Origin of the sequence: Pseudomonas frederiksbergensis, from assembly GCF_003732665.1 — a bacterium.
GTDB lineage: Bacteria > Pseudomonadota > Gammaproteobacteria > Pseudomonadales > Pseudomonadaceae > Aquipseudomonas > Aquipseudomonas frederiksbergensis_G.
Window position 1 is genome coordinate 389140 of the sequence record NZ_MOBP01000001.1, and the last position, 115343, is coordinate 504482.

Below are 115343 nucleotides of genomic sequence, written 5' to 3' on the forward strand. Positions count from 1 at the left end.
CCGGTGAGCAACTCGAGGAAGCCCATCAGCGCGGTCCAGAAACCGGCCGACACCCAGCAGAACAGAATCCCGAACAGGATCAGGATGCTGGTTTGCAGCGCGTACGGCAGCACTTGCGTGGCGGTTTGCAGCAGCGGTTGATGCAGCACCTCGTTGAGGTCGACGAACGACCAGCCCTGGTACGGCATGATGCCTTTCATGTACCAGCCAGCAACGATGGTCTGGCCGAGCATCAGCACCAGCAGGATGTAGCGGCGGATCGAACCGACGGTGCGCCAGCGAGCCGCCGGCAGCACACGTTCATCCTTCGGCGGGGCCGGCGGATTGGTACGGCCGGTAAGCCGGCGCCAGCCACGTACCAGAATATTGGTACGCCATGGCTCCGGCACGACTTTGGTGCGGCGGATCGGCGGGGTCGCTTTGAGTACCACACGACCACTGGCGTCAACCGCCAGCATTTCCGCTTCTTCCAGTTCTTCGGCACTGTTGAGCAGCAGGCGCTTGCCCACCGAAGCCTGGGCGGCCTCGGTCGGCGCGTCGAACGTGGAGGACGACAGGCGCTGATGCAGTTCACTGAAGGACTGGCAGCCCGCGAGTTCCGCGCGCTGCTCGTCGGTCATCGGTAAATGCGCCAGATACTCCGACAGAGTCTCTGGCCGTACTTGAGAATTACTCATCGGCAGGCAACTGATAGCTCCAGGTCTCGGTCAGGACTTCTTCAGTCTCTGTCGATTCCGGTGTGGCTGGGGCCGCGTCGGCAGCGGCTGGCTGCTTGGCGTCTTTGTTGTCCTTGTCCTTGGTATCGGCAACAGGCTTGGCGTCGGCCTGTTTGGCGTCCACTTGCTTGGCGTCCTTGGCTTCCTTGTCCGCTTTCTCCTGTTGCTTGGCGGCGACCTTGTCGGCCTTGGCAACAGAGGAACTGGATGAAGGCACCAACGACTTGGCCAGGTCTTCAGGCTGGATCTTCTCGACCAGTGCCGCACGCATCTCGGTGGCCTTGCCGGCATCCTTGATCTTCATGCGCAGCGTCAGGCGCCAGCCCTTGGTGTCAGGGTTGTAGCGCACGGTGTTCTCGACCAGTTCGGCATTGTCGCCAACGCTGACCTGGCTACGCACATCGGCGGTTTCCGGCAATGCTGCAAGGGACGGGCCTTCGAAGTCCACCAAATAGGCAACGGTGCCATCCGGCTGACGGATCAGGTTCGACTGTTTGACGTCGCCGGTGGAACGCAGGGTCTGTTTGACCCAGGCGCTGTCCGGGGCGTGAATCGAGGCTTCGTCGATGGTCCAGTGCATGCGATAGGCAACGTCCAGCGGTTGACCAGGCTCAGGCAGTTTTTCCGGGCTCCAGAACGCAACGATGTTGTCGTTGGTTTCGTCGGCGGTCGGAATTTCCACCAGGTCTACAGAACCCTTGCCCCAATCACCTTTTGGCTCGATCCAGGCGCTTGGGCGCTTGTCGTAGCGGTCGTCGAGGTCTTCGTAGTGGCTGAAGTCACGGCCACGTTGCAGCAAGCCGAAGCCGCGCGGGTTCTCGATGGCGAAGTTGCTCACCGCCAAGTGTTTCGGGTTGTTCAATGGGCGCCAGATCCACTCGCCGTTGCCGGCATGGATCGACAGACCGCTGGAGTCATGCAGTTCGCGACGATAGTTCAGCACTTTGGAAGGCTGGTTGGCGCCGAACAGGAACATGCTGGTCAGCGGCGCAACGCCAAGCTTGGTGACCTTGTCACGCAGGAACATCTTGGCCTTGACGTCGACTACGGTGTCGCTGCCCGGACGCAGGGTCAGGCGATAAGCACCGGTGGCACGCGGCGAATCCAGCAGGGCGAAGATCACCAGATGCTTGTCACCCGGCTTCGGCTGTTGAATCCAGAACTCGGTGAAACGCGGGAATTCTTCGCCGGACGGCAATGCGGTATCGATGGCCATGCCGCGAGCGGACAAGCCATAGGTGTGACCCTTGCCGACAACGCGGAAGTAACTCGCGCCGAGCATGGTCATGATTTCGTCTTGCTTGTCGGCCTTGTTGATCGGGTACAGCACACGGAAACCGGCATAACCCAGTTGTTCGGTGGCTTTAGGATCAACCTTCACATCGCCGAAATCGAAACGACTTGGGTCGTATTTGATCTCCTGGACGGTGTTGGCCGTGATTTCGTTGATTTTCACCGGGGTGTCGAAGTGCATGCCCTGGTGATAGAACGAAAGCTTGAACGGGGTTTTCTGATCGGCCCACTCGGCTTTTTCGGTGCGGAAACGAATTTTCTGATAGTCCGCGAATTTCATCTCGCGGAATTCGTTCGGCAGGTTACTGCGCGGGGCTTCGTATTTCTGCCCGGCCAGCTCTTTCGCCTTGACCGACACATCATCCAGGTTGAATGCCCAAAGCTGGCCGGCGCTGAGCAGGCACAGCAGTGCAGAGCCCGCTACCAGAGCGCTTCGGAACCGTTGGGCAGACAATTTTGGTGCATTACAGGGACTAACAATCACGAGCAACCCTCGCCGAAAACAGATCAAAAAACCAACGGCCAGCTATCTATATGCCAGGTTGGCGAGCATTGTTCCGACTCCTATGGGGCTAAATGATTCCCCAACAGGTTCCGGGCAAGTCTCTACCTAAGTCAAAATGGGCCAACGAACGCTGATCCCCGTAGCGCGCGATTATCTAGTAGGGCGCGTTACAACGCATCAGGGGTAACAAAGTATTTATCGCGAAAAACCCCTGTTTTCAGTCGAAATGCCCTTAAAAGCAGGTTTCAGGGGCATTCAGGTCTGTAACAGGAAGGTTACCGGGCCGTCATTGACCAAGTGCACCTGCATATCCGCGCCGAATCTACCTGATGCCACAGTGCCATGCACCTCTTTCGCTTTCCCTAATAGATAGTCGAATAGTTCTTCACCCAGGGCCGGAGGCGCCGCCGTGGAAAAACTGGGGCGCAACCCGCTCTTGGTATCGGCCGCCAGGGTGAATTGCGAGACCAGCAGCAACCCACCGCCGACTTCCGCCAGGGACAAATTCATCTTGCCCTGCGCGTCACTGAATACACGATAGTTAAGCAGCTTATGCAGAAGTTTGTCGGCGCTGGCCCAGGTGTCTTCGGGCTCGACCGCCACCAGTACCAGCAAACCCTGGTCCACAGCGCCAACCACCTCCCCCGCTACCTCGACTCGTGCGCCACGCACCCGCTGCAGCAGGCCCTTCATGCTTCTTCGGGCGGCAGATCAAGCAAGCGCCGGGCCATCTGACCGGCGGCACGCACCAGGGCATCGGTGATACCCGGTTCGGACGCGGCGTGGCCGGCGTCGCGGATCACCTGCAACTCGCTGTTCGGCCAGGCTTGATGCAGTTCCCAGGCGTTATCCAACGGGCAGATCACGTCGTAACGGCCATGCACGATCACACCCGGCAGGTGAGCGATCTTGCCCATGTCGCGGATCAACTGGTTTGGCTCAAGGAAAGCGTTGTTGGTGAAGTAATGGCATTCGATGCGGGCGATCGACAGCGCCCGTTGCGGCTCGGAGAAGCGATCGACCACCAGTGGGTTCGGACGCAGGGTCGCGGTCCGGCCTTCCCAGGTGGACCAGGCCTTGGCCGCGTGCATCTGGGCAATCTGATCGTTGCCGGTCAGGCGCTTGTGGAAAGCCGTGAGCAAGTCGCCGCGCTCGTCCAGCGGGATCGGCGCGATGTAATCCTGCCAGTAGTCGGGAAACAGACGACTGGCGCCAGCCTGATAGAACCACTCGATTTCCTGCGGGCGGCAGAGAAAGATCCCGCGCAGGATCAGGCCATGCACGCGTTCCGGGTGGGTTTGCGCGTAGGCCAGCGCCAGGGTCGAACCCCAGGAGCCGCCGAACAGCACCCATTTTTCGATGTTCAGGTGCTTGCGGATGCGCTCGAGGTCGGCGACCAGATCCCAGGTGGTGTTGTTTTCAAGACTGGCGTGGGGCGTGGAGCGACCGCAGCCGCGCTGGTCGAAGGTGACAATGCGATACAGGTTCGGATCGAAGTACCGGCGGCTCTGTGCATCGCATCCGGCGCCGGGGCCGCCGTGGATGAACACCACCGGCAATCCTTCCGGTGAACCGCTTTCGTCGACATACAGCGTGTGGGTTTTATCGACGGCCAGATCGTGCCGGGCGTAGGGTTTGATCTGCGGGTACAAAGTCTGCATTGCACGCTCCGTAAGGGGTCGAGGTCATCCCTGGGGGGACTTCAATTATTCTGCCGTCCGGCATCATAAACCCGAATTACGTCAATGAGCATGCTCTTGCAACGTCAGAGTCTGTCAGCCAGAAACCCGAACAGGTTTTCATACAGCCGGTCCACCTCGGCGACCTGCCCGCGACCTCGCAAACAGCCGTGAACCAGCCCTTCCCCGTAATAAAGCGCAGCCTCCACGCCAGCGGCATTGAGTCGCTGGGCGTAGCTCACCCCGTCGTCACGTAGCGGGTCCCATTGCGCCACGGCGATCCACGCCGGGGGCAAACCGCTGAAATCCTCGGCGAGCAACGGCATGGCATAAGCGCTCGGCTGCGGGGTGCCTCGCAAGTAGAGCGCGTGATAGCAATCCACGTCGCTGCTGCTGAGCAGGGGCGCATCGGCGCACTCGCTGCGGGACGGCAAGTGGTGATCGCCACCCAGCCCCGGATAGATCAGCACCTGGGCGGTGGGCAACGGTTCGCCGGCATCGCGCAAGGCCAGGCAGAGAGCGGCGGCCAGATTACCTCCGGCGCTGTCCCCGGCCACGACCATGCGTTCGGGGTCGAACCAGAACGGCCCAGACCGTAGCGACCGCCAGACCTTCAGGCAATCTTCAAAACCCGCCGGGAACGGATGCTCGGGCGCCAGCCGATAATCCACCGCCACCACCATCGCACCCGTGACGGACGCCAGTTCGGCACAGATGAAGTCATGGGACTCCAGATCCCCCACCACCCAGCCACCGCCGTGCAAATACAGAAGACACGGCCAACCGCTGGTCGGTGGCGTCACCGGCGGCCGATAGGAACGCACCGCCACACCCGCGAGGGTGAAGTCGGTGACTTCAAGCCCGGCGGGACGGGTTGGGGTAAATGCCCGGCACATTTCGCTGTACGCCTGGCGCAACCCGGTGAGGCTACTGTCGGTGCTGTTGAAGCCGAGGGTTTTCGCGACGAAGGCCGACATTTGGTCAGAAAGCGGATAAGGAGCCATGGGCCTGCCGATCAAGAATGATGGATACACATGAGGTCCCCTGTGGGAGCGGGGTTGCTCGCGAAAGCGGTGTGTCAGTCCACATCAATGGTGCCTGACACGACGCCTTCGCGAGCAAGCCCGCTCCCACAGGGATTTGCGTCTGGTGTCAGGGTTTGAGGCTGGCCTGTACGGTGGCCACGCCATCCTTGCCATCAAAACTGTTCACACCCGCCAACCAGCGCTGCAGATCTTCCGGATGATCCCGCAACCAGGCCTTGGCCACGTCTTGGGGCGTTTTGCGCTCCATGATCGGCACCATCAACTGGCTTTCCTGGGACGCGGTGAAGGTCAGGTTTTGCAGCAGGCGATTCACGTTCGGGCAGCGTTCGGCGTAATCCGGGGCGGTCACCGTAGAGACAGTCGCGGCGCCTTCGTTCGGACCGTAGACGTCTTCGCTGCCGGTCAGGTAGGTGATTTTCATGTTGATGTTCATCGGGTGCGGGGTCCAGCCGACGAACACCACGAATTCCTTGCGATTCACCGCCCGCTGCACGGCGGCGAGCATGCCGGCCTCACCGGACTCGATCAGTTTGAAATCCTTCAGGCCGAAGTGATTGGTTTCGATCATGGTCTTGATCGTGGTGTTGGCGCCGCTGCCCGGCTCGATGCCGTAGATCTTGCCGCCGAGCTGGTCCTTGAATTTGGCAATGTCGGCAAAGGTCTTAAGACCGGCCGCCGCCACGTACTCCGGCACGGCTAGAGTGGCCTGAGCGTCAGCCAGACTCGGTTTGTCCATGACTTTGACTTGGTTGGCGGCGACAAACGGGGCGATGTTCTTGTCCATCGCCGGTTTCCAGTAACCCAGGAAAATATCGAGGCGCTTGTCACGGATGCCCGCGAAGATGATTTGCTGCACGGCGCTGGTTTGCTTGCTTTCGTAGCCCAGGCCGTTGAGCAGCACATCGGCCATGCCGCTGGTGGCGATCACATCGGTCCAGTTGACCACACCCATACGCACGGCCTTGCAGGACGAATCGTCACTGGCCAGGACACTGGTGCTCAGAAGAGCGGTGCCGCAGAGGATTGAGAGACAGCGGGTGAACAAACCTTTGGTGCTTGTCATGGAGGGCTTTCTCGTGCGGCAGATTATTGTTGGGAGCCGGTGTCTTCATGCACCGTGACCCGAACATTACGCAGCGTCGAGAGGGTAAAAGCGAACTGTAGCGACCGAGATTTGCACGGTGGCGACAGCCTCGATCAGATATCAAGGCAAATGAAAACCTGTGGGAGCGAGCTTGCTCGCGATGAGGCCATAACATTCAACATTGATGTTGTCTGTCAGTCCGCCATCGCGAGCAAGCTCGCTCCCACAGGGTTATGTGTCAGGTTTTAGCCTTTGTAGTGCTTCTGGCCCCAGGCCAACAACCCTTCCAGCAATTCCTTAAGCACCACCTGCGTCGGCGCTGCCAGGTCCGGGCGATAGCGGAATGGTTCGAACTCTTCCATGTAGGTGCACTGCCCCAGCTCCAGTTGCACTGCGTGGATGTTTTTGGCCGGGTTGCCGTAATGGCGGGTGATGTGGCCGCCCTTGAAGCGTCCGTTGAGCACGTGGCTGTAATCGGTGTGCCGGGCGCAGATCGCTTCCAGTTGCGTGGCCAACTGTGGATCGCAACTGGCGCCGTTGAAGGTGCCGAGGTTGAAGTCCGGCAGTTTGCCGTCGAACAGGTGCGGGATGATCGAGCGGATCGAGTGGGCATCGAACAGCAACGCATAACCGAACTCGGCCTTGAGGCGCGCCAGTTCGTTCTGCAAGGTGCTGTGATACGGCGTCCACACTTGCTCCAGATAAGTCGCACGTTCAGCCGCCGACGGCTCCATGCCCTCGCGGAACAATGGAATACCGTCGAACAGTATCGACGGGTACAAACCGGTGGTGGCGCCGACGTACAACGGTTTGTCGTCGGACGGTCGGTTGAGGTCGATGACAAATCGCGAGTACTCGGCGGCCAGGGTACTGGCGCCCAGTTCGGCGGCGAATTCATAAAGCTGCGGAATGTGCCAATCGGTATCCGGCAGGCTGCGTGCATCGGGGATCAACCCGGCTTCGACCGCCGGGGTCAGGCGCAGGCCGGCGTGGGGCATGCTGATCAGCAGCGGCACGCGACCTTGTTTGAAGTTCAGAACCTTATCCACAACTGTTCTCCTAAAGGCTTGATTCGACGCCATGGCGCACGACGCGTTTTTCCAGGTCGCCGCCCAGCCAGTACGACAGGTCGGCGGGACGATCGATTTGCCAGGCCACAAAGTCCGCGACCTTGCCCACTTCCAGGGAACCGTGGGTGTCGGCCATGCCCAACGCTGTGGCGGCATGAATGGTGGCGCCGGCCAGGGCTTCTTCCGGGGTCATGCGGAAACAGGTGCAGGCCATGTTCAGCATCAGGCGCAACGACAACGCCGGCGAGGTGCCGGGGTTAAGGTCACTGGCGATGGCGATTTTCACGCCGTGTTTGCGCAGGGCGTCCATCGGCGGCAATTGGGTTTCGCGCAGGAAGTAAAACGCGCCGGGCAGCAGCACCGCGACGGTGCCGGACTCGGCCATGGCGATGGCGTCGTCTTCGTCCATGAATTCCAGGTGATCAGCGGACAGTGCGTGGTAACGCGCGGCCAGGCTCGAACCGTGAAGGGACGACAATTGCTCGGCATGCAGTTTCACCGGCAATCCGAGTTCTTGTGCGGTGACGAACACCCGCTCGACCTGGGCCGGCGAGAACGCCAGGTATTCACAGAAGGCGTCCACGGCATCCACCAGGCCCTCGGCGGCCAGGGCCGGGAGCATTTCGGCACAGATGTGATCGATGTAGTCGTCGGCGCGATCCTTGTATTCCGGCGGCAAGGCGTGAGCCGCCAGGCACGTGCTGCGCACGCTCACCGGCAGTTCGGCGCCGAGGCGGCGGATGACCCGCAGGATCTTGCGCTCGCTGGCCAAATCGAGGCCGTAGCCGGATTTCATTTCGACCGTGGTCACGCCATCGCGCAGCAGGCTTTTCAGGCGTTTGGCGGCGCTGGCGAACAGTTCGTCTTCGCTGGCGGCGCGGGTGGCGCGCACGGTGCTGGCGATGCCACCACCGGCGGCGGCGATTTCCGAGTAGCTGACGCCTTGCAGGCGCTGCTCGAATTCACCGCTGCGGTTACCGCCGAACACCGTGTGGGTGTGGCAGTCGATCAGGCCCGGGGTGACCCAGGCCCCTTTCAAATCGTTGACCGCCGGGTATTCGCCGGACGGCAGTTCAGCGCGGGGGCCGATCCACTCAATGTGCGCACCGGACGTCACGATGGCCGCATCCTCGATAATCGAGTAGACGCCTTGCGCCATGGTTGCGACGTGGCAGTGTTGCCAGAGAGTTTTCATCCCTTAGTCTCCACAAAATTCAAAATCGATTCGCGAGCAAGCCCGCTCCCACAGGGAAATGCGCACTCCTGTGGGAGCGGGCTTGCTCGCGAAGGGGCCATTACAGGCTAGGCAGCAACTTCGCCGAAACCAGTTCATTCAGGCAGCGGGTGGCCAACAACTCGCTGGCCGCATTGATGTCCGGCGCAAAGAACCGGTCCTTCTCGTAGAACGGCACTTCAGCACGCAGGATGGCGCGGGCCTTTTCCAGTTTGGTCGACGTCTTCAGACCTTCACGCAAATCCAGACCCTGGCACGCCGCCAGCCACTCAACCGCCAGCACGCCGCGAGTGTTTTCGGCCATTTCCCACAGACGCTTGCCGGCGGCCGGGGCCATCGACACGTGGTCTTCCTGGTTGGCGGAAGTTGGCAGGCTGTCCACCGAATGCGGATGGGACAACGCCTTGTTCTCGCTGGCCAGGGCCGCCGCGGTCACCTGGGCGATCATGAAGCCGGAGTTCACGCCGCCATTGGCCACCAGGAACGGCGGCAGTTGCGACATGTGCTTGTCCATCATCAGCGAGATGCGACGCTCGCTCAGGGAACCAATTTCGGCGATGGCCAGCGCCATGTTGTCAGCGGCCATGGCCACTGGCTCGGCGTGGAAGTTACCGCCGGAGATCACGTCGCCTTCAGCCGCGAACACCAATGGGTTGTCGGAGACGGCGTTGGCTTCGACGGCCAACACTTCGGCAGCCTGACGAAACTGAGTCAGGCAGGCGCCCATGACTTGCGGCTGGCAGCGCAGGGAGTACGGGTCCTGGACCTTTTCGCAGTTCTCGTGGGAGGCGGAGACTTCACTGCGCTCGCCCAGCAAATCGCGGTAAGCGGCAGCGGCGTCGATCTGGCCTTTCTGGCCACGGGCGGCGTGGATGCGAGCATCGAACGGCGAGCGCGAGCCCAATACCGCTTCAACGGTCATGCCACCGATGGCCAGGGCGCCGGCGAACAGGTCTTCACCTTCGAACAGACCGCGCAGTGCATAAGCGGTGGACACCTGAGTGCCGTTAAGCAGCGCCAAGCCTTCTTTGGCCGCGAGGGTCAGCGGCGTCAGGCCGGCGACTTTCAGCGCTTCGGTAGCTTCCATCCACTCGCCCTTGTAGCGCGCCTTGCCTTCGCCCAGCAGCACCAGAGACATGTGGGCTAGAGGCGCGAGGTCACCGGATGCGCCAACCGAACCTTTCAACGGAATGTGCGGGTAAACCTCGGCATTGATCAGGGCGATCAGCGCGTCGATCACCACGCGACGAATCCCGGAAAAACCACGGCTCAGGCTGTTGACCTTGAGCACCATGACCAGGCGCACCAGTGCATCGCTGATCGGCTCGCCGACGCCAGCGGCGTGGGACAACACCAGGGAGCGCTGGAGGTTTTCCAGGTCTTCGCTGGCGATGCGGGTCGAGGCCAGCAGGCCGAAACCGGTGTTGATGCCGTACGCGGTGCGGTTCTCGGCGAGGATCTGTTCCACGCAGGCAACGCTGGCTTCGATCTGGGCCGAGGCGCTGTTGTCGAGGGTGAGTTTCACCGGTTGCTGGTAAACATCACGCAGTTGGGCAAGGCTCAGTTGGCCGGGAACAAGGTTAAGCGCAGTCATTGTGTGCTCCTTTTGAGAGTTGTTATGAGCTCACCAGACGCTCCGGAGATGTCCGTTGTCCGTCGCGTCTCGCTTTTGGAGAGCCGCGCCTTGGCACGCTGGTGTTGTGGATTTCAGTTCAGTTTGGGTAAAGCCTTGTGCAGCAAAATCGGGTCTTTCAACACACTGGCAGCAGCGGCGATATCCGGCGCCAACCAACGGTCCTGGTCGTAGGCCGGAACGCGCTCACGCAGCAGACACCACGCGGCATCAGTGCCAGCGCCAAAACGCTGTTCTTTGAGGAATTCAAACGCCTGGGCCGCCAGCAAGTACTCGATAGCGAGGATCTGCGTGACGTTTTCCAGGGCGCGGTGCAGCTTCAGCGCGGCGTTGGTGCCCAGGCTCAAATGGTCTTCCTGCAAGCCCGAGGTGACGTAGTTGTCGAGCACTGCCGGTTGCGCCAATTGGCGATTTTCCGCACACAACGACGCGGCGACATACTGGACGATCATCATCCCGGAATTAACCCCCGGATTGGCCACCAGGAAGGCCGGCAAACCGCTGACATGCGGGTTGATCAAGCGATCCAGACGCCGCTCGGCAATGGAGCCGATTTCGGCCATGGCCATCGCCAGCAAATCCGCCGCCAACGCCACGGATTGACCGTGAGGGTTGGCCTGGGACATCACCCGGAAATTGTCCGGCGTGCCCAGCAGCATCGGGTTGTCGGTGACCGAGTTGAGTTCGGTTTCGATCTGCTTCCTGGCGTGCTCAAGCTGATCGCGAGCGGCGCCGTGAACCTGCGGAATCGAACGAATGCTCAACGCATCCTGAGTGCGAATGCCTTTGCTCGACGCAATCACTTCACTGCCATCGAGCAGCGCCCGCAGGTTGATGCCGACTTGCTGCATGCCCGGGTGCGGTTTGAGCGCGATGATTTCGGCATCGAACGCAGCAATCTGACCGCGCTGGGCTTCGAAACTCATGGCGCCGATCACGTCGGCCCATTGCACCAGACGCGTCGCGTCGGCCAGGGCCAGGCAGCTCAGGCCGGTCATGCACGGCGTACCGTTGACCAGGCACAAACCGTCCTTGGCACCGAGCTGAACCGGCTCCAGGCCTTCTTCGGCCAGGGCTTGCTGCGCGGAAACGATCTGCCCGCGATAGCTGACATTGCCGACACCCAACAGCGCGATGCTGATGTGGGCCATGTGGGTCAGGTAACCCACCGAACCCTGGGACGGCACTTGCGGGGTGATGCCGCGATTGAGCAGCGCCAGCAGGGCCTCGACCACCCGGCGATGAATGCCGGATTTGCCGTGGCTGTAGTTGCGGATCGCGGCGCAGATGATGGCGCGAGTCTGTTCGTCGGCCAATGGTGCGCCGACGCCGCAAGCGTGGCTGAGCAAGGTGTTGCGCGACAGTTGGCTGAGTTGTTCGTCTTTCAGCGAGACGTTGCACAAGGCGCCGAGGCCGGTGTTGACGCCATACGCACGCTCGCCGCTGGCGACGATGCGCTGCACGATCGCCTGGGCATTGTCGATCCGCGCCCAGGTCTCGGCCGACAGCTCAAGCTGCGCGCCATGGCGGGCGACGGCCACCACATCCTGCCAACGCAGCGGGGCGTCGGCGATAACGATTTTTTCAGCCTGGGACATCTTTGACCTCGTGCGTACTACCTGAATATTGATGCAGCTCTACTGGCCTCTTCGCGAGCAAGCCCGCTCCCACAGGGGTGCGCATTCCAAATGTGGGAGCGGGCTTGCTCGCGAAGGGGCCAGCACAGACACCGCAAATCTCTTAAACCACCGCCGCCCGCCGCTGTACGAACCGGTCCACATACTCATCCGCCGGCGAGTGCAGGATCTCTCTCGGCGTACCTACCTGAATCAGGCGTCCATCCTTGAGGATCGCAATGCGGTTGCCGATGCGCACGGCCTCGTCTAGGTCGTGGGTGATGAAGACGATGGTCTTGTGCAGGGTCTTTTGCAGTTCCAGCAACTGGTCCTGCATCTCGGCACGGATCAACGGGTCGAGGGCGCTGAAGGCTTCGTCCATCAGGATGATGTCGGTGTCCGCCGCCAGGGCGCGGGCCAGGCCCACACGTTGACGCATGCCGCCCGAGAGCTGGTGCGGGTATTTGTTTTCGTAGCCCTTGAGGCCCACGGTGTTGATCCAGTGCAGCGCACGCTCGGAGCACATTTGCTTGCTCTCGCCACGCACTTTCAGGCCGTAGGCAACGTTGTCCACCACGGTCTTGTGCGGCAGCAGGCCGAAGCTCTGGAACACCATGCTGATCTTGTGGCGACGGAATTGGCGCAGGGCTTCCATGTCGTATTGCAGGATGTCCACGCCGTCCACCAGGATCGCGCCGCTGGTCGGGTCGATCAGGCGATTGAAGTGGCGCACCAGGGTCGATTTGCCGGAACCCGACAAACCCATGATCACGAAGATCTCACCGGTGCCGATGCTCAACGACAAATCATTCACGCCGACCACGCAGCCGGTTTCGGCCAGCACCTGATCCTTGGTCTTGCCCTGGCCAATCATGCCCAGCGCTTCCTTGGAACGGTTGCCGAAAATCTTGAAGACGTTTTTGACTTCGATTTTGCTCACGGTTGCGTCGTTCATTTGCTCACCTCATGCCGTGGCCGACCATATGCTTGCGTAATGCGGTCGATCACCACTGCCAGAATCACGATCGCCAGACCGGCTTCAAGGCCACGTCCGACGTTGAGGGTCTGAATCCCCACCAACACGTCTTCGCCCAGGCCACGGGCACCGATCATCGAGGCAATCACCACCATCGACAGGGCCATCATGGTGGTCTGGTTGATCCCGGCCATGATGCTCGGCAGGGCCAGCGGCAGTTGCACGCCGAACAGTTGTTGCCAACGGTTGGCACCGAAGGCGTTGATCGCTTCCATCACTTCGCCGTCCACCTGGCGAATGCCCAGGTCAGTGAGGCGAATCAGCGGTGGCGCGGCGTAGATCACGGTAGCGAAAATCGCCGGGACCTTGCCCAGGCCGAACAGCATCAGCACCGGGATCAGGTACACGAAACTCGGCATGGTCTGCATGATGTCGAGCAGCGGCATCAGCACCGAACGCAGGCGATTGCTGCGCGCCGAGAGAATGCCCAGGGGAATGCCGATCAGCACCGAAATGACCGTCGCCACCATCATCAGCGCGAGGGTCTGCATCAGTTTGTCCCAGAGGCCGACCGCGCCGACCAGGAACAGCAGGCCGACGATGACCGCCGTGGTCACGACCTTACGGGTCGCATGCCAGGCCACGCCCGCGACGATGGCCAGCATCAGCCACCAAGGGGCCGCACGCAGCATGCCTTCAAGATTGACGATGGCCCACAACAGGGTGTCGGAGATGTGCCGGAACACGTCTCCGTAGTTGGTGACCAGCGAATCGACCCAACCGTTGACCCAGTCGGCGATGGAAAAGGTAAAGCTTTCGGGAAACATAAGAGACTCTCAATCAAGGGGTTGCGATCAAGCGTCCGACTGCCGTTGCCGACAGTCGGAGAGGCTCAACCTACAAGGCCGCGTCGATTTTCTTGGCTGCGTCGTCGCTCACCCATGCGTGCCAGACTTCAGGATGTTCCTTCAAGAAGATCTTGGCCAGTTTTGGCGATTCGATCCGCTCTTTGGTCATGCGCCCCAGGTTCTGGTTCAGCAGGTCGATCGGCAGGTTGACCTTTTCCAGCACGGCCACCAGTTCCGGGGCTTGCTCGTGGAAAGTCTTGGACAGGCCGACCTTGATGGTCACGCGCTTGTCGACGCCTGGCTTCTCTTCGAGCTTGACCAGGTCAACCTGGCCCATCAGCGGGGTTGGCGACCAGTAGTAGAACAGGATCGGCTCGCCACGCTTGTAGCTCGACAGCACCGCCGCATCCAGCGCCGGGCCGGTGCCTGGGCGGAAGTTGGTGTAGGTGCTTTCCAGGCCGTAGCTTTTCAGCATTTCGCTGTTGTCGAGTTCACAGGTCCAGCCGGCCGGGCAGTTGTAAAAACGACCCTTGGCTGGCTCTTCCTGATCCTTGAACACCGAGGCGTACTTGGCCAGATCAGCAATGTTTTTCAGGTCCGGCGCTTTCGGCTCCAGCTTGCGCTTGGCGTCGCCTTCGATCACGTAGCGCGGCACGTACCAGCCTTCCACTGCGCCCACAACCGGAGCGCCGACGCCGACGACTTTGCCGGCCTTCTCAGCCTTGTTCCAGACTTCGCTGCGGCCAACCCACTCTTCGGCAAAGATCTGGATGTCGTTGCTGCTCAGGGCGTTTTCCATGGTGATGGAGTTGCCCGGCAAGCTGTCGGTCTTGCAGTCGTAGCCTTTCTCCAACACGACTTGCAGCACGTCGGTCAGCAACATGGCGCTTTCCCAGTTCAGGCCGGCGAATTTCACCGGTTTGCCCGACTCGCACCAACCGGCAGCCTGGGTGGCGCCGGCGCTGGCGAGCAGGCCCATGGACAGCAATGTGGTCAGCAGGGTCTTGTTCGATTTCATTGTAGTGACGCTCCTAATCATGAGTTGGCTTACGGCAGTCAAGAGGCATCCAGCCCTGTCCACGTCCAATCAGGCCTGCGCCGCAGCGCGACCGGCCCCGCTTGTTTTAGGTGCTGCTTCGCTGTTCTGCTCGACTGGCAGAATCAGATGATCGGGTACAGCGCTGTGCCATTTTTTCGCGCACACGTAATACAGCGCGGCGGGAATCACCAGGCCGATGATCCAGGAAATATCCACATCACCCAGGGCCGCGACCAGCGGACCGGTGTAGAACTTGGTGGAGATGAATGGCAATTGCACCAGCACACCGAACACATAGACGCTGATGCCAAGGATGTTCCAACGGCCGTAGCGACCGTTCGGATCGGCCAGTGCCGGCACGTCATAGCGCTCGCGGGTGATGCAGTAGTAGTCCACCAGGTTGATCGCGCTCCAGGGCGTAAAGAAGGCGAGCAAGAACAGGATGAACGACTTGAACGCACCGAGGAACGAGTGCTGACCGAGCAACGCCATCAGGGTCGCGGCACCGACGATGACCAGCACGAACACCAGACGCTGCAAGCGCGTTACTTTCAGATCACCACGGAAACCGCTGATGATCGTCGCAATACACATGAAGCTGCCGTACGAGTTCAGCGTGGAGATGGTGACCTTGCCGAACGCGATGCTGAAATACAGCAACGCAGCGGTGGCACCCGTGCCGCCCAGGCCCACGATGTAGGCGACTTCGTGGCCGGCAAATTGGCCGTTGGCCGAGGCGGCGGCGAACACGCCAAGGACCATCGCCACTTGTGCGCCAATGACCGAACCGGCGCCAGCGGCGAAGAAGGTTTTCACTGAGGACGTCTTGCTCGGCAGGTAACGCGAATAGTCAGCCACGTAGGGGCCGAAGGCGATCTGCCAGGATGCCGCAAGCGACACCGCGAGCAGGAAGCTGCTCCAGCTGAAGTGGCGGATTTGCAACAGTGCGCCAACATCAACCTGGCTCATCAGACGGCTGAACAGATAAACAAAGGCAATCACGCCAATGACGCTGGCAATACGGCCGATCCAATGGATCACCCGATAACCGAGCACCGTAACCAGCACGATGACACTGGCAAAGATAAGAATCCCGACACTGTCGCTGACGCCAAACAACTGGCCCAGCGCCTGGCCGGAAAGCACGGTTCCCGTTGCGGTGAAACCGAGGTACATCAGACACACCAGCACAATCGGGATGGCCGCGCCATAGACCCCGAACTGCACCCGGCTGGAGATCATCTGCGGCAGGCCAAGCTTGGGCCCTTGCGCCGCATGCAACGCCATCACGCCACCGCCGAGCAATTGGCCGATCAGCAAACCGATCAACGACCAGAACACATCACCGCCCAGCACCACGGCCAGGGCCCCGGTGACAATCGCGGTGATTTGCAGGTTGGCACCCATCCACAGGGTGAACTGGCTTAACAGACGACCGTGTCTTTCCGCTTCCGGGATGTAGTCAATCGAGCGCTTCTCGATCAACGGTTTGTTGCTTGCACGATCGGTGTTAACAGCCATGATTCAACCTCTGTGGATTGTTATGGAAATTCGTCTGGTTGCGCTTTACCTGTGGGAGCGGGCTTGCTCGCGAAAGCGGTGGGTCAGCCAGCACAGATGTTGAATGTGCCGGCCTCTTCGCGAGCAAGCCCGCTCCCACATAAAGCGTTCCCACAGGTATTGCGTTATTTACCGGTAATCATCGGCAAGTTCAGGCCTTGTTCCTTGGCGCAATCGATCGCGATCTGGTAACCCGCATCGGCGTGACGCATAACGCCGGTCGCCGGGTCGTTGTGCAGCACGCGAGCAATACGCTCGGCCGCTTCGTCCGTACCGTCGCAGACAATCACCATGCCCGAGTGCTGGGAGAAGCCCATGCCGACGCCGCCGCCGTGGTGCAGGGAAACCCAGGTCGCGCCGCTCGCGGTGTTGAGCAGAGCGTTGAGCAGTGGCCAGTCGGACACAGCGTCGGAACCATCCTGCATCGACTCGGTTTCGCGGTTCGGGCTGGCCACGGAACCGGAGTCCAAGTGGTCGCGACCGATCACGATTGGCGCGGACAATTCGCCGCTGCGTACCATTTCGTTGAACGCCAGGCCGAGCTTGGCGCGCAGGCCCAGGCCAACCCAGCAGATACGTGCCGGCAGACCCTGGAAGCTGATGCGCTCGCGGGCCATGTCCAACCAGTTGTGCAGGTGGGCGTCGTCCGGGATCAGTTCCTTGACCTTGGCGTCGGTTTTGTAGATGTCTTCAGCGTTGCCCGACAGAGCAGCCCAACGGAATGGACCGATGCCACGGCAGAACAGTGGACGGATGTAAGCCGGTACGAAGCCTGGGAAATCGAATGCGTTTTCCACGCCTTCTTCCTGGGCCATCTGACGGATGTTGTTGCCGTAGTCGAAGGTCGGAATGCCCATTTTCTGGAATTCGAGCATCGCTTTAACGTGCACGGCCATGGATTGCTTGGCGGCTTTGACCACGGCAGCAGGCTCGGTCTTGGCGCGAGCGCGGTACTCTTCCCAGGTCCAGCCGGCCGGCAGGTAACCGTTGAGCGGGTCGTGGGCGCTGGTCTGGTCGGTGACCATGTCCGGGCGCACGCCGCGCTTGACCAGTTCCGGCAGGATTTCAGCCGCGTTGCCCAGGAGCGCGATGGAAATCGCCTTGCCTTCCTTGGTGTATTTTTCGATGCGGGCCAAAGCGTCGTCGAGGTCTTTGGCTTGCTCGTCGACATAACGGCTGTTCAGGCGGAAATCGATGCTCACCTGTTGGCATTCGATGTTCAGCGAGCAGGCGCCGGCCAATGTGGCGGCCAGAGGTTGAGCGCCGCCCATGCCGCCCAGACCGGCGGTCAGGACCCAACGACCTTTCAGGTCATCGTTGTAGTGTTGGCGACCGGCTTCGACGAAGGTTTCGTAGGTGCCCTGGACGATGCCCTGGCTGCCGATGTAGATCCAGCTGCCGGCGGTCATCTGGCCGTACATGGCCAGGCCTTTGGCGTCGAGTTCGTTGAAGTGTTCCCAGCTCGCCCAGTGTGGCACCAGGTTGGAGTTGGCGATCAGCACGCGTGGGGCGTTGGTGTGGGTCTTGAACACGCCGACCGGCTTGCCGGATTGCACCAGCAGGGTCTCGTCGTCATTCAGGTTGGTCAGGCTTTCGACGATCTTGTCGTAGCACTCCCAGTTACGCGCCGCACGACCGATACCACCGTAAACCACCAGTTCTTTAGGGTTCTCGGCGACTTCCGGGTCGAGGTTGTTCATCAACATGCGCAGCGGCGCTTCGGTCAGCCAGCTCTTGGCGGTCAGCTTGTTACCGCGGGCGGCACGGATTTCTACGTCACGGTACTTGGTAGGTTTCTGGGTATTGTCAGTCACGAAAAAGACTCCTCAGCGATCAATTCAAACCAACCCTGGCAGTGGGCAAGCCAGCCTGTGCGCGTCGTTGCGCCACAAGCGAATCAGTGGACGCTGCGAGGAGTCTCGGTCGACTCATACGCATACGTCTTTACTTGTACATACAAGCATATGCAATCAAGCGGCCAACTTGTTGGATGGGCATTCAAGAAAAGTTTTGGTCGGGCTGGAAAGCCTGTAGATCAAGGGTTTTGCGGAAGATGAAATTTTTCGCGGGGATTTTGCGGGGGCGTGGCGGCTGTTACTTGAGCGTGGTTTTGCGCCACGCTGGGGCGTTCGGTAACAAAGTGGTGCGCTTCGGGGAACAGGAGGGACCGCTTTTTGTGGCGAGGGGGCTTGCCCCCGTTCGGCTGCGCAGCAGTCGCAAAATTTGATGCGAACATCGAGGGCGGCTTCGCCACCCAACGGGGGCAAGCCCCCTCGCCACAGAGATGTTCTAAACAGTTGGATCAGCGTGCGATCAGCTCGATCACACAGCACTGGCCGCTGACGGAAACTTCCAGCAGACCCGCATTACCATCGAGTTGCAGGCAATCATGCCGACCGAGTTGTGCGTCGCTGTTACCGACTTTCACCTCCAGCGCCTCGGTGACACTGAACACCAGCACCGTCCCCGCCGAACTGAAAAACCGCTGCTCACCATCCAACCACTGCAACCGTGCGCTATACCGCTGGGGTGCATAAATCAGGTTGAAATCGCGAATCGGCCCGCCAAGCAAGGTGCAGGAGACCTGGCTCTCGCCGCTGAAGGCAAACGGGTCCAGCGGTAACAACGGGCGCGTGTCCTGGCCGTCAACGCGCAAGGTCATGCCCTCGCCTTGCAGCACGGTGATGACCCGTTGATAGCCGGCGAATGTCGAGAAGCCGCCCGACTCACCAATATCAGCAATAGACAGGCGCCAGCCGAAACCGTCGAGGCCCGTGCCGGCATCGCGGGTGATTTCTTCAGTGCTGCCACCGCCGTTTTTCCAGGGCATGCGTGGGTAATCAACTGCGCGTAACAACTTCACTTGATTCATTTATGAAACCGACCTTCCAGACGATGACGGGAACCGGGGTGGATCAAACGGGCGGCGGTCACGGGCTGGCGGCCGGACCAGGTGCGGCGGCGGATCAGCAGGCACGGCTCGCCCTTTTCAATCTGCAGCAACTTGCACTCGGTGGCCTCAGCCAGGATCGCCTCAACCACATGCTCGCCTTCGGTCAGCGGCGCGACCTGGTTCAAATAGGCGTAAGGCGTTTGCAGGGTGAAGTCCTGCTTGAGGTAGTCCGGGGCCACGAGCGCGTTGACGAAACGATCTTCGATTTGCACCGGAATGTCGTTTTCGAAATGCACGATCAGCGAATGAAACACCCGCTGCCCTTCGCGCATGTCCAGGGCCAGCGCGCGCTCTGAGCCGGCGGCCTCTTCTTCCAGGGTGATGACCTTGCAAGTGTGACGATGGCCGCGAGAGGCGATTTCATCGGCGATGTTGTGCACTTCAAACAGCGCGGACTGGCTTTTCGGCTCGGCGACGAAGGTGCCGACACCTTGCATGCGCACCAACAGACCGTCGGCGGTCATCTCGCGCAGGGCGCGGTTGATGGTCATGCGGCTGAAACCCAGTTGATTGACCAGCTCGCTTTCCGACGGAACGCGGTAGTGCGGCGGCCAGTTTCCACTGTCGATTTGCTGGGTGATCATCTGTTTGACGCGGGCGTACAAGGGCGCCGGACTGTCGCCCATGTTCGCGGCCAACGGTGACACTGCAGGCGGAGTCGGCACGGTTAATCCTTGTTCATTTGGTGAGGGTAATGTGGCTCGTGTGGTCAGTTCTGTCAGTCAAGTTCGGCGCCGGAAATCCAGATCCTGCGTTGCTGCTCCTCGCCATAGCCAGCTATGACTCGTCGCAGCGCCTTGGCTCTGAATTTCCGGCATCCGAACTTGAACTGACGAACTGACCACACGAGCCACATAGCTTGCCGGAGTTTACCGAGCAGGCAAACATCTGTATATGTATATACAAATAACACACGATGGGGTGCTGAACCATGTCCGCCTTCTTTGCCGAACGCGCGCTGCTGCCTAGTGGATGGGCCAACAATGTACGTCTTGAGGTCAGCGCCGATGGCGTGTTGACCCATATCCAGGCCGATTCCAATGCAGATGGCGCCGAACGGCTAAGCGGTCCGCTGCTGCCGGGGATGCCCAATCTGCACTCCCACGCCTTCCAGCGAGCGATGGCCGGGCTGGCGGAAGTAGCGGGTAATCCGAACGACAGTTTCTGGACCTGGCGCGATTTGATGTATCGCCTCGTCGGAAAAATCAGCCCGGAGCAACTCGGCGTCATTGCTCGTCAGCTGTACATCGAAATGCTCAAGGCCGGTTACACCTCGGTCGCGGAATTTCATTACGTACACCACGACACCAACGGCCAGCCTTACGCTGACCCCGCCGAACTGGCCCTGCGCATCAGCCAGGCCGCCAGTTCCGCCGGCATCGGTTTGACCCTGTTGCCGGTGCTCTACAGCCACTCCGGTTTCGGCGGCCAGACCCCGAACGATGGCCAGCGGCGCTTTATCAACAGCACCGAAAACTATCTGAAGCTTCAGTCGCGTTTGCAGCCGATCCTGGCGCAGCAACCGGCGCAGTCGCTGGGGCTGTGCTTCCACTCGTTGCGCGCGGTTACCCCGCAGCAGATCAGCGAAGTGCTGGCCGCCAGTGACCAGCAGTGCCCGGTGCACATTCACATCGCCGAGCAACAGAAAGAAGTCGATGACTGCCTGAGCTGGAGCGGCCGCCGTCCGCTGCAATGGCTGTACGAAAACACCGAAGTCGATCAGCGCTGGTGCCTGGTCCACGCGACCCACGCCAACCCGGAAGAAGTCACGCTGATGGCCAAGAGTCGCGCCATCGCTGGCTTGTGCCTGACCACCGAAGCCAACCTCGGCGACGGGATATTCCCGGCGGTCGATTTCCTCGCCCAGGGCGGGCGCATGGGCATTGGTTCCGACAGCCATGTGTCCTTGAGCGTGGTGGAAGAATTGCGTTGGCTGGAATATGGCCAGCGCTTGCGGGATCAGCGGCGTAATCGTCTGTATGGCGCGGATCAGCCGATGGTCGGGCGCACGCTGTACGACGCAGCATTGGATGGCGGCGCCCAGGCACTGGGTCAGCCGATTGGTGCATTGGAAGTCGGCAAGCGGGCGGATTGGTTGGTGCTCGATGGCGACGATCCGTACCTGGCGACAGCCAGTGGCGACGGGATCTTGAATCGCTGGTTGTTCGCTGGTGGTGATCGCCAGGTGCGCGATGTGCTGGTCAATGGCCAGTGGGTTGTGCGTGATGGGCGTCATGCGGGCGAAGAAGAAAGTAACCGCGCATTCACCCAAGTCCTGCGCGACCTCCTGGGCTAAACACCGGAAACAACTGTGGGAGCGGGCTTGTGTGGCGAGGGAGCTTGCTCCCGCTGGACTGCGAAGCAGGCCTAAAATCCTGTGAGCGCTTCGCGCTCAAGCGGGAGCAAGCTCCCTCGCCACAGCAAGCTCCCACATAGGGTCTTCGCTGACCGTCAGTTCGAGGTCTTGGCCATTTGCGTATCCGTCGCACGCCAGATCAGCCGCGTCGTGTCGTAACCCTGCTGTCGCGCCTTGCTCAGCAGTTCCTCACGCACTACACCGTTGACCGTCGGGGTCCGGGACAGCAGCCACAGGTACTTGCGGCTCGGGTCGCCGACAATGGCGGTCTTGTAGTCGTCGCTGACGTAAAGCACCCAGTACTCACCCTTCGCCACACCCGGGATCAAACGCGAAAACCAGTTATCGAACTGGACCCACAGTTTGTCGGTCTTGCCCGGCACTTGTGGCCAGGCCGTGCCCTTGGCTTCTTCCCATTGCCATTGCGGCGTCAGGCAGCGGTTGAGCACTGCCACGTTGCCGTCCGGCAGGAGGGTGTAATGGGCTTCGGATTGCGCGCAGTTGCGCTGGAAATACATCGGCAGCCGCGCCAACTCGTACCAGGTCCCTTGGTACTTCTTGAGATTGACGCTGTTGACGGTCTTGGGCGCCAACGGATCTACGCCAGAAGAGGCGCAGCCAGCCAATACCAGGCCGGCGAAAAGAACTATCAATAACCGCTTCATTGTTTTTCTCCCGTGGGCGCGTAGCCCCGGTTTACTTCAGGCCTTGGCCGGAAAACATCAGCACTTTGTCACCGGCGTACTGCACGCTGATAAAGCTGTTTTTGTCGCCCCAGGTGCAACTGGACATGCCAAGCGCGCCCGAACAATCGGCGGGTTTACCCAGCAAGGTTTCAACCTCGGCCTTGGCCATACCGGCCGACAGCTTGGAGTAGTTCTCCTGGTTGACCTTGCTGCATGCGACCAACAACACGCAGAACGAGAGCAAGGCGATGGATCGCAGCGACATGGTGTAGCTCCTGGGACGGAAGGGGATTGGCATGGCTGCCAAGCTGAAGCTTAGAAGAGAAAACCCCGATCTGGTTCCCCGACCGCCCGGCTATTTATTGGGCCGCTCGTCTGGCATCTGCCGATAAATCAGCCACTTTGTCGCGCCGTTGGGTAATTCGTCGGTTTTCGCTGAATAACGCCTAATCTTTGGCGCTGGTCAGTCGAAATAGAGGCAGCGCAAAGCCCGCTACTGTGGCAAATTGCCGCTCCCTCGTTGACCAGCCCTTTTGCGGTAGTTCACCTAATGACCAGAAACATGAAGTTCAGCCACAAGATCTTGCTGGCTGCCGCCCTCGTGGTGGCCGTTGCATTCGCTTGTTTCATCCTCTTCAACGACTACCGCCAGCGCCAGACCCTGCGCAGCAGTACCGAGTCCTCGATGCAGGAGCTCGGCAGCCTGACCACCAGCAACATCCAGACCTGGCTGGAAGCCCGCATCCAGTTGCTGCAATCGCTGTCGCAGCAGATTGCCGTGGATGGCAGCGCTCCCGCCAGCCTGAAACGCGCCATTGACCTGCCGGCCTACACCGGCAATTTCCAGTTGAGCTACTTCGGCAGCACCGAAGGCGTGATGACCTCGATCCCGGCAGGCAACCGTGCCGCCGACTACGACCCCCGTGCCCGTGGCTGGTACAAGGCCGCCGACAGCGCCCGGCAGACCATCGTCACCGAACCGTACATCGCCGCGTCCTCCGGCAAATTGGTGATTACCGTCGCCACGCCGGTGCAGCATGAGAACAAGATGATCGGCGTCGCCGGCGCGGACATCGACTTGTCCAGCGTCAGCGCGATCATCAACTCGCTGAACTTCGGCGGTCACGGCCATGCGTTTATCGTCAGCGCCGATGGCAAGATCCTGATCCACCCGGACAGCAAACTGGTGCTCAAGACCCTGGCCGAGGCCTACCCGAACGGCGCGCCACGGGTCAGCCCGGGCATGAAGGAAGTCGAAGTCGACGGCAAGTCGCAGTTCATCTCCTTCACCCACGTCAACGGCGTGCCGTCGGCTGACTGGTACGTGGCGCTGGTGCTGGATCAGGACACGGCGTTCGCGATGCTCAGTGAATTCCGCACCTCGGCCATCATTGCCATGGTCATCGCCGTGGTGATCATCATCGCGCTGCTGGGCATGCTGATCAGCTTCCTGATGCAACCGCTGCTGACCATGGGCCGCGCCATGCATGACATCGCCGAAGGTGAAGGCGATTTGACCAAGCGCCTGACCATCCACGGCCACGATGAATTCGGTGCCTTGGGTACGTCGTTCAACCGTTTCGTGGAGCGGATCCACACCTCGATCCGCGAAGTGGCCTCGGCCACCGGCCAGGTCAACGAAGTTGCCCTGCGTGTGGTGGCGGCATCGAACTCGTCGATGTTCAACTCCGACCAGCAAGCCTCGCGCACCAGCAGCGTGGCCGCCGCGATCAACGAACTGGGGGCCGCCGCCCAGGAAATCGCCCAGAACGCCGCCCTCGCCTCCCAGCATTCGAGCGACGCCCGTGCCCTGGCTGAAGACGGTCAACAGGTGGTGGATAAAACCATCGCGGCGATGCAGCAGTTGTCGGCAAAGATCAGCGACTCCTGCGGCAACATTGAGACGCTCAACAGCAACACGGTGAACATCGGGCAGATTCTGGAAGTGATCACCAGCATCTCCCAGCAAACCAATCTGCTGGCACTCAACGCCGCCATCGAAGCCGCCCGTGCCGGTGAAGCCGGACGCGGTTTCGCGGTCGTGGCCGACGAAGTACGCAACCTCGCCCATCGCACCCAGGATTCGGCGCAGCAAGTGCAGAAGATGATCGAAGAACTGCAAGTCGGCGCCCGGGAAGCGGTCAGCACCATGACCGACAGCCAGCGCCAGAGCGAAAGCAGCGTCGGCATCGCCAACCAGGCCGGCGAACGCCTGGGCAGCGTGACTCAGCGTATCGGTGAGATCGACGGCATGAACCAATCCGTGGCCACCGCCACCGAAGAACAGACCGCTGTGGTGGAATCGATCAACGTCGACATCACCGAAATCAACACGCTGAACCAGGAAGGCGTGGAGAACTTGCAGGCGACCTTGCGCGCTTGCTCCGACCTTGAGCAGCAGGCGGCGCGGTTGAAGCAATTGGTGGGTAGTTTCCGTATCTAGGGTGTATTTGAAGGCCCCTTCGCGGGCAAGCCTCGCTCCTACAGGCACTGATCGTTCCCACGCTCTGCGTGGGAATGCCTCTTCGGACGCTCCGCGTTCGGCTCTGGATGGGACGCGGAGCGTCCCGGGCTGCATTCCCACGCAGAGCGTGGGAACGATCGGTTAGAACCGGGAACCCGGCCTTGAAAGAAACTCAATCTCCTCAACCGTAGACTCGCGCCCCAACACCGCATTGCGATGGGGAAACCGTCCAAACCGCGCAATCACTTTCCGATGCCGCTCGGCATAATCCAGATTATCGGCGAACACCGCCCGTTCAGCCTCAGGCTGCTGCGCGACCAAATCGATAAACCGCGAAACCGCTTCGTTCTGCACCGCCAGATTCTCGCAATGTTCAAACACGAGATAGATGAACACCCGCTGAATCGGTCGCAACTGCCGATCAAAATCCGCGGCGATGCCTTGTGCCACCAGAGCTTGAGCCCGGAGGTCACCGGAGAAAGATTTGGGAGTGTCGCGAAAGATCATTCGCGGGAGTTGATCGAGTAGCAGCACCAGTGCCAGCCAACCTTCGGGGCGTTGCGCCCAGTCGGTCAAACCGCCGGCCAGTGCCTGCTCGACCCAGTCCCCGAAACGCGTCTGCGCTTCGAGGTCCTGGCTGTCGCGCTTGCCGAACCATAACTTGCCCTTGTCAGCCTTAATGTCGTCAGGGGTTTCGGCTGATCCGAACCACCATTCGAGCAACGGCTGCCAGGGCGCGGTCATGGGTTTATTCCTTGTGGTAAGCCGTGACGCGTGCGACTTCTTCTTTCGAGCCGAGGAACACCGCTACGCGCTGGTGCAGGCCATCGGGCTTGATGTCGAGGATGCGCTGGTGACCATCGGTGGATGCGCCGCCAGCCTGTTCGACCAGGAACGACATCGGGTTGGCTTCGTACATCAAACGCAGTTTGCCCGGCTTCGATGGCTCGCGGCTGTCGCGTGGGTACATGAACAAGCCACCACGGGTCAGGATGCGGTGCACATCGGCGACCATCGCGGCCACCCAACGCATGTTGTAGTTCTTTTTCAGCGGGCCTTCATCGCCAGCCAGCAATTCGCTGACGTAGCGTTGTACCGGGGCTTCCCAGTGACGCTGGTTGGACGAGTTGATCGCGAATTCCTGAGTGGATTCCGGGATCGTGATGTCTTCGTGGGTCAGCACGAAGCTGCCCATTTCGCGGTCCAGGGTGAAGCCTTTCACGCCGTCGCCCAGGGTCAGCACCAGCATGGTCTGCGGGCCGTAGATGGCATAACCGGCGGCGACCTGTTCGGTGCCTGGTTGCAGGAAGGCTTTTTCGTTCAGCGCTTCGTTCTGGCTCAGGTATTCGCTCGGGCAACGCAGTACCGAGAAAATGGTGCCGACCGGGGCGTTGATGTCGATGTTCGACGAACCGTCCAGTGGGTCGAATACCAGCAGGTACGCGCCTTTCGGGTATTTGCCCGGGATCTGGTAGGCATTGTCCATTTCTTCGGACGCCATGCCGGCCAGGTGACCGCCCCATTCGTTGGCTTCGAGCAGGATCTCGTTGGAGATCACGTCGAGCTTCTTCTGCACTTCGCCTTGGACGTTTTCAGTGCCCATGCTGCCCAGAACACCACCGAGGGCGCCCTTGGAGACGGCGTGGCTGATTTCCTTGCAGGCGCGCGCCACCACTTCGATCAGGAAACGCAGATCGGCAGGGGTATTGTTGCTACGGGTCTGCTCAATCAAATAGCGACTCAGGGTAACGCGGGACATGGAAGGCTCCGGTGGAATGGGGGGGCTAAAAACCCGCGCAGTTTAACGCGAGTCGAGGCGCATTTCCTCCTATCAGACGTGATACGCCCAATAGAGTTCATGTGCGGGGTTGAGCGTAGTTCGAAACGGGACGGATGGGGTTTGAGGATCGAGGGCAAATTGAACATTTTTGCCGGCAGATAAACCGCTTTCGCGAGCAAGCCCGCTCCCACAGTGGATCTGCGTTGAACACAGCTCAAATGTGGGAGCGGGCTTGCCCGCGAACGGCGCGCAGCGCCGAACAATCTCAAGGTTTGACGGGCGGCTTGCGCAGCAGGCTGACCGCCATCACCGCCAAAAACAGCACGCTGAGCAACAACACCGCCCACAAGCCGAATTTCTTCCAGTGGGTGTCCGCCGTCGCCGCCGCCACCGCTGTCGGCGCGACCGTCACCACCGCCGCGCCATCGACCGTGGCCTTGCCCAGCGTCGCAAACTTCGCCGGGCTGTAATCCGGGATCAATGTCGACAACGGCAGGTTTGCCGTCTTCACCGTCGCACTGCCCAGCGCCAACGTATAAGGCCCGGCACCCCGCGCCAGGAACACCACTTGCGTCGAGCGCACAGCAAATTTCACCGTCGGCGCTTCTGCACCCAGACCACCACCGCGCTCATCCACGGTCAGTTTCAACTGCTGCACGGTTTGCCCCGACAACTGCAATTCGTTCTGCACCACGTCCTGGCCATTCTGGGTCAGGCGATAGAGCAAACCGCCGCTCAGCGGCTGCCACGGCAAGCTGCTCTCACGGCGACCCGACAAGGTCACCGGCGCCAGGCTATTGGGCTGATTCAGCTCGACCTGCAGGCGCTCGACATTCAGCCCCATCGGCAATTGCCAGGTGTATTCGCCAGCCTTCACGCTGGTGCCGGCCAAGGGTGGCGACCAGACCAACGGCAGCGGCAGGCTGCGGGTGCTGGCGCTTTCCAGTTGTGCGGAGGTCAGGGTCGGCGCCGATTGCGGCGTAGTCCACAGCAGTCGCAGATAGCGCGCCGACTGCCCCGGCAGGCCGACTTCATGTTGCTCGACCCGCTCGTCGGCAAACGACAAGCGTGCCACCTGCCCTTCGCCCCACGACTGCCAGTGCTGCAAGTCGTCGCTGGCCTCGATGCTGAAACGCTGGAAGCCGTCGCGCTCGCTGGTCCAGTCGAGGATCAACTGCTGAAGCGGCGCCTTGATCGCGCTGGCGTCGAGCAACCAGCCGCGCAGCACTTCTTCCCCTGCTTCCAACTGAGTGGATGGCTGCACTTCCACCAGCGTGCCGTTGGCGCTTGATTGCACCCGCACACTCGGCGCGCGCTCGGTGGCGTCCGCCGAGTTGTACAGCGGGAACCACTTCACGTCGGTGGTGGTGCGATTCTCGGCGGATTGCGCGGTTTCCCGGGCCAGGGCGTAGGCCTGGGGTTCGCCAGCCGCGTTGAACACGCGCACATCGCTGAGATCGGTCTGCCGCGCGTTCAATTGCACGCTCAGCGGCAGTTCCAGGCGATACCACGGCCCCTCGCCGCTCACGGACAACGGCACCTGAGTGCTGAAGTCCGACGGTTTTTCCTGGGCCGCCGCCGACATCGCCATGCCCAGCGCAACAGCGCCCAACCAACCCAGGTTCAGCTTCTGACTCAAGACGACACTCCTTCGGTTTCAGGGGCCGGGTTTTCAGCCTCCGGTTCAGCTTCAACGCGTTTAGGCGGCAGCGGGGCGAAATAGCCCACCACCAGCAGCAACACGCCCACGCCGATAAACGAGACGATCCGGGCGAGTCCGCCACGGTTGCTCAACTCGACAAAGAACAGCTTGGCCACCACCACACCAATCAGCGCGGCGCCGATCAGCCACACTTCGCGGCGATGGCGCAAATGGCCGCCGATCATCAGCCCCAGCGCCATCAAGGTCCAGACGATCGACAGACCGGCCTGCACCTGCATCGACACCAGCAGTTGATCCAACTCGAACGGCACGCCGCCCCAATGGTGAGCCGTGCGGTTCACCAGCGCGGTGAAGAAGGCAAACAGCGAGACCCCGGCGATCAGTTGCGCGGCGTTGTCGGCAGTGTCCTGGCGGATCGCCAACTGCTTCACCGCACTGCGCGACCACACATAAACACCGAACAGCGCAAACAGCAGGCCCAACTCCAACGGGTTGATCAGCGGCACGTACGGCAGCGGCTCGGCGGCGCCGTCGCTGACACCGTTCGCCAGCCAGAACCAGCCGAGCATCAGCAATGCCAGCGGTGCGGCGGCATACACACGATACTCGCGGGAATACGCCGAGACCGGCCACGGCCAGGCACGCGGCGCAGCGGCCAGCACCAGATACAGGCTCGGCAGAATCGCCCAGCCCAACCAGCGCCAGGCGTTGTACTGCTCGGACAACAGCAGCAAGCCATAACGCAGCTCCAGGGCCAGCACGCCGAGCAATAGCCAGCAGCCGAGCACATGGGCGGTACTGAGGGCGCGTGCCGGCAGCCTCGGCGCCAGGCGTCGCAGGGAGATGAAGTGCACGACAAACACCGCCGCCCACACCAGCCAGCCAAAGTTGGCCGCCGGGTGATAACGCGAATGCCACGCGGCAGCCAACACCAGGCCCGCCGCCGGAATCAACAAGGTGCAGAGCAAGCCCAGCGCCGACCATTTCAGCCGCAGCGCCAACACTGCCCACAACGCCACACTCAGCGCCGCGACCGCCAGCAGCAGCGTCGCTTGCAGATCCTGGGGCGCAAAGCGCAGCACCTCGCTGATCCACGCCAGCGCCCACCAACCCGCGCCCCACACCAGCAGCAATTCGGACAAGCGATTCAAGCTCAACGCATCGAATGCCGAAGCGTGATTGCCCAACTGCAAGCGCCACGCACCAACCAGTGCGGCCAACCCAAGCACCAGCGGCGTCCAGAAACCGCTGTGGGCCAGAGGCTTCAATCCTTCACTCGCCAACGGCCCCAGCAGATCCGGCCCGGCAAACAGGAACGCCGCGCCACCGATCACCTGCAACAGCAGGCCGAAAACAAAACTCATGCGCTGCTTGAGGTACAAGCTCAGCCAGATGATGAACAACCCGCTGGCGGCCCACACCGCGCTCGCGGTTTGCCACGGCAGCACGAACAACACCGCGAGGTTGATCAGCACCAGACCCGCCAGCAGGATCACCGACAAGCCGCGCAGCAACCGTGCATCGTTGCGCACCATCTCGTCCCGGGCCGCGATCAGCATGCCGGCGATCAACGCCAGGCCAATCAGCGAGGCACTGAGCAAACCGCTCCAACCAGCACTGAACACCGTCGCCGAATCGCTCGCCCCTTTCAGCCGCAGCAGGAACAACGCGCCACCGAGCAACTGCACAGCAAACGCGGTGAACAGGAACGTACGCGATTGCAGGCGCAGGCCGACGAACAGCGTCGCGAGCCCGGCCAGCGCCCAACTGATCGCCGTACCGTGAGTCAGGAAAAACAGTGGCGCCAGCAGATACAGGAAGGTCAAACCGAGGCACGCCAACACCGGCAGGCCCTGGCGTTCCCACGGTGAAGTCTGTTCAGGCAAGGCCTTGCGCAATTGGTAGAAACTGAACAACAGCGCGACGCCGAGCATCAACGCGCCCAGCCAGGAACCGTCGAGCAGACTGCCTTCGCCGGGCTGCAATTTGCTGAGAAACGCCAGCGCCGAGCCCAATTGCAGTAACAAGGCAAAGGCCCGGGCGAACGGTCGTTGCTGACGCAGGCCGAGCCAGAAGATCCCGGCGCCTTCCACCGCCCAAGCCGCAGCGGTCCAGCGCGCATCGAGGCCCAACGGGATTGCCAGGCTGGCGAAGATCACGCCCAACGCGAGGCAGGTTTCCGCCAGCAGCAACGCGCGACCGCCCATCAACACGCGGGCCAGGCCCATGTAAATCATGCCCAACGCCAACGCGCTGAACGCGGCGGCGAATTCCAGATGCTGGACCAATGCGAACTGCAAACCAAAGCCCACCAGCGGCGGCCCGAACAGCATCGTGCCGTCGACGTAATCGCCCTTGCGCGCCGACCAGTGCAGTAGCGCCTGGCGACTGTCGTCTGCCGGCGCATCGGTCATCTCCAGCAACTTGCGTCGGGTAAACAACAGGCCAATGCCCAGGTACATCAGGAAGAACAGAATCAGGAACGGCTCGGTGCTCCACAGCAACTCCGGCGTATAGGAGCGCGCGCCCCAGGCGAAACCGATGCCGAAGGTGCCGACAAAACCGATCAGGTTGAGCGGGCGCCAGGCCTTGAACCAGGCGATGGCGAGGATGCCGGTGTTGAGCAAAGCGAAGTAACTGAACAGCGCGACATGGTTGCCGGAGCCGGTCGAGGTCAGAATCGGCGCGGCGAAACCGCCCAATGCAGCGGCGCAGGCCAGGGCCAGGGAATCCTGGGTAATCGCCAGAATCGCCGAGAACACCGTCACCGCCACCAGCAGGCCGAGGGCGGCTGTCGGGTCGAGCAACGGGTGCAAGCGCATCGCCGCAAACACCGTGAGGTACAACACGGCGATCCCGGTGCCTTGCAACATCAATGCGTAATGGTTGTTGCGATGGCGCAGCCACCAGCCCAGGCCGAGCAGGCCCAAGGCACTGGCGGCAACACCGGCGTAACGCATCTCGATCGGCACTACCATGCCTTCCGTGGCGTAGCGCAGCAGGAACGCCAGGCCGAGGAACAACAGCACCACGCCAACCCGCAGCACGGTATTGCCGCCAAACAGCCAATTGCGGGCGCTGTTGATCCCACGGTCGAACACGTTGGGTTCGCGGGGCGCTGCTGGTTTGCGTGGTTCGCGGGCGACCGGTTCCGGGGTCCAGACATCGGCCGGCAGCGGACGGCTGGCTTCGCTGGCGGTTGCGGTGATCGGTTGCAGTTCGGGCGGGAGTTCCCAGACCAGGTCCGGAGACTCGGCGGGGGCTTTGATGGGGATGTCGACGTGGACTTCGTCGAGGATGAATTCAGGGGTGGCGACGGGTTCGCTGATGGGCGGCTGGCTGGTTTCAGCGGCTTTGACGCCGGAACCCTCCAGCGAGATCAGGCGTTGCAGCAACGTATTCAGCGCCACCTGCGTCTGTTCAAGCAATTGGTGCTGCTCGGCGGCTTGCTTGTCCAGACGGACAATGCGAATGGTCTGGCCGATGCCCAACCCGAGCAGCGCGCCCAACAGCGCATCGCTGAACGACTCATCGAGTATCCAGCCCAGCACCAAGCCAATCAGCATGAAAATCCATTGCATGGTCGATATCCCTAAGCGGCCCATTGGCGGGCAAGTCCAGAAGCCTGGCGTCGTCTGCGCTGACGTCTTCGCGGGCAAGCCTCGCTCCTACAGGTTATGTGTCGTGGCCCAATCCATGGCACACGCAAAACCTGTAGGAGCGAGGCTTGCCCGCGAAAGCATTCGCGCAGTCGCCACTGAAACATCCGGCAAAACTGGCGCTTAGTATATCGATCCGGCCCAACGTCCGTTGGGCCTTGCTCGCAATTATTGCTAAAAGTTACTCCAAAGCCTTCCAGATTTCCGTGGCGTACTCACGAATCGTCCGATCCGACGAGAACCAGCCCATCCGCGAGGTGTTCAGCACCGCCGAACGCCACCATGCCTGGGAGTCGTGCCAGTGCGCTTCGACGCGCATCTGCGCGTCCCAGTAGGAGTCGAAATCGGCGCAGACCAGGAAGCGGTCGTAGTCGATCAGCGAGTCGATCAGCCCGGAGTAGCGGGACGGATCGTCCGGCGAGAACACCCCACCGCGAATCGCTTGCAGCACATCGCCGAGGCGATGGGACGCGGCGATGTCCGGCGTCGCGTTGAACTCCTGGTTCTGCTTGCGCGCTTCCACCTGTTGCGCGCTCAGGCCGAAGATAAACATGTGCTCCACGCCGATGCGCTCGCTCATCTCCACGTTGGCGCCATCGAGGGTGCCGATGGTCAGCGCGCCGTTGAGGCCGAACTTCATGTTGCTGGTGCCCGAGGCCTCGAAGCCTGCGGTGGAAATCTGCTCCGACAAATCCGCCGCCGGAATGATGCTTTCCGCCAGGCTGACGTTGTAGTTGGGCAGGAACACCACTTTGAGCAAGCCGCGCACCGTCGGGTCGTTGTTGACCACCCGGGCGATGTCGTTGGTCAGCTTGATGATCAGCTTGGCCTGGTGATAACTCGCCGCAGCCTTGCCGGCGAAGATTTTCACCCGTGGCACCCAGTCGATTTCCGGCTCGGCACGAATCGCCTGGTACAGCGCGACGGTGTGCAGCAGGTTGAGCAACTGGCGTTTGTATTCGTGGATCCGTTTGACCTGCACGTCGAACATCGCCGCCGGATTGACCGCGATCCCCAGTCGTTCATGAATCAGGTACGCCAGGGCTTTTTTGCTGTGCAAGCGCTGATCGGCGAAGGCCTTGCGGAACGCGGCTTTCTCGGCGAAGGGCTGCAGATCGAGCAGCCGCTCTTCCGGGTTATCCAGCAAGTCCGGGCCGAGCGCATCGACCAGCATCGAGGTCAGTTCGGAGTTGGCCTGGTAGAGCCAGCGGCGGAAGGTGATGCCGTTGGTTTTGTTGTTGATCCGCTCCGGGTAGAGCTTGTGCAGTTCGGAGAACACGGTTTTGCGCATCAGTTGCGTGTGCAGCGCCGACACGCCGTTGACGCTGTGGGAGCCGAGAAACGCCAGGTTGCCCATGCGCACGCGGCGGCCGTTGTCTTCCTCGATCAGCGACACTGCGCGCAGCACGTCGAAGTCGTGGATGCCTTTGGCCCGCAGCGAATCGATGTGCTGGGCGTTGATCTGGTAAATGATCTGCATGTGCCGTGGCAGCATGCGTTCCATCAAACCGACCGGCCAGGTTTCCAGGGCTTCCGGCAACAGGGTGTGGTTGGTGTACGACAGCGTATCGACCGTCACCTGCCACGCAGCGTCCCACGCCACGTCGTAGACGTCGACCAGTTGACGCATCAGCTCGGCCACGGCAATCGAGGGGTGGGTGTCGTTGAGCTGGATCGCCGCGTGATCACCCAGGGTCAATACCGAGGTGTGCATGTTGCGATGGCGGCGCAACAAATCCTGCAAGGACGCGGCAACAAAGAAGTATTCCTGACGCAGGCGCAATTCCTGGCCGGCTTCGGTGCTGTCCGCCGGGTAGAGCACCCGGGAAATACTTTCGGCCCGGGCGACCTCGGCCACGGCGCCCAAGTGGTCGCCGGCGTTGAAGCGCTCCAGGTGCAGATCTTCCACGGCGCGAGCACGCCACAGGCGCAGGGTGTTGACGCTGGCGCCGCGCCAGCCGACCACCGGAGTGTCGTAGGCAATCGCCCGCACGGTTTCCGCCGGGGTCCAGACCTGTTTGGTCTTGCCGGTGTCGTCGGTCACGGTTTCGACGCCGCCACCGAAGCCGATCGGGTACACCACTTCTGGCCGTTCGAACTCCCACGGGTTTCCGAAATCCAGCCAGTGTTCGGTCTGTTCCTGCTGCCAGCCATCGACGATGGCCTGACGGAACAAGCCGTGCTCGTACCGAATGCCGTAGCCATGGCCGGCGATGCCGAGGGTCGACATGCTTTCCATGAAGCACGCCGCCAGGCGACCGAGGCCGCCGTTGCCCAGGGCCGCATCGGGCTCCAGCAGGCGGATGCGTTCCAGGTCGACGCCGAGTTCGGTCAGCGCTTCACGGGCAACGTCGAGCAGGCCAAGGTTGCTCAGGCTGTCGTAGAGCAAACGGCCGATGAGGAATTCCAGGGACAGGTAGTAAACCCGTTTCTGTCCCTTGCGATAAATTTGCCGGGTGTGGTCCATCCAGTGCTCGACCATGTGGTCGCGCGCCGCCAGGGCAATGGCTTCGAACCAGTCGTGGTCGAAGGCGTGATCCGGGTCTTTGCCCACCGCGTAGGTGAGTTTGGTCAAGACGGCATCGCGAAATGCGGCCACCTCTGCTTCGCGAACAAGTGGTTCTTGAGTCATCGATAGGACCTCGAGCGAGCGTGGAGTTGTTGAGCCTAGACGGTCTGACAGACGGAGGGGGCTCTGGTTCGGCAGTTTTCCCTGATAGTGCGAGATAGGTCGGCATTACATTGTCATGTACCTGAATGAATGCAGGGGCCGTGCCGGATTAACGGTGATTTTTCGGCTTGCTCGAAAAAATCTGGCGAAAGGTTGTTCAAAAATCCACCAGTCCCGGTATGATCGCGCGCCCTGATGCACACGCTGGTAACAACCGATGATGAAGTCCAACCTGATCGCCGCCGCGGAGATCGACCGCCTCGATACCTGGGCCAAATATTCTGCCCCGATGTGCGGCTCCTGTGTGTCGAGCTGCTGCACCTTGCCGGTCGAGGTCAAGATCAAGGATCTGATCCGCATCGGCATCGTCGACGAGTTCGAGCGCGGCGAACCGGCGAAGAACATCGCCAAGCGTTTGCAGAAGGAAGGGATCGTCGAGCGCTACAGCCAGAAGACCGAGATCTTCACCCTCCAGCGCATGAGCAACAACGATTGCCTGTACCTGGATCGTAAGAGCCGTCTGTGCACTATTTATGAAAAGCGCCCGGATACTTGCCGCAACCACCCGAAAATCGGCCCACGGCCGGGGTATTGCGCTTACAAGCCCAAAGAAGTGGTGCGTGAGACCAGCGCCAGCCGCCGCACCCTCGAGAAGTTTTAACACCTGCGGCGACTGACAGGCCGCCTTCGCGAGCAAGCCCGCTCCCACATTTGATCGGTGCCGTACACAAATTATGTGTCGCCATCCATCCCCTGTGGGAGCGGGCTTGCTCGCGAAGGGGCCAGCACAAACACCGCACAACCCCCAGACAAACAAAAACGCCCCCGACCTTGCGGTCGGGGGCGTTTTTTTAGCTGCTAACTAAGTCGAGACTCAGTTACCGGCTTTCTTGGCAGCGCGGGTACGCTCGCTTTCGCCCAGGATCTTCTTACGAAGACGGATGGACTTAGGAGTGACTTCGCACAATTCGTCTTCTTGAACGAATTCCAGAGCTTGTTCCAGGGTGAAACGGATAGGCGGAACCAGAGCGATGGTTTCGTCTTTACCCGAGGCACGCATGTTGTCGAGCTTCTTGCCTTTGGTTGGGTTGACGCCCAGGTCGTTGTCGCGGCTGTTGATGCCGACGATTTGACCTTCGTACACGTCTTCGCCGTGACCCAGGAACAGTTTGCCGCGAGCTTGCAGGGTTTCCAGCGAGTAAGTCAGAGCCTTACCGGTAGCAACCGAAACCAGCACGCCGTTCTGACGGCCGGACATGTCGCCGGACTTCATCACGTCGTAACGGTCGAAGATCGAGGTCAGGATGCCTGCACCGGAGGTCAGGGTCAGGAACTCGTTACGGAAACCGATCAAGCCACGAGCCGGGATGTTGTACTCAAGGCGCACACGGCCCTTGCCATCCGGAACCATGTTGGTCAGGTCGCCTTTACGGATACCGATCTGTTCCATGATCGAACCTTGGGATTCTTCCGGCAGGTCGATGGTCACGTTTTCGTACGGTTCGTGCTTAACGCCGTCAACCATACGGATGATCACTTCCGGACGACCAACACCCATTTCGAAGCCTTCGCGACGCATGGTTTCGATCAGTACCGAAAGGTGCAGCTCACCACGGCCGGAGACTTTGAACTTGTCGGCGGTGTCGCCTTCTTCAACGCGCAGGGCAACGTTGTAGAGCAGTTCTTTGTCCAGACGTTCCTTGATGTTACGGGACGTCACGAACTTGCCTTCTTTACCGCAGAAAGGCGAGTCGTTTACCTGGAAGGTCATGGAAACGGTTGGTTCGTCAACGGTCAGCGGCTTCATCGCTTCGACGTTCAGTGGGTCGCACAGAGTGTCGGAGATGAACAGCTGGTCGAAGCCGCTGATGCAGACGATGTCGCCGGCAGCTGCTTCTTCAACGTCGATACGGTGCAGACCGTGGTGACCCATCAGCTTCAGGATACGACCGGTACGCTTCTTGCCGTCGGCGTCGATAGCGACAACCGGAGTGTTCGGCTTGATGCGGCCACGAGCGATACGGCCAACGCCGATAACACCCAGGAAGCTGTTGTAGTCCAGTGCCGAGATTTGCATCTGGAACGGACCTTCACGGTCGACTTTCGGCGCAGGTACGTTGTCGACGATCGACTGGTACAGCGGGGTCATGTCTTCAGCCATGTCGGTGTGTTCCAGACCGGCAATGCCGTTCAGGGCCGAGGCGTAGACGACTTTGAAGTCCAGCTGTTCTTCGGTAGCACCGAGGTTGTCGAACAGGTCGAAGATCTGGTCCAGAACCCAGTCCGGACGCGCGCCTGGACGGTCAACCTTGTTGATCACCACGATTGGACGCAGGCCGGCTTCGAAAGCCTTCTTGGTCACGAAACGGGTTTGCGGCATAGGGCCGTCTTGAGCGTCAACCAGCAGCAGAACGGAGTCAACCATCGACATTACGCGTTCAACTTCGCCGCCGAAGTCGGCGTGGCCCGGGGTGTCCACGATGTTGATGTGGAAGCCGTTCCAGTTGATGGCGGTGTTTTTCGCCAGAATGGTAATACCGCGCTCTTTCTCCTGGTCGTTGGAGTCCATCACGCGCTCGTCGTTGAGCTCGTTGCGCTCCAGGGTGCCGGATTGACGCAAGAGTTTGTCTACCAGGGTGGTTTTACCATGGTCAACGTGAGCAATGATGGCGATGTTGCGTAGATTTTCGATCACTTGTGTATCTCGATCAGAGGATTCGGTGTGCTGACAAGTCTTGGCAGCGATTAACAGTAGAGTCCGGCAAAGCCGTTACAGCTTGACGGCGGCGTCGGGGGGCCGGTGACGCAGGCCACAGGCAAACAGCCCCGGGCACTTAGCTCGGTCGATAAACGCGCACATTGGCATGCCCCTCACTGAGCAAATGGTGGGCATGCAGGCGACTCATCACGCCTTTGTCGCAATACAGCAGGTACTGGCGAGTAGGGTCCAGTTCCTTGAAACGAGCGTTCAATGCATAAAACGGCATCGTCTGTACCTCAATGCCAGCCAGTTCCAGCGGCTCGTCTTCAGCGGCATCCGGGTGACGGATGTCGATGATGATCTGGCCCGCCAGAGCGTCGCTGACTTCTTCGATCTGCAAGTCCTGGCCCAATTCGTCGATCACGCGATCGATCGGCACCAGTTTGGCGTTTTCGAGCGCACGCTCGAGGACCGCCATGTCGAACTGTTGTTCTTCGTACTCCACGCGGTTGCGCTTGGCGTGGGTCTTGGGGTTCACCGAGATGACCCCGCAATATTCCGGCATGTGCTTGGCGAAGTCGGCAGTGCCGATTTCGTTGGCCAGGTCGATGATGTCCTGCTTGTGGCTGGCGATCAGCGGGCGCAAGACCAGCTTCTCGGTCACACAGTCGATCAACGACAGGTTCGGCAACGTCTGGCTCGAAACCTGGGAGATCGCCTCACCGGTGACCAGCGCATCGATATCGAGCCGATCGGCAATCTTCGACGCAGCGCGCAACATCATACGCTTCAAAACTACGCCCATATGACTGTTATCGACTTTCCCGAGAATTTCTCCCAGTACTTCTTCGAAAGGCACACTGACAAATAACACGCGTTGGGAGCTGCCGTACTTCTTCCAGATGAAGTGCGCGACTTCCATGACGCCCAGTTCATGGGCCCTGCCGCCCAGGTTAAAGAAGCAGAAATGGCTCATCAGGCCACGGCGCATGATCTGGTAGGCGGCGACTGTCGAGTCAAAGCCGCCGGACATCAGTACAAGCGTCTGTTCCAGCGCTCCCAGCGGATAACCGCCGATGCTGTTGTGCTGGCTGTGGATCACATACAACCGTTGGTCGCGAATTTCGATGCGAACTTCGATTTCCGGCTCTTTCAGGGAAATCCCGGCGGCGCCGCACTGACGACGCAGCTGGCTGCCGACGTATTTCTCCACATCCATAGATGTGAAGGTGTGGTGCCCGCCGCGCTTGCAGCGCACCGAAAAGATCTTCCCGGCCAGTGCATCACCGTAGTGCTGCTTGCACTTGGCCACGATGTCGTCGAAATCACCCAACGGGTATTCATCGACCTGCAGGAAATGCGCGATGCCCGGCATGCAGCTCAGGCGCTCGGTCATCTCCTTCAGGGCCCGGGGCTCAGTGACGCGGGTTTCCAGCTCGAGGTTGTCCCACACACCGTTCACCACCACAGCCGGGTCCAGATCGCGGAGCACGGCACGGATGTTCTTGGCCAACTGGCGGATGAAACGCATCCGTACCGGGCGGCTCTTGATGGTGATCTCGGGGAAGACTTTTACGATTAGTTTCATGAAAACAGCGCGCGCTGGGCCAGCCGAAAAAGGGGGGCGCGGATTATAGCGGAAATTGCTCAAGGTTTAACCAGTTAATATGCAGAAGGTTTTCCGCGCACCAAAACAGGTCATTTGTGGAAATAGACGCTACATTACAGGGCGCTTATTTCAGCTTTGCGACGCTTTGCACGTCTATAAGCGTGATATTGGGGCAAAAAACCCATGGTGGGGCACTGGCATGCAATTTGCTCCCTTGTGAGGCAGGTTGCCTTGGCAGAGTATTCGCGCCGGCATCACCCACATTCTAAGGGCATCCACTACTAAGCCCGAAGCCACCCGGAGGACACTATGTCGAAGTCGGTTCAACTCATCAAAGATCATGACGTCAAGTGGATTGATCTGCGCTTCACGGACACCAAAGGCACTCAGCACCACGTGACCATGCCGGCTCGCGACGCGCTGGATGACGCTTTCTTCGAAGAAGGCAAAATGTTCGACGGTTCCTCCATTGCTGGCTGGAAAGGCATCGAAGCCTCCGACATGATCCTGATGCCGGACGACAGCACCGCTGTCCTCGACCCATTCACCGAAGAGCCGACCCTGATCCTGGTCTGCGACGTGATCGAGCCTTCGACCATGCAAGGCTACGACCGTGACCCACGTGCGATCGCCAAGCGTGCCGAGGAATACCTGAAGTCGACCGGTATCGGCGACACCGTATTTGTTGGTCCGGAGCCAGAGTTCTTCATCTTCGACCAGGTTAAGTTCAAGTCCGACATCTCCGGTTCGATGTTCAAAATCTACTCCGAACAAGGTTCGTGGATGTCCGACCAGGACGTGGAAGGCGGCAACCGCGGCCACCGTCCAGGCGTCAAAGGTGGCTACTTCCCGGTTCCGCCGTTCGACCATGACCACGAAATCCGTACCTCCATGTGCAACGCCATGGAAGAAATGGGCCTGACCATCGAAGTTCACCACCACGAAGTGGCAACTGCTGGCCAGAACGAAATCGGTGTGAAGTTCAACACCCTGGTCGCCAAGGCTGACGAAGTTCAGACCCTGAAGTACTGCGTACACAACGTGGCTGATGCCTACGGCCGTACCGCGACCTTCATGCCTAAGCCTCTGTATGGCGATAACGGTTCGGGTATGCACGTTCACTTGTCCATCGCCAAAGATGGCAAGAACACCTTCGCTGGCGAAGGCTATGCCGGCCTGTCCGACACCGCCCTGTACTTCATCGGCGGCATCATCAAGCACGGTAAAGCACTGAACGGCTTCACCAACCCGTCGACCAACTCCTACAAGCGTCTGGTCCCAGGTTTCGAAGCACCGGTAATGCTGGCCTACTCGGCGCGTAACCGCTCCGCTTCGATCCGTATTCCTTACGTGTCCAGCCCTCGCGCTCGCCGTATCGAAGCTCGCTTCCCGGATCCGGCAGCCAACCCGTACCTGGGCTTCGCTGCACTGTTGATGGCTGGCCTGGACGGCATCCAGAACAAGATCCACCCTGGCGACGCAGCTGACAAAAACCTGTACGACCTGCCGCCTGAAGAGGCGAAAGAGATCCCACAAGTTTGCGGCAGCCTGAAAGAAGCCCTGGAAGAGCTGGACAAGGGCCGTGCGTTCCTGACCAAGGGCGGCGTGTTCTCCGACGATTTCATCGACGCTTACATCGCTCTGAAAAGCGAAGAAGAAATCAAGGTCCGCACCTTCGTACACCCACTGGAATATGAGCTGTACTACAGCTGCTGATCCGGTAGCGCCTGCGAAAGCGGCGTGACAAAAAGAGGCCTCCTTCGGGAGGCCTTTTTTGTGGGCAAGCACAAAAGATCGCAGCCTTCGGCAGCTCCTACGTTTGAACGCGTACACCCTGTAGGAGCTGCCGAAGGCTGCGATCTTTTGATCCTGCTTTTCCATTCCAAAATGTTTACAACTTGGGCCAACCGCCGCCACTGACCTATGCTGCAACCCAACGCCTTCGCTTGCGGTCAATTTTATGGGTCGTGGTTTTCTCCTGATGTTGCTGTTGATCGCCCTGCCCGCCGCAGCGCAGATCTATAAGTACACCGACGCCAATGGCAACACCGCCTACAGCAATCAACCGCCCGATGGCGTCAAGGCGCAGCCGGTGGAGTTGCCGCCGCTCAACAGTGTCGCGCCCTCGACGCCGCCCGCCCCTCCTGCCGAAGCCAACAGCCGCGAACAATCGCGCAACGCCTACGAGGTGCTGGAACTGACCGGCCTGCCCACCACCGAAGCCCTGCGCGCCAACAACGGCACCTTCACGGTGAACGTGCTGATCAAACCGCGCCTGCAAGGGCCGCATCTGTTCCGGCTGTTGCTGGACGAGCAACCTTACGGCCAGCCGAGCAATGTGCCCATTCTGCAACTGGTGAACATTGATCGCGGCGAACACAGCCTCGCGGTTCAGGTGATCAACGGGGAAAGTGTCGTCCAGCAAAGCCCCAGCGTGACCTTCAACGTGCAACGGGTGCATACGCCTTGAGCCGCTGGCTGATCGGCGCAGTGCTGTTGCTCGGCAGCCTGACGGCGTTGGCTGACGTCTATACCTACGTCGATGCCCAGGGCAATCGGGTCTTCACCGATCAACCGCGCCCAGGCAATGCCAAGCGCGTACCGCTGGCCACCAGCAATCGCATGTCGGCCAACCCGACCAAAGCCGCGCCGGTGATCGCCGCGCAAAAAGCCGAAGAAAAGCCGTTGTTCCACTACGACATGCTGCGGGTGCTGGTGCCGGAACCGGACGCGACAATCCGCAGCAGCGCCGGCGAGGTGATCGTCAGCGTTACCAGCGAACCCGGCCTGCAACCGGGGCATCGCTACCGTTTGTTACTCGACGGCCAGCCCACCGCCGAGCCGGGCCTCAGTCCGGTGTTCGCCTTGAGCAATCTCGACCGTGGCAGCCATAACCTGTCGGTGGAAATCCTCGATGAGCAGGGTCGCACCGTCGAACGCACGGCCAATCAGCCGTTCCACATGCTGCGCATCTCGTTGGCGCAGAAGCGCCAGGTCAAGCCCTGCACCCTCACCGACTACGGCCAACGGCCGGAATGTCCGCTCAAAGACAAACCTCCCGAAGAAAAAAACCCCTTCTTCAAGTTCTTCTGACGCCGTTCAGGTTTGCGCACTATATTGGTGCAAACGCTTGCACCGTACCCACATCGAAACCCATTTTGGTTCGAAAGTACCCGCGAAAGCTGGCAGAACGCCACGCGATCGAGCGCTAAACGCCCGTTTCAGGCCTTAAACGCTTCTTTTCGGAGCTTTGGTTTGGTTTTTGCATTTTCCCCGCATCAGCGCTCAGTTCGTGGGCGCGCCCCTGCTCCAAAAGAGGTCCGGATGACCATTAGCGACGCACTGCATCGACTATTACTCGACAACCTGACCACAGCCACCATCCTGCTCGATGCCGAATTGCGCCTCGAGTACATGAACCCGGCGGCGGAGATGCTGCTGGCCATCAGCGGCCAGCGCAGCCATGGGCAATTCATCAGTGAGTTGTTCACCGAATCCACCGAAGCGCTGAATTCCCTGCGCCAAGCGGTTGAACAGGCGCACCCGTTCACCAAGCGCGAAGCGATGCTCACCGCCCTCACCGGCCAGACCCTGACTGTTGATTACGCGGTCACGCCGATCCTGAGCAATGGCGACACCCTGCTGCTGCTGGAAGTCCATCCCCGTGATCGCTTGCTGCGGATCACCAAGGAAGAGGCGCAGTTGTCGAAGCAGGAAACCAGCAAGATGCTGGTGCGCGGCCTCGCTCACGAAATCAAGAACCCACTGGGCGGGATTCGCGGCGCCGCACAATTGCTCGCCCGGGAGCTGCCGGAAGAAAGCCTGCGCGACTACACCAACGTGATCATCGAAGAAGCCGACCGCCTGCGAAACCTCGTGGACCGCATGCTCGGCTCGAACAAGCTGCCGTCCCTGGCCATGTGCAACATCCACGAAGTGCTGGAGCGGGTCAGTCAGTTGGTCGAGGCCGAAAGCCAGGGTTGCATCACCTTGGTGCGCGACTACGACCCAAGCATTCCTGACGTCCTGATCGATCGCGAACAGATGATCCAGGCCGTGCTCAATATCGTGCGCAACGCGATGCAAGCCATCAGCAGCCAGAACGAGCTGCGCCTGGGCCGCATCAGCCTGCGCACCCGCGCCATGCGCCAGTTCACCATCGGCCACGTGCGCCATCGCCTGGTAACCAAGATCGAGATCATCGACAACGGCCCGGGCATCCCTGCGGATTTGCAGGAAACCATTTTCTTTCCCATGGTCAGCGGCCGCCCGGACGGTACAGGGCTGGGCCTGGCCATTACCCAGAACATCATCAGCCAGCACCAGGGCCTGATCGAGTGTGACAGCCACCCAGGCCACACCACGTTCTCGATCTTTCTGCCACTGGAACAAGGAGCCACATCGACATGAGCCGTAGTGAAACCGTGTGGATCGTCGATGACGACCGTTCTATCCGTTGGGTCCTGGAAAAGGCCCTGCAGCAAGAAGGCATGACCACGCAAAGCTTCGACAGCGCCGATGGCGTGATGAGCCGCCTGGCGCGCCAGCAGCCGGACGTGATCATCTCCGACATCCGCATGCCGGGGGCCAGTGGCCTGGACCTCTTGGCGCGGATTCGCGAACAACACCCACGGCTGCCGGTCATCATCATGACCGCCCACTCCGACCTCGACAGCGCGGTCGCCTCGTATCAGGGCGGCGCGTTCGAATACCTGCCAAAACCCTTTGATGTCGACGAAGCAGTGTCCCTGGTCAAACGCGCCAATCAGCACGCCCAGGAACAACAAGGCCTGGAAGTCCCGGTCGCGCTGACCCGCACCCCGGAAATCATCGGTGAAGCGCCGGCGATGCAGGAAGTGTTTCGCGCCATCGGGCGCTTGAGCCACTCCAACATCACCGTGCTGATCAACGGCGAATCCGGCACCGGTAAAGAATTGGTGGCCCACGCCCTGCACCGCCACAGCCCACGGGCGGCGTCGCCGTTCATTGCGCTGAACATGGCGGCAATCCCCAAAGACCTGATGGAATCCGAGCTGTTCGGCCATGAGAAAGGCGCGTTCACTGGCGCGGCCAATTTGCGTCGCGGGCGTTTCGAGCAGGCGGACGGCGGCACGTTGTTCCTCGATGAAATCGGCGACATGCCGGCGGACACCCAGACCCGTTTGCTGCGGGTGCTGGCGGACGGCGAGTTTTACCGCGTCGGCGGTCATACGCCGGTTAAGGTCGATGTGCGCATCATCGCCGCGACCCACCAGAACCTGGAAACCCTGGTCCACGCCGGGAAATTCCGTGAAGACTTGTTCCACCGCCTCAATGTGATCCGCATTCACATCCCACGCCTGTCGGACCGTCGCGAAGACATCCCGACCCTGGCCAAGCACTTCCTCAGCCGCGCCGCGCAAGAACTGGCGGTGGAGCCGAAGCTGCTGAAAAGCGAAACCGAGGAATACCTGAAGAACCTGCCGTGGGGCGGCAACGTTCGTCAGTTGGAAAACACCTGCCGCTGGATCACGGTGATGGCTTCGGGTCGCGAAGTGCACATCAGCGACCTGCCGCCGGAACTGCTGAACCTGCCGCAGGATTCGGCGCCGGTGACCAATTGGGAGCAAGCGCTGCGCCAGTGGGCTGATCAGGCGCTGGCTCGCGGCCAGTCGAGCCTGCTCGACAGCGCCGTACCGGCGTTCGAGCGAATCATGATCGAAACCGCCCTCAAACACACCGCCGGCCGCCGCCGCGATGCCGCAGTTTTGCTGGGATGGGGGCGTAATACCCTGACGCGCAAGATCAAGGAACTGGGGATGAAGGTCGATGGTGGGGATGATGATGAGGTGGAAGAGGGTTAAACAGCCTTCAAATCTTCGCCATTAGATAGATCCATTCGCGGGCAAGCCTCGCTCCTACAGGGTTTGCGCCATTTCAAAATCGGCGCATCACCTGTAGGAGCGAGGCTTGCCCGCGAAGGGGCCGGCACATCCAACATCATTTCTGCCTGACCCACCGCATTCGCGAGCAGGCTCGCTCCCACCTTTCCAGAGCTTCGTGCACCGCCGCAATGCACCGTGAACCGCAATCGCGCACAGCAACTGATCGCAAATCCCGCTTTCCTTCGCAATAAAACCTACTCTACAAAAACGGCAAAGCCCCGAATAACGGGGCTTTCAGCGCATCCACACGCCTTTTTGTTTCAACTTATTAAAACCTGGCACGCCCCCTGCAATAGTCCATTCAGTGATTCAGTTCACTACCCGGTTTCGGGGACCTTGGTACAGGCAGGCCGGGGATTCCCCTCTTTACATCGGGCTCACACCGCACTGGCGACGAGCCCACCCCGTTTTGGGGCCCTTGATACAGGCAGGTCAGGGGTTCCTTCTTTACACCGGGACTTGCACGCAATGCGCGAGTCCTTGCCGTTTTGGGAACCTTGGTACAGGCAGGCCGGGGATTCCCTCTTTTATTGCTCCCGGAGATGGATCTCCAGCCGCCAGCGGTCGTCGACCTCGCTACCGGCCCACTCGCCTTGCAGAGGCCGGGCCGCCACCACCGTCAGCAACAATCCCCCATCACTCAAACGCACACGCCAGTTCACGTCTTTGCCGTTGAGCTTGAGCTGGCCCTTCTGCGCCTTGCCTTCGGCGCCGAACAGCAACGCAACGCTGCCGTCCACCACCTCGCCGTGGGTCTTGGGTTCGTTGTTGAACCACACCACCAACCCATCGCCGGTCACCTCGACCTGCTGCAATTCGCTGGGGTCCGGGGTGGTCAGGCGACCGATCATCAACCCGACCATCACCCCGACAATCGCCAAAGAGCCGATCACCCGCGGGAATAGTTTCGAACGGTTGTCCACGGGCGGCGTAGAATGCCGCTCATCTTTACCTTCGGAGCCGTGCATGTTTCACGTCATCCTTTTCCAACCAGAAATTCCGCCGAATACCGGCAACGTTATCAGGCTGTGCGCCAACAGTGGCTGCCACCTGCATTTGATCGAACCGCTGGGCTTCGAGATGGACGACAAGCGCCTGCGCCGGGCCGGCCTCGATTACCACGAGTACGCCACCCTGCAACGCCACGCCGACCTCGCCAGTTGCCTGGAAAGCCTGGGCCATCCACGGCTGTTCGCGTTTACCACCAAGGGCTCGCGGCCCTTCCACGATGCCAGCTTCGCCGAGGGCGACGCCTTCCTGTTCGGCCCGGAAAGCCGAGGCCTGCCCGCCGAAGTGCTCGACGCCCTGCCCGGCGAACAACGCCTGCGTCTGCCGATGCGCGAAGGCTGCCGCAGCCTGAACCTGTCGAACACCGTAGCCGTGGCCGTTTACGAAGGCTGGCGCCAACTCGGCTTCAAATAACACACATAACAAATGTGGGAGCGGGCTTGCTCGCGAAGGGGCCATAACATTCAACATCATCGTTGACTGTTACAGCGCTTTCGCGAGCAAGCCCGCTCCCACATTGGACTTGCTTTGACTCAGGACCGTTACTGAACGGTTGGAGTCTCGCCAGCCGCCTGCATGCGTTGCAGTTCTTGTGCGTACAGCGCGTCGAAGTTCACCGGGGCCAGCATCAGGGCCGGGAACGAACCACGGGTGACCAGGCTGTCCAGGGTTTCGCGAGCGTACGGGAACAGGATGTTCGGGCAGAACGCGCCGAGAGTGTGGCTCATCGAAGCGTCGTCCAGGTTCTTGATCAGGAAGATCCCGGCCTGTTGCACTTCAGCGATGAACGCCACTTCGCCGTTTTCACCGTTTTTCACGGTCACGGACAAGGTCAGCACGACTTCGTGGAAGTCGCCTTCCAAAGCCTTTTGACGGGTGTTCAGATCCAGACCGACGCTCGGTTCCCACTGCTGGCGGAAGATCGCCGGGCTTTTCGGGGCTTCGAAGGACAAGTCGCGTACGTAGATGCGCTGCAAGGAGAATTGCGGTGCGGTTTCTTCTTCGCTAGCTGCAGTGTTCTGTTGGTCAGTCATCTCAGATCCTTTCTGATCTTGGGGTCTTATAAGGGAGGCGTTCAGGCCTTGAGCATCGCGTCGAGCTTACCGGCCCGCTCAAGGGCAAACAAATCATCACAACCGCCGATATGGCGCTCGCCGATCCAGATCTGCGGCACAGACGTGCGCCCGGCCTTCTGGGCCATTGCGGCGCGCACCTGCGGCTTGCCATCGACCTTGATCTCTTCGAAGACCACGCCTTTGTTCTCGAGCAGGTACTTGGCTCGCGAGCAGTAAGGGCAGTAATCGCTGGAATAGACGACGACGTTACTCATATCACTTCACCAACGGCAGGTTGTCGCCTTTCCAGCTGGAAATCCCGCCGGACAGCTTGGCGGCGGTGAAGCCGGATTTCATCAGCTCGCGGGCGTGGGTGCCAGCGGTCTGGCCCATGGCGTCGACGAGGATGATGGTCTTGGCCTTGTGCTTTTCCAGTTCGCCGACCCGAGCGGTCAGTTTGTCGTGGGGGATGTTCAGCGCGCCAACGATGTGGCCGGCGGCGAAATCCTTGTTCGAGCGAATGTCGACCACCACGCCCGCATCCTTGTTGACCAGCCCGGTCAGTTCGCCGGTGCTCAGGCTGCGACCGCCACCTTTCATCTCATGGGCGATCAGCAGGGCCAGCAGAACAACAAAGATACCGGCCAGCAAATAGTGGGTGGTGGCAAATGCAATCAGGTGATCAAGCATTTAAGGTGGTTCCAGGGCGTGAAAAGTGGGCCAGTATACACAGCCCATATGGTGGGCCAAACCCCGTCCGGCGGTGACGCGGTCGGAACTTCGCTGTAGGACGTGTTGACCCTCAATTGCGAGTCGCGCCGCGCCCCGTAAATCGCAAGACTAGGCATGAGGAGTGAGGTTTGGCGTTTCAAATGAGCGACGAATAACGACGGATTGCGCTTTACGGGGCGTGGCCCTCCGGGTTTGCCCTGTGAGCGCGCCATGCTGCGTTGCGGGACTCGGCAAGGAAACGACCCTTACCCACGTCCCGCGCCTTGCCTGGCACGCTCACAGGGCAAACGCGACTCGCAATTGAGGGTCAACACGTCCTAAACTTGCCACTCCCTTTTCCATCGCCCTCTTTTTAACTCAGCCACGAGTGGAATCCATGACTACCACGCCTAAACCTTTGGTCCTGATTATTCTCGATGGCTTCGGTCACAGTGAGAGCCACGAAGCCAACGCCGTGTACTCGGCCAAGAAGCCCGTACTGGACCGTCTGTCGGCCACCGTGCCGAACGGTCTGATCTCGGGCAGCGGCATGGATGTCGGCCTGCCAGACGGCCAGATGGGCAACTCCGAAGTCGGCCACATGAACCTCGGCGCCGGCCGCGTGGTGTATCAGGACTTCACCCGGGTGACCAAATCGATCCGCGACGGCGAGTTCTTCGAGAACCCGACCATCTGCGCTGCCGTGGATAAAGCGGTCGCTGCCGGCAAAGCCGTGCATTTCATGGGCCTGCTGTCCGACGGCGGCGTGCACAGCCACCAGGATCACCTGGTCGCCATGGCCGAATTGGCCTTCAAGCGCGGCGCCGAGAAAATCTACCTGCACGCCTTCCTCGACGGTCGCGACACGCCGCCGAAAAGCGCCCAGTCGTCCATTGAACTGCTCGATGCGACCTTCCAGGCCTTGGGCAAAGGCCGGATCGCCAGCATTGTCGGCCGCTACTTCGCCATGGACCGCGACAATCGTTGGGACCGCGTGGCCCAGGCTTACAACCTGATTGTCGACGGCAAGGGCGAATTCAACGCCGCCACCGCCCAGGAAGGTCTGCAAGCCGCTTACGAGCGTGGCGAGAGCGACGAATTCGTCAAAGCCACTTCCATCGGCGAGCCAGTGAAAGTCGAAGACGGCGACGCCGTGGTGTTCATGAACTTCCGCGCCGACCGCGCCCGCGAACTGACCCGCGTGTTCGTCGAAGACGGTTTCAAGGAATTCGAACGCGCACGCCAGCCGAAACTGGCCGGTTTCGTGATGTTGACCCAATACGCCGCCAGCATTCCCGCGCCGTCGGCCTTCGCCGCTGGCAGCCTGGAAAACGTGCTGGGCGATTACCTGGCGAAGAACGGCAAAACCCAACTGCGCATCGCCGAAACCGAGAAATATGCCCACGTGACCTTCTTCTTCTCCGGCGGGCGCGAAGAACCGTTCCCGGGCGAAGAGCGCATCCTGATCCCGTCGCCAAAAGTCGCCACCTACGACTTGCAGCCGGAGATGAGTGCGCCGGAAGTCACCGACCGCATCGTCGACGCCATCGACAACCAGCGTTATGACGTGATCGTCGTCAACTACGCCAACGGCGACATGGTTGGCCACAGCGGCAACCTTGAAGCGGCGGTGAAAGCCGTGGAATGCCTGGACCTGTGCGTCGGCCGCATCGTCGATGCCCTGGAAAAAGTCGGCGGCGAAGCGCTGATTACCGCCGACCACGGCAACTGCGAGAAAATGTCCGACGAAGAAACCCACCAGGCCCACACCGCCCACACCACCGAGCCGGTGCCGTTCATTTACGTCGGCAAGCGTGACTTCAAGGTCCGCCATGGCGGCGTCCTGGCGGACGTGGCACCGACCATGCTGATGTTGATGGGCCTGGAAATACCGAAAGAAATGACCGGGACTTCGATTCTGGTCTGATCGGCTCTTTCAAACACCGCTAAACCCTGTGGGAGCGGGCTTGCTCGCGAAGGCGATAGGTCAATCGACATCAATGTTGAATGACCCACCGCTTTCGCGAGCAAGCCCGCTCCCACATTGGTTTTGCGGTGTTTTTGCTGCCGAACTTGCTCCAGTTATCACACAGCCCGAAATGGGCATTTTTTTTGCGGCGCTTGGCGGGCATACTAGGCCGTCCCTTTCCCTGGTATCACCCGCCTCTATGCTTCGCGTCCTGATAGCCCTCGCTCTGACTTGCCTGCTCCAACCGGCCTTTGCTGACGAGCGCGCGCAAACCCAACAACAGTTGGACGCCACGCGTCAGGACATTGCCGAGCTGAAGAAACTGCTGGGCAAGCTGCAGGAAGAAAAATCCGGTGTGCAAAAGGACCTCAAGGGCACCGAAACCGAGATGGGCAAGCTCGAGAAGCAGGTCGATGCCCTGCAAAAAGAGCTGAAGAAAAGCGAATCCGAGCTGCAGCGACTCGATGGTGAGAAAAAAAAACTCCAGAGCGCGCGCATTGAACAGCAACGACTGATCGCCATCCAGGCCCGTGCGGCCTATCAGAATGGCCGTCAGGAGTACCTCAAGCTGCTGCTCAACCAGCAAAACCCGGAAAAATTCGCCCGCACCCTCACCTATTACGACTACCTGAGCCAGGCCCGCCTGGAGCAGTTGAAGAATTTCAACGAAACCCTGCGCCAACTGGCCAACGTCGAAAAAGACATTTCCATGCAGCAGGCGCAGTTGCTGGTACAGAAAAGCAGTCTCGACAGCCAGCGTGACGAACTCGACAAGGTCCGTCAGGAGCGCCAGAAAGTCCTGGCCAAGCTCAACGACGACGTAAAGGCTCGCGATCAGAAGCTCGCCACCCGCGAGCAGGATCAGGCAGACCTGTCTAAAGTCCTTAAAACTATTGAAGAAACCCTGGCCCGTCAGGCCCGTGAGGCGGAAGAAGCGCGGCAAAAAGCGCTGATCGCCCAGCAGGAAGCCGAAAAAAAGCGTTTACGTGAGGCTCAGGAACAGGCCGACGCCAATACTGATGCCCCACGCAAACCGCCTAAATCGACACCTGGCGCACTGGTTTCCAGTTCAGGCGAGACCTTCGGCGGCGCATTTGCTTCAGCCCGCGGCAAACTTCCATGGCCGGTTGATGGTCGACTGTTGGCGCGCTTCGGCGAAAGCCGCGGCGACGATGCCCGGACCAAGTGGGACGGCGTGATGATCAGCGCCTCCGCCGGCAGCCAGGTGCATGCCGTTCATGGCGGGCGCGTGGTGTTCGCCGATTGGTTGCGCGGCGCGGGGCTGCTGGTGATTCTGGACCACGGCAACGGTTTCTTGAGTCTTTATGGTCACAACCAGACGCTGCTCAAGTCTGCGGGTGATGTGGTTAAAGCCGGTGAGTCCATCTCCACTGTCGGTAACAGTGGCGGGCAGGACACACCAGCGCTGTATTTCGCAATTCGTCAGCAGGGTCACCCGAGTGATCCAGCGCAATGGTGTCGTGCGCAAGGATAAGCACTGCATCTAATTCAGGAGTTCGTTCGACATGCTGCATTTGTCCCGCCTTACCTCGCTGGCCCTGACGATCGCCCTGGTGATCGGCGCGCCGCTGGCGTTTGCCGCTCAACCTGCTCCGGCGGCTGCGCCAGCACCTGCACCTGCGGGCACCGCTGCAACCACCAAGGCGCCACTGCCCCTGGAAGAGTTGCGCACCTTTGCCGAGGTTATGGACCGGATCAAGGCAGCCTATGTCGAGCCGGTAGACGACAAGACCCTGCTGGAAAATGCCATCAAGGGCATGCTCAGCAACCTTGACCCGCACTCCGCCTACCTGGGCCCGGAAGACTTCGCTGAATTGCAGGAAAGCACCAGCGGTGAATTCGGCGGCCTGGGCATCGAAGTCGGCGCCGAAGACGGCTTCATCAAAGTGGTGTCGCCCATCGACGACACCCCGGCCTCCAAGGCTGGCATCCAGGCCGGCGACTTCATCGTCAAGATCAACGGCGCGCCTACTCGCGGCCAGACCATGACCGAAGCCGTGGACAAGATGCGCGGCAAGATCGGCCAGAAGATCACCCTGACCCTGGTGCGCGATGGCGGCACGCCGTTCGACGTGACCCTGACCCGCGCCACCATCCAGGTGAAGAGCGTCAAGGCGCAACTGCTGGAGTCCGGCTACGGCTACATCCGCATCACCCAGTTCCAGGTCAAGACCGGCGAAGAGGTTTCCAAGGCCCTGGCCAAGTTGCGCAAGGACAACGGCAAGAAGCTCAACGGCATCATCCTCGACCTGCGGAACAACCCGGGCGGCGTGCTGCAAGCGGCGGTGGAAGTGGTCGACCACTTCATCACCAAGGGCCTGATCGTCTACACCAAGGGTCGCATCGCCAACTCCGAACTACGCTTCTCCGCCACCGGCAAAGACGAAAGCGAAGCGGTGCCGATGGTCGTGCTGATCAACGGCGGCAGCGCCTCGGCCTCGGAAATCGTCGCCGGTGCGTTGCAGGATCAGAAACGCGCCGTGCTGATGGGCACCACCAGTTTCGGCAAGGGCTCGGTACAAACCGTGCTGCCGCTGAACAACGACCGCGCCCTGAAGATCACCACCGCGCTGTACTTCACGCCGAACGGGCGCTCGATCCAGGCCCAGGGCATCGTGCCGGACATCGAAGTGCGCAAGGCCAAGATCACCAACGAGCAGGACGGCGAATACTTCAAGGAAGCCGATCTGCAAGGTCACCTGGGCAATGGCAACGGCGGCGCCGACAAGCCGACGTCCAGCAGCAAAGCCAAAGCGATGCCGCAGGATGACGACTACCAACTGGCCCAGGCCCTGAGCCTGCTCAAAGGGCTGAGCATCACCTCCGGTCGCTGAGATGCGCCTGCGGTTCATCCTCGGTTTGTTGTGTTGCCTGGCGGGCGCTGCTCACGCAGAACCCGCCAAGCCGACGCCACACAAGGCTTACCTGACACTGATCATCGATGACCTGGGGCAGAACCTGCCCCGGGATCGTCGCGTGCTCGCCCTGCCCGGCCCGGTGACGACGGCGATCATGCCCGACACACCCCACGCCGCCGAATTCGCCCGCGAAGCCCATCGCGCCGGCAAAATCGTCATCCTGCACATGCCCATGGACCCGGCCACCGGCCCGTTCGCCTGGCACCCCGACCTGCCCATCGAAGAGCTGCAAAAACGCCTCGACGCCGCGTTCAAGGCTGTGCCTTACACCGCCGGCATCAACAACCACATGGGCAGCCGCATGACCGCACAACAACCGGCCATGGCGTGGCTGATGGCGGACTTGCAGCGTCGGCACAAGTTCTTCGTCGACAGCCGCACCAGCGCGCAAACCGTCGGGGCGGCTGAGGCGCAGAAGATCGGGTTGGCGAGCGTTTCACGGGATGTGTTTCTGGATGACGAGCGCACGGAAGCCGCGATCTTCACGCAGTTGCAGACAGCGATAAACCTGGCGCACAAGCAGGGTTCGGCGGTGATGATCGGGCATCCGTATCCGCAAACACTGGCGGTGCTGGAGCGTGAGTTGCCGAAGTTGAAGGCTCAGGGCATCGACTGGATCGACATCAAAATGATGATCAGCGTGCGCAGCAATCGGGCGACGGCTGCGCATGGGAAGGATGGTGTGTACCGGTAATCAGCCACACCACAAAAACTACTGTGGGAGCGGGCTTGCTCGCGAAGAGGGAGTGTCAGTCGACATGAATGTTGGCTGACACACCGCATTCGCGAGCAAGCCCGCTCCCACATTTGAATAGCGTGGTGTCAGAGGTATCGCGCCATGATCTCGTCCACCACGCCGTCCTTGCGCATCTGATCCAGCGCCGCCTGTAGCTTGGCGACGATCTCATCCGGCACTTCCTTATTCAGCGCCAGGTACAGCTCGGCGCTGTTGAAGCGCAGCACGGTCTTGAGCCCGGTCACGCCGTCCTGGCGCGCCAGATAACGCCCCGCCGGGTCGCCGGTGGCCCACAGGTCAATCTGCCCGCTGACCAGCTTCTTGGCATTGTCCTGATCGCGCAGCACCACAATCGGTTTCAACCCTTGCTTGGCCAGGGTCTCGGCAATCGCGTCGCCCTTGTAGGCGCCAATCTTGTATTTGCGCGCCTGTTCCAGGGTCTCAAGGGTGATTTTGCTGTCGGCCTTGGCCAACATGATCCAGTCATCCGGGCCGATGGGGCCGACCCATTTGAAGAGCTTCTCGCGATCCGGCAACCGCGCCATCACGAACACACCGTAACCGGGTTTTTCCAGGGCAATCTTGTAGATTCGCTCCCAGGGAAAACGCAGGGTCAGGCTGTAGGTGACGTTGGCGCGTTTGAACATCTCGCGGACGATGTCCACGGCGATGCCATTGATGTTCTCGTCCTGAGCGAAGTTTTTGCCGTTCTTCGCCATGTTGTAGGGCGGGAAGTTTTCCGTCAGCAGCACCAGGTCGGTGGCTGGACTTTCTTCGGCGCGGGCTGCGTTGATGAGCAGCACGGAGGCGCTGACGAGGACAAGAAATAGACGTTTGAGCATGTCGGGCTACCGGAATCCATGGCGTGCCCAAGAGTGCCTTGAGCCCGCCATGCTGTCCACTGGCCTGTATCGGTTTTAGCGCATCACGATGCCGCGATGGGCCATGTAGGCCTTGGCTTCCTGCACGGTGTATTCGCCGAAGTGAAAAATACTCGCCGCCAGCACCGCGCTGGCGTGGCCTTCGAGAATGCCGTCAGCCAGATGTTGCAGGTTGCCGACACCGCCCGAGGCGATCACCGGAATGCCCAGCGCATCGCTGATGGCGCGGGTGACGCCCAGATCGAAGCCGTTTTTCATGCCGTCCTGGTCCATGCTGGTCAGGAGGATTTCACCGGCGCCCAGGCCTTCCATCTTCTTCGCCCATTCAACGGCGTCGAGACCGGTCGGTTTGCGCCCGCCGTGGGTGAAGATTTCCCAGCGCGGGGTTTCGCCCGGACCGGAGACCTTCTTCGCGTCGATAGCGACGACGATGCATTGCGAGCCGAAATGCTGCGCCGCTTCGCCGACGAATTCCGGGTTGAACACGGCGGCGGTGTTGATCGAGACCTTGTCCGCGCCGGCATTCAGCAAGTTGCGGATGTCCTGCACGGTGCGCACGCCACCGCCCACGGTCAGCGGGATAAACACCTGGCTGGCCATGCGCTCGACGGTATGCAGCGTGGTGTCGCGACCATCGACGCTGGCGGTGATGTCGAGGAAGGTAATCTCGTCGGCGCCTTGCTCGTCGTAGCGACGGGCGATTTCCACCGGGTCACCGGCGTCGCGGATGTTTTCGAACTTCACACCTTTGACGACCCGGCCGTTGTCCACGTCCAGGCAAGGGATGATGCGTTTGGCTAACGCCATGGGCTTAATCTCCGATTAAGAGTTGCAAGCTTCAAGCCTCAAGCTGCAAGTAAGAGCGGATCGCGGTCGCGCTGTTAACTTGTAGCTTGCCGCTTAGAGCTTGGAGCTGGCCGCGTAGCCATCACAAAAGGCTTGGGCTTCTGCAACATCTAGCGTGCCCTCATAAATCGCGCGGCCTGTGATGGCGCCGATGATGCCCGGCGCCTTGGCGTCGAGCAGCGACTTGATGTCACCGAGGTTGTGAATACCGCCCGAAGCGATCACTGGAATGCGCGTGGCAGCGGCCAGCGCGGCGGTGAACGGGACGTTGCAGCCCTGCATCATGCCGTCTTTGGCGATGTCGGTATAAACGATCGCGGAGACGCCGTCGGCTTCGAATTGCTTGGCCAGTTCGATCACCTGAATGGTGCTGATTTCAGCCCAGCCATCGGTGGCGACGAAACCGTCTTTGGCATCGAGGCCGACAATCACTTTGCCCGGGAATGCGCGGCAAGCTTCAGCCACGAAGGCCGGGTCTTTCACGGCTTTGGTGCCGATGATCACGTAGCTCACGCCCGCTTTCACGTAGTGCTCGATGGTTTCCAGGGAGCGGATACCGCCGCCGATCTGGATCGGCAGGTTCGGGTAGCGCTTGGCGATGGCGGTGACCACTTCGCCGTTGACTGGCTGGCCTTCGAACGCGCCGTTCAGGTCGACCAGATGCAGACGACGGCAACCGCCCTCCACCCACTTGGCAGCCATGCTCACCGGGTCATCGGAGAACACCGTGGAATCTTCCATGCGGCCCTGGCGCAGACGAACACAGGCACCGTCCTTGAGATCGATAGCGGGAATAATCAGCATCTGGCAAACCTTCAAATTCGATTGTTCAGCTTCGCTCGGAAATCAGTTTTTCTCGAGCGCCCACAGGTCGCTTTCGATGCTTTCGAACCTTTCTTTAAGGTGCGTCTGCACATCGAAAATCGCTCTGTTGTAATAGTGCGGCGCAATTTCGCGGGTAAACAGCTCAAGGATTTCCGCCGCTTCGAACGAACCCAGGTCCAGTTCGAAACGATCTTCCATAAACCGCTTGATCTTGTGATTGGCCTCGTTCTCCTGTTCGGGAGTGAGGGTCAGGATCGGCGGTTTGGATTTCTTGACGGCCATTTACCAGCGACCATCCCACGCGGCGAAGTTCTGCAGCAATTGCAGGCCATGGGTATGGCTCTTCTCCGGGTGGAACTGCACGGCGAAACGCGAGCCATCGGCCAGCGCGGCAGCGAAATCGACACCGTAGTGACCGCCACCCACCACTTGCCGCGCATTGCCGGCAGCGATGTAGTAGCTGTGCACGAAGTAGAAACGCGCCAGGTCCGGGATGTTGTGCCACAGCGGGTGAGTCACCGTCTGCTTCACTTCGTTCCAGCCCATGTGCGGGACTTTCAGGTGTTCGCCGTCTTCATGCAGGTCTTTGCCGAAGAACTTCACCGCGCCGGGGAACAGGCCGATGCAGTCCACGCCATCGTTCTCTTCACTGCTGTCGAGCAAGGCTTGCATGCCGACGCAAATGCCGAGGAACGGACGGTCCTGGCTGACTTCACGCACCAGCGAATCGAAACCCAGGCGACGGATCTCCGCCATGCAATCGCGAATCGCACCGACACCGGGAAAAACCACCCGATCGGCTTCGCGAATCACGCTGGCATCGCTGGTGATCAAGACCTTGCCGGCACCGACGTGCTCGAGGGCTTTGGCCACCGAGTGCAGGTTGCCCATGCCGTAATCGATAACCGCGACCGTCTGCATTACAGAACGCCTTTGGTCGACGGCATTTGCCCGGCCATGCGGTCATCCAGCTCTACCGCCATGCGCAATGCACGGCCGAACGCCTTGAACACGGTTTCGATCTGGTGGTGGGTGTTGGTGCCACGCAGGTTGTCGATGTGCAGGCTGACGAGGGCGTGATTGACGAAGCCCTGGAAGAATTCCTGGAACAGATCAACGTCGAAGCCGCCCACGGTGGCGCGGGTATAGGGAACGTGCATCTGCAGGCCAGGACGGCCGGAGAAGTCGATCACCACGCGCGACAGTGCTTCATCGAGCGGCACGTAGGCATGGCCGTAACGACGGATGCCTTTCTTGTCGCCGATGGCTTTGGCAAAGGCCTGACCCAGGGTGATACCAACGTCTTCCACGGTGTGGTGGTCGTCGATATGCAGGTCGCCCTTGCTGACAATATCCAGGTCGATCAGCCCGTGACGGGCGATCTGGTCCAGCATGTGCTCAAGAAAAGGAACACCGATATCAAATCGGGCCTTTCCGGTGCCATCCAGGTTGATCGAGGCTTTGATCTGGGTTTCCAGAGTGTCGCGCTCGACAGACGCCTTACGTTCGGCCATCACCAGCTCCGCAAAATCATTGGGCGAAAAAGGCAGCCATTATAGGGGCGCGGGGCCGAAACAGAAACACGAGAGGTGATATGGCTGACGGATAGAACGCCCGGCTGTCGCGGGTAGACATGTCCATACAAGCCATTTGAGGCAACACAAAACGAAATGTGGGAGCGGGCTTGCTCGCGAATGCGGAGTATCAGCCAACATTTATGTCGACTGACACTCCCTCTTCGCGAGCAAGCCCGCTCCCACAGGGTCGGTGTTTATTCAGGGCTGGATGTTGTCAGCCCATGAACACCTTAGTGGAACAGAACCGCCGTCTTTTGCAGGGTCACCCAAACACCCCATGCCAACGGAATCCCCACCACCAGCCACGCCGCAATCGCCAACGGCTTGCTGCCCGGCGCTGCTTTCCACTCCAGCACGGTGCTGCTGTCAGCACCCTTGTCGTGGCCCAGCGCCTGTTCGGCAGCCAGTTCAGCGTCGGTCATGAAGTACTTGTCGGCCACCGGACGCACCAGCAGGTTGCAGATGAAACCCAGCACCAGCAGACCGGCAAGGATGTACAGCGTGATGTCGTAAGCCGCGGCACGTTCAACGCCGATGCTCAGCTGATACTCACGCAGGTAGTTCACCAACACCGGACCCAACACGCCCGCCGCCGCCCACGCCGTCAGCAGACGACCGTGGATCGCGCCGACCATTTGCGTACCAAACAGGTCAGCCAGGTAAGCCGGAACCGTCGCAAAACCACCGCCGTACATCGACAGGATGATGCAGAACGCCGCCACGAACAGCGCAACGTTGCCCAGGTGACCCAGGTTCGGGATCAACGCGTACAGAGCAAAGCCCAGAGCGAAGAACACGAAATAGGTGTTTTTACGACCCAGGTAATCGGAGAACGACGCCCAGAAGAACCGGCCACCAATGTTGAACAGGCTCAGCAAACCGGTGAAACCGGCGGCAATCGCTGCGATCGAGGCCAGTTGCCCGGCGTCCAGCTTGCCGAATGGCAGGTCGACACCGATCAATTTACCGCCGAACACTTCCTGCAACAGGGGCGAAGCCATGCCGAGGATGCCGATACCGGCGGATACGTTCAGGCACAGCACCAGCCAAACCAGACGGAATTGCGGGGTTTTCCACGCGACGTTCACGTGAACGTGGCGGTGGGTGATCATCGCGTTCGCGACTTTCTTCGCCGGAGCGGTCCAGCCTTCAGGCTTCCAGCCGGTTGGCGGAACGCGGTAGGACAGTGCGCCACCGATCATGAACACGAAGTAGATCGCGGCCATCACCAGGAAGCTCTGCCATACGCCCACGCCGGTTGGCGAAGCGAAGTGGCTCATCAAGGCTGCGGCCAGCGGAGCGCCGACCATCGCGCCACCACCGAAACCCATGATCGCCATGCCCGTGGCCATGCCGCGCTTGTCCGGGAACCACTTGATCAGGGTCGAGACTGGCGAGATGTAACCCAGGCCCAGGCCGATACCGCCAATGACCCCGGAGCCGATCCACATCAGCCAAATTTGGTGGGTATAAATCCCCAGCGCCGAAATCAGCAGGCCACCGCACCAGCACAGCGCCGATACAACACCGGCCTTGCGTGGCCCGGCGTGTTCCAGCCAGCCACCCCAGATCGCTGCGGAGCAGCCGAGGAAGATGAAGAACAGGGTGTAGATCCAGCCGAGCATCGAGATCGGCCAGTCGCATTGGGACGAGAAGATTTGCGAGATGAAACTCATGTCCGGCGCGCAGGCGACCGGAGCGGTGACGCCCAGAGCCTTGGACAGTGGCAACCAGAACACCGAAAAGCCGTAGGCCATGCCGATGCACAGGTGGATGGCCAACGCGGCCGGTGGAACCAGCCAACGGTTGAAACCGGGCTTGGCGATGATGCGTTCCTTGGACAGGAACGCGGGCTGGCCGGCTATGACGCCGTCCGCCGTGATGCTCGTGCTCATTGTGTATCCCCCAATTATTAGTATGGTTCGCCAGCCACTCCTCACCCTCAGCCTTATATGCACGCAGGCATGACTTTTTCTTGGGTGAAGCTCCATTTGGGCGCGACGTTACGTCGCAGAAGGACGGACGAACGTGGAGAGGTTACCATTTGCTCGTGACAGAAAAACCAAACTGATATCACCTTTTGTATGTCATCCGATCTCTTTCCCTGTAGGAGCTGCCGAAGGCTGCGATCTTTTGATCTTTTCATCCGTTAAAAAAATCAAAAGATCGCAGCCTTCGGCAGCTCCTACAGGTCGAAATCTGTACCCATCTGACAGGAGCCGCCATGCCGATCATAGTCGAGCCGCTGAATGAAGCCACTTATCAGGATCAGCAAGACCTGCAGAAAATCTACCGCGACGCCCCGGACTGGCTGTTTGCACCGTTTGCCGGTGAGGTGCAGTTGATCGAAGGCTGCCTGCGGGACGGCTCAATGATTGCCGGACGTTTCAATGATCGGCTGCTGGGCGCGGCGCGTCTGCAACGCCAACAGGACGTCTGGCATTTGTCCCAAATTTGCGTGCGAAAAGTTACCCGTCGCCGTGGGGTCGCGGAGCGTCTGGTGAACGAAGCGCAAAAAATGGCGTCGCAGTCGGGCGCCACATTGCGCCTGCTGGCACCCGCCGGGCACCTGGAAGCCCAGGCATTGGCAGCCAAACTGAACGTGCCTCTGGATGTACTGCCCATATGAACTGACCGGTCGTCAGTTTCGGAGCGCTATACTCCCCGGCTAAATTTCGAATTCGACTAACTACAAGGACTCGCCCATGAAAGCGTTCGGCAAAATCCTGGGTCTGGTACTTCTCGGGCTGTTGCTGATCATTGTGGCGCTGGGCTTTGCCCTGACCCACCTCTTCGATCCCAACGACTATAAAGACGAGATTCGCCAGATTGCCCGCGACAAGGCCCACATCGAGCTGACGCTCAATGGCGACATCGGTTGGAGCCTGTTCCCGTGGCTGGGCCTGGAATTGCACGAAGCCAGTGTCGCGACCCTGGTCAAACCCACCGAACCGTTTGCCGACTTGCAGATGCTCGGCCTGTCAGTTCGCGTACTGCCGCTGTTGCGCCGTGAAGTGCAGATGAGCGACGTGCGCGTCGAAGGCCTGAACCTGCGCCTGAACCGCGACAAGGATGGCCACGGCAACTGGGAAGACATCGGCAAGATCCCGGCCCCGGCCAACGCTGGCGACACCCCGCCCGCCGTTCCCGCTGGAGAGCCTGCCCCGCAAGCCCCCGTAGTCACGGAAAAACCGCCACAACCGATCCGCCTCGACATCGACAGCCTGACCGTGAACAACGCACGGGTTGAATACAACGATGAAAAAACCGGCAAGATCTACAGCGCCGAAAGCATCCAGATGAGCACCGGCGCGGTCCACGACTCGACCAATATTCCGCTCAAACTCACCGCGTTTCTGTCCGCCAACCAACCGGCGCTGCGAGTGCGCACCGAACTGAACGGCGAGTTACGCATTGCCCGCGCCCTCCAGCGCTACCAGTTCGAAGACATGAAACTGTCGGGCGAAGTGACCGGCGATCCGTTGCAAGGCAAGGCCATGACCTTCGCCGCTCAGGGCCAGTTGCTGCTGGACAAGGCGGCCAACGTCGCCGAATGGACCGGCATCAAGATCTCCGCCAACCAGTTGCGCGCCTTGGGTGAATTGAAGGTCAACGACCTCGACAAGACGCCACAGATCAACGGCGGGCTGTCGATTGCCCAGTTTGATTTGGCCAAGTTCGTCGACAGCATCGGCCAGAAACTCCCGGCCATGGCCGAGGGCAGCCTGAGTAAAGTCGAGCTGGTCAGCCGTCTCGCCGGGACGCCTACCAGCCTGTCCCTCGACAACATCAACCTGAAAGTCGACGACAGCACCTTCAGCGGCCGTATCGCCGTCGAGGACTTCGCCAAACAATCCCTGCGGGCGATCCTCAAGGCTGACACCTTCAACGTCGACCGTTACCTGCCGCCAAAATCCGCCGAAGCCAACAGCGCCACGCAAGTGCGTCAGGCCGAAGTGGCCAGCACCGAAGCCGATGCCATGGCCGGCGCGGGCAGCACGCCGTTGCCGGAGTCACCGACCAAAGGCGCGTGGAGCAGCGAACGCCTGTTGCCAGTGGAACGCCTGGCCAAACTCGACGTGGATGCGGACCTGACCTTCGGCCAACTGACCCTCGACAAACTGCCGATCCAGAACGCGGCGCTCAAGGCCACCGGCCAGGGCGGCCTACTGACCCTGGAGAACCTGCGCGGCGACCTGTACAACGGCAACTTCGAAGCCAAGGGCACGCTGGATGTGCGCCAGCAAGTGCCAGCGCTGAGCATGCAGACTCGCATCACCAAGGTGCCGGTGGAAAAAATCCTCGAAAGCCAGGGCAAGAATCCGCCGGTGAAGGGTCTGGTGACGCTCAACAGCGCACTGACCGGCACCGGCAACAGCCAGAAAGCGCTGATCGAAACCCTCAACGGCAACGCCAGTTTCGTGATCAACAACGGCGTGTTGCTCAACGCCAACCTTGAGCAGCAACTGTGCAAAGGCATCGCCACCCTGAACCGCAAATCCCTCAGCGGCGAACCGCGCGGCAAGGACACGCCATTCCAGGAGCTCAAGGGCAACCTGACCTTCCGTAACGGCGTGGCGAGCAATCCGGACATGAAAGTGCGCATCCCCGGCATGACCGTCAATGGTGACGGCGACGTCGATCTGCGTGTCCTGGGCATGGACTATCGCGTCGGCATCATCGTCGAAGGCGACACCAGCGCCATGCCTGATCCGGCCTGCCAGGTTGGCGAGAAGTTCGTCGGCATCGAGTGGCCGCTGCGCTGCCGTGGCCCGCTGGAACTCGGGGCCAAGGCTTGCCGCGTGGATAACGAGCGCATGGGCCAGGTCGCCGCCAAACTGGCGGGCGAAAAGCTCAGTGACAAAATCGACGAGAAGCTCGGGGACAAAGTCAGCCCCGAGCTGAAAAACGCGTTGAAGGGGCTGTTCAAGCGATGAGAGCCGAGCAGTTTTCATCGGCGGTGCTGGATTGGTACGACCGCCATGGCCGCCACGATTTGCCTTGGCAACAGGGCATCACCCCGTATCGGGTGTGGGTCTCGGAAATCATGTTGCAGCAAACCCAGGTCAGCACCGTGCTGAATTACTTCGACCGGTTCATGGCTTCGCTGCCGACGGTCGAAGCCCTGGCCGCCGCGCCGGAAGACGAAGTGCTGCACCTGTGGACGGGCCTGGGCTACTACACCCGTGCGCGCAATTTGCAGAAGACTGCGAAAATCGTCGTTGCTGAATACGGCGGCGAGTTTCCCCGGGATGTGGAAAAACTGATGGAGTTGCCAGGCATCGGTCTGTCCACGGCCGGCGCCATCGCCAGCCTGAGCATGGGCCTGCGGGCGCCGATCCTCGATGGCAACGTTAAACGGGTGCTGGCGCGCTTTACCGCGCAAGAGGGTTATCCGGGCGAGCCGAAGGTGGCCAAACAGCTCTGGGCCAACGCTGAGCGCTTTACGCCCCATGATCGGGTCAACGCCTACACCCAGGCGATGATGGATCTGGGCGCCACGCTCTGCACCCGCAGCAAACCGAGTTGCCTGCTCTGCCCGCTGGAGAAGGGCTGCGAAGCGCACATGCTCGGCCTGGAAACCCGCTACCCGATCCCCAAGCCGCGCAAAGCCCTGCCCCAGAAGCGCACGCTGATGCCGATCCTCGCCAACGGCGAAGGCGCGATCCTGCTTTACCGTCGCCCTTCCACGGGTTTGTGGGGCGGTCTGTGGAGTTTGCCGGAGCTCGACGACCTCGACGACCTGCAACACCTCGCCACCCAGCACTCACTGGAACTGGGCAGCCAACAAGCGCTGCCGAGCCTGGTGCACACCTTCAGTCACTTTCAGTTGTCCATCGAACCCTGGCTGGTTCAGGTCCAGGAGGCCGGCCATCACGTGGCCGAGGCCGACTGGCTCTGGTATAACCTCGCCACCCCGCCGCGCCTGGGCCTTGCCGCCCCGGTCAAAACCTTGCTCGAACGCGCGGCCGCCGTATTGAACGCAGGAGAGTCGTCATGACCCGCACCATCATGTGCCGCAAGTACAAAGAAAAATTGCCCGCCTTGGAGCGCGCCCCGTTCCCTGGTGCAAAAGGCCAGGACATTTTTGACCATGTCTCGGCCAAGGCCTGGGCCGACTGGCAGAAACACCAAACCCTGCTGATCAACGAAAAACGCCTGAACATGATGAACGCCGAAGACCGCAAATATCTTCAGGGCGAGATGGACAAGTTCTTTTCCGGCGAGGAATACGCCCAGGCCGAAGGCTACGTTCCGCCGGCTGAATAATCCCGATTTATCGGGGGTCGGAACGTAAGCGACGGTAATAATTAAAATTTTTTTGAAAACTTTCTTGACGACCCCCTGAAAAACCAGTTTAATGCGCCCCGTTGCCCAGATAGCTCAGTCGGTAGAGCAGGGGATTGAAAATCCCCGTGTCGGCGGTTCGATTCCGTCTCTGGGCACCAAATACCGAAAACCCTGAATCGCAAGATTCAGGGTTTTTTTATGCCTGTGATTTGATCGAGCGCCACGCCGGCCTTTCTTCTACGACGTTTTTTACAGACGGAAGGCTTAACGGCGGTAGCTATGAGCTTTAATCAATAGGATTTCCTTTGCAAAGAGGACTGAATCCAATGGCATCCCCGACGAAACTACAAAAGCGATCAAAACGCGCCAAAATAAAAGCCAAACAACAGCGCGTGGAACGCAGCATACCCCTATCGGCACGGCCTAATAGTCGTCCTGAAAACATTGGCTCGATCCAGTGGTTCGAGCAACTGTTTGCTCAATTTCGGGAAGCAGAAAAACGCAGCCGTAAAGCATTTTTCGTAGCTCTGTACACTTCTCTCGCTGATTTGATTGCGCTTAATCACAAACTCGAATCAGAGCTCACCGAATCGGAAGACCCTTCAGAAGCAATGGCAGTGCTCTGTCGATGCATTGTGGTCGATTATCGCAAGTGGGCCCATGGTGCAACGGAGGCCGAAACCTTCGAGTGGCTTACGAGGCCTGACGTGATTAAGGACTTTACTCAGGCCAAGATTGACGCGATTACCGAGTTCACAGCAGGTTTTTCTGAAGATGAAGAATAGCTCTGCTCGCTAACGAGCAAGCCAGATAAGCGTTGTCACAAGGAACGTGAAAACCATGAGCCAGAAGAAAACCCGCATCCCCCTGCCCCACCCGCCGCCACCGACAGGTCACACCGAATGGCTGCTGATCTTCGTCAGCGTCATGGTGATCGTTGCCGCGTGCCTGCTTGGCTACATGGTCATTGAAGGCTTGATCGAGGGACGGATCAGCAATATGAGTCGCGGCGCGTCCTATGACGTCTACAGCTTTGCACAGCGGCCGCGTCACTATTGGTTCACGATCATCGGCCATACCTTTTGGGTTTTCGTATTGACCGCGATGGGCGTGGGTACGATTTGGCTGGTTCGCAAGATCAACGCAGCACCCGAAAAGCCTCGGCGACGAAAATAAGCCCCGCACCAACCACACAAAAAAACCGCGTCATGCGGTTTTTTTGTATGTGCGTTTTTCAGTCAGGAGCCAACGTACTGATCGCCGCTCCAGTGCAGGTTCAGTTCACGGGCAGGACCGCTGCCGATGTCCACGGTGTTGCGCCGCTCCTGGCCATGGCGCGTGGTGACCACTGTGTATTGACCGGCGGGCAGTTGCACGTAGACCAGAGGACCGGCCTGGTTCAGGGTCAATACGGTGTGTCCTTGTGCGTTCTGTACGACCACATCCACGTAGGGAATGTATTCATTCGCCGGGCCGACGGAGAAACTCATGCGCAAGTTGTAGCCATGGTTTTGTTGAATGAACCGCGACTCATCCAGGCCAATGCCTCCCGACAGGTAATTGATCCCATTCTGCTGTTCCTGCTGGATCTGCACTCCGGTGCTGTCTACAGGACCCGCCGGCGTGGCACGGGCCATGACGGGAAACATCAACGCACCAACAGCGGCGATGGGCAACATGAATGAAAGGACGTATTTCATGATGGCGACTCCCGGGTTCGGAAGAACCCAATCGTTACGCCTTTTTAGATTTCTGACAGGGTGCTCAGTTTTAGATTGATTCGAATCCAAGGGCACAGCGAATAGGACTACGCGTTGTATTCCTCAAACGTAGGAAACAATCGACCGGTTCCTGCAAATCAGATCGGCATTTCCTTCCAGGTTTTCGGCAACGCCCGGCATCGCTGACAGGGCCGTAATTGGCAAGCTTTCCGCCAGTTCATACAACGGCGGAAGACTTCATGAGCAGAGTTACACCCGACAACACGCAAGACCCACACATTGCGTCATTGCTTGGCGAACTTGGCGAACTGATTCAACAGGCACGACAGAACGTATTGAGGGCAGTCGATACCGCTCAGGTGCAAACCTGCTGGCAGATTGGGCGGCATATTGTCGAGTTCGAGCAGGAAGGCGCTCGGCGGGCGGTGTATGGCAAGCAGTTGCTGTCGACGCTGGCCAAAGATCTGACTGCGAAATTTGGCAAAGGCTTTGATGCGTCCAATCTTCGTTACATGCGGTTGTTCTATCAAGCATTCCCAATTTGTGACGCACTGCGTCACGAATTGAGCTGGACCCACTACCGCCGACTTCTACGAGTCGACAGCGACAAAGCACGCAACTGGTACATGGACGAAGCCGCCAACCAAAATTGGTCAAGCCGGGCCCTGGAACGGCAGATCAACACCCTCTACTACGAGCGCCTGCTGATGAGTCGGGACAAGGCTCCCGTCATGGAGGAAGCCGCTACCAACATCCATGCGATGGCCGAAAGCCCCCGGGAATTCGTCCGGGATCCCGTGATGCTGGAGTTTCTCGGCCTGCCCAATGCAGGGCTCGTTCTGGAAACCGAACTTGAACAAGCCCTCATCGAGCAACTGCAGGGCTTCCTGCTGGAGCTTGGCAAGGGTTTCGCCTTTGTCGCCCGCCAGCAACGCATAAGCACCGAAGGCAGAGACTTCTACATCGATCTGGTGTTCTACAACTACCTGCTCAAATGCTTTGTCATCTTCGATCTCAAGCGCGGTGAACTGACCCATCAGGATGTCGGGCAAATGGACATGTACGTGCGCATGTATGACGACCTCAAGCGCAGCGATGAAGACGGACCGACCGTGGGCATCATTCTTTGCGCGCGGAAAAACGAATCAGTGGTGCGCTACTCGGTGTTACAGGGCAACGAACAACTGTTTGCCAGCAAGTACAAACTGGTGCTGCCAAGTGAAGATGAACTGCGGGCAGAGCTGGACCGAGAGCGGGCTGCAATTGAAGAGCGATTACTCAACCCGCAAACATGATTAGCGCTGACGGATTGTTCACAAGCGGCACGAAGACTATCGTTGGCAGCTATCCGCAAAGGTTCGAAGTCGATGAATTTGCAGGACACATCCGCACTGGCGCCAACAGCGTTGGCGCCATCTGCTTCCGGCATTCCTTTCAAGGAACCCGCCGCTGACGGCTATATCCTCGGAGGTCTCACTTGGCGACACGCCCGCCCGGACGCAAATCGCCCGGTCGTGATCATCAACGCCGCCACCTCAGTCCGTTGCCGCCACTACTCGCGCTTCGCCGACTACCTGTTCGCCAATAACTTCGACGTCATCACCTACGACTACCGCGGCATTGGCGAATCGCGGCCAGCATCACTGAAAGGGCTCGACGCCACGTGGTCCGATTGGGGCGCGCTGGATTTCGAAGCGATGCTCTAGCGCGCCCAACGGGATTTCCCCGGCCAGCCCATCGATGTGGTCGGCCACAGCTTTGGCGGCTGTGCGGCGGGCCTGGGAGCCTCTGGGCACTTGATCCGGCACTTGGTGACGGTGGGCGCGCAGTTCGCCTACTGGCGCGACTATGCGCCGGCCCATCGCTGGCGGATGTTCGGCAAGTGGCATGTGGTGATGCCACTGGTAACGCTGGTTTGCGGCTACTTCCCCGGCAAACGCCTCGGCTGGCTGGAAGACACACCTGCCGGCGTCGTTCGCGACTGGAGCACGCCCACCTCGCGTTACGAGAAGCGCCCCAGCGGCCGCGTGATCCATGCCAGGCACAGGCGACTGCCGTTCGCCAATGTCACGGCGAAAACCCTGGCGATCAGCATCAGCGACGATCCTTACGGCACCATCCCGGCCATCGAGCGGCTGCTCGGCTACTTCACCGGCGGCACGACCACCCATCTGCGAATCGAGCCGAAAGACATCGGCGAAGAAGAAGTCGGACATTTCGCCTTTTTTCGAAGCCCATACCAAGCCACACTATGGCCCATTGCATTGTTCTGGCTGCAAAACGGCGAACTGGCCCCCTATACCCCCGGGCGGCGAGTGCCACGCGGCTGAGTGACCTGCCCTCTCAACGAAATACGGAACACGCCCATGGCCTCCGCCAACAAGCAGCAAAAACGCGCCACCCGTGCCAAAACCAAGGCCAAGCAGAACCGCACCCAACGCGCCGCTGCGCCGGTCGAGCTGGACCCGAACGATGATCGCATCGACTTCGAATCGGTGGACCTGACCGAACTGTTCAAAGAAATGATCGACGCGCAAAAGATCAGCCAACAAGCCATGTGCGCGGCGTTTCTTGAGCACCCGCTGCTCGCATTGGTGCTGGAGCAGGAAGGCGAGGAAACAGCGACAGACTTCATCCTCGCGGCACTGATCGAGTATCGCCAGTGGTCCGCCGAAGTGGACGAAGCCGCCGCCCTGGCGTGGATCGAATCCCCAGCCTTCCAGGCTGACTACGTGGCGGCGTCTGACGCCATCGCAGCCCAAACCCAACAGAAACCGAACTGAGTCCCCATGGCATCCCTGAACAAGCAACAGAAACGCGCCAAACGCGCCAAAATCAAAGCCAAGCAAATCAACATCCACGGCCGTAAACCTGCCGAGCTGGACGATGACATGGGCGAAATCGGCGAGCCGATCCCGGAATACACCCTGGCGATGTTCAGCAAAATGCGCGACGCCGAAGCCATCGGCCGCAACGACATGCTGCTGACCCTGCTGACGAACCTCGCCGACATCATCAGCGACCATCCAGAACTGCTGGACATGGAAAACGCCGACAACGAAGCCATGGCCGCCACCCACCTGGCCGCCGACATGCTGATCGACTACCGCATGTGGGCTGACGGCATGGACCGCGACACCGCCCAGGCCTGGCTGACCGACCCACAATTCATTTCCGACTTCGGCACCGCGCTGGACAGCTATCGTGAGTCGCTGGATGCGCAGGAAGAAAAGGCTGAATGATCAGCCTTTGAGTAGAAACAAAAACGGCCGCTTGTCATCAGTGACAGCGGCTTTTTTTGAAGCTACAAACCGATAGACCCTTCGTCACCTTCCACGTATATCCCATTGACATATCCCAACTGAAAACTATCCTTTGGACTCACGACGCTAGCAAAAGAGCAGGAGGTCAAAATGGAACAAACCACCCTTTTCATGAGCAACCGAAGCCAGGCCGTTCGCCTCCCCAAGGCGGTAGCGATGCCAGAGGATGTGAAACGAGTTGATGTGATCGCCATCGGCAGAGCTCGAATTATCACCCCTGCCGGAGAAGCCTGGGATAGCTGGTTCGATGGAGAAGGTGTGAGTACCGATTTCATGACCGACCGCGAACAACCCGTCGATCAGGAGCGTGAGTCGTTCTAATGATCAAGTTCATGCTCGATACAAACATCTGCATTTTCACCATCAAGAACAAACCCCAAGTAGTACGAGAGGCGTTTAATCTTCATCACGGCCAGTTGTGCATCAGTGCAATTACGCTGATGGAACTGATCTACGGTGCAGAGAAGTCCGCTGCGCCGGAAAAGAACCTCGCTGTCGTTGAAGGTTTTGCTGCCCGCCTAGAGATCCTTCCTTTCGATAACGATGCCGCCGCTCACACCGGAATGATTCGTTCAGAGCTGGCAAAGGCAGGAACGCCGATTGGCCCTTACGATCAGATGATTGCCGGCCACGCTCGATCACGTGGATTCACCGTAATAACAAACAACATTCGTGAGTTTGCACGTGTGCCCGGCCTACGTGTCGAGGATTGGGTCCACCCCGCCTGATCACTGCCTGGAAACAAAAACGGCCGCTAGTCATCACTGACAGCGGCCGTTTTGCATTACGCGGTGTAAATCAGTTCAACACCACCGCGCCAACCTTTTGCAGTTTGCGACGACGAGCCACGAACAAGCCGACCGCCACGACCAGCAAACTCAGGAAACCGGTCGCGAGGATTTCTACGCGGTGGGCTTCCTGGAACAGCATGATGGTCAGGGCTGCGACGATGAAGATGATCACCGCGTAGGTCAGGCCCGGGAACAGCCACATGCTGAAGGCGATTTTTTCGCCGCGTGCCATGCGCTGCTTGCGCATACGCAGTTGCGAGATGGCGATTACCAGGTACACCAGCAACGCGATGGCGCCGGAGGTGGCCAGCAGGAATTCGAACACGGCGGCCGGGGCCACGTAGTTGGCGAATACCGCGACAAACGCAGCGCCGGTGGACAGAATCACGGCCCAGTACGGCGTGCCGCTTTTGTTGGTGCGTTGGGAAACGGCCGGTGCATCACCGCGTTTGCCCAGGGAGAACATCATGCGCGAAGCGGTGTACAGGGCCGAGTTCAGGCAACTGGTCACAGCCACCAACACCACGATGTCGACGATCAGCTTGGCGTTCGGGATGCCCATGCGTTCAAGCACAGTCTGGTAGGAACCGACGGCGGCCAGAACCGGGTCATTCCAAGGCACCAGGGCCACGACGATGAAGATCGATACGAGGTAGAACAAGCCGATCCGCCAGATCACCGAGTTGGTGGCCTTGGAGATTTGCTGGCCCGGGTTTTTCGATTCCGCGGCGGCAATGGTGACGATCTCGGTGCCCATGAAGGAGAACATGGTGGTCAGGATCGCGCCCAATACCGCGCCCATGCCATTTGGCAGGAAGCCTTGGGTGTCGAACAGGTGCGAAACACCGCTGACCTGGCTGTTCGGCAAGAAGCCGAAAATCGCCAGAATGCCGAGGCCGATGAAGCCGATGATCGCGATGACCTTGACCAGGGCGAACCAGAATTCGAATTCACCGTAGTTCTTCACGCTGAACAGGTTGGTCACCGTCAGCAGCAAAGTAATAACGAGGGTGAAGGCCCAGATCGCCACATTCGGGAACCAGGCATGCAGGATCGTCGCGGCGGCGTTAGCTTCCAGCGGAATCACCAACACCCAGAACCACCAGTACAACCAGCCGATGGTGAAACCGGCCCAGTGCCCGATCGCGCGATCGGCGTAAGTCGAGAAGGAGCCAGTGTCCGGCGACGCAACGGCCATTTCGCCGAGCATGCGCATGACTAATACAACGAGTGCGCCGGCAGCGGCGTAGGCCAGCAGCACGGCTGGACCGGCGGCGGCAATGGCATGACCCGAGCCGACGAACAGCCCGGCGCCGATAACCCCGGCGATCGACAACATGGTCACATGACGCGGTTTGAGCCCCTGTTCGAGGCCATTAGAGCTTTGGGTGCTGCTCATTGAAACTACCTTTGCAAAGAAAGCGATTCAGTCCACCGCGTCTGGCATTTCTTTCTCGTAAAAAGAATCCAACGGGGCGTTCCGTATTCTGCACGCAATAATTGCGCCAAAATGTTACAGAGTCCCCAGAACCGCGGCTCTCCGCTTGACCGGCCGGTCATCGCAAGTCATTGAGATTAATGGCAATTCGCCAGAGCGTTACCCAGCGACCCACTTGTAGAACGAATCAGCGCACCAGAAACACACGGAAAAAATGTGTGACGCACAATAAAAGTGCAGATCAGGTACGTTTGGCCGGTTAGCGCTTCCAACACCCCGTCAAAGCTGGCACCATCGCGCCCTTTTTTACGCAACACCCTCGGGCCGACTGGTTCAAACGGCTGTTCGGTTGATAGCAGCGCGACACACTGCTCCACCGATGCGACAACCTGCCACACACCATCCGTTTACCGCCCGCAGCGCTGTTGGCTGCCATTCGAACGCTATGCTAGCTTGGCCGCCTCGCCAGGAAGGCCGCCAACAGCAGGAGCGAAATACTATGAGGAACGCACATGGCTGAGGCCACGCCCGCGCTTGAAATCCGCAACTTGCACAAACGCTACGGACAGCTTGAGGTGCTCAAAGGCATCTCGCTGACCGCCCGCGACGGCGATGTGATCTCGATCCTGGGTTCCTCCGGTTCCGGCAAGTCCACGTTCCTGCGTTGCATCAACCTGCTGGAAAACCCGCACCAGGGCCAAATCCTGGTGGCCGGCGAAGAACTCAAACTCAAAGCCGCGAAGAACGGCGAACTGGTTGCCGCCGATGGCAAACAGATCAATCGCCTGCGCAGCGAGATTGGTTTTGTGTTTCAAAACTTTAATCTGTGGCCGCATATGAGCGTGCTCGACAACATCATCGAAGCCCCGCGTCGCGTGCTCGGCCAGAGCAAAGCCGAAGCCATCGAAGTCGCGGAAGCCTTGCTGGCCAAGGTCGGCATCGCCGACAAGCGCCACGCCTACCCGGCGCAATTGTCCGGAGGTCAGCAACAACGGGCGGCGATTGCCCGCACGCTGGCGATGCAACCCAAGGTGATCCTGTTCGACGAGCCCACCTCAGCCCTTGACCCGGAAATGGTCCAGGAAGTACTTAATGTCATCCGCGCCCTGGCCGAAGAAGGCCGCACCATGTTGCTCGTGACCCACGAAATGGGCTTTGCCCGTCAGGTCTCCAGCGAAGTGGTGTTCCTCCACCAGGGCCTGGTAGAAGAACAAGGATCGCCACAGCAGGTGTTCGACAACCCGCTTTCGGCACGCTGCAAACAATTCATGTCCAGCAACCGCTAACGGAGCTACCCGCATGCAGAACTTCAAAAAGATCTTCCTGGCAGCCGCCGTCACCCTGGCCTTCAGCGCCGGTGCCATGGCCGAGACCTTGAAGATGGGCATCGAAGCGGCCTACCCGCCGTTCAACAATAAAGATGCCAGTGGCAATGTCGTCGGCTTCGACAAGGAAATCGGCGACGCCCTGTGCGCCAAGATGAAAGTCGACTGCACCGTGGTCACGTCCGACTGGGACGGCATCATCCCGGCCCTGAACGCCAAGAAGTTCGACTTCCTGATCTCCTCGATGTCGATCACCGACGAGCGCAAGCAAGCGGTGGACTTCACCGACCCGTACTACTCCAACAAGCTGCAATTCATCGCCAAGAAAGACGTCGATTTCAAAACCGACAAGGCTTCCCTGCAAGGCAAAGTGATCGGCGCACAGCGTGCGACCCTCGCCGGCACCTGGATGGAAGACCACATGGAAGGCGTTGAAGTCAAACTCTACGACACTCAGGAAAACGCCTACCTCGACCTGACTTCCGGTCGTCTGGACGGCATCCTGGCGGACAAGTACGTCAACTACGAGTGGCTGAAAAGCGACGCTGGCCGCCCTTACGAATTCAAGGGTGACCCGGTTGAAGAAAGCGACAAGATCGGTATCGCTGTACGTAAAGGCGACACCCTGCGCGCGAAGCTGAATCTGGCCCTGAAAGAAATCGTCGAGGACGGCACTTACAAGAAGATCAACGACAAGTACTTCCCGTTCAGCATCTATTGATTCTGACCTGCCTGGCCGGCGCCGTTCGCTGACGGCGCCAGTCCTTGGCATTGCCTGCCGCGATTGAAAAGAACCCCATGATTATCGACCTCTACGGATTCGGCCCGGCGCTCGCCGCTGGCGCGCTGATGACTGTGAAACTGGCCCTCTCGGCCCTGTGCCTGGGGCTGGTGCTCGGTCTGCTCGGCGCCTTGGCCAAGACTTCCCCGCACAAGCCGTTGCAATGGCTGGGCGGCACTTATTCGACGTTGGTTCGCGGCATACCGGAATTGCTCTGGGTGCTGTTGATCTACTTTGGCACCGTCAACCTGATGCGTGCCCTGGGCGAGTTTTTCGGCAATCCCGACCTCGCCCTTAACGCCTTCGCCGCTGGCGTGATCGCCCTGGGCCTGTGCTTCGGCGCCTACGCCACGGAAGTGTTTCGCGGCGCGATCCTGGCGATCCCTAAAGGTCACCGTGAAGCCGGCATTGCCCTGGGCATGTCGAAATTCCGCATCTTCACCCGACTGATCATGCCGCAAATGTGGCGCATCGCCCTGCCGGGCCTGGGCAACCTGTTCATGATCCTGATGAAAGACACCGCGCTGGTGTCGGTGATCGGCCTGGAAGAAATCATGCGTCACGCGCAAATCGGTGTGACCGTGTCCAAGCAACCGTTCACCTTCTTTATGGTCGCTGCCTTTATGTACCTGGGCCTGACCATTCTGGCCATGACCGGCATGTACTTCCTGGAACGACGCGCCGCCCGCGGCTTCGCGAGGAGCAACTCATGAACTGGGAAGTCATCATCAAGTGGCTGCCGAAACTGGCTCAGGGCGCGACGCTAACCCTGGAACTGGTGGCTATCGCGGTGATCGCCGGCCTGCTGCTGGCGATTCCGCTGGGCATCGCCCGCTCATCGCAGCGCTGGTACGTGCGGTCATTGCCCTACGCGTACATCTTCTTTTTCCGTGGCACGCCGTTGCTGGTTCAGCTATTCCTCGTCTATTACGGCCTGGCGCAGTTCGATGCGGTGCGTAACAGTTCGATGTGGCCGTACCTGCGCGATCCGTTCTGGTGCGCCACGGCGACCATGACCTTGCACACGGCGGCTTATATCGCTGAGATCCTGCGCGGCGCGATCCAAGCGATTCCACCGAGTGAAATCGAAGCGGCGCGGGCGCTGGGCATGTCCAAGCCCAAGGCGCTGTTCTACATCATCCTGCCCCGTGCCGCGCGCATCGGCCTGCCGGCCTACAGCAACGAAGTGATCCTGATGCTCAAGGCCAGCGCCCTGGCCAGCACCGTGACCCTGCTGGAGCTGACGGGCATGGCCCGCACCATCATTGCCCGGACCTACCTGCCAGTGGAGATCTTCTTCGCAGCGGGCATGTTCTATCTGTTGATGGCTTACGTGCTGGTTCGCGGCTTCAAGCTGCTGGAGCGCTGGCTGCGCGTCGATGCTTGCCAGGGGCGCTGATTCTTCCTGCGTGCTGACGGGCGAGGCCCTACTCGCCCGCTTCACCGCGCTGGATGCTTTTCTGATAGAGCATCAGGCGCTGTGGAAGCCTCGGCCGTTTACTTATCTGCGGCTTCCTTGGGAAACGTCCTACCCAGCATTGTCTTCCTGGCTACGCGGGCGCTCGCTGGAACAGGCAGAAAACAGTCATAACCAACCGTGCTTGCTGGAGGCGCCGGAGCCCTTTGCTTCATTGGCGGCGTTGTCACTTGAGCTGAGTTCGGTGGGCGAGTTGCCGGGGCATGCACTGGAAGTGGCCGGGCATCGATTGAATGTCGATGTGCCGGGGCGCAAATGGCAGCAGATCGAGGCGTTTGCCAGTTGCTTGTCGTTCGCTGCACCATCGAAGCATTGGCTGGATTGGTGTTCGGGCAAAGGACACTTGGGCCGGCGCCTGCTGCAAACCGGGCAGCAACTGACGTGTCTGGAATATGACCCCGCGCTGGTTTCGAGTGGTCAGGCACTCAGCCAGCATCATCAGTTGCATGCACTGCATGTCGAGCACGATGTGCTCGCGGCTGACGCTGCTTCCTTATTAAGTGCTGAACACACGCCGGTAGCGCTGCATGCCTGCGGTGATCTGCATGTGCGGCTAATTCAGCTCGCCAGCGCTCTTGGCTGCAAGCAACTGGCTATCGCGCCTTGCTGCTACAACCGGATCAGCCTGACTACCTATGAGGCGCTTTCCTCCGCGGGCATGCGATCCGACCTACAGCTATCCCTCGAAGATCTTGCGCTACCAATGAGCGAAACCGTCACCGCTGGTGCTCGAGTCCGACGCCAACGGGACACCTCCATGGCCCGGCGCCTGGCTTTCGACCTGCTGCAACGGCAACTGCGCGGCATCGACGAATACCTGCCAACGCCGTCCCTGCCCAGCGCCTGGCTGGATAAACCCTTCGCCGACTACTGCCATCATTTGGCCGCGTTGAAAGAGTTATCCACAATCGGCCCGCAGGATTGGCCAGCCCTCGAAGCCGCCGGTTGGCAAAGACTCGCCGAAGTGCGCAATCTGGAGCTGTTGCGTGGACTTTTCCGACGCCCATTGGAGCTATGGCTGGTACTTGATCGGGCACTTTTCCTGACTGAACAGGGTTACACCGTTCGCCTCGGCACCTTCTGTGTAACCACGCTCACACCGCGTAATTTCCTGCTCTTGGCTGAACGCGCTTAAACAGTCGCAGCCTGTGGATAACTCTGTTGATGAAATTCTCGTGGATCCAATAAATACGCTGTTTCGCGCCTGAAACAGAACTGTTCATTTTTCGTACATATAAATAAAAAACCCTAAAAACAGGGATTTGCGAACAAATGAGAACGAGTCCACAAAAGCGCCGTTGATCGAGCGAATCAGCGATCCCGTTGTGCATAAGCATTCAACCGAAAGGACATAACCGCCGAATTCCGGACCTCATCAGCGGAAAATTGCGCCCGGCATCCACCCTTGTTATACAAGACGCCAAGGGCGCCGAAAGCGCGGCCACGAACCACCGACAGGACGCCACATTGACCTTCATTTCCTACGCCCAGAATTTCGAAGACATCCGCCTGTGGCGCGCCCTCAAACAGTTCGAAAACGGCTTCTACATCGACATCGGCGCCAACGACCCCACCCACGACTCCGTAACCAAAGCCTTCCACGACCGTGGCTGGACCGGCATCAATGTCGAACCGATGCAGCACTACTACGACGCCCTGTGCCAACAACGTCCAAATGACACCAACCTGCAATGCGTGGCCAGCGACAGCACCGAAGACCTCATCCTCTACGGCATCCCCGGCACCGGCCTCTCCACCGTCGACCCGGCCACCGCCCAGGAGCGCACTGCCCTCGGGATGGACATCCACCGCCAAACCGTCAAAGCCCGCACCCTCACCTCCATCTGTGAGCAATACGCCCAGAATCGCCCGATCCACTTCCTGAAAATCGACGTCGAAGGCCACGAAGAAACCGTCCTGCGCGGCATGGACCTCGCCACCTGGCGCCCCTGGATCATCCTCATCGAAACCCCATGGGCCCGCGACCACACCTGGGAACACCTCGTCACCGACGCCGGCTACCAGGCCATCCTGTTCGACGGCATCAACACTTGGTTCCTGGCCAACGAACACATCGACCTCAAACCGGCGTTCGAGATTCCGCCGTGCAACCTGGACAACTTCCAACTGTGCCAGGGGCATGCGCTCAGCTATCCGGTCAGCGCCACCGAAAAGCACCTCGCCGCCGCCCTGCAACGGGCTGAACACGCCGAAGCGCAGGTGCGTGCGATGGAAAATAGCCGGGCCTGGAAAGCGATTCAGAAACTCAGGAAAGCACTGGTTCGCGGGTAACCTGGGGCTCGAGTAAAAATAGTCTGAATTCAGGGGTTTACAGAACCAACGCAATCGCTATAATCGTCGCCCTAACACGCCGGTATAGCTCAGTTGGTAGAGCAACTGACTTGTAATCAGTAGGTCCCGGGTTCGACTCCTGGTGCCGGCACCATACGCAGTAACGAGAAAGGCTCACCGAAAGGTGGGCCTTTTTTGTTTTCCAGATGTTTCACGTTTTAGACCAACGCTTCTAACCATCTGGAATTGTCGGTAAAAGGTAACCCGCGCTCTGATTCTGAGCTTCAGAACAGGCAAATGACTACTTTCTACCCACTGGACCGTTACCGCTGGAGAACCAATGAGCTTCTACATGATTACCTACGGGATGACTCAAATCGAAGAGCTCTTCGTTGGCGAGACCGAGGAAAATACCGTAGCAAATGCGCGAAAACTCATCGACCAATGGCCTGAATACGCAGAGCTTTCAGACGAAGAAATCGTTGAGCTAGCCAAATCTGAACAAATGGAATTTGACCTGGTCGAGATTCATGCCCCTTGGCCAATCGACGACACCAATCGCAGCCATCTCATTGCTCTTTATGAACAACAATACAGCTGAGATAGCTGCTAATACCGCTTGGGAAAAGTTGCCAATGAACGCAACCGAAGTAGCCCCCTCAAGTTATACAGTCCTTGATGGCTGTCCAATAGGCGATTAGCGTCCGGCGGCTCGCACGGTCACGGCGATGTGATGGATGCCTACTTCTACCAGAGTGCCACTGCGGCAACTCATCCCCCTTTATAGCTGCCCTGCAACAACCTATCCGCTTGGCCATTTCATTGCACCAACCTACGCCCGTCTCTTTCTTCCGGAAAGAGACGGGCGCTCCTACCGCTGCTGCAGCCCACCTCCTACAAGGCTTTGCGGTATTCCCCCTCGTGACAATCGGCGTGACAAACACCGAAGTCACCAGCAACAGCGATGCAGATGATGGTGCCGCAGTCCACGGAATGGACTGCACCTGACTGACAGTCAGGCATACCCCAGTCATCGCCTCACTGCCTTCACCCGACTCAGGATCTCGCGGCGCTGGTCTCGTCAGCCAGTGCAGCCTCCACCCGCCCACCTCTTCGGAGGTGTTCAGGAGGCCAGATCATGAGATGCCCAAGCTCCCGGTCGTAACGAGCCGCCAGTCCTGCATTAGTGGACAACCCTCACAGGTCGCAGGGGCCTCGATCCCTGATAACACTCAACATTCGTGGCGGGATGACGTGGGGAAAGTTTTAAAAGTTTTAGCTTCGAGAGGCGTTTGATCATGGCATTGGTCGGTAGACGAGATGGGCGCAATTTTGGCTATGGCCGGCAACTGAGCTACGCCGGGCCGCAAGCGCTAAAAGATCTGTTTGGCGGTGGGCATTACGGGACGGTCAAAGCGCACAGTGATCGGTGGCTGGCGTTTGTACGCTGGTGTCGGTCGGAGCATGGGCCAGGCTTCAACGATGCGCGACAGTTTGCGTGAGGCGATTTTGGCCGACCTTCCTCGACTGCAACGGCAAGCCGAGCAACTCGGGAGGATCAACATCCAGGACGGCACCAAAGGTGGCCGCGGCGGAGCAACAGCACCTCGCTGGATCATGGTGGATAACCATGTTCGCGAAGCACTCAGATATGCCGAGCAGGTCTTACCGCTTGGCGGTCGCAACCTATTAGCACCGAACGAAAGCTACCTTAATTTCCAACGGGGAATCGTCCGCCCCGCACGGGAGGTCCTCCATACGCACAACCTCAAAGGCTTCCACGAATTGCGGGCAGCCTATGCGTGCGAACGCTACGAGCAAATCACCCAGCATCTCGCCCCCATCAACGGTGGCAGGTGCTGCCAGCTCGATCGGCGCCTCGATCAGGAGGCACGCGCACAAATGAGCTATGAGCTGGGGCACGGTCGTATCGACGTAGTTTCGGCGTACATCGGCGGCCGACCATGAGCAAACCATTCGATATGGAGCTGTTTCTAACGGGCGTGCTGGCGGGATCACCTGCAACACGACAACGCCACCTTCGCCAGGCAAAGACTATTCAAGCAGCCATCGCTGATCGCTGGCAGCGCGAGAATCCATGGACTTGGCAGAGAAAACACCTTGCGTGGTTTTTGAACCACCACCTAAACCAGCACGCTGAATCGACGCGCTATTACTATTTGCTGACCACGCAATTACTCATTTATCGCCTAGGAAAATCCTGGCAGTTCAACCGCTAAATTAAGGTCAGAAAACGGCCAGAAGCAATGGAATGGACTCCTCCTCACCTCGGCATCTTGAGTGCCAGACTGAATGAACGAACCGTGCTAAACCGCTAAACCGCTAAACCGCTAAACCGCTAAACCGCTAAACCGCTAAAGCCTGGTGCCATATCAAATTTCCACACAGCCATTGAAAATGGCCTTTAGCCACCCCATTTATTAAGCATGGGCTCAGATGACACCAGGGAAGGAATTAAACATGATGGCCACGACATGCAGAGCCATAAGAAGACGGGCTCTCACAGCAGAGCGTTTAGCCCCGTATTTGCGAACTATCCCTAAGATTCATCATCAAGCCGTATCCATTCACGATTTGCGTGATGGCAGGTACATGCGCGATAGCGATGCGCTGCAATCAAATAAATGCCGCAGCTCTGATCTGAAACCCTTCCACTCCTTTTATTCACCCAACGCCAAATCTCGCTTACTGAGCACATTCACGCGTCATAAAATTTGTGGAAGGCCTGAGCATTCGGCTGCGCAAAAAAAAACAAAGGATCAGCTGCGTGCTTCTCTAAAACGCGCTGGAGAGCAGTCAAAATTCAAACGGTACCGCTGATGAACGCCCCCCTTGCACTTGCCAATAGCTGGATTCTTCTCGCAGGCAGTATTTCAACTGCCACCGATAACACGCAGATCGACAAGGCGCATGAATTTGTCGATGCCTTCGTCAAAGAAGCCCTCGCGGGTGGAGGAGGTTTCGTAGCGTATTTCGCCGCCGAACCAGTCAATGCCGACAACAAGCCTCTTCTCTTTGATTGGACGGTCGCTCAGGCCATCAATCAGGTCTTCCCGGGTGAGCACGAAAAGCCGCGACTAAAGGTTGTGGCCTCTCATGAAAGGCTGAAAACGAAAGCCAGCCGAGAGCAACGCGACCTCTTGAACGGGATGATTGCTCGAGGAGTAGCAGAGCTAGTTCCAATGGACGAGGAAATCGTGACCGGCGGCAATGTGGGCGATGAGCAGGTGGCTCATGCCACGCTGATGGTCGTCTTGGGTGGCGGTAAGGGGGTAGTGGATAGAGCTCGGAAGATGATAAAAAAGTCAGCTCCCGTTCTACCACTAGACTTGGAACTGGGTGCAAACAGTGAGGACGGTGAAGGCGCTCTTGGCGTACTGAGGTCTTTTCGAACCACACCTCTGAACTACATGCCGTTCTCTGGAAACACAGTTGTAAAAAGGCTTCCTTCACTTTCTCTTCAAGAACCGGTGCTGCCAATTTCCGATATCGCCAAGCGGATTGTTAACATTTTTTTTGAGGAGGAGCAGGCGAGAATTTCGGCGCTGCCGCCAGACGTACTTGTGTTGACAGCTTTACCGATCGAGCTTGCAGCTGCGAAGCAGGCCCTTGGCATTGCTGAAGATGCGGTCGCTATTACCACAACCTCAGGCCTTCACACCTGGAAGGCGCCGGTTATTCGCCGAGATGGTGGAGTAGCTAGCTGCATGGTTGCGTGCTTTGCAAATGCTGGCAACGTCGATGCAGCCGTGGTGACTGCGACGCTGCTCACTGAATTTAGTCCCGATAATGTGGTGATGATGGGGATTGCGGCCGGCATTCGCAAAAAGTGTGCTCTAGGGGAAGTGGTAATAGCAGAGCGCATCGTCGCCTATGGCGGGCAGGCCGTGTTGGCGAATGGCGTGATTGAGCCCCGACCTGAAATGACAAGGTTGGCGTTCCGGGTTCGCCAAGATCTCGCGAGTTACCTATCCAATCCTGCCGGATTGACGGCGCGTCTTACTCCCATATACGAGCGTATGGATATTGTCCTTCCTGCGAGTACCAAGGGCACTAAAGTGGCGCAAGGCGTCGTCCCTAAGTCGGCAACCGTCGCAAGCGGGGAGTGGCTAATTCGTGACCCTGAAAAATTTCTTCAGTTGCGCGAATTGCACGGAAAAATTGAAGTGGCCGAAATGGAGGGCGCCGGGGTCTTCGCGGCTTGCGAAGCACATAACAAGCCGGTGTTGATGATTCGCGGCATCAGCGACTTCGGAGACTCGAAGAAAGACAGTCGGTTCCATCACTGGGCTTCACAGGCCGCCGCTGCAGTCACTGTTGACTACATCGCCTGTGGTCTGTCGCTGAATTCTTAATGCCAAAACTAACCGCGTCATTGACCAATAAAAACTGGGAGAACAAATGTCGCTGACAAACTCAAACCTCCAATACTACGACAGCAACGTGTTGCGGCTTTCGGCTGCAAAGCGGACGGAGTACCACGGACAGGTCGATAATCTCATTATCGAACTGCGCAAGCACGTCATAGCCCAGTCCGACTTAAAGATTACGAGAGTGGTCAAGGCGGGTTCGTTTGCGAAATACACCATCTTGACCAAGACCACAGAAGACCCTATCGACGTCGACGTAGTGTTCTACATCAGCGGCCAGAGTCTCGATAAAGCGACGAGCGACAGCCTGAACGACCTGATCCACTCTTTGCTGTTGAAGATATATCCCACCAAAGACGTTGAAGATTTCGAGATCCAACGGCGCGCGGCAACTGTGACATTTGTGAAAAGTGGTCTAAGCGTCGACGTGGTACCTGTCATTCAGGACGAGACCAACCTTGACCATGGTTGGCAGTTCGACAAGGACACGAAGGAAAAAAACCTGACCTGTGCGCCTTGCCACATTCAATTTGTCAGCGATAGGAAGAAAACGGATAAGCACTACCGCACCTTGGTTCGAATGGCTAAGCGCTGGAAAAATTTTGCGAATCCACCTGGGCTGAAATCGTTCCACATTGAGCTAATCCTGGCTTACTTGCTGGATCGTGATGGGCCGGCTCAGAGCATCGAACTGCGCTTTCGCGAATTTCTAGGTTACATCGCTCAGACGAAGCTGGGTGAGCGAATCGATTTTCCGGAAAACAACGGTAAGACGAAAAAGACGTTTTCAGATCCTGTGGTGATCGTTGATCCGGCCAACCACGAAAACAATGTCGCTTCGCGAATCACAGAAGACGAGAAGGTGAAGATTTCCCTGGCCGCCTATGACGCTTGGGAAACTGCGCATTACGCATCTACTCAACAAGACGAAGCAACCTGGAAAGAGATTTTCGGCAACCGCTTCAAGATAAGGGATTAAAGATGACCGCGTCTTACTCGAGTACTGAGACCACTACCTACACGGTCGCTGATGTAGAAAAGGTCGTTAGTAGCATTAAGGCAGACCTGATGATGATTGCCGGTAGCACAAAAGCGATGACCGAAGACGTGGCGAAAAATTATGCCTATGACATCGAGTTGCTTGCTAAGAAAAACTATCTGAATAAAGTTGATGTCACTCTGATGTCCGCTGCGGAAAAGGAAATCGTGGCTGTCAAATATCAGTTTCAAAACGAGGGAGCGTCTGGTACCAGAAGACCCGGTGGGGTCCTATGGCCTGCAACCCCAGATGGCAAGATTCGCATAGTGCTTTCCCCCACCGATAGTTATTGGGCAGAGCTCGAGCAGGTAGCCAAAATGCCTCTGAAGATATCGTGGGGTTCAACATCTGCGGACACCAGCCACACCAACCTTTCAATCTCAGGTGAGCGCGGGTACAGCAGCAATGGGTTTGGCGTAAACAGGAATGATTTTGTATGAGTAATTCAGCTGTATTCGAGGTAAGGAAAGACCTTCCGGACAAGCAATTAGACACGCTAGCTAGCAAGCTTCTTGGCTTCGAAGCTCGGTACTTGCGAGTTCAGAAAAAGTTGCAACTTTTACTGCAAGCAGATGAACTCGAAAAATGGAGCAAAAAACATCACAAGCAGGTACTAACGGTCGTCGGTCTGCTTGCTGACCAATATCCGCTGGCAATCTTCCATGGCGATGTTGGTACCGGGAAGACCGCAAACGCCGAAGCAATCGCAAACCGCTTGGCACGTGACGCAAAAATTGAAGATGCCATACTCTTTAAGCTTAGCAACAAGGTCCGCGGCACCGGCAAAGTCGGTGAGATGGGTACCTTGATATCGCAGGCGTTCGACGAAATTTCCAAGTCAATCGGAAAGGGGAATGGCCGCGCGTTTCTGATCATTGACGAAGGTGACTCCCTTGGCGCTTCGCGCAGCCAGGAGCATAGCCATCATGAGGACAAAGTTGGCGTTAACACGCTGATCCAGGCCATTGATAATCTTCGCGACCATGGAGGGCGAATATTCGCCATCCTTTGCACGAACCGGCTAAGCGCACTGGATGCGGCTGTGCTACGGCGTGCGTCGATAGTTGAGGAATTTCTACGTCCCTCAGATGCTGAGCGCCATGAGTTGTTCACCAAGGATCTTTCCGATATGGATATTTCCGCAGGCGAAGTGACCAAGCTTGTAAACGCTACTGCCGCCAAAGACGGTAAGCCTGCGTGGACATATTCTGATATCCGCACCCGCCTCTATCCAGCTGCAGTGTCGCTAGCGTTTCCCGACTCGCCGCTGAAGGTGGAGCATTTTCATCAGGCCGCTCGTGATATCCAGCCTTCGCCAGTAATGGCAGGATGACTCAATTACCGCTGACCGGAGTAAAAAAATGAGCCAAAAACGAGAAGTCTTTATTTCGGTGGACATCGAGACCGCTGGTCCCGTCGTCAGTGAGCACAGCATGCTTACTGTAGGGGCATGTCTGGCATATCAGCCCGAGATTGAGTTTACTGTAATGCTTAAGCCGATTACCGACCGAGCACTTAAGGCGGCCTTGGATGTTTCAGGTTTGACCCTGGAACAGGCCGAAAAAGATGGGCTACCACCTGCGGAGGCCATGGCAAAATTTGCAGACTGGATTGCAGAGAACGTCCCAGAAAATTGCTCGCCGGTCTTCGTGGGTCTCAATGCTCCCTTCGATTGGTCTTTCGTGAATTACTATTTCTTGAAATACCACGGAGAGAACCCATTTGGATTCACTGCACTGGATATCAAAGCTCTGTTTATGGGAGCCACAGGATGCAGTTGGTACGACACCAAATCGAGCTCCATCGATAAGAACGTACTCCCTTCCCTTCAAGGGGATCATGACGCTTTGAACGACGCCAAATATCAGGCCGAACTGTTCCGTCTCGTTCATGAGAAAGTCAGCGACGCTAGTCCGGTCAAGGCTTGACTAAAACACGGAAAATGATCTCTTCATAAGCCTTTTTTTCCTTCAAGTTTAGCCCTTGTGCGATTGAAGGAAGCGTATGAAGTGAGCCGTGCGCGCCCTTAGCATTATTTTAGCTGCTCAATCCAACAGATGAGTTTGAAAATATGGACGTTCCAACACCTACAGGAGCCATTCTGGCTTTGATCAAGGCCTGTTTTAAACACAATGACCATCTAGCCCCTCTAGTCAAAAGCTATATGTATTTGTTCAGGAAGGACATTCGTATCTCGATGGCTTGTTTGGTACGATATGAATTTGAGGGGAAGATTATTCTAGTAAGGAATCGTCATCGGCAGGAATATATTGCACCTTTCGGAGGTGTAATAAAATTCCATGAAGACGCTAGGACGGTGCTTGATAATATTGAGTTTCAGTCTGAACAAAAATCCTCAACTGATAAAGACTTAATTTACGACCTTCGTGGGTATTTAAAATCCCGCCACTTTGGAACCTTCATGACTTGGTTTAAGTCTAGAACAGGGCGTGAACAAGTAGATGCCCTTCATCGAGAGTTGAGGGAGGAATTTGCAGAGTCTGGAATCCCCCAGCACATTGCAACGCCATTAATTGAAGCAAAATACTCTCTTGTTAGAGTTATCCACGAAGGACCTTACGGTCATGATGAGCATAAACATGCAACCTTCCGTTATCTTGAAATCTATAAGCCAGTTATGTCTCAGGGTGTTGAAGAGGCTTTAAAACACCTCGCAGAAATAAGCACATCTTCAGACTCTAAAACTCAGTTAGTCAACAAACAAGAACTGGACAAGCTTAGGACACGGTTAGGAGTTCCCATCGCGGGTCATGCCCGTTATCTAAACTCAGCTAAGTGGCATGGCTTCGAGCCCGCTGCGCTCTGAAGTACGTTAGGAATGTCTTGCGTGAAATTATGGCTATCCGTGAGCATCTCCTGTGGGGGGTTCTATTGAGCCCCTAATCAAGTGGCCGGTATCAGCTCTTCGGACTTCGCTGACGATTGAACATCACGAATGGCAGCTTCTGGCCGATTCTATTGAAAAAGTCGATTTTCTGAAACGACCAGAAGATCGAACGATGAAAGCGTCTTGTTAGGACGCTGCCACGTGAAATCGAGTCCGGCAACCGATACCGAAAGTAAAAATTTCAATCTTAGGCGCATACTTTTCTGCTGCCGAAACTATGCTAGACTTTTTCAACACAATCGACCGGAAGTGGACCATGGACACCAGGCACGTGATTCCGTAAGGTGCTACCTACAACACGAGCAGAAAAATATATGGACCTCGAATCGTGCCGCTCTTTTTTCGAATAATTGGCGTTCAACTGTCGATAACTTTGTCCGCTGAGCAGCCAAAGGCTACGCTTTTGGCTGCTCGTTGGCTTAAACGTTAGACCATAAGATCAAGAAGACATGGACTTAGTTGATACATTGCGAAAGAAGATCGACGTCCTTGATGAGGGCGATTATGTCCCAGGGCTAAAGTCTGTGCTGTTGCACATAGAAACAGCATTCAGACACTTATCTCGCGGCCAAGACAGTGAAGACGACACTGCATTTACCGACTCTATTTATCGAACTAATCAAGCGTTCGAAGGAAGTATAAAAGAGGCCTACCGAGTTCTCGCAGGTCAGGATCCGGCAAAGAAGCGTCCGTACGACATAGAGAACTATCTTGAAGAAAATAACATATTCCGGACTAGAGTCCTTAGTCAACTGACGAACTATAGAACCGAGTGGCGCAATCCTTCAACGCATGACTACAAATTAGACTTTGATGAAAGTGAGGCATTCCTTGCCATAGTATCTGTCTCAGCTTTTTCATGTTTGCTTCTAGATCAAATCGCTGAGCGGCTTGCCTACATGCGGTCACAGGCGGATGCTGAAGCTCAAAAGGGTGCATTAGCGTCTAATTTGGCGGCAACGGTTAACGCCGACCTTTTGGTCCGGGTGACGGAACTCATATCACAGTTCTGCGCCATGTACATGACTTCTGTTACCACATCCTTTAATAGGGTAAGTGAATCCCAAGTCGTTGGCGCTCTTCACGGGTTCCTTTCCTCCGCCGCTCCCGAGTTATCGGTGCAAACCGAAGCGCGATTGGACGCCGATAAGCCGTTTCGTGCAGATCTGCTGATTGAACGCGGTGACGAGCGCGTGATTATCGAACTCAAGCGGCGCCTCATGCGAAATAATTACCAGAACGTCATCGCGCAAATTGAGCATTACCTACTCATCAGTGGGATTAAAAACGGCATTTTGTTGTACTTACCTGACGCCCCTAGTGATATGGATCGAATCGAAACTACGGTCCGCGGCATTGATGCTCGGCTTATTATCCTAACGCCAGAAGGTTCTAACCCTTCGCCTAAGCAGACAGCTTCCGTCAGCTAACTCCTACGCTAGCGAGAACCTGAGAAAAAGTATTGAATCGCCCCTGACTTAATAGACACATTGAATGGCTGCTCCTGTCCGCGACACCACCCCCTGATCAAATACCCCGCTATAAATTTGACGACTTAGACATCAGACCACGCGCCCCCCAAGCCTGACACTCCCTCTCGAAACTGCCGACACTCTCTGCATGATCGGCCTCTCCTGCTATCTAAATCTGCTGGTGCAAATGAATTCGTAACAATACCTTCCTGAGCACTCACAAAGTTTCTATATCAGCGATATCAAAAAGGTGGCAATTCTCTATCTTGGCTGGTTATTCTCTATCCGTTTTGGCGAGCGCCCCACCCGCTGTCACAAGGACGAGTAAACGCTGATGAGCATTGCGCAACACGAACTGAAAGAAATGAATCAACTGCTGGAAAGCGGCGTAAACATCTCAGAAATCGCACTGAAGTACCCAAGTTACGACTACTGGGGAATCTACGAAAATGTGAAGGACTACAGCTTGCTAGGTAAGAAGCGAATCATTACCAATCGTCTTAACACCTTGCGCAATAGTACAACCAAGGCAGAGCGAGCAGACTTGATTGACGAAATCGATACGTTGATTACCGAAATGTACAACCTCACCAAGAGTAACGGAAAAAAGTTGGTCGACATCAGCAAGGTTCTGAATCGCTGATCACTCAAAGACTCTTTACACGCGTTATCTGCGTGGAGAATCCATGCGGAATAAGGGGTCAGACCACGCTTTCAATTCAAGAACGAAAATCGTGGTCTACCCCCATTTTTCACCCGTAAATTTTTAAGGATGTTAATTTTGAACTTAGAATGGATTAACGATGGGATTGAAGATTTTATTGGATTCTACGATGAGAAAGGCTTTTGGGTTGAGGAATGGATTGATTTTGATGACCAAGTCGAGCGTAAAAAACTTAGAGGTATAATTCCGGAACCTGTCATCTGGCATCACGCGGAAAAATTCGCTGCGGCTGTATGTATTGATGGAATGATGCTCCTTCGAATGACGGAACTTGCCAAAACAAGACCGCCAATGAGTGATCCAGACCAAATAAATCAGGCCGTTCAGTGGTGGGACGAGCATATGGATTATGCAAATGTAATGCAGTTATTCATAGAGTCAGAGTCTATAAAATGCCTGGACTCCGGTGAAATTTCTTTTTCCGCGGTCTCAATTGCAAATACTTGTCGAGTTGGGTTTAGGGGAGGCATACCTGTGCGAAAAAGCCATTCAAACAACATATCTCTAATGGCTGCAAGATGTACATCTTTAGTAATGGATGGGGCTCGCGTGGCCCATCACGACATTGGAACATGGTCGAATTTTACCAAGGTTAAAAAAGCTACCATAAGCACTGCCCTACAACAATTTGAAACAGCCGTTGACGATCCAGTATTGATTAAACGTCTTGCATTCATTGCCAGGGCTAAATCTGCATATCAGAATCACGATTTTAGAGGTTCGTTTACAATGCTGTGGTTTGTGATCGAGTCTGTAGCTAAAGAACTATGGCTACTAAAAGCAAAAGGTAAGAACACCAAAAAACCTACAATGTATGAAATACTGATTGACCTAGAAAAAGACAGTATCATTAGCTCTGCTCAATATGGAGCTATAGATGATCTCCGAGATCGTGTACGAAATGTGCTGATGCACCAGCCCGTCACAGCCATCTGCCTGCCTGATGATTGCTTTAAAGCTGCTGATTCAGCGATGCAATTGCTGCGAAACAAGGTAACCACACCGGATATCACTCTTAAATGGAATTTCGGAGTCCAGTTTTGATCGCCTAGAGTGGTCTCTACAGTGACCTCCAGCACGCGGTGTTTGCACCGTTTAAGTAACTCCAGTCCGAGTTAGCGGACTCAGTTTGAGTCGACGACTTCGCCGCTAACTGATTCTGAGCATGGCGGTAATAGTCGGCGACGTTCAACCTCAGCAGGTTTACCGAGCTATACGCTGCTCTGGATAATTTATCTGCAGGCCGATAACGTGCTAACGCCTTATGAATCCCGGATTCGATTCCACTGACGACCATAAATAGCTGATTTATTTATAGTTACTAGTTGGGGTACGTAAAATTTTCCACCGAACTCCAGACGCCCGAAAAACCTAGCCTCCCCGAAACATACCGTTCGTCTGGTGCCGGCACCATACGCAGTAACGAGAAAGGCTCACCGAAAGGTGGGCCTTTTTTGTTTCTGAGATTCGGACGCCCGTCACGACAGATCGTGAAAACGTCCACAAAGTGTCCACACCTGATTTTTGCAGTCCACCCGAAAGCCTGGACGTTTGGTTGCTGGCACCAGACAAAAAAAAGCCCTCGCATTTCTGCGAGGGCTTTGTTGTTTCTGCAGTTTGTAAAATCAGGTCTTAGTGACCCGCACTCTGCCCACCATCCACATGCAGAATCTCGCCGGTCACAAAGTTCGCACGGTCCAAGTACACCACCGCCTGCGCAATGTCGCTGATCTCCCCCATCCGCCCAACCGGATGCAAATTGCCCAACGCTTCATGGGTTTCCTCGCCATGCATCGGCGTCTTGATGATGCCAGGGCTCACGGCATTCACCCGAATCCCACGCTTGGCGTACTCAATCGCCAGCGACTTGGTCGCCGCATTCAAGCCACCCTTGGTCAACGAGGCCAGTACCGAAGGCACACCATCAATCGCATGGTCCACCAAGCTGGTGGTGATGCTGACCACATGACCACTGCCCTGCTTTTCCATCTCGGTAATCGCAAGTTGGGTGATGTAGAAGAAGCCATTCAGATTCACCGACAGCACCGCAGCGTAATCTTCCTGGGTGTAAGCGGTGAATGGCTTGGCGACAAAGATCCCGGCGTTGTTGACCAGCGTATCTACACGACCAAAACGCTCAATCGCTTCACGGATAACGCGCTGGGCAACCGCCGGATCGCCGATGTCGCCGGCAACTGTGTGAATGTCCGGATCAGTGGACGGTTTGATCGAACGCGAAGTGGCGACGACTTTGTAATCCAGTTCACGAAACGCCTTGACCATGCCAGCGCCGAGACCTTGGGAAGCGCCAGTGATAACGATGACTTTTTTCGAATTGCTCATGATGAACCTCAACTAATAAATGATGGTTTGAATAGGTGATTAATCAGGCTTCAACAGGCGCCTGTGCCATTTGTCGCAACATCTGTTCGTAGTACTCAACCGACTGCGAACCGGACACCAGGTGACGACCGTTCAGCACCATGGCCGGGACCGAGTTAATGCCGCGCTCGCGGTAGAACTCCTCAAGATCACGCACTTCCGTGGCGAACGCCCCGGATGCCAACACCTCGCGGGCTGCCGCCGCGTCCAGCCCCACTTCCGCCGCCAGTCGAACCAGCGTCTCGCGATCACTCAGGTTCTGGCCGTCAGTGAAATAGCCACGCAGCAAGGCTTTCTTCAGTGCGACCTGCCGCCCTTCCCGCAACGCCCACGTCAGCAACCGATGCGCATCAAACGTGTTGTAGAAGTGGCTGCGTTTCTCCAGATCGAACTTGAAACCGATGGCCTCACCGCGAGCGATCTGCATCGCTTTACCGGCGGCGACGTCTTCGGCGGTGCGTCCATATTTGCGCATCAAATGCTCGACGGCTTTTTCGCCGACTGCCGGCATGTCCGGGTTCAACTCGAAAGGCTTGTAGGTCAGCTCGACCGACACTTCACCGGCCACGTTCTCGATCGCCTGCTCCAACGCCGTCGCACCCAACGCACACCACGGGCACACCACGTCGGAGATGAAATCGATAGACACGGTCGCGGTCATGACTTGCCCTCCGCCTCAGCCAGTTGCTTGCGGTACTGGGTGGTGGAGATACCGGCGTAACCCCAGTTATCGGTGTCGACTTCTTCGATCACGATGTGGGTCAGATGCGGATCCTTCTTCAGGACGCGCTGCAGGGTTTCAGTGATTTCGGCGATCACCTGAGCTTTCTGCTCCGAGGTAACGCCATCGCGAGTGATGCGAACGCTTACGAAAGGCATGAGGGAATCTCCAGTGACCTGCCCCGTCGGGATGATGGGGAGGCGTTGGAGAAGAATGTAGGGGGTTGGGTCAGGGGGATAAAGGTGGGGGTGGGTACTTCATTAGTTACTTGGTGTAATGATTACGCCAGCGGCAGGCGCTAGAACTGTTTGCGTCAAAAATGTTGAATCGGCCAAGCTCCATTTTTCAAAATGCTATCGACAAATGGGAAAGTGCTATGGCAATTCAATACTTTGATAGTCCGTTTCATGTCACGCATAACGAGAACGTCGCCAGCAAGATGGCGACGGAAATGGAGCGTTCGATACTCATCATGGATGGCATCAAAAGCTCCAGCGTAGAAGAGATCGAGGTCGCAAACAGGTTAGACGTGACCGATTCGCGCGTTTCCGAGCTAACAACGAGCAAGATCAAATAATCATGATCGATACGGCAATGACTGGGACTTAAAATTCAGCGCTGACTGCAGGATTCAGCCCCGTTTCCATGTAGTTCACTCGATTATGCGTCGTTGCTTCTCAGCGTTTGCGACACGTCCTGGGGACCTGCCGCTGACGACGACGCATGTGCCGTTTAATTTCTCTATCTTGGCGGGAGGAAGGACTTGGCTCGCCTTCATCTCACGCACAGATTCCAGTAAATCCTGCAGAAACTGATTTCGTTCTACGTCCACTCTGACGCTCCCTGAGCAAATCGACAATTTGTGTTGGCTGGGAGGGTTGCAACCTGAGTCTGTCATCTACCGACTGGCTGGGTGGGTGGGGTGGTAGCGATCACTCACGCTACTGTCTATCGGCTCCTCCTCCCGTACGGATTGAGCCACCGCTTCAGCAATCGCAGACCAAATTTCCGGGCGCGTCAGCACTGGCATTTCCTTCGCTAATACGTTGCTCAGCCTGCCCTCATTCTGCTCCATGGATCGCAAGAGCCGGTCAGCCTGATGATCAGGCATCTCGACGACTTCCTTGATCGCCTGCCTGGCCTTTATGTGGCTGCGTAGATACCGCGACTCTTCACGCATCTGTTCGGTGATGGTGCGGCGAATGACGTTGGACATGAAAACCACATGCGGCCCCAGGTTCGGGTAGCGCCACATCGGGCGGGCCTGATTCTGGCCGGTGAATTCAATATTTGAGACCACGCCGTCGGGATATTGCGTGCGGGTACTGGCGAACGTTACCTGATCACGAATGCCTTGCATCAACGGTTTTGAAACCTGGTCCAGCACACTGTCATACAGGCGCCTCTCCGCAGAGTCGTCCGTAATAACGGCTGAAATCGGAAGAATCACCGTATCTGGAATGGCACCGTCACGACGCAAAATATCGTTGATCAGGAAGCGATGTACTCGGCCATTGCCGTCGGCCAGCGGATGGATGTAGACGAAAGCGAACGCGGTTACTGCGCTGCGCATGACCGGGGATTGGCCCTTGGTGCGATTCAGAAAGACGCGAATGCCTTCCAGCATGCGCTCCAAATCTTCCTCTGGCGGCGCGACGTAATGGACGATTTCCTGGTAGCGGACTGTCTCGCCGACAAATACGGGGGACTGGCGAATTCCCAGGCGTGTCAGTGTTGTGACGTCTCCCAGGATTTCTTTTTGCATCTCCGCCAGTGTTGAGTCTGTCAGCGGCAATTCTCCCTGGCCGGTGCGTCTTGCCATGACATCGGCGAAACGCTGGATGCGAGTCGAACGATCCGCCTCCCCTTCTATGGCGAAGCTGGCTTTGCTTTCCCTGAGCGTCATCCACGCCGCCGCACGGAGCAGCAGCGCTTCGCCAAACTCTGCGGTCAGTTGACTAAAGAGCTGAGGAACATCGAGGTTGGCGGCTGATTTCACAGCCTCTGTCTTGACGATGGTTGGGCAGAAGTAGCTCGTGCCGGGCAGGTTGTCGTTCACTCGCCAACGCGGGACTTTTACCGCTTCTTCTTGTGACGCGGCTACCATCAGATCGGCGTTGATAACATCTACGTAGTTACCGCCTATTCGATCTGGCACTTGCAACTGCTGACCAGTGAGCCACTCGAACAAGAAAGCCGCCCTGCGCGCATATTGACCCGTAGGCTCGGCATTCAACCAACCCTGCACCGATGAAGGACCGAGCTTCGTCAGCAGTCGGGTCAGAAACTCAAGGTTTAGAACTTCATGCCGCAGGTGAAATTGCAGATGGGAGGGTAGGTCCGGATCGGGGCGCATATTTTCCGGGTAGGTCTCAAGACGAAACCCATCCTCGACCTGAGTGAACCGCCGACTACCGACCTGACTTAACACTGGCAACCTCGCCATCGGCAAGACTGCGAATGTCGTCGCTAGCCAGGCTGCACCGATAGGGTCTGCGGGAAACTCGCTCACGGTCACACTCCTTTTAAAAGCTCGGACAAATTAAAAAGCCTTATAAATGGAGAGTAACGCTCAAAATTAATTTTCTCTGCATAAAAACGATTATTTTTCGGTACAAATGCATAAAAACGATTATCAAGGCAGCTTGAATTGAATTTTCTTTACGATTCGTGAGTTTCAAAAAGCTCAATCAACCACATAAAAACGATTTCAGATGCTCAAAAACGATTACAAAACTGACTTTTTGCTTAAAAACGATTAGAAACCGGCCAAGCAGTCTCAAGATCTAACAATTTTTGTCCCTTCCACTCAAACCTCACTCACCTCAAACACAAACGAAATCCTCCCACTACTCGCACTCCAAACATACCGAATATGCTTCCCCTGCTTCGGAATCGACACCGCTGGCGGTCGAAACGCCGCAACACATTCATGCCCAGGCAACCGAACGCTGTTGTAGAGCAACCCCCAGGACAACGTTTCGCGAAGTTGCCGGGCGAACGCCTGGGACGGGCCGTAAGCAGTCGGGTCTGGATCATGAAGCTGCGGATAGTTCTGGCGAATGTCATGCAGCGGTTTGACGACCTTGTTGACGTAAGTGCGCATGGTTAACTCAAGGTCTGGCTCATTGGTCGCAGCGAGAAATCGTTCCTGGTGATAGCTCGTCTCGGCAATGGCGGCAGCTTGGCTGCTAGCGGCGTAGTAGACGCCAAACGTGCCATCGGTGAAGCGACTGGTTTTGCCGATGTGGGTGAACGCGGCCATCACCGGCGTGGAACCAGGGCCGGAGATTCGGTCTTCGGGTCGCACCCGGGAAAGCACGCCAGCCTCTTCCATCAATCGATCATTGGTCAGCGCTTCAAGGGCGTACGCCGTGGGCAAATCTTCCGGATCGAGCACGTCTTCAAACAACGAGATCGGCGGGAAGCAGCTGTTAACGATCCGATAGGCCCGCGGCCACTGCGGATCGGCCAGTTCCGGCGCCATCAACCGCGCACTCCGTCGAGGTAGCGGCGTACATCAGCGATGTCTACGACGCGGCCGACCAGCATGTAGTCCAGCGCGGTTTGGCCATTGAACGGCGCGGCGGTGTTCGGGCTGCTGACCCATTTGTAGGCGCGCTCGCGGCTGTTGCTGAAGATGATGCTCAGCGCTTTGTGGATGCCCATCAGGTAGGAAATGCGCTCCAGAGTGTCGTGGGGCAAACGCACGTTCGGCGGTAGGTGTTTGTACTTGTAGAACGTGGTGTTGCCGACTTTGCCCAGCAACGTGCGTTGCTGCTCGGCGCTGCAACCCCAACGCTCCATGAGGTTGAAGAAGAACTTGAGCGCGACACGGCCGGCTTCTGGGGAGTCGAGTTGTTGCTGTGGGCTGAGGGCGGGTGATGAGATAGGCATGGGATCGCCTCCGTAGCAATGTCTAAAGTCAGACTAGTACAGATACGGATGAATATGTGAATTTAATCCATAAGCGAATAAAGAGCCTTCATTCACCCAACCGAAAAGTCGCACACCTCCCGCGCTTTTTTGATCCCAATCACCCCACCACCACCAAAAACCCCGATCCTGTGTAGCCCTCCAGCCATCGGCTGCGGAATCAATTCGCTACTAAACCCGCGACAACTATGCTCAGGTGCAGGAATATAGCCGGCATAGGCGCAGGATCGGCCGCTAAGTACACAACAATTGCCAGCCCACTTTAGAGGGCATTACCCCATGGATAGCAGAACCTTACGCAACCTCATGCGCATCGTGCAGACCGGCTCGTTGTCGGCGGCGGCAGAGCATTCCTGTTTGACGGTGCAGGCGTTGGCCGCGCAGTTGAACAAGGTCGAAGAGCAGTTCGGTTTTCGCCTGTTTCGACGTTCCAACAAGGGCCTGACCCTGACCGCGCAGGGCACGGAGCTCACGCCTTATATCGACAAGGTTCTGGTCGCCACGCGACAGATGGAAGAGAAAGTCACGGCGCTGAAGGTGCCGGGGCAGCGCACGCTGAAGGTGGCGTTGAATACCACGCTGTCGGAAGATTTCAATCGGCGCATGATCGGACGCCTGTTTGAGGTGTTTCCTGACCATCAGTTGGAATTCTCCTACGCCGAGTCGATGGAAAACCTCAGCAAACTGAAAAATGAAGACTTCGACCTGGCCGTGTTGATCGGCCCGCAGAAGCCCGGGTTGCCGAGCATTTTGCTGCCGGATGTGCACGTTCAGGTGGTCGGCGCGCACTGCGGCCAGGAGAACGATCCGCTGGTGTTGCTGGGCGACAAGCTTCAGGTTCGTCCGGCGGATGATTGTCCGTATTCCCACAGCTTTTTGCGCTTTCTCGACGCGGGCCTGGGCAATTACGACACCGGCCAACGGACGATTTACTCCTGCAGCGAAACCCTCACCCTGTCGCTGATCCCGCAAATGGATGGCATCGGCATGGTGTCCCGCGACGCGGCCCAACGTAATGGCTTGACCATTTTCCCGGATTTCGAGGATTTCCTCGAAGTGCGGCTGGCGGTCAATAACCCTGAACTCTCGGGCCAGGCCTTGAGCGATGTGGTCGACCTGCGCCTACATGAACGAACCGAGCGCAATGTACGCAGCCGTCCCAACCGCCACACTGAGAAAGAGGTTTTTGCTGAAATACGCACATAACAACGTCGGAATCGCGGCATAGAATTCCGGGCGATCGAGCTGCACATGCTGGTCCTTGATCAACAAGGGCGTAAGGCTGATCGCAGCGACGATCGCCACCGGCAGGTATTCCAGCGCCCGGGCGACGAAGGGCGGCCAGTGGTCAGTGTTGACTTGCAGCGGCAGCGCACGCGGCAGGAAGGTCACCGCCATCATCAGCACCACGACCAGAATCAGGAACGTTTGGTCAGGCATACACCCACCCCGCAGCCCACGAATGTGGCGATAAACACGTTGAACGGCGAGCTCCCAACCAGGCTCAAGGCCCCCATGCAGGCGACCGCAGCCGCTGCGGCGATCAGCTTGTTGCGGGTGTTGCAGAGCGACACCAGCACGTAAAGCATCATCGCGGTCAGGGCGTAGTCGAGTTGGTACTTGATCAGGTGCGAGGCGTACTGCGCGCAAATCGCCCCGAGCAAGCCGCCGAGCACCCACGAAGTGTGGCAAAACAGGTTGAAGCCGATCAGGTAACGCACGTTGACCGGCGCGCCGCTGCCCAGTTTCACGCTGTGGAAAGCGAACGACTCATCGGTCAGGCCACCGGCATAACACCAGCGCTCGAAACGGCTGAGCCCCAACGCCCGCAAGGCCTTGGCCATGTAGACCGACATCAGCATGTGCCGCGCATTGATCAAGAACGTGGTGAGGATAATCGTGGTCAGCGACGCGCCGCTGGAGATCAGCGCCAACGCGGCGAACTGCGAAGCGCCGGCATACACGAACAGGCACATCGCAACGGGCAACCACACGGGCAACCCGGCGTTGACGGCCATCAAACCAAACACAAACGACACCGTGAAGTAACCGGCCACCACCGGGCTGGCTTCTGCAAAGGTGCGCGATGGTTGCGGCTCGACCATCAGCGGCTGGCTGCTGGACGTCTCATTCATAGGTCCCTCTCAAAAGTCGTTTCGCCACGCGGCTCGCAAAAACCCTGGGCAGTCCAAAAACGCTTGCCGGCAAGGTTAGCATCGTCGACGAACAGGAACATCCGCAGCACGCCCACGCGTTTCATGTCCGCCGAAGCCGCTTCCACCAGGCGTTGGCCAACGCCTTGGGCGCGATATTGCGGGCTCACCGCCAAGTGGTTGATCGTGCCCCGGCTGCCGAGCATACCGCCCAGCACCGCGCCAACCACTTCGCCACTGAGGTCGAGCGCCAGGTACGCGGTGGTGGTCTTCTGCATCAACACACCACGCAGGCATTTGGCGTCCTGCCATTCGCAGAACGACACTTCGTCGAACTGTCGGAAAAAGCGCTCCAGGCGCAGCGCATCCTTGGCATTGGCCCGCCACAGCATCACTGATGCCGAGGCGCTGTCCATGGGGTCGAGCTGTTCAGCGAACAATGTCGAAAGCGGTCCCGGGCCGCGAGAATGAAATCGCCAGAATTTGCCGGTACGCCATGTCGTGGGAATGGACATTGCGCGCCGGGGTCACGTAGTGGCGCATATCGCGATCGAGGAAGAAGGTGGTGTCGAGGATTTCCTGGTAGGTCGTCGAGGCCAACTGTTCTTCATGGGTGCTGTAAAGACGACTCTCAGCGCCCTCCACATTATTGCGTCCCCAGAAGTGCACGCCGCTGAACGGGTAACCATCGCAATGAATACCTTCAGGGGTGATTTCCAGTTGCTTGCCCGGTTTGATCTCGATGCGGATCTGATGGATCTGGCATTGCCAGATCTCGTCGTGCAACTCCGGCGGCAGAACGTTTTTGTACACTTCAAAGTCGATGTCGATGAGGCTGCGCATCACCGGCGAATTAATCACTTCATCGGAGAAATCCTGGAAGTGCCGAATCATGCCGCCGACGTAGCTGTTGTTGGCTTTCGATTGCACGTAGGCACGGTGTTCCAACTGCGTCAGCTCGCGAGTCACCGGGTTGTATTCGAAGTCGCTGTAACGACGGAAACGCATACCGGATTCGGCCTGGCCGTAGTAGCTGTCCGGCTCCATGTTTTCCCAACTTTTGGTCAGGCGAACGAAGTCGGCAAAATGACCGTAGAGATTGAAGTCACCACCCTGGACGTTGACAAATTTGTCGCGTCTTAGCGATTCGCCAACTTCTCTGTTTAAAACGATCATTACGAGTCTCCGCTGCATTGAGCGGCCTAATCTATTAGGTGCAGGATTTGCGTCCATGAGAAAGAATTTCAGGCATCTCAAGCGTTGCTTGAAGCGCCATAAAAAGATCGCTTGAATCGGCATTTTTATGCCAAAAAAAGCGCTTTTAGAACGTTTTCACCATAAAACAGGCAAAAAAAACCCCGAGCCAGTCGGGGTTTTTTATTGAGTTTTTTAACTCAGCCGATCATCAGAAGATGTTGATCGGGTAGTCCACGAACACACGCAGTTCGTTACCGCTGACGTTGTACTCGCTGGATTTCTGCGACACACGCAGGATCGAGCTGCGCAACTTCACGCTCAGGTCTTTGGCCGGGCCGCTTTGCACGACGTACTTGAACTGGTTGAAGATTTCGCGCTCGGTGCCGCCCTCGCTGGTGGAGGTCGTGATGTTGTCACCGCGCACGTAAGCGACGTTGTAGCTCAGGCCCGGAATACCGAAGGCGCTGAAATCCAGGCCGTAGCCCAGTTGCCAGCTGCGTTCGTCTTCGGCGTTGAAGTCGGACCAGTAGGAGTTGGCCAGGTAGATGGTGTTGCCACCGTCGCCGACACGCCCCTGATCTTTCTGATAGCCGCCGTAGGCGTAGCCCAGGTTGCTGTCGCCGGTGCTGCGCTGATGCGCGATGGTGAACGAGTGCGGGCCGGTGGCGAAGGTCGCGGCCAGGCTCCAGATTTTGTTGTCGTCGCCGGTGATACCGTTTTCGCGGACGTAGGAATTGTCCAGCTTGGTGCGGTAGCCGTTGAAGTCCAGGGTCAGGGACTGATCCTTGTCGATCGGGAGCACGTAGTTGGCGTTCACGTATTGCTTCTTCAGCACGTCTTCGACGTCGGAGGCGTAGACCGCAGCCTTGAACTGTTCGGTGAACTGGTAGCTGCCGCCCAACACGTTGATCGACTTCAAGCCACCGCTATCACGGCCTTCAGCGCTCTTGCGCGATTCGGCGGTGAAGCGACCGGCGTTCAGGACCAGGCCTTTGATCTCTTTGGAGGTGATCAAGGTGCCGGTGTAGCTTTCTGGCAGCAGGCGCGAGTTGTCGTAGCTCAGCACCGGCAATTCCGGCATCTGGTCGCCGTAGGTCAGCGTGGTGCTGGACAGGCGGAATTTGACGGCTGCGCCGCCCTTGGACAGATCGTTGGCCGGGTTGCCGCTGTCGCCCTTCTTGAAGAAGTCGATGCCCTGGGCACCGCTGCGATCTTCACTGCGCTCCAGGTTCAGGGCGTACAAACCGAAAGCGTCAACGCCGACACCGACGGTGCCTTGGGTGAAACCGGACGAGAACGTACCGATGGCGGCTTGGCCCCACTCGGATCTGTCCGGGTTGCCGTCCTTGTAGTCACGATTGATGTAGGCATTGCGCAGCAGCACTTTTAGGCTGCTGTCTTCAACAAATCCCTTGGCTTCGGCCTGGTCGTTAGCCATGGCCTGTGTAGCGCTCAACATCCCCAGAGCGATCAGGCTGATTCGCTTATTCAACATTTGTTCTTTTCCTTATACCGGTTGATACGCGCTGTGCCGAACGGCTGAAATGGCGCTGTTGCGCTCTTTTTTCACCCTGAAACAAAAAGGCCCGCCCACGAAAAATCGCGGCGGGCCTTTTATTGTTTTGTGAGTCGTGGCGGTTGGCCACAGGCGTTGGCGCGAATCCTATCCCCGCCCTCAAGCATGTGTCAATTTCATGAATCGTCTGAGAATAGGCAAAAATCGTCTAAGAAATCAGTTATCGCTTAGCGTCAGTTGCACGGTTTCGCGGGAATTCAGTGAATGCAGCCGTCGAGGCCACAGGCTTGAAATTCTGACTCCGAGCCTTGGCCGGGCAGCGATTGGCTCAGCCAGGCGGCAAAGGCTTCAGGCTTGCCCAGCCACGGGCCGATGTCGATCAAGGTGAAGTGGCCGTTGTGTTCCAGGGCGAAGGTCGGGAAGCCTTGGCCGCCGACGTTGGCCAACAGTGCACGGGTTTCCTTGATGTGACGCTCGGTGTCGGCTTCTTGAAAAGTACTTTGGAAAACTTGCTGTTCGAGACCGATGGCCTTCGCCAGTTCCAGCAGAACCGCTTCGTCAGCAATGCGGCGCCCTTCCAGATAATGAGCCGACTGCAAACGCCCCAGCAATTCCAGTCCACGGCCGGCGATCTGCTCGGCAGCCAGCACCGCCGCAATCGGTGGTGCGGAATCGAAGACAGCGGTTTCGTCGCGCAACAAACCTTCGAAATACGCCTCGCCAAAAGGCTGGCCGGTGAATTCGGCGATACGCCGGTCATGGGGCATCACGTAGTTGCGCAGTTGTGGCGAAACGGTCTGGCGGTTGGCGCCGGTCATCATGCCGCCACCATGGGCGATCACCGGCAGCACGGCTTGGGCGGCTTGCACCAGCGGTTTAGCGCCGTAGCACCAGCCGCACAACGGGTCGTAAATGTAGTGAAGGATCATCGGAAGGCTCCGGCAACAATCGAGGGAAAATGGATGCCCGCAGACTAGTCCTCAGACCGTTTCGGAAAAACGCCGGAATGGCTTTCAGTCTGTTTCATGAATCGGTCGAATGCCCTGGATTATTTGGACCACATCAAACCTGTGGGAGCGGGCTTGCTCGCGAAAGCGGTGTGTCATTGAGCAATGGTGTTGACTGACACACCGCTTTCGCGAGCAAGCCCGCTCCCACATTTGTTCTGCGGTGAACACAAAACCTTCGCCCATAAAAAAGCGCCGCCTTCCCGGCAGCGCTTTTATCAATCCGTTGTTTTTCTTCTTATCCTTCCATCACATCCCACAACGCTTCCAGCTCCGCTTCGCTGAATAAACCAGCGGGGTAGCGCTCGATCATCATCCGGCGCGGATCAGGTTCCCTGATCTGACGCGTTCCATTGGACTTCAACCAGTGCGCAAGGATCTGGAGCGATTCGCCATTGACTGCCAGGGGATGCATTGCCCGCTCGCTCACTACGTTCATCTCGGCGTTCATCTCGGCGCTCTCTCCCGGTTTGTGAGCGGCTAACTTATCCAAGGTTTATGACAGAACATCGCAGTTCTCCCCTCCCTGTTTTGCACCATGACAGATACAAGAGCTGTGCCAATGTCCCGGACCTGTCGATGAGCGGATACAAAAAAGCCCGCGGTCCTGACGGGCTGCGGGCTTTCTCTCAAGCGGTGCGGGGCAATCGCTGCTTGCTTGAATATGCAATCAACTCAAGCTGTTACAACCCCACTCACTCGTGGTGCGGCGCGGGCTGTTGTTGAGTAAGGCAGTGGATGTTACCGCCCCCCAGTAACAGTTCGCGGCCCGGCACCATGACCACTTCGTGCTGTGGGAACAGGCTCTGCAGAATCTCCTTGGCCGGACCGTCCAGCGGATCGTCGAAGCTCGGCGCGATGATGCCGCCGTTGACGATCAGGAAGTTCACGTAGGAACCGGCCAGACGGACGGTAGGATTACGCTCCTGGGTGCCGTCCACCGGATCAACGCCGGCACATTCTTCCTCCGTCGCGTACAGCGGCCCCGGAATCGGCATCTTGTGCACCGTGAATGGGCGACCTTTTGCGTCGGTGCTGCTTTCCAGCACTTTCATCGCTGCCTGGCAGCGCGGGAAGTTCGGGTCCTGCGGGTCATCGGTCCAGGCCAGCAGTACTTCACCCGGGCGCACGTAGCAGCAGAAGTTATCCACATGACCGTCGGTTTCGTCGTTGAACAGACCGTCCGGCAGCCAGATGATCTTATCCACAGCCAGATTCGCGCTGAGCACTGCTTCGATGTCGGCACGCTTGAGGTGCGGATTGCGATTGCGGTTGAGCAGACATTCTTCGGTGGTGATCAGGGTGCCTTCGCCATCGACGTGAATCGAACCGCCTTCGAGCACGAAGCCCTCGGTACGGTAGCGTTGGCTACGCTCGATCTCGAGGATCTTGCCGCCAACCTGGGAATCACGGTTCCACGGCGAGTACAAACCACCGTCAAAACCGCCCCAGGAGTTGAAATCCCAATTCACGCCACGGACTTCGCCGCTGTTATTGATCACGAAGGTCGGACCGGTGTCGCGAACCCAGGCGTCGTCGCTGGACATCTCGACCACGCGGATATTCGGCACGTCGAGACGGGCGCGGGCGTTTTCGTACTGGCCAGCGGACACCGCCACGGTCACCGGTTCGAAGCGGGCGATGGCCTTGGCCACCGCGACGTGCGCGGCTTGCGCCGGTTTGCCGCCCAGGCGCCAGTTGTCCGGGCGCTCGGGCCAGATCATCCAGGTCTGGGTTTGCGGCGCCCACTCGGCGGGCATGTAGAAGCCGTCGGCGCGTGGGGTGCTGTTTAAAGTGGTCATCAGGATCAGGACTCCAGGGAACCGTCGAGGGTTTTGAGCGCATTGTATAGGTTCGGGCGCCGATCACGGAACGAGCCCCATGCACTGCGGATGTGTTCCAGTTCGTCGAGGTCGAAGCTGTGGACCAGCACGCCTTCTTCGGTTTTATCGAGTTCCTGCACTTTTTCGCCGAATTGATTGGCGATAAACGACGAGCCGTAGAAGGTAATGTCGTAGCCGTCCTGCTCTTCATTGCCGATGCGATTACTGGCAATCAGCGGCATCAGGTTGGCGCCGGCATGGCCCTGCTGCACGCGTTGCCAGTGGTCGCGGGACGAGATGGTCTTGTCGTGGGGCTCGCTGCCGATGGCGGTCGGGTAGAACAGGATTTCCGCGCCGAGCAACGCCATGCTGCGCGCGCATTCCGGGAACCACTGGTCCCAACAAATACCCACGCCGATTTTCGCGTAACGGGTGTTCCACACTTTGAAGCCGGTATCGCCCGGGTTGAAGTAATACTTTTCGTGGTAGCCCGGGCCGTCCGGGATGTGGCTTTTACGATAAATCCCGAGGTTGGAACCGTCGGCATCGATGATCGCGATGCTGTTAAAACGCGCGCGGCCGGCCAGTTCGTAGAAGCTGATTGGCAACACCACTTGCAGTTCCTGGGCGACTTTCTGGAAATGCTTGATCGCAACGTTGTCTTCAACGGTCGTGGCCAATTGCAGGTAATCCGGGTTCGGCTTCTGGCAGAAGTACGGCGCCTCGAACAATTCCTGGATCAAAATGATCTGCGCACCTTTGGCCGCGGCCTCACGGACCAGCCTTTCAGCGGTCTCGATGTTGGCTTCAAGGTCCCAGGAACAAGCCATCTGGGTAGCGGCGACGGTAACGATACGGCTCATGAATCATCTCCTGGGTCTTTTTATTGGTAGGCAATGGCGACTTTATAGCCGATAAATATCGGCTTTAGAAGCCATAAAAGAGCCACCCATCTAAAACATCCCAGAAAATACCGATAACAATCGAATTATGTACACAGTCCTTGTGGGAGCGGGCTTGCTCGCGAAAGCGGTGTGCCAGGCGATACTGATGGTGACTGACACGGCCCCTTCGCGAGCAAGCCCGCTCCCACAGGGGGGGGCTGGGGTTTACAGGCCCTCGGCCAGCACTTTGGAGAGCATGTCGACAAAGAAATCCACACTCCGGCGCGAAGTCACCATCGGCGGCTTAATCTTCAGCACGTTCAGGTAATCCCCCGTCGGCTGCATGAAAATCCCCAGCTCGCGCAAACGATCGCACAGCGCCGTGGTTTCTTCGGTCGCCGGTTCCAGGGTCTCGCGGTTGCGGATCAGCTCGACCCCCAGGTAGAAACCGGAACCATGCACCGCGCCCACCAGCGGATGAAGATCAATCAGCGCTTCCAGCCGTTCCTTGAAGTAACCGCCGACGACCTGGGCGTTTTCCCAGAGTTTTTCCTCTTCCATGACATCCAGCACCGCCATGCCAATCTGGCAACTGACCGGACTGCCCCCAGCCGAGGAGAAGAAGTAGCCCTCGGCCTCCAGCGCTTCGGCGATTTCCCGGCGGGTGATCACCGCGCCCAAGGGTTGGCCGTTACCCATGCCCTTGGCCATGGTGATGATGTCCGGCACCACGCCTTGTTCCTCGAAGCCCCAGAAGAAATGGCCCATGCGGCCATAGCCGACCTGCACTTCATCGGCGATGCACACACCGCCCTGGGCGCGGACAAGTGCATACACCTGTTTCAGATAATTCGGCGGCAGGGAGATACCGCCAGCATTGCCGTACACCGGTTCGCAGATGAAACCGGCCAGCTTGCGTCCTTGCGCAGCGATTTTCGCCAGGTTGTGCTCGACGCTGCGCACGTAGTCCGGCGCGCTGTCCGGGCCGCGGAATTCGCCGCGATAGGTGTTCGGCGCGATGACCGGGTGCACCCAGTCCGGGCGGCTGCTCAAAGCCTTGGGGTTGTCGGCAATCGAGGTCGACACCGCGTCCGCGCCCACGGTCCAGCCGTGGTAGGCCTCCAGCACGCTGAGCATGTCGCGCCCGCCGCTGTAGGCCCAGGCCAGGCGAATCGCCAGGTCGTTGGCCTCGCTGCCGCTGTTGACCAGGAAAACGCGATCCATGGAGTCCGGTGCCAGCTTCAGCAAGCGCTCGGAGAACTCGGCCACCGCCGCGTAGTTGAACCGTGAGTTGGTGTTGAGCAGCGACCACTGACGGCTGGCGACGGCAGCCATGCGCGGATGACCATGGCCGAGCACTGCGACGTTGTTGAGCATGTCGAGGTAAGAGCGGCCCTGCATGTCGATCAGGTGATTGCGCCAGCCCCGTTCGATGCGCGGCGGGTCGACGTAATAGTGCTTCTGGGTGCGGGCGAAACTGGCCTCGCGCCGGGCGAGCAACGTCTGGGAATCGAGTTCTTCCTCGGCATCACACGCAAGCCCGAGCAGCACCGCCGGTGAGGGGCACAACGCCTGCCAGGCCAAGGCGCGGGAAGGCGTGCAGAACAACGGCGCATCGAACGAAGCCCCCCGGCACAACTGCACTATCAGCGGGCCGTTGACCGAACCCAGCACCTGGCCTTTGACCAGCGCCGCGCCGACATGCAACGACGGCCTCACACCCCACAGGCGCACGCTCAGTTGCGGGCCGTCGAGTTGCAACACCCCCGCCGACGGCTGGTGAACAACACCGGCAAAGGGCGATTCCACCGCTGTGCCGTGGGGCACGCGCAGCTCGACGTGCAAGGGGCAGGTTTCCGGCTCAGCAGCGCTGTCGGGACGGGTGCGGGACAAACGGTACTGGCCATAACGACTGGCCGCCAAACCGTGGGCCGCCGCCGCTTCCGTCAGCAGACGTTGATCGATCCCTTCCTGCTCCCAGTTACCGGCCTCGAAATGTGGACTGAGTACGCCCAAGTCGATCAAGGCAAAGTCGCGCCCTACCAGGCTCGGCAGTAATGGCGCGAAACCTTCACTGCCAATACTCGGCAAGGCATGGCCGACAGCGCTCAGAATCGCCGCTTCCATCAGCTCCAGCGGCACCGAGGTGGCGACGCGGAAAATTTCCCACTCGTGGGTCAGGTTGTCGCGGCTGTATTGGTTGCCCGGATCGATGCTGACCTGCTGCTCGCCACTGAGCACCAGCACCGCCGCCCGCGCCACGATCAGCGGCCACAGCGCCTGCAGCTCTTCAGGCTGCAACGGATTGACCGCGTGATAGGCCCGGACCGCCGGCAAAATGTAGAACGGATCGCCATCGGCGTGGTGCAACAATGCCGCGCAGGTCACCGACAGGTCGGTGATGCGCCAGGTACGGATCAGGTCGCCGAAATCGATCACACCCTGCAACTGCCACTGGCGCAGCGAATCCCGCTGCCAGACCACGTTGTCGTCGGTGATGTCCATGTGAATCGCCTGCACCGGCAGTTTCGCCACCAACGGCAGCAAGCGACGCTCGGCGTGTTCGGCAGCCTCGGCCAGCAATGCGCGTTGCCGCTCATCTTGAATGACGGGCAGCAGATGGGTGATCAAGGCACTGGCGTGGCGGGCGTCCCATTGCAGCGTGCGTTCGAGCCCAACATGGTCGAAACCGGCCAGGGCCAGGTCCATTTCACCGCAGAGCCGGCCAAAACCGGCAACCACCGCACCCGGCAGATGATCGAGGTGGGTCAGTGACTGGCCTTCGATGTAATCCAGCAGGCGCACATGCACCGCCTGGCCGCCGACTTCCAGCGACAGCAAGTCTTCGCCGCTGGTGGCAGGGATCACTCGCGGCACTTGCACATCGCCCTGTTCGGCCAAATGCTTGAGCCCGGCGTGCTGGGCCTGCAATTCCGGGACAGCATAGTCACCCCGGCAGATTTTCAGGACGAAGCGGCCGCGCTCACTGTCCACACGATAGTTGAGGTCCTGCTGACTACCCAACGCCTGCAAGGTGCCGCTCAGGCCGTAATGCCGTTGCAGCAGCTCAAGCGCTTGCTGCGCAGACACTTGCGGGCTGGGCAAACTGGCGCGGTGAATCAACGTGGAGAGCGGCATACAACGACCCCTGAGATTTTATTAGGCGCTTATATCGCCACCGCTGCGGCCGATACGCAACCCCCCTCCCCTGATCGGCACCGGGCAAAAGACATCGCCGCACTCGCGCGCGCCAGCACTTTGCGCAAGAATGTCCGCCATCTTCGTCTATCACTGGAGAAACTTTATGAATGTAGTCACCACCGACCTGCCCGGTGTCCTGATCATCGAGCCCAAGGTATTTGGTGACGAGCGTGGCTTTTTTTACGAAAGCTTCAACGCCAAGGCCTTCGAAGAAGCGACCGGCCTGAATACGCAGTTCGTTCAGGACAACCATTCCCGCTCGCAAAAAGGCGTGCTGCGCGGCCTGCACTACCAACTGGAAAATACCCAGAGCAAGCTGGTTCGCGTCACCGTCGGTGAAGTGCTCGATGTGGCGGTGGACATTCGCCGCAGCTCGCCGCACTTCGGCAAATGGGTCGCCGTTCGTCTTTCCGCCGACAACTATCGCCAACTGTGGGTCCCGAAAGGTTTCGCCCACGGCTTCGTGGTGCTGAGCGAGTTCGCCGAATTTCTCTACAAAACCACCGACTACTACACCCCGTCGGCCGAGCGTGCCATTCGCTGGGACGATCCAGACCTGGGCATCGACTGGCAACTGGATGAAGCGCCAAAACTGTCGGGCAAGGATGCGGCTGCCGCGTTGTTCAAGGACGCTGAAGTCTTTTCCTGAATCGCTGTCTGAATCTTCACTTCAGCAGTGCGGGGCCGCAGTTGCGCAGACTGCGCCCGCAACCCTAGGCATAATGCGCCTGTCCCCCCAGGCGCCCGATGCCGATGCCCATGACTCCGACCCTCCCCCGCAGACCCCGCTGGCGCAGCCTCGCCCTGCTTGCCCTGTGCCTGGCGCCGTTGCTGTGGCCGTTGCAGCATCTGGCCGAGCGTTACTACCGCAGCGAACTGGCCGGGCAGAACCGCCAGACCCTCGACCTCTATGTCGCCAACCTGCTGGGCACCCTGCACCGTTACGAAGTATTGCCGCAGATCCTCGGCGACCTGCCGGCCCTGCGCGCCGTACTCGGTGCCCCCGACGATGGCGTCACCCAGGGCAACGCCAACCGCTTGCTGAAAAACATCAGCGCCCAGACCGGCGCCGAAGTCATGTATTTGATGGACACCAGTGGCAAAACCCTGGCGGCCTCCAATTGGGACAAGCACGACAGTTTCGTCGGGCGCAATTTTTCCTTCCGGCCGTATTTCAGCGAAGCCATGGCCGGGCGGCTCGGACGCTTTTTCGGGCTGGGCACCACCTCGGCCAAACGCGGTTACTTCTTCGCCGCCGCCGTGCGCGAAGGCGAGAAAGTCATCGGCGTGCTGGTGGTCAAAGTCGATCTCGATCACACCGAAAGCCTGTGGGGCAAAACCCCGGAACAACTGCTGCTGACCGATCACAACGGCGTGGTCATTCTCACCTCGCGACCCGAGTGGCGTTTTCGCTCCACCCGCGTCTTGAGTGACGAAGAGAACAAAGCCATCGGCACGATCCAGCCGTACCCGACACGCAATCCCAAACCGCTGAAACTCAACCCCAACGCCTGGCTGACCCAGACCCAGTCAATTGCGGAAACCGGCTGGAACGTCAGCATCCTCGCGCCCCGCACCTTGATCGACCGCCCGGTACGCACGGTCGTGGCCATCGGCGGCGCGACGCTGTTGGTGTTGATGCTGTTGCTCGGTTTGATGATGCAGCGCCGTCGCCATTATCTGGAGCGGATCGCCTTCGAAGCCAAGGCCCGCCGCGAACTGGAAGGCCGGGTGGCCGAACGTACCAGCGATCTCGAAGGCCTCAACCGGCGCCTGAAACAGGAAGTGCTGGAACGCGAACAGGCCCAGCAGGAACTGGTGCGCGCCCAGGACGATCTGGTGCAGGCCGGCAAGTTGTCGGCATTGGGGACGATGTCGGCGAGCATCAGCCATGAACTCAATCAGCCGCTGGCGGCGATCCGCAGCTACGCGGAAAACGCCGAAGTGCTGCTCGATCACCAGCGCACTGACGATGCCCGGGGCAACCTCAAATTGATCAGTGAACTGACCGGGCGCATGGCCTCGATCATCGCCCACCTGCGCGCCTTCGCCCGCCGCGATCGCCACGCCCCGGAAAGCGTGGCCCTGCAACCGGCGCTGGACGATGCCCTGGCGTTGCTGGCCAAGCGGCGGCGCAGCATGGAAGTCGAATTGATTCGCGACCTGCCGGCCGCCACGCTGTGGGTCGAGGCCGGGGAAACCCGTTTGCGCCAGGTGCTCGGCAACCTGCTGGCCAACGCCCTCGATGCGCTGACCGAAAAAGGTCCGCCGCGCAAACTCTGGTTGAGTGCCCAATCCACCGCCGATGGCGTCAACCTGTACATTCGCGACAACGGCCCGGGGTTTTGCATGGAAGCCCTGGGTCGCGCCAGCGAACCTTTCTACACCACCAAGACCCGCACCCAGGGCCTTGGGTTGGGGCTGGCGATTTGCGATACGTTGATGCGCGCCTTCGGTGGTGAATTGTCGTTCTCCAACCACAAGGAGGGTGGCGCCCTGATTACCCTGAAGCTACGCGCCGGCGCACCGGGTGTAAGCCTGCAACCGTCCGAGGACCGAAGTGCATGACCATCGATAACCGCATCCAGGTCGTGTTGATCGACGATGATCCGCACTTGCGCCAGGCCCTGAGCCAGACCCTGGACCTGGCCGGCCTGAAAATCCTGCCCCTGGCCGAAGCCAAGGGCCTGGCCGGGCAACTGGAGCGTGACTGGCCGGGCGTGGTGGTCAGCGACATCCGCATGCCGGGCATGGACGGCCTCGAACTGCTCACCGAACTGCATGCCCAGGACCCAGAGCTGCCGGTGCTGCTGATCACCGGTCACGGCGATGTGCCGCTGGCGGTGCAGGCGATGCGCGCCGGGGCCTATGACTTCCTGGAAAAGCCCTTCGCCAGCGACGCCCTGCTCGACAGCGTGCGCCGCGCCCTCGCCCTGCGCCGGTTGGTGCTGGACAACCGCAGCCTGCGTCTGGCCCTGAGCGACCGCAATGAACTGAGCACCCGATTGGTCGGGCAGTCGGCGCCGATGCTGCGTTTGCGCGAGCAAATCGGGGCCTTGGCGGCGACCAAGGCCGACGTGCTGATCCTTGGCGAAACCGGTGCCGGCAAAGAAGTGGTGGCCCGGGCGCTGCACGATTTGTCGAGCCGGCGTAACGGCCCGTTCGTGGCGATCAATGCCGGAGCCCTGGCCGAATCGGTGGTGGAAAGCGAGTTGTTCGGTCACGAGCCCGGCGCGTTTACCGGCGCGCAAAAACGCCGTATCGGCAAGTTCGAATTCGCCAACGGCGGCACACTCTTTCTCGATGAAATCGAAAGCATGAGCCTGGATGTGCAAGTGAAGTTGCTGCGCATGTTGCAGGAGCGAGTGGTCGAGCGCCTCGGCGGCAATCAGTTGATCCCGCTGGACATCCGCGTCATCGCCGCCACCAAGGAAGACCTGCGCCAGGCCGCCGATCAGGGCCGGTTCCGTGCCGACTTGTATTACCGGCTGAACGTCGCGCCACTGCGCATTCCGCCGCTGCGCGAGCGGGGCGAAGATGCGTTGATGCTGTTCCAGCATTTCGCCGACGAAGCCAGCGCCCGCCACGGTTTGCCGCCCCATGAACTGCAACCGGGGCAACGGGCCTTGCTGCTGCGTCACTCCTGGCCGGGCAACGTCCGGGAGCTGCAAAACGCCGCTGAACGCTTTGCCCTCGGTTTGGAACTGGCACTGGATAACAGCGCACCGGATGGCGGGGTCAGTACCACGGTCGGGGTGGTCAGCGGCGGGCTCAGCGAGCAGGTGGAAAACTTCGAAAAAACCCTGATTGCCGCCGAATTGGCGCGTTCCCACAGTTCGGTGCGCAGCCTCGCCGAGGCCTTGGGCATTCCGCGCAAAACCCTGCACGACAAGCTGCGCAAACACGGGCTGAACTTCGCCGACGGCGGCGCCCATAGCCACACCGACGACCTCGATTGAGCTACCGTCAAACCATCATCTTCAAACAAGAGACCCGTGCATGAGCCGCGACAGTCGTCACCTGGAATCGATCCTGCACCACGACATCCCCCTGACGCGGGACATGGGCCTCAAAGTGCTCGACTGGCACGACCAGCAACTGCGCCTGCATTTGCCGCTGGAGGCCAACGTCAATCACAAAAGCACCATGTTTGGCGGCAGCCTGTACTGCGGCGCGGTGCTGGCGGGTTGGGGCTGGCTGCATTTGCGCTTGCGCGAAGAAGGGATTGAAGACGGGCACATCGTGATTCAGGAAGGGCAGATCCATTACCCGCTGCCGGTGACCACCGATGCCGTCGCGATTTGCCAGGCGCCGGGGGCAGTGGTCTGGAAGAAGTTTCTGGCGATGTACAAACGTTATGGCCGGGCGCGGTTGACGCTGCATTCGCAGATTGTGAATCAGGCGAGTGAGGAAAGTGCGGTGACGTTTACCGGGCAGTACGTCCTGCACCGTTAATTCAGGAACGCGCAAACCCTGTGGGAGCGGGCTTGCTCGCGAAGGGGCCATCACATTCAACACCTATGCTGACTGACACACCGCTTTCGCGAGCAAGCCCGCTCCCACAAGGACGGTTCTATCCGCGTGCAAGCTCCAGCAATTTCTCGCGCCAGGCAGCCTTCGCCGGCAACGCCAAGAAGAACTCATTCAACAGTGATTCCCGCGCCGGATAACAAAACGGCGCGCCGCTCAGATCCAGCACTTCACCGCCGGCCCCTTCCAGCACGCCTTGCGCCGCTGCCGTATCCCACTGGGAAGTCGGCGCCAGACGCGGATAACAATCCGCCGCCCCTTCCGCCAACATGCAGAATTTCAGCGAGCTGCCGAAATTCGCCAACTGCAATTCACCCAGGCTTTCGCTAAGTCCGGCCAGCAAACGTTCCTGCTCAGGGCTGGAATGCCGACGACTGGCCACCACGGTAAACGCCTCGCCCGCCGCCGGTGCTTCGCGCACCTGGATCGGCAACGGTGTCGCACCTTGGTCACCGCGCCACGCGCCCAATCCGGCGCCGCCGACGTAGAAGCGCCCGTTGGTCGGCATCGACACCACGCCAAACACCACACGGCCCTGCTCGATCAACGCGATGTTGACGGTAAATTCTTCACTGCCGGAGATAAATTCCTTGGTCCCGTCCAGCGGGTCCACCAGCCACCAGCGCTGCCACCCGGCGCGCACGCTCTGGGGGATGTTGGCGTCTTCTTCGGACAGCACCGGGATGCTCGGGTCCAGCGCCGTCAGCCCGTCGAGGATCAAATGGTGAGCGGCCAAATCAGCGGCGGTGACCGGTGAATCATCAGACTTCGCGGTCACCGCAGTGCCGGTGCGCCAGAACGGCAGGATCGCTTCGCCAGCCTTCAACGCCAGCTCAACCACCGGCGCCATCAACGGATGGGGGAAATTCATGGCAGGAACACCCCACGTTGAGTCAGCAGGTCGCGGGCCAGATACAGCGCCGCCAAGGCACGGCCCTCGGTGAACTGCGGGTTCTGGGCCAGGCCCGACAGCTCGCGCAGGTTGACCTTGTCCACCCGCATCGGCTCGGGCTCGTCACCCTCAAGGCTTTCTTCGTACAGATCGGTGGCCAATACCACCTGGATCTTCTGGCTCATGTAACCGGGGGACAACGACAACTCGGTCAAATGTTCCAACTGTCGCGCACCAAACCCGGCTTCTTCCTTGAGCTCACGCTCGGCCGCCGCCAGCACGTCTTCGCCAGGCTCGATCAAGCCTTTGGGCAAAGACAATTCATAGGCATCGGTGCCGCCGCAATACTCTTCGACCAGTACCGCGTGGTCTGCATCGAGCATTGCCACGATCATCACCGCGCCATACCCGGCACCCTTGCCGACCAGACGCTCATAAGTGCGCTCCACACCATTGGAAAAGCGCAGTTTCAGCTCTTCGACGCAGAATAAACGGCTGGTGGCTACGATCTCGCGGGCGAGTACGGTGGGTTTCTGGCGCATAAACGGCTCCTTGGCGTGAACGGGTTACTATACCCGGCCTATCCTGATTGTTTACCTCGGATATCTTTTTTACCGCTGGAGAAGTTTTTTATGTCCCTGCTGCCCTGGCGCGACATCGACACCGTTCTGCTGGACATGGACGGCACGCTGCTGGACCTGCATTACGACAACCATTTCTGGATGGAACACCTGCCCCAGCGTTATGCCGAGTTGCACGGGGTGAGCCGGGCCATGGCGGAAATGGAATTGCAGCCGCTGTTCGAACGCAACGCCGGCCAGTTGCAGTGGTACTGCCTGGACTTCTGGAGCGCCGAGCTGAAAATTCCGGTACGCGAACTGAAACTGGAAACCGCGCACCTGATCGCCCTGCGCCCGGATGCGGACACCTTCCTGGCGGCGATCAAGCAGGCCGGCAAGCGCGTGGTGATGATCACCAATGCCCACCGGGATTCGCTGTCATTGAAACTGGAGCGGATTGAACTGGCGCCGTATTTCGAGCGGTTGATCAGCTCCCACGATTACGGGTTCGCCAAGGAAAACCCGCAGTTCTGGGATGCGCTTCAGGCGGACATCGGTTTCGATCCGGCGCGCAGCCTGTTTATCGACGATACATTGCCGATCCTGCGCAGTGCGCGCAATTTTGGCGTGGCGCATCTGCTGGCCGTGAGCGAACCGGACAGCCGCAAAGGGCCGAAGGACACGGCGGAGTTTGCGGCGGTGGTCGATTATCGGGAGTTGATTGCAGGGCTCTAGACCGAGTCGTCTGCTTCGCGAGCAAGCCCGCTCCCACATTGGATTTTCGTCGTGCACACATTTTGTGTTCACTGAAGATCAATGTGGGAGCGGGCTTGCTCGCGAAAGCGGTCTTGAGCTTACTCAGGAATGCGCAATGACTGCCCCGGATAGATCTTGTTCACGTCCTTGAGCATCGGTTTGTTGGCATCGAAGATTTTTTGATACTTGTTGGCATCGCCATACACGCGCAGAGAAATTGCGCTGAGGGTGTCGCCCTTCACTACCGTGACAAACTTCGCGGCTACGACCACCGGCCCGGTCACGGTGATTTGATCGTCCACGCTGCCAACCCCGGCAATATTGCCCACAGCTAGCAGGATCTTTTCCTTCTCTTCCTGATTGCCGACCTCGCCGGTCACGGTGACCTTGTCGCCATCCACCGTGGCCTGCACATTCGGGTTACCCAGGCCGACCTTGCTGATGTGTTCCTTCAACTGCTCACTGGCATTGGCGTTGCCAGGCGTCAGCAGATCGACAAGCTTTTCGCCTGCTTCTTTCACAAAGCTAAAAATACTCATGGTGCACTCTCCTTAGGTTTTGGGTTCCAGACGCAAAAGACTAGACCAAGCCCACAGACCCCGGTTCCAACCCGACCAATGACCCCACCCCGCGCAAGCGCTAGAATCGCAAACCCTGCCCGCGCCCTGGAGCGAAGATGGACATCAAGCAGCTCAAATTCCTCATCGCCCTCGACGAAACCCGGCACTTCGGCCAAGCCGCCGCGCGCTGTCATATCACCCAGCCGACCCTGTCCATGCGCCTGCGCAGCCTCGAAGAAGAACTGGAGCTGCCACTGGTCAATCGCGGCCAGCGCTTCGAAGGCTTCACTGCGCCGGGCGAGCGGGTGCTGGCCTGGGCGCGCACGGTGCTGGCGGCTTATGACGGCTTGCAAGCCGAGGCGGCGGCGTGTCGCGGCAATCTGGTGGGTACGTTGCGCCTGGGCGTGGTGCCGCTGTCGAGCTTCGACCCGCTGCCCCTGATGCAACGCCTGCACACCGAACACCCGAACCTGCGCTTCGAACTGTCGGCCCTGAGTTCCGAGCAGATCCTCGAACAATTGGCGAACAATCGCCTGGACCTCGGCGTGTCCTACCTGGATCGTCTCGACGGCGAGCGTTTCGACTCCCTGGCGTTCAACGAAACCCGCATGGGCCTGCTCTACGATCAGCGTTTCTACACCTTCGGCGAGGCGCCGCTGAGTTGGGAATCGCTGATTGAACTGCCCCTGGGCATGCTCACCAGTGGCATGCACTTTCGCCAATCCATCGACCACAACTTCCACAGTCGCGGCCTGACCCCACAACCGTTGCTGCAAACCGACGCGGTCCATCAATTGTTACAAGCGGTGCACGGCGGCTTCTGTTGCGCGGTGATGCCGTTGGACGGCGGCCTGGAAAACCTCACCGACCATCTGCGCCTGCAACCCATCGAAAACGCGCAAACCCTCGGCCGGCTGGGGCTGATCATGCGCCGCAGTGCCCCGCGCTCGGCGTTGGCGGAAGCCTGTTTTGCGATCTATCAGAAATCACCGACGGGTTCTTGATCGACGTCATCTATCGGTACATCAGTACTAGTGATTAGACGCGACATGTTGACGCGCCTAGGCTTAGAGCTGATCAAACTGTCGGTGATGCCATGAACGCCAAGCGCCCTGCAAGCGCGGCGCCCGCACTTGAAACGCCCGCGCCAGACGCAAGCCAGACATACAGTTACAGCGACCTTCAAGGTAGCGAATCGGACAGCACCGCGCTGGCCGAGGAAGTCGCGTTAGCGATCGCTTTTAACGGCATCAGCCAGGCTGTCATGCTGGTCACGCCGACCGATCTGGAAGACTTCATCGTCGGTTTCAGCCTCGGCAGCGGCATCATCGAAGACGCCACCGACATCTATGACCTGCAACTCAGCGGCTCGGGTTCGGCGCAATACGCGCAAGTGACCATCGCCAACCGAGCGTTCTGGAACCTCAAGCAGCAGCGTCGGCAACTGGCCGGCACCAGCGGTTGCGGGCTCTGTGGTGTGGAAGCGGTTGAGCAGGCATTGCCCGATCTCAAAGTGCTGCCCGGCGCGCCGTTGCCGCCCGCCGAATGGCTCGAGGGCCTGCGCCAACGCATCGGCGCGTTCCAGCCCCTGGGCCAGCATTGCGGCGCGGTGCATGCCGCAGTGTTCATGAACGGCCAGGGCGAATTGTTGCTGGGTCGCGAAGACATCGGCCGACACAACGCCCTCGACAAGCTGATCGGCGGCCTGATCCGCCAGAACATCCCGACTGCCGGCGGCCTGGCAATTGTCACCAGCCGTTGCAGCCTCGAACTGATCCAGAAAGTGCTGCGCGCAGGCATCCAGACCCTCGTCAGCCTGTCGTCGCCCACGGGCCTTGCCGTGCAATGGGCCCGTCGTCACAACCTCAATCTCATCCACCTGCCGCAGAAAAGTGCACCGCGGGTCTACAGCCCAGCGATGGAGAATCAAGCGTGAGTCA

At 58.9% G+C, this 115343-nt stretch carries 109 protein-coding genes, 2 tRNA genes and 3 pseudogenes (2 of these 114 only partly in view); 56 read left to right on the forward strand and 58 right to left on the reverse strand.

The window, feature by feature from the left end; genetic code table 11:
• The 17 genes from mdoH to hutC form a co-directional block, all read right to left on the reverse strand.
• Positions 1–677, reverse strand: the 5' portion of a protein-coding gene (gene mdoH, locus BK665_RS01760) for a glucans biosynthesis glucosyltransferase MdoH (RefSeq protein WP_123402568.1). 1894 nt of this gene lie to the left of the window's left edge; only the first 677 of its 2571 coding nucleotides appear in the window; it begins with the start codon at positions 675–677; the stop codon falls past the left edge of the window.
• Positions 670–2493 carry a glucan biosynthesis protein G gene (locus BK665_RS01765; protein WP_123402569.1) on the reverse strand — a complete coding sequence of 608 codons (1824 nt, stop codon included), beginning with the start codon at positions 2491–2493 and terminating at the stop codon, positions 670–672. Before BK665_RS01765 ends, mdoH begins: the two co-directional genes overlap by 8 nt.
• A 276-nt stretch (positions 2494–2769) precedes the next feature.
• Positions 2770–3207: a D-aminoacyl-tRNA deacylase gene (dtd, locus tag BK665_RS01770; RefSeq protein WP_123402570.1), complete on the reverse strand. Its 438-nt coding sequence runs from the start codon at positions 3205–3207 to the stop codon at positions 2770–2772.
• Positions 3204–4175, reverse strand: coding sequence for a prolyl aminopeptidase (pip, locus tag BK665_RS01775; protein ID WP_123402571.1), 972 nt, complete (start codon positions 4173–4175; stop codon positions 3204–3206). Before pip ends, dtd begins: the two co-directional genes overlap by 4 nt.
• Positions 4176–4279: 104 nt before the next feature.
• Complete coding sequence (locus tag BK665_RS01780) at positions 4280–5197, reverse strand: alpha/beta hydrolase (RefSeq protein WP_123402572.1); 918 nt, start codon at positions 5195–5197, stop codon at positions 4280–4282.
• Positions 5198–5345: 148 nt separating this feature from the next.
• Positions 5346–6302, reverse strand: coding sequence for a choline ABC transporter substrate-binding protein (locus BK665_RS01785; RefSeq protein ID WP_123402573.1), 957 nt, complete (start codon positions 6300–6302; stop codon positions 5346–5348).
• Positions 6303–6568: 266 nt separating this feature from the next.
• Complete coding sequence (hutG, locus tag BK665_RS01790; RefSeq protein WP_123402574.1) at positions 6569–7372, reverse strand: N-formylglutamate deformylase; 804 nt, start codon at positions 7370–7372, stop codon at positions 6569–6571.
• A gap of 10 nt (positions 7373–7382) precedes the next feature.
• Positions 7383–8588 (reverse strand): imidazolonepropionase, encoded by a 1206-nt coding sequence (hutI, locus tag BK665_RS01795; RefSeq protein WP_123402575.1) that lies wholly within the window; start codon positions 8586–8588, stop codon positions 7383–7385.
• 100 nt (positions 8589–8688) lie between these two features.
• Positions 8689–10221: a histidine ammonia-lyase gene (gene hutH / locus BK665_RS01800; protein ID WP_123402576.1), complete on the reverse strand. Its 1533-nt coding sequence runs from the start codon at positions 10219–10221 to the stop codon at positions 8689–8691.
• A gap of 113 nt (positions 10222–10334) precedes the next feature.
• On the reverse strand, positions 10335–11858 hold the full coding sequence (gene hutH / locus BK665_RS01805) for a histidine ammonia-lyase (RefSeq protein WP_123402577.1): 1524 nt from the start codon (positions 11856–11858) through the stop codon (positions 10335–10337).
• Positions 11859–12000: 142 nt separating this feature from the next.
• On the reverse strand, positions 12001–12831 hold the full coding sequence (locus BK665_RS01810; protein WP_054054680.1) for a quaternary amine ABC transporter ATP-binding protein: 831 nt from the start codon (positions 12829–12831) through the stop codon (positions 12001–12003).
• Positions 12828–13679: an ABC transporter permease gene (locus BK665_RS01815; RefSeq protein WP_123402578.1), complete on the reverse strand. Its 852-nt coding sequence runs from the start codon at positions 13677–13679 to the stop codon at positions 12828–12830. Before BK665_RS01815 ends, BK665_RS01810 begins: the two co-directional genes overlap by 4 nt.
• Positions 13680–13749: 70 nt before the next feature.
• Positions 13750–14718 carry an ABC transporter substrate-binding protein gene (locus BK665_RS01820; RefSeq protein WP_123402579.1) on the reverse strand — a complete coding sequence of 323 codons (969 nt, stop codon included), beginning with the start codon at positions 14716–14718 and terminating at the stop codon, positions 13750–13752.
• A 69-nt stretch (positions 14719–14787) separates the two neighbouring features.
• Positions 14788–16260, reverse strand: coding sequence for a purine-cytosine permease family protein (locus BK665_RS01825; protein ID WP_123402580.1), 1473 nt, complete (start codon positions 16258–16260; stop codon positions 14788–14790).
• A 164-nt stretch (positions 16261–16424) separates the two neighbouring features.
• Positions 16425–18113: a urocanate hydratase gene (gene hutU, locus BK665_RS01830; protein WP_123402581.1), complete on the reverse strand. Its 1689-nt coding sequence runs from the start codon at positions 18111–18113 to the stop codon at positions 16425–16427.
• Positions 18114–18601: 488 nt separating this feature from the next.
• A complete protein-coding gene (locus BK665_RS01840; protein ID WP_123402583.1) occupies positions 18602–19171 on the reverse strand; it encodes a HutD/Ves family protein in 570 nt (189 codons plus the stop codon).
• Positions 19168–19878 (reverse strand): histidine utilization transcriptional repressor HutC, encoded by a 711-nt coding sequence (gene hutC, locus BK665_RS01845; RefSeq protein WP_178117490.1) that lies wholly within the window; start codon positions 19876–19878, stop codon positions 19168–19170. The genes BK665_RS01840 and hutC overlap by 4 nt, the downstream gene beginning before the upstream one ends.
• A 305-nt stretch (positions 19879–20183) precedes the next feature.
• On the opposite strand from hutC, the gene BK665_RS01850 reads away from it, so the two are divergent.
• Positions 20184–21548 carry a formimidoylglutamate deiminase gene (locus BK665_RS01850; RefSeq protein WP_123402585.1) on the forward strand — a complete coding sequence of 455 codons (1365 nt, stop codon included), beginning with the start codon at positions 20184–20186 and terminating at the stop codon, positions 21546–21548.
• Positions 21549–21703: 155 nt separating this feature from the next.
• Here the strand turns inward: BK665_RS01850 and BK665_RS01855 are convergent, their stop codons facing one another.
• Together BK665_RS01855 and BK665_RS01860 are read right to left on the reverse strand one after the other, a co-directional pair.
• On the reverse strand, positions 21704–22273 hold the full coding sequence (locus tag BK665_RS01855) for a lipocalin family protein (RefSeq protein WP_123402586.1): 570 nt from the start codon (positions 22271–22273) through the stop codon (positions 21704–21706).
• 31 nt (positions 22274–22304) lie between these two features.
• Positions 22305–22559: a hypothetical protein gene (locus tag BK665_RS01860; RefSeq protein WP_054054697.1), complete on the reverse strand. Its 255-nt coding sequence runs from the start codon at positions 22557–22559 to the stop codon at positions 22305–22307.
• Positions 22560–22856: 297 nt separating this feature from the next.
• Between BK665_RS01860 and BK665_RS35300 the strand changes: the two are divergent.
• Positions 22857–23879 (forward strand): annotated as a pseudogene (locus BK665_RS35300) (HAMP domain-containing protein); the annotation flags it as partial.
• A gap of 93 nt (positions 23880–23972) precedes the next feature.
• On the forward strand, positions 23973–24737 hold the full coding sequence (locus BK665_RS35305) for a methyl-accepting chemotaxis protein (protein WP_371927683.1): 765 nt from the start codon (positions 23973–23975) through the stop codon (positions 24735–24737).
• 162 nt (positions 24738–24899) lie between these two features.
• On the opposite strand, the gene BK665_RS01870 is transcribed toward BK665_RS35305, so the two are convergent.
• From BK665_RS01870 to BK665_RS01895, 5 genes are all read right to left on the reverse strand, one after another.
• Complete coding sequence (locus BK665_RS01870) at positions 24900–25502, reverse strand: DUF924 family protein (RefSeq protein WP_123402588.1); 603 nt, start codon at positions 25500–25502, stop codon at positions 24900–24902.
• Between the two features lie 4 nt (positions 25503–25506).
• Positions 25507–26517, reverse strand: coding sequence for a class 1 fructose-bisphosphatase (locus BK665_RS01875; protein ID WP_123402589.1), 1011 nt, complete (start codon positions 26515–26517; stop codon positions 25507–25509).
• A 286-nt stretch (positions 26518–26803) separates the two neighbouring features.
• The gene (locus BK665_RS01880; RefSeq protein WP_123402590.1) at positions 26804–28177 is read right to left on the reverse strand and encodes a DUF3999 domain-containing protein; all 1374 of its coding nucleotides are present in this window, start codon (positions 28175–28177) and stop codon (positions 26804–26806) included.
• Positions 28174–31782: a DUF2339 domain-containing protein gene (locus BK665_RS01885; protein WP_123402591.1), complete on the reverse strand. Its 3609-nt coding sequence runs from the start codon at positions 31780–31782 to the stop codon at positions 28174–28176. The genes BK665_RS01880 and BK665_RS01885 overlap by 4 nt, the downstream gene beginning before the upstream one ends.
• Positions 31783–32041: 259 nt before the next feature.
• Positions 32042–34492 (reverse strand): glycogen/starch/alpha-glucan phosphorylase, encoded by a 2451-nt coding sequence (locus BK665_RS01895; RefSeq protein WP_123402593.1) that lies wholly within the window; start codon positions 34490–34492, stop codon positions 32042–32044.
• A 259-nt stretch (positions 34493–34751) separates the two neighbouring features.
• On the opposite strand from BK665_RS01895, the gene BK665_RS01900 reads away from it, so the two are divergent.
• Entirely contained in the window at positions 34752–35192 is a 441-nt protein-coding gene (locus BK665_RS01900; RefSeq protein WP_123402764.1) for a YkgJ family cysteine cluster protein, read from the forward strand.
• Between the two features lie 213 nt (positions 35193–35405).
• On the opposite strand, the gene typA is transcribed toward BK665_RS01900, so the two are convergent.
• Together typA and thiI are read right to left on the reverse strand one after the other, a co-directional pair.
• A complete protein-coding gene (gene typA, locus BK665_RS01905; protein ID WP_123402594.1) occupies positions 35406–37226 on the reverse strand; it encodes a translational GTPase TypA in 1821 nt (606 codons plus the stop codon).
• Between the two features lie 139 nt (positions 37227–37365).
• Positions 37366–38820: a tRNA uracil 4-sulfurtransferase ThiI gene (thiI, locus tag BK665_RS01910; RefSeq protein ID WP_123402595.1), complete on the reverse strand. Its 1455-nt coding sequence runs from the start codon at positions 38818–38820 to the stop codon at positions 37366–37368.
• Between the two features lie 330 nt (positions 38821–39150).
• Here thiI and glnA point away from each other — a divergent pair, with 330 nt between their 5' ends.
• From glnA to ntrC, 5 genes are all read left to right on the forward strand, one after another.
• A complete protein-coding gene (gene glnA / locus BK665_RS01920; protein WP_123402596.1) occupies positions 39151–40557 on the forward strand; it encodes a glutamate--ammonia ligase in 1407 nt (468 codons plus the stop codon).
• 244 nt (positions 40558–40801) lie between these two features.
• Positions 40802–41311, forward strand: coding sequence for a DUF4124 domain-containing protein (locus tag BK665_RS01925; protein ID WP_123402597.1), 510 nt, complete (start codon positions 40802–40804; stop codon positions 41309–41311).
• Positions 41308–41934, forward strand: a complete 627-nt coding sequence (locus BK665_RS01930) for a DUF4124 domain-containing protein (RefSeq protein ID WP_123402598.1) — start codon at positions 41308–41310, stop codon at positions 41932–41934. Before BK665_RS01925 ends, BK665_RS01930 begins: the two co-directional genes overlap by 4 nt.
• 231 nt (positions 41935–42165) lie before the next feature.
• On the forward strand, positions 42166–43251 hold the full coding sequence (gene glnL, locus BK665_RS01935) for a nitrogen regulation protein NR(II) (protein WP_123402599.1): 1086 nt from the start codon (positions 42166–42168) through the stop codon (positions 43249–43251).
• A complete protein-coding gene (gene ntrC, locus BK665_RS01940) occupies positions 43248–44684 on the forward strand; it encodes a nitrogen regulation protein NR(I) (RefSeq protein ID WP_123402600.1) in 1437 nt (478 codons plus the stop codon). The genes glnL and ntrC overlap by 4 nt, the downstream gene beginning before the upstream one ends.
• Positions 44685–45292: 608 nt before the next feature.
• Here the strand turns inward: ntrC and BK665_RS01945 are convergent.
• Positions 45293–45733 carry a hypothetical protein gene (locus tag BK665_RS01945; protein ID WP_123402601.1) on the reverse strand — a complete coding sequence of 147 codons (441 nt, stop codon included), beginning with the start codon at positions 45731–45733 and terminating at the stop codon, positions 45293–45295.
• On the opposite strand from BK665_RS01945, the gene BK665_RS01950 reads away from it, so the two are divergent.
• Complete coding sequence (locus tag BK665_RS01950; protein ID WP_007949025.1) at positions 45732–46187, forward strand: tRNA (cytidine(34)-2'-O)-methyltransferase; 456 nt, start codon at positions 45732–45734, stop codon at positions 46185–46187. The genes BK665_RS01945 and BK665_RS01950 overlap by 2 nt on opposite strands.
• Positions 46188–46315: 128 nt before the next feature.
• Here BK665_RS01950 and secB read toward each other — a convergent pair whose 3' ends face one another.
• From secB to BK665_RS01965, 3 genes are read right to left on the reverse strand one after another with little or no spacing between them, the layout of a single operon-like run.
• On the reverse strand, positions 46316–46807 hold the full coding sequence (secB, locus tag BK665_RS01955) for a protein-export chaperone SecB (protein WP_027922165.1): 492 nt from the start codon (positions 46805–46807) through the stop codon (positions 46316–46318).
• Positions 46808–46848: 41 nt separating this feature from the next.
• The gene (gene grxC / locus BK665_RS01960) at positions 46849–47103 is read right to left on the reverse strand and encodes a glutaredoxin 3 (RefSeq protein ID WP_123402602.1); all 255 of its coding nucleotides are present in this window, start codon (positions 47101–47103) and stop codon (positions 46849–46851) included.
• 1 nt (position 47104) lies between these two features.
• A complete protein-coding gene (locus BK665_RS01965; protein WP_123402603.1) occupies positions 47105–47518 on the reverse strand; it encodes a rhodanese-like domain-containing protein in 414 nt (137 codons plus the stop codon).
• Between the two features lie 418 nt (positions 47519–47936).
• On the opposite strand from BK665_RS01965, the gene gpmI reads away from it, so the two are divergent.
• From gpmI to BK665_RS01990, 4 genes are all read left to right on the forward strand, one after another.
• Positions 47937–49466 (forward strand): 2,3-bisphosphoglycerate-independent phosphoglycerate mutase, encoded by a 1530-nt coding sequence (gpmI, locus tag BK665_RS01970; RefSeq protein ID WP_123402604.1) that lies wholly within the window; start codon positions 47937–47939, stop codon positions 49464–49466.
• Positions 49467–49707: 241 nt separating this feature from the next.
• The gene (locus BK665_RS01980) at positions 49708–51003 is read left to right on the forward strand and encodes a murein hydrolase activator EnvC family protein (RefSeq protein WP_123402605.1); all 1296 of its coding nucleotides are present in this window, start codon (positions 49708–49710) and stop codon (positions 51001–51003) included.
• 31 nt (positions 51004–51034) lie between these two features.
• Complete coding sequence (locus BK665_RS01985; protein ID WP_123402606.1) at positions 51035–52363, forward strand: S41 family peptidase; 1329 nt, start codon at positions 51035–51037, stop codon at positions 52361–52363.
• A gap of 1 nt (position 52364) precedes the next feature.
• Positions 52365–53141, forward strand: a complete 777-nt coding sequence (locus tag BK665_RS01990; protein ID WP_123402607.1) for a divergent polysaccharide deacetylase family protein — start codon at positions 52365–52367, stop codon at positions 53139–53141.
• Positions 53142–53269: 128 nt separating this feature from the next.
• On the opposite strand, the gene BK665_RS02000 is transcribed toward BK665_RS01990, so the two are convergent.
• The 7 genes from BK665_RS02000 to BK665_RS02030 form a co-directional block, all read right to left on the reverse strand.
• Complete coding sequence (locus tag BK665_RS02000) at positions 53270–54025, reverse strand: substrate-binding periplasmic protein (protein WP_123402609.1); 756 nt, start codon at positions 54023–54025, stop codon at positions 53270–53272.
• A 75-nt stretch (positions 54026–54100) separates the two neighbouring features.
• Entirely contained in the window at positions 54101–54871 is a 771-nt protein-coding gene (gene hisF / locus BK665_RS02005) for an imidazole glycerol phosphate synthase subunit HisF (protein WP_007897430.1), read from the reverse strand.
• 93 nt (positions 54872–54964) lie between these two features.
• Positions 54965–55714, reverse strand: a complete 750-nt coding sequence (gene hisA / locus BK665_RS02010) for a 1-(5-phosphoribosyl)-5-[(5-phosphoribosylamino)methylideneamino]imidazole-4-carboxamide isomerase (RefSeq protein WP_123402610.1) — start codon at positions 55712–55714, stop codon at positions 54965–54967.
• Between the two features lie 42 nt (positions 55715–55756).
• Positions 55757–56017, reverse strand: coding sequence for a DUF2164 domain-containing protein (locus BK665_RS02015; protein WP_054616495.1), 261 nt, complete (start codon positions 56015–56017; stop codon positions 55757–55759).
• Complete coding sequence (gene hisH, locus BK665_RS02020; RefSeq protein WP_123402611.1) at positions 56018–56656, reverse strand: imidazole glycerol phosphate synthase subunit HisH; 639 nt, start codon at positions 56654–56656, stop codon at positions 56018–56020.
• Positions 56656–57249, reverse strand: coding sequence for an imidazoleglycerol-phosphate dehydratase HisB (hisB, locus tag BK665_RS02025; RefSeq protein ID WP_003218037.1), 594 nt, complete (start codon positions 57247–57249; stop codon positions 56656–56658). Before hisB ends, hisH begins: the two co-directional genes overlap by 1 nt.
• A gap of 293 nt (positions 57250–57542) precedes the next feature.
• Positions 57543–59207, reverse strand: coding sequence for an OFA family MFS transporter (locus tag BK665_RS02030; RefSeq protein WP_123402612.1), 1665 nt, complete (start codon positions 59205–59207; stop codon positions 57543–57545).
• A 329-nt stretch (positions 59208–59536) separates the two neighbouring features.
• Here BK665_RS02030 and BK665_RS02035 point away from each other — a divergent pair, with 329 nt between their 5' ends.
• The 7 genes from BK665_RS02035 (at position 59537) to BK665_RS02065 (ending at position 64779) form a co-directional block, all read left to right on the forward strand.
• Positions 59537–59941 (forward strand): acetyl-CoA sensor PanZ family protein, encoded by a 405-nt coding sequence (locus BK665_RS02035; protein WP_123402613.1) that lies wholly within the window; start codon positions 59537–59539, stop codon positions 59939–59941.
• Between the two features lie 76 nt (positions 59942–60017).
• Entirely contained in the window at positions 60018–62249 is a 2232-nt protein-coding gene (locus tag BK665_RS02040; RefSeq protein ID WP_123402614.1) for an AsmA family protein, read from the forward strand.
• On the forward strand, positions 62246–63313 hold the full coding sequence (gene mutY, locus BK665_RS02045) for an A/G-specific adenine glycosylase (RefSeq protein ID WP_123402615.1): 1068 nt from the start codon (positions 62246–62248) through the stop codon (positions 63311–63313). Before BK665_RS02040 ends, mutY begins: the two co-directional genes overlap by 4 nt.
• Entirely contained in the window at positions 63310–63582 is a 273-nt protein-coding gene (locus tag BK665_RS02050; RefSeq protein ID WP_123402616.1) for an oxidative damage protection protein, read from the forward strand. The genes mutY and BK665_RS02050 overlap by 4 nt, the downstream gene beginning before the upstream one ends.
• A 103-nt stretch (positions 63583–63685) precedes the next feature.
• A tRNA-Phe gene (locus tag BK665_RS02055) sits at positions 63686–63761 on the forward strand.
• A gap of 168 nt (positions 63762–63929) precedes the next feature.
• Complete coding sequence (locus BK665_RS02060) at positions 63930–64388, forward strand: hypothetical protein (protein WP_123402617.1); 459 nt, start codon at positions 63930–63932, stop codon at positions 64386–64388.
• 55 nt (positions 64389–64443) lie between these two features.
• On the forward strand, positions 64444–64779 hold the full coding sequence (locus BK665_RS02065; RefSeq protein ID WP_123402618.1) for a hypothetical protein: 336 nt from the start codon (positions 64444–64446) through the stop codon (positions 64777–64779).
• Positions 64780–64841: 62 nt separating this feature from the next.
• Here the strand turns inward: BK665_RS02065 and BK665_RS02070 are convergent, their stop codons facing one another.
• Positions 64842–65303, reverse strand: coding sequence for a carboxypeptidase regulatory-like domain-containing protein (locus BK665_RS02070; protein WP_123402619.1), 462 nt, complete (start codon positions 65301–65303; stop codon positions 64842–64844).
• 260 nt (positions 65304–65563) lie between these two features.
• Here BK665_RS02070 and BK665_RS02075 point away from each other — a divergent pair, with 260 nt between their 5' ends.
• From BK665_RS02075 to vapC, 6 genes and pseudogenes are all read left to right on the forward strand, one after another.
• Positions 65564–66619: a PDDEXK nuclease domain-containing protein gene (locus tag BK665_RS02075; RefSeq protein ID WP_123402620.1), complete on the forward strand. Its 1056-nt coding sequence runs from the start codon at positions 65564–65566 to the stop codon at positions 66617–66619.
• A gap of 72 nt (positions 66620–66691) precedes the next feature.
• A pseudogene (locus tag BK665_RS02080) lies at positions 66692–67654 on the forward strand (alpha/beta hydrolase family protein).
• A gap of 36 nt (positions 67655–67690) precedes the next feature.
• Positions 67691–68107 (forward strand): hypothetical protein, encoded by a 417-nt coding sequence (locus tag BK665_RS02085; protein ID WP_123402621.1) that lies wholly within the window; start codon positions 67691–67693, stop codon positions 68105–68107.
• A gap of 6 nt (positions 68108–68113) precedes the next feature.
• Positions 68114–68566 carry a hypothetical protein gene (locus BK665_RS02090; protein WP_123402622.1) on the forward strand — a complete coding sequence of 151 codons (453 nt, stop codon included), beginning with the start codon at positions 68114–68116 and terminating at the stop codon, positions 68564–68566.
• A gap of 171 nt (positions 68567–68737) precedes the next feature.
• Positions 68738–68968: a type II toxin-antitoxin system VapB family antitoxin gene (vapB, locus tag BK665_RS02095; protein ID WP_123402623.1), complete on the forward strand. Its 231-nt coding sequence runs from the start codon at positions 68738–68740 to the stop codon at positions 68966–68968.
• Positions 68968–69375: a type II toxin-antitoxin system tRNA(fMet)-specific endonuclease VapC gene (vapC, locus tag BK665_RS02100; RefSeq protein WP_123402624.1), complete on the forward strand. Its 408-nt coding sequence runs from the start codon at positions 68968–68970 to the stop codon at positions 69373–69375. The genes vapB and vapC overlap by 1 nt, the downstream gene beginning before the upstream one ends.
• 70 nt (positions 69376–69445) lie before the next feature.
• On the opposite strand, the gene gabP is transcribed toward vapC, so the two are convergent.
• The gene (gene gabP / locus BK665_RS02105; protein ID WP_123402625.1) at positions 69446–70837 is read right to left on the reverse strand and encodes a GABA permease; all 1392 of its coding nucleotides are present in this window, start codon (positions 70835–70837) and stop codon (positions 69446–69448) included.
• Positions 70838–71388: 551 nt separating this feature from the next.
• On the opposite strand from gabP, the gene BK665_RS02110 reads away from it, so the two are divergent.
• From BK665_RS02110 to BK665_RS02210, 19 genes and pseudogenes are all read left to right on the forward strand, one after another.
• Positions 71389–72162, forward strand: a complete 774-nt coding sequence (locus tag BK665_RS02110; RefSeq protein WP_027922189.1) for an ABC transporter ATP-binding protein — start codon at positions 71389–71391, stop codon at positions 72160–72162.
• 13 nt (positions 72163–72175) lie between these two features.
• Positions 72176–72922, forward strand: a complete 747-nt coding sequence (locus BK665_RS02115; protein WP_123402626.1) for an ABC transporter substrate-binding protein — start codon at positions 72176–72178, stop codon at positions 72920–72922.
• A gap of 77 nt (positions 72923–72999) precedes the next feature.
• Entirely contained in the window at positions 73000–73695 is a 696-nt protein-coding gene (locus tag BK665_RS02120; protein WP_123402627.1) for an ABC transporter permease, read from the forward strand.
• Positions 73692–74381, forward strand: a complete 690-nt coding sequence (locus tag BK665_RS02125) for an ABC transporter permease (RefSeq protein ID WP_123402628.1) — start codon at positions 73692–73694, stop codon at positions 74379–74381. The genes BK665_RS02120 and BK665_RS02125 overlap by 4 nt, the downstream gene beginning before the upstream one ends.
• Positions 74362–75594 (forward strand): methyltransferase, encoded by a 1233-nt coding sequence (locus tag BK665_RS02130; protein WP_123402629.1) that lies wholly within the window; start codon positions 74362–74364, stop codon positions 75592–75594. Before BK665_RS02125 ends, BK665_RS02130 begins: the two co-directional genes overlap by 20 nt.
• Before the next feature lie 332 nt (positions 75595–75926).
• Entirely contained in the window at positions 75927–76751 is an 825-nt protein-coding gene (locus BK665_RS02135; protein ID WP_123402630.1) for an FkbM family methyltransferase, read from the forward strand.
• Between the two features lie 78 nt (positions 76752–76829).
• Positions 76830–76905, forward strand: a tRNA-Thr gene (locus BK665_RS02140).
• 186 nt (positions 76906–77091) lie between these two features.
• The gene (locus BK665_RS02145; protein ID WP_123402631.1) at positions 77092–77352 is read left to right on the forward strand and encodes a hypothetical protein; all 261 of its coding nucleotides are present in this window, start codon (positions 77092–77094) and stop codon (positions 77350–77352) included.
• Positions 77353–78049: 697 nt separating this feature from the next.
• A pseudogene (locus BK665_RS02155) lies at positions 78050–78719 on the forward strand (site-specific integrase).
• Positions 78716–78991, forward strand: coding sequence for a hypothetical protein (locus BK665_RS02160; protein WP_123402632.1), 276 nt, complete (start codon positions 78716–78718; stop codon positions 78989–78991). The pseudogene BK665_RS02155 and the gene BK665_RS02160 overlap by 4 nt, the downstream one beginning before the upstream one ends.
• A gap of 600 nt (positions 78992–79591) precedes the next feature.
• Positions 79592–81127 (forward strand): phosphorylase family protein, encoded by a 1536-nt coding sequence (locus BK665_RS02165; RefSeq protein ID WP_123402633.1) that lies wholly within the window; start codon positions 79592–79594, stop codon positions 81125–81127.
• A gap of 46 nt (positions 81128–81173) precedes the next feature.
• A complete protein-coding gene (locus BK665_RS02170) occupies positions 81174–82121 on the forward strand; it encodes a CBASS oligonucleotide cyclase (RefSeq protein ID WP_123402634.1) in 948 nt (315 codons plus the stop codon).
• A 2-nt stretch (positions 82122–82123) separates the two neighbouring features.
• Positions 82124–82621 (forward strand): HORMA-1 domain-containing protein, encoded by a 498-nt coding sequence (locus tag BK665_RS02175; RefSeq protein WP_123402635.1) that lies wholly within the window; start codon positions 82124–82126, stop codon positions 82619–82621.
• Positions 82618–83514 (forward strand): AAA family ATPase, encoded by an 897-nt coding sequence (locus BK665_RS02180; protein WP_123402636.1) that lies wholly within the window; start codon positions 82618–82620, stop codon positions 83512–83514. Before BK665_RS02175 ends, BK665_RS02180 begins: the two co-directional genes overlap by 4 nt.
• A 28-nt stretch (positions 83515–83542) precedes the next feature.
• Positions 83543–84109, forward strand: a complete 567-nt coding sequence (locus BK665_RS02185; RefSeq protein ID WP_123402637.1) for a 3'-5' exonuclease — start codon at positions 83543–83545, stop codon at positions 84107–84109.
• Positions 84110–84252: 143 nt separating this feature from the next.
• Entirely contained in the window at positions 84253–85008 is a 756-nt protein-coding gene (locus tag BK665_RS02190; RefSeq protein WP_148053185.1) for an SMODS-associated NUDIX domain-containing protein, read from the forward strand.
• A gap of 530 nt (positions 85009–85538) precedes the next feature.
• Positions 85539–86519 (forward strand): GxxExxY protein, encoded by a 981-nt coding sequence (locus BK665_RS02200; protein WP_123402639.1) that lies wholly within the window; start codon positions 85539–85541, stop codon positions 86517–86519.
• Positions 86520–86895: 376 nt separating this feature from the next.
• A complete protein-coding gene (locus tag BK665_RS02205) occupies positions 86896–87204 on the forward strand; it encodes a hypothetical protein (protein WP_123402640.1) in 309 nt (102 codons plus the stop codon).
• Positions 87205–87342: 138 nt separating this feature from the next.
• Positions 87343–88329 (forward strand): hypothetical protein, encoded by a 987-nt coding sequence (locus BK665_RS02210; protein WP_123402641.1) that lies wholly within the window; start codon positions 87343–87345, stop codon positions 88327–88329.
• Positions 88330–88917: 588 nt separating this feature from the next.
• Here BK665_RS02210 and BK665_RS02215 read toward each other — a convergent pair.
• Genes BK665_RS02215 through BK665_RS02225 form a run of 3 tightly spaced genes read right to left on the reverse strand, consistent with a single transcriptional unit; the run spans position 88918 to position 90546 of the window.
• A complete protein-coding gene (locus BK665_RS02215; protein ID WP_123402642.1) occupies positions 88918–89628 on the reverse strand; it encodes an SDR family NAD(P)-dependent oxidoreductase in 711 nt (236 codons plus the stop codon).
• A 43-nt stretch (positions 89629–89671) separates the two neighbouring features.
• A complete protein-coding gene (locus BK665_RS02220; RefSeq protein ID WP_123402643.1) occupies positions 89672–90328 on the reverse strand; it encodes a DsbA family oxidoreductase in 657 nt (218 codons plus the stop codon).
• The gene (locus BK665_RS02225) at positions 90325–90546 is read right to left on the reverse strand and encodes a tautomerase family protein (RefSeq protein WP_123402644.1); all 222 of its coding nucleotides are present in this window, start codon (positions 90544–90546) and stop codon (positions 90325–90327) included. Before BK665_RS02225 ends, BK665_RS02220 begins: the two co-directional genes overlap by 4 nt.
• Before the next feature lie 218 nt (positions 90547–90764).
• Between BK665_RS02225 and BK665_RS02230 the strand changes: the two genes are divergently transcribed.
• Positions 90765–90965 (forward strand): hypothetical protein, encoded by a 201-nt coding sequence (locus tag BK665_RS02230; protein ID WP_123402645.1) that lies wholly within the window; start codon positions 90765–90767, stop codon positions 90963–90965.
• Between the two features lie 321 nt (positions 90966–91286).
• Here BK665_RS02230 and BK665_RS02235 read toward each other — a convergent pair whose 3' ends face one another.
• The 3 genes from BK665_RS02235 to BK665_RS02245 form a co-directional block, all read right to left on the reverse strand.
• Positions 91287–92900 carry a Fic family protein gene (locus BK665_RS02235; RefSeq protein ID WP_123402646.1) on the reverse strand — a complete coding sequence of 538 codons (1614 nt, stop codon included), beginning with the start codon at positions 92898–92900 and terminating at the stop codon, positions 91287–91289.
• Between the two features lie 297 nt (positions 92901–93197).
• Positions 93198–93875, reverse strand: a complete 678-nt coding sequence (locus BK665_RS02240) for an RES family NAD+ phosphorylase (protein WP_123402647.1) — start codon at positions 93873–93875, stop codon at positions 93198–93200.
• Positions 93875–94285 carry an MbcA/ParS/Xre antitoxin family protein gene (locus BK665_RS02245; RefSeq protein ID WP_123402648.1) on the reverse strand — a complete coding sequence of 137 codons (411 nt, stop codon included), beginning with the start codon at positions 94283–94285 and terminating at the stop codon, positions 93875–93877. The genes BK665_RS02240 and BK665_RS02245 overlap by 1 nt, the downstream gene beginning before the upstream one ends.
• A 318-nt stretch (positions 94286–94603) precedes the next feature.
• Between BK665_RS02245 and BK665_RS02250 the strand changes: the two genes are divergently transcribed.
• On the forward strand, positions 94604–95530 hold the full coding sequence (locus BK665_RS02250; protein WP_123402649.1) for a LysR family transcriptional regulator: 927 nt from the start codon (positions 94604–94606) through the stop codon (positions 95528–95530).
• Here BK665_RS02250 and BK665_RS02255 read toward each other — a convergent pair.
• The 10 genes from BK665_RS02255 to BK665_RS02305 all read right to left on the reverse strand — a co-directional run bounded on the left by BK665_RS02255 (position 95447) and on the right by BK665_RS02305 (position 106042).
• A complete protein-coding gene (locus BK665_RS02255; protein ID WP_010464672.1) occupies positions 95447–95764 on the reverse strand; it encodes a branched-chain amino acid transport AzlD family protein in 318 nt (105 codons plus the stop codon). The two genes, BK665_RS02250 and BK665_RS02255, sit on opposite strands and share 84 nt — an antisense overlap.
• Positions 95743–96459, reverse strand: coding sequence for an AzlC family ABC transporter permease (locus tag BK665_RS02260; protein ID WP_054054335.1), 717 nt, complete (start codon positions 96457–96459; stop codon positions 95743–95745). Before BK665_RS02260 ends, BK665_RS02255 begins: the two co-directional genes overlap by 22 nt.
• The gene (locus BK665_RS02265; RefSeq protein WP_185076405.1) at positions 96456–96893 is read right to left on the reverse strand and encodes a GNAT family N-acetyltransferase; all 438 of its coding nucleotides are present in this window, start codon (positions 96891–96893) and stop codon (positions 96456–96458) included. Before BK665_RS02265 ends, BK665_RS02260 begins: the two co-directional genes overlap by 4 nt.
• A gap of 13 nt (positions 96894–96906) precedes the next feature.
• Entirely contained in the window at positions 96907–97653 is a 747-nt protein-coding gene (locus tag BK665_RS02270) for a 2OG-Fe dioxygenase family protein (protein ID WP_123402650.1), read from the reverse strand.
• Between the two features lie 229 nt (positions 97654–97882).
• On the reverse strand, positions 97883–99169 hold the full coding sequence (locus BK665_RS02275; RefSeq protein ID WP_123402651.1) for an OprD family porin: 1287 nt from the start codon (positions 99167–99169) through the stop codon (positions 97883–97885).
• A gap of 278 nt (positions 99170–99447) precedes the next feature.
• Entirely contained in the window at positions 99448–100119 is a 672-nt protein-coding gene (locus tag BK665_RS02280; protein ID WP_123402652.1) for a DsbA family protein, read from the reverse strand.
• Between the two features lie 316 nt (positions 100120–100435).
• Positions 100436–100648 carry a hypothetical protein gene (locus BK665_RS02290; protein ID WP_123402653.1) on the reverse strand — a complete coding sequence of 71 codons (213 nt, stop codon included), beginning with the start codon at positions 100646–100648 and terminating at the stop codon, positions 100436–100438.
• A 244-nt stretch (positions 100649–100892) separates the two neighbouring features.
• Entirely contained in the window at positions 100893–101999 is a 1107-nt protein-coding gene (aguA, locus tag BK665_RS02295; protein ID WP_123402654.1) for an agmatine deiminase, read from the reverse strand.
• A gap of 5 nt (positions 102000–102004) precedes the next feature.
• Positions 102005–102883 carry an N-carbamoylputrescine amidase gene (aguB, locus tag BK665_RS02300; protein WP_123402655.1) on the reverse strand — a complete coding sequence of 293 codons (879 nt, stop codon included), beginning with the start codon at positions 102881–102883 and terminating at the stop codon, positions 102005–102007.
• A 246-nt stretch (positions 102884–103129) separates the two neighbouring features.
• Positions 103130–106042 (reverse strand): aminotransferase, encoded by a 2913-nt coding sequence (locus BK665_RS02305; protein ID WP_123402656.1) that lies wholly within the window; start codon positions 106040–106042, stop codon positions 103130–103132.
• 166 nt (positions 106043–106208) lie between these two features.
• Between BK665_RS02305 and rfbC the strand changes: the two genes are divergently transcribed.
• The 4 genes from rfbC to BK665_RS02325 all read left to right on the forward strand — a co-directional run bounded on the left by rfbC (position 106209) and on the right by BK665_RS02325 (position 110560).
• Positions 106209–106754 carry a dTDP-4-dehydrorhamnose 3,5-epimerase gene (gene rfbC / locus BK665_RS02310; RefSeq protein ID WP_123402657.1) on the forward strand — a complete coding sequence of 182 codons (546 nt, stop codon included), beginning with the start codon at positions 106209–106211 and terminating at the stop codon, positions 106752–106754.
• 110 nt (positions 106755–106864) lie between these two features.
• Entirely contained in the window at positions 106865–108673 is a 1809-nt protein-coding gene (locus BK665_RS02315) for a sensor histidine kinase (RefSeq protein ID WP_123402766.1), read from the forward strand.
• Positions 108670–110064: a sigma-54-dependent transcriptional regulator gene (locus BK665_RS02320; protein WP_123402658.1), complete on the forward strand. Its 1395-nt coding sequence runs from the start codon at positions 108670–108672 to the stop codon at positions 110062–110064. Before BK665_RS02315 ends, BK665_RS02320 begins: the two co-directional genes overlap by 4 nt.
• A gap of 40 nt (positions 110065–110104) precedes the next feature.
• A complete protein-coding gene (locus tag BK665_RS02325) occupies positions 110105–110560 on the forward strand; it encodes a thioesterase domain-containing protein (protein ID WP_123402659.1) in 456 nt (151 codons plus the stop codon).
• Positions 110561–110678: 118 nt separating this feature from the next.
• On the opposite strand, the gene cysQ is transcribed toward BK665_RS02325, so the two are convergent.
• Positions 110679–111506: a 3'(2'),5'-bisphosphate nucleotidase CysQ gene (gene cysQ, locus BK665_RS02335; RefSeq protein WP_123402661.1), complete on the reverse strand. Its 828-nt coding sequence runs from the start codon at positions 111504–111506 to the stop codon at positions 110679–110681.
• Entirely contained in the window at positions 111503–112069 is a 567-nt protein-coding gene (nudE, locus tag BK665_RS02340) for an ADP compounds hydrolase NudE (protein ID WP_123402662.1), read from the reverse strand. Before nudE ends, cysQ begins: the two co-directional genes overlap by 4 nt.
• A gap of 90 nt (positions 112070–112159) precedes the next feature.
• On the opposite strand from nudE, the gene yrfG reads away from it, so the two are divergent.
• The gene (gene yrfG, locus BK665_RS02345; RefSeq protein WP_123402663.1) at positions 112160–112822 is read left to right on the forward strand and encodes a GMP/IMP nucleotidase; all 663 of its coding nucleotides are present in this window, start codon (positions 112160–112162) and stop codon (positions 112820–112822) included.
• Positions 112823–112941: 119 nt separating this feature from the next.
• On the opposite strand, the gene lysM is transcribed toward yrfG, so the two are convergent.
• Positions 112942–113382 carry a peptidoglycan-binding protein LysM gene (lysM, locus tag BK665_RS02350; RefSeq protein WP_123402664.1) on the reverse strand — a complete coding sequence of 147 codons (441 nt, stop codon included), beginning with the start codon at positions 113380–113382 and terminating at the stop codon, positions 112942–112944.
• Positions 113383–113519: 137 nt separating this feature from the next.
• On the opposite strand from lysM, the gene BK665_RS02355 reads away from it, so the two are divergent.
• From BK665_RS02355 to BK665_RS02365, 3 genes are all read left to right on the forward strand, one after another.
• Positions 113520–114407, forward strand: a complete 888-nt coding sequence (locus BK665_RS02355) for a LysR family transcriptional regulator (protein WP_123402665.1) — start codon at positions 113520–113522, stop codon at positions 114405–114407.
• A 92-nt stretch (positions 114408–114499) separates the two neighbouring features.
• Entirely contained in the window at positions 114500–115339 is an 840-nt protein-coding gene (gene fdhD / locus BK665_RS02360) for a formate dehydrogenase accessory sulfurtransferase FdhD (RefSeq protein WP_123402666.1), read from the forward strand.
• On the forward strand, positions 115336–115343 hold the beginning of the coding sequence (locus BK665_RS02365) for an FdhF/YdeP family oxidoreductase (protein WP_123402667.1). The gene runs 2341 nt beyond the window's last position; the window shows 8 of its 2349 coding nt (coding positions 1–8); the start codon lies at positions 115336–115338; its stop codon lies beyond the right edge, outside the window. The genes fdhD and BK665_RS02365 overlap by 4 nt, the downstream gene beginning before the upstream one ends.

Excerpts from the sequence above, each read along its gene's own strand:
- thiI (WP_123402595.1), bottom strand. The coding sequence starts at position 38,820 with ATGAAACTAATCGTAAAAGTCTTCCCCGAGATCACCATCAAGAGCCGC.
- BK665_RS02260 (WP_054054335.1), bottom strand. The coding sequence starts at position 96,459 with ATGAATGAGACGTCCAGCAGCCAGCCGCTGATGGTCGAGCCGCAACCA.
- BK665_RS35305 (WP_371927683.1), top strand. The coding sequence starts at position 23,973 with ATGTTCAACTCCGACCAGCAAGCCTCGCGCACCAGCAGCGTGGCCGCC.
- BK665_RS01895 (WP_123402593.1), bottom strand. The coding sequence starts at position 34,492 with ATGACTCAAGAACCACTTGTTCGCGAAGCAGAGGTGGCCGCATTTCGC.
- BK665_RS01780 (WP_123402572.1), bottom strand. The coding sequence starts at position 5,197 with ATGGCTCCTTATCCGCTTTCTGACCAAATGTCGGCCTTCGTCGCGAAA.
- BK665_RS01985 (WP_123402606.1), top strand. The coding sequence starts at position 51,035 with ATGCTGCATTTGTCCCGCCTTACCTCGCTGGCCCTGACGATCGCCCTG.
- BK665_RS02230 (WP_123402645.1), top strand. The coding sequence starts at position 90,765 with ATGGCAATTCAATACTTTGATAGTCCGTTTCATGTCACGCATAACGAG.
- hutI (WP_123402575.1), bottom strand. The coding sequence starts at position 8,588 with ATGAAAACTCTCTGGCAACACTGCCACGTCGCAACCATGGCGCAAGGC.
- BK665_RS02000 (WP_123402609.1), bottom strand. The coding sequence starts at position 54,025 with ATGCTCAAACGTCTATTTCTTGTCCTCGTCAGCGCCTCCGTGCTGCTC.
- grxC (WP_123402602.1), bottom strand. The coding sequence starts at position 47,103 with ATGAGTAACGTCGTCGTCTATTCCAGCGATTACTGCCCTTACTGCTCG.
- BK665_RS01860 (WP_054054697.1), bottom strand. The coding sequence starts at position 22,559 with ATGTCGCTGCGATCCATCGCCTTGCTCTCGTTCTGCGTGTTGTTGGTC.
- BK665_RS02305 (WP_123402656.1), bottom strand. The coding sequence starts at position 106,042 with ATGCCGCTCTCCACGTTGATTCACCGCGCCAGTTTGCCCAGCCCGCAA.
- pip (WP_123402571.1), bottom strand. The coding sequence starts at position 4,175 with ATGCAGACTTTGTACCCGCAGATCAAACCCTACGCCCGGCACGATCTG.
- BK665_RS02085 (WP_123402621.1), top strand. The coding sequence starts at position 67,691 with ATGGCCTCCGCCAACAAGCAGCAAAAACGCGCCACCCGTGCCAAAACC.
- hisF (WP_007897430.1), bottom strand. The coding sequence starts at position 54,871 with ATGGCGTTAGCCAAACGCATCATCCCTTGCCTGGACGTGGACAACGGC.
- BK665_RS02030 (WP_123402612.1), bottom strand. The coding sequence starts at position 59,207 with ATGAGCACGAGCATCACGGCGGACGGCGTCATAGCCGGCCAGCCCGCG.
- BK665_RS02320 (WP_123402658.1), top strand. The coding sequence starts at position 108,670 with ATGACCATCGATAACCGCATCCAGGTCGTGTTGATCGACGATGATCCG.
- BK665_RS02245 (WP_123402648.1), bottom strand. The coding sequence starts at position 94,285 with ATGCCTATCTCATCACCCGCCCTCAGCCCACAGCAACAACTCGACTCC.
- cysQ (WP_123402661.1), bottom strand. The coding sequence starts at position 111,506 with ATGAATTTCCCCCATCCGTTGATGGCGCCGGTGGTTGAGCTGGCGTTG.
- BK665_RS02160 (WP_123402632.1), top strand. The coding sequence starts at position 78,716 with ATGAGCAAACCATTCGATATGGAGCTGTTTCTAACGGGCGTGCTGGCG.
- BK665_RS01850 (WP_123402585.1), top strand. The coding sequence starts at position 20,184 with ATGTCCGCCTTCTTTGCCGAACGCGCGCTGCTGCCTAGTGGATGGGCC.
- yrfG (WP_123402663.1), top strand. The coding sequence starts at position 112,160 with ATGTCCCTGCTGCCCTGGCGCGACATCGACACCGTTCTGCTGGACATG.
- hisH (WP_123402611.1), bottom strand. The coding sequence starts at position 56,656 with ATGCAGACGGTCGCGGTTATCGATTACGGCATGGGCAACCTGCACTCG.
- BK665_RS01855 (WP_123402586.1), bottom strand. The coding sequence starts at position 22,273 with ATGAAGCGGTTATTGATAGTTCTTTTCGCCGGCCTGGTATTGGCTGGC.
- BK665_RS02315 (WP_123402766.1), top strand. The coding sequence starts at position 106,865 with ATGACTCCGACCCTCCCCCGCAGACCCCGCTGGCGCAGCCTCGCCCTG.
- BK665_RS02050 (WP_123402616.1), top strand. The coding sequence starts at position 63,310 with ATGACCCGCACCATCATGTGCCGCAAGTACAAAGAAAAATTGCCCGCC.
- BK665_RS01875 (WP_123402589.1), bottom strand. The coding sequence starts at position 26,517 with ATGTCCCGCGTTACCCTGAGTCGCTATTTGATTGAGCAGACCCGTAGC.
- BK665_RS01810 (WP_054054680.1), bottom strand. The coding sequence starts at position 12,831 with ATGAACGACGCAACCGTGAGCAAAATCGAAGTCAAAAACGTCTTCAAG.
- hisA (WP_123402610.1), bottom strand. The coding sequence starts at position 55,714 with ATGCTGATTATTCCCGCTATCGATCTCAAGGACGGTGCCTGTGTTCGT.
- BK665_RS02355 (WP_123402665.1), top strand. The coding sequence starts at position 113,520 with ATGGACATCAAGCAGCTCAAATTCCTCATCGCCCTCGACGAAACCCGG.
- BK665_RS01820 (WP_123402579.1), bottom strand. The coding sequence starts at position 14,718 with ATGAAATCGAACAAGACCCTGCTGACCACATTGCTGTCCATGGGCCTG.
- BK665_RS02075 (WP_123402620.1), top strand. The coding sequence starts at position 65,564 with ATGAGCAGAGTTACACCCGACAACACGCAAGACCCACACATTGCGTCA.
- BK665_RS02120 (WP_123402627.1), top strand. The coding sequence starts at position 73,000 with ATGATTATCGACCTCTACGGATTCGGCCCGGCGCTCGCCGCTGGCGCG.
- BK665_RS01885 (WP_123402591.1), bottom strand. The coding sequence starts at position 31,782 with ATGCAATGGATTTTCATGCTGATTGGCTTGGTGCTGGGCTGGATACTC.
- BK665_RS02115 (WP_123402626.1), top strand. The coding sequence starts at position 72,176 with ATGCAGAACTTCAAAAAGATCTTCCTGGCAGCCGCCGTCACCCTGGCC.
- BK665_RS02130 (WP_123402629.1), top strand. The coding sequence starts at position 74,362 with ATGCTTGCCAGGGGCGCTGATTCTTCCTGCGTGCTGACGGGCGAGGCC.
- BK665_RS01990 (WP_123402607.1), top strand. The coding sequence starts at position 52,365 with ATGCGCCTGCGGTTCATCCTCGGTTTGTTGTGTTGCCTGGCGGGCGCT.
- hutH (WP_123402576.1), bottom strand. The coding sequence starts at position 10,221 with ATGACTGCGCTTAACCTTGTTCCCGGCCAACTGAGCCTTGCCCAACTG.
- BK665_RS02060 (WP_123402617.1), top strand. The coding sequence starts at position 63,930 with ATGGCATCCCCGACGAAACTACAAAAGCGATCAAAACGCGCCAAAATA.
- BK665_RS02290 (WP_123402653.1), bottom strand. The coding sequence starts at position 100,648 with ATGAACGCCGAGATGAACGTAGTGAGCGAGCGGGCAATGCATCCCCTG.
- fdhD (WP_123402666.1), top strand. The coding sequence starts at position 114,500 with ATGAACGCCAAGCGCCCTGCAAGCGCGGCGCCCGCACTTGAAACGCCC.
- aguA (WP_123402654.1), bottom strand. The coding sequence starts at position 101,999 with ATGACCACTTTAAACAGCACCCCACGCGCCGACGGCTTCTACATGCCC.
- lysM (WP_123402664.1), bottom strand. The coding sequence starts at position 113,382 with ATGAGTATTTTTAGCTTTGTGAAAGAAGCAGGCGAAAAGCTTGTCGAT.
- BK665_RS02280 (WP_123402652.1), bottom strand. The coding sequence starts at position 100,119 with ATGATCCTTCACTACATTTACGACCCGTTGTGCGGCTGGTGCTACGGC.
- BK665_RS02110 (WP_027922189.1), top strand. The coding sequence starts at position 71,389 with ATGGCTGAGGCCACGCCCGCGCTTGAAATCCGCAACTTGCACAAACGC.
- mutY (WP_123402615.1), top strand. The coding sequence starts at position 62,246 with ATGAGAGCCGAGCAGTTTTCATCGGCGGTGCTGGATTGGTACGACCGC.
- BK665_RS01945 (WP_123402601.1), bottom strand. The coding sequence starts at position 45,733 with ATGCACGGCTCCGAAGGTAAAGATGAGCGGCATTCTACGCCGCCCGTG.
- nudE (WP_123402662.1), bottom strand. The coding sequence starts at position 112,069 with ATGCGCCAGAAACCCACCGTACTCGCCCGCGAGATCGTAGCCACCAGC.
- BK665_RS02015 (WP_054616495.1), bottom strand. The coding sequence starts at position 56,017 with ATGGCCGTCAAGAAATCCAAACCGCCGATCCTGACCCTCACTCCCGAA.
- BK665_RS02165 (WP_123402633.1), top strand. The coding sequence starts at position 79,592 with ATGAACGCCCCCCTTGCACTTGCCAATAGCTGGATTCTTCTCGCAGGC.
- BK665_RS02090 (WP_123402622.1), top strand. The coding sequence starts at position 68,114 with ATGGCATCCCTGAACAAGCAACAGAAACGCGCCAAACGCGCCAAAATC.
- gabP (WP_123402625.1), bottom strand. The coding sequence starts at position 70,837 with ATGAGCAGCACCCAAAGCTCTAATGGCCTCGAACAGGGGCTCAAACCG.
- dtd (WP_123402570.1), bottom strand. The coding sequence starts at position 3,207 with ATGAAGGGCCTGCTGCAGCGGGTGCGTGGCGCACGAGTCGAGGTAGCG.
- BK665_RS01815 (WP_123402578.1), bottom strand. The coding sequence starts at position 13,679 with ATGTTTCCCGAAAGCTTTACCTTTTCCATCGCCGACTGGGTCAACGGT.
- BK665_RS02145 (WP_123402631.1), top strand. The coding sequence starts at position 77,092 with ATGAGCTTCTACATGATTACCTACGGGATGACTCAAATCGAAGAGCTC.
- hutH (WP_123402577.1), bottom strand. The coding sequence starts at position 11,858 with ATGTCCCAGGCTGAAAAAATCGTTATCGCCGACGCCCCGCTGCGTTGG.
- gpmI (WP_123402604.1), top strand. The coding sequence starts at position 47,937 with ATGACTACCACGCCTAAACCTTTGGTCCTGATTATTCTCGATGGCTTC.
- hutC (WP_178117490.1), bottom strand. The coding sequence starts at position 19,878 with ATGGGCGACAGTCCGGCGCCCTTGTACGCCCGCGTCAAACAGATGATC.
- ntrC (WP_123402600.1), top strand. The coding sequence starts at position 43,248 with ATGAGCCGTAGTGAAACCGTGTGGATCGTCGATGACGACCGTTCTATC.
- BK665_RS02170 (WP_123402634.1), top strand. The coding sequence starts at position 81,174 with ATGTCGCTGACAAACTCAAACCTCCAATACTACGACAGCAACGTGTTG.
- BK665_RS02270 (WP_123402650.1), bottom strand. The coding sequence starts at position 97,653 with ATGATCGTTTTAAACAGAGAAGTTGGCGAATCGCTAAGACGCGACAAA.
- BK665_RS02070 (WP_123402619.1), bottom strand. The coding sequence starts at position 65,303 with ATGAAATACGTCCTTTCATTCATGTTGCCCATCGCCGCTGTTGGTGCG.
- rfbC (WP_123402657.1), top strand. The coding sequence starts at position 106,209 with ATGAATGTAGTCACCACCGACCTGCCCGGTGTCCTGATCATCGAGCCC.
- BK665_RS02250 (WP_123402649.1), top strand. The coding sequence starts at position 94,604 with ATGGATAGCAGAACCTTACGCAACCTCATGCGCATCGTGCAGACCGGC.
- BK665_RS01925 (WP_123402597.1), top strand. The coding sequence starts at position 40,802 with ATGGGTCGTGGTTTTCTCCTGATGTTGCTGTTGATCGCCCTGCCCGCC.
- aguB (WP_123402655.1), bottom strand. The coding sequence starts at position 102,883 with ATGAGCCGTATCGTTACCGTCGCCGCTACCCAGATGGCTTGTTCCTGG.
- BK665_RS02215 (WP_123402642.1), bottom strand. The coding sequence starts at position 89,628 with ATGAGCAATTCGAAAAAAGTCATCGTTATCACTGGCGCTTCCCAAGGT.
- BK665_RS02240 (WP_123402647.1), bottom strand. The coding sequence starts at position 93,875 with ATGGCGCCGGAACTGGCCGATCCGCAGTGGCCGCGGGCCTATCGGATC.
- BK665_RS01980 (WP_123402605.1), top strand. The coding sequence starts at position 49,708 with ATGCTTCGCGTCCTGATAGCCCTCGCTCTGACTTGCCTGCTCCAACCG.
- BK665_RS01840 (WP_123402583.1), bottom strand. The coding sequence starts at position 19,171 with ATGAATCAAGTGAAGTTGTTACGCGCAGTTGATTACCCACGCATGCCC.
- hisB (WP_003218037.1), bottom strand. The coding sequence starts at position 57,249 with ATGGCCGAACGTAAGGCGTCTGTCGAGCGCGACACTCTGGAAACCCAG.
- BK665_RS02205 (WP_123402640.1), top strand. The coding sequence starts at position 86,896 with ATGAGCATTGCGCAACACGAACTGAAAGAAATGAATCAACTGCTGGAA.
- secB (WP_027922165.1), bottom strand. The coding sequence starts at position 46,807 with ATGACTGACCAACAGAACACTGCAGCTAGCGAAGAAGAAACCGCACCG.
- BK665_RS02325 (WP_123402659.1), top strand. The coding sequence starts at position 110,105 with ATGAGCCGCGACAGTCGTCACCTGGAATCGATCCTGCACCACGACATC.
- BK665_RS02040 (WP_123402614.1), top strand. The coding sequence starts at position 60,018 with ATGAAAGCGTTCGGCAAAATCCTGGGTCTGGTACTTCTCGGGCTGTTG.
- glnA (WP_123402596.1), top strand. The coding sequence starts at position 39,151 with ATGTCGAAGTCGGTTCAACTCATCAAAGATCATGACGTCAAGTGGATT.
- BK665_RS02225 (WP_123402644.1), bottom strand. The coding sequence starts at position 90,546 with ATGCCTTTCGTAAGCGTTCGCATCACTCGCGATGGCGTTACCTCGGAG.
- BK665_RS02220 (WP_123402643.1), bottom strand. The coding sequence starts at position 90,328 with ATGACCGCGACCGTGTCTATCGATTTCATCTCCGACGTGGTGTGCCCG.
- BK665_RS02190 (WP_148053185.1), top strand. The coding sequence starts at position 84,253 with ATGGACGTTCCAACACCTACAGGAGCCATTCTGGCTTTGATCAAGGCC.
- BK665_RS02255 (WP_010464672.1), bottom strand. The coding sequence starts at position 95,764 with ATGCCTGACCAAACGTTCCTGATTCTGGTCGTGGTGCTGATGATGGCG.
- BK665_RS01965 (WP_123402603.1), bottom strand. The coding sequence starts at position 47,518 with ATGCTTGATCACCTGATTGCATTTGCCACCACCCACTATTTGCTGGCC.
- BK665_RS02200 (WP_123402639.1), top strand. The coding sequence starts at position 85,539 with ATGGACTTAGTTGATACATTGCGAAAGAAGATCGACGTCCTTGATGAG.
- BK665_RS02125 (WP_123402628.1), top strand. The coding sequence starts at position 73,692 with ATGAACTGGGAAGTCATCATCAAGTGGCTGCCGAAACTGGCTCAGGGC.
- vapC (WP_123402624.1), top strand. The coding sequence starts at position 68,968 with ATGATCAAGTTCATGCTCGATACAAACATCTGCATTTTCACCATCAAG.
- BK665_RS01825 (WP_123402580.1), bottom strand. The coding sequence starts at position 16,260 with ATGGCTGTTAACACCGATCGTGCAAGCAACAAACCGTTGATCGAGAAG.
- BK665_RS02065 (WP_123402618.1), top strand. The coding sequence starts at position 64,444 with ATGAGCCAGAAGAAAACCCGCATCCCCCTGCCCCACCCGCCGCCACCG.
- BK665_RS01950 (WP_007949025.1), top strand. The coding sequence starts at position 45,732 with ATGTTTCACGTCATCCTTTTCCAACCAGAAATTCCGCCGAATACCGGC.
- glnL (WP_123402599.1), top strand. The coding sequence starts at position 42,166 with ATGACCATTAGCGACGCACTGCATCGACTATTACTCGACAACCTGACC.
- BK665_RS02185 (WP_123402637.1), top strand. The coding sequence starts at position 83,543 with ATGAGCCAAAAACGAGAAGTCTTTATTTCGGTGGACATCGAGACCGCT.
- BK665_RS02035 (WP_123402613.1), top strand. The coding sequence starts at position 59,537 with ATGCCGATCATAGTCGAGCCGCTGAATGAAGCCACTTATCAGGATCAG.
- BK665_RS01900 (WP_123402764.1), top strand. The coding sequence starts at position 34,752 with ATGAAGTCCAACCTGATCGCCGCCGCGGAGATCGACCGCCTCGATACC.
- BK665_RS02180 (WP_123402636.1), top strand. The coding sequence starts at position 82,618 with ATGAGTAATTCAGCTGTATTCGAGGTAAGGAAAGACCTTCCGGACAAG.
- BK665_RS01870 (WP_123402588.1), bottom strand. The coding sequence starts at position 25,502 with ATGACCGCGCCCTGGCAGCCGTTGCTCGAATGGTGGTTCGGATCAGCC.
- BK665_RS02175 (WP_123402635.1), top strand. The coding sequence starts at position 82,124 with ATGACCGCGTCTTACTCGAGTACTGAGACCACTACCTACACGGTCGCT.
- BK665_RS01785 (WP_123402573.1), bottom strand. The coding sequence starts at position 6,302 with ATGACAAGCACCAAAGGTTTGTTCACCCGCTGTCTCTCAATCCTCTGC.
- BK665_RS02275 (WP_123402651.1), bottom strand. The coding sequence starts at position 99,169 with ATGTTGAATAAGCGAATCAGCCTGATCGCTCTGGGGATGTTGAGCGCT.
- BK665_RS02265 (WP_185076405.1), bottom strand. The coding sequence starts at position 96,893 with ATGGACAGCGCCTCGGCATCAGTGATGCTGTGGCGGGCCAATGCCAAG.
- vapB (WP_123402623.1), top strand. The coding sequence starts at position 68,738 with ATGGAACAAACCACCCTTTTCATGAGCAACCGAAGCCAGGCCGTTCGC.